We start from the raw sequence: 113,246 nt of genomic DNA, 5'->3' as shown, positions 1-113,246 counted from the left end.
GTCACCTCGGTCCGCGCCGGCGACCAGATCGAACTGATGTTGCTGGACGAGGAGACCGGATGACGCAAGACCCGGGTGCGGCGAGCGCCGGCTCCGGTACGCCGGGAGCCGGCGGGCTGACGCACGTCGACGAGACCGGGGCCGCGCGGATGGTCGACGTCTCGGCGAAGGAGACCGGCGCCCGCCGAGCTGTTGCCAGCGGCAAGGTTCTGGTGTCCGCCGAGGTGGTCGCGGCGCTGCGCGGCGACGGCGTGCCGAAGGGCGACGCGCTGGGGGTCGCGCGGATCGCCGGGATCATGGGCGCGAAGCGGACGCCCGACCTGGTCCCGCTGTGCCATCCGATCGCGATCACCGGCGCGAAGGTCGACCTGGAGGTCGCCGACGACGCCGTGCTGATCCAGGCCCAGGTGAAGACCACCGACCGGACCGGCGTCGAGATGGAGGCGTTGACCGCGGTCGCCGTCGCAGGGCTGGCCGTCATCGACATGGTGAAGGCGCTGGACCCGGCCGCGGTGCTGACCGACGTGCGGGTCGAGCTGAAAGAGGGCGGCAAGACCGGGCACTGGGAGCGGCCGTGAGGGCTCTCGTCGTCAGCGTCTCCAACCGAGCAGCCGCTGGGATCTACACCGACACCACGGGCCCCTTGATCGCGTCGCGCTTGGCCGAGTGGGGCTTCGACGTGGCAGGACCGGAGGTCGTGCCTGACGGTGCACCCGTCGGCGATGCGCTCCGTGCCGCGGTCGAGGCGTCGTACGACGTCGTGCTCACAACTGGCGGCACCGGCATCTCCCCGACCGACGAGACACCCGAGCAGACAGCGGCCGTGCTGACGAAGGTCGTGCCCGGGATCGCTGAAGCCATCCGCGCGTATGGCGTCGCCAACGGCATACCCACGGCTGTACTGTCCCGCGGGCTCGCCGGTATCGCCGGGCATACGGTCATCGTCAACCTGCCTGGTTCGCGGGGCGGAGTGAAGGACGGTCTTGCCGTGCTCGAGCCCCTGCTGCGCCATGCGGTCGAGCAGGTGCACGGCGGCGACCACGTGCGGACGGACCTCGACTGATGGCAGTCGTCCAATGGCCGGTCGAGCTGAAGCACGGCCAGGTCGGGTTGCGACCGCTGCGAGCCGGCGACGGCGCCGAGTGGGCCGCGGCACGCCAGCGGAACGTCAGCTGGCTGCGGCCGTGGGACGCGACCCAGCCGCCCGGTGCGGACGACGGCGCGCGCACGTTCCGCGCAATGGCACGCGACTGGAACCGGCAGGCGCGATACGGGCGGATGCTGCCGTTCGTCATCACGTACGGCGGTGCGGCCGGCGCCGGCGCGCGGGCGAAGTGGCCGCTGGTCGGACAGCTCACAGTGTCCGGGATCACCTACGGCTCGGCCCGCTGGGCGAACCTCGGCTACTGGGTCGACGAGCAGTACGCCGGTCGCGGCATCGTGCCGACCGCGGTCGCGATGGCCGCGGACCACTGCTGGTTCACCCTCGGCCTGCACAGGATCGAAGTCGCCATCCGCCCGGAGAACAAGGCAAGTCTGCGCGTCGTCGAGAAGCTCGGCTTCCGGTTCGAAGGCGAGCGACCGAGGTTCCTGCACATCGACGGCGACTGGCGCGACCACCGCATCTTCGCGCTCAACGTCGAAGAGGTCGGACCCGGTCTCGTAGCGCGACTGACCTGACTACCCTGCGTGCTATTCACATCAGTCACACGAGTCTTCTTGCGACACACCGTCTCACGTACCTCATCTGGCCCCCGCCGCGCCTTAGCGTCGTCGCATGGGGACGACAGGGCTGATCTATGTGGCGATCGTCGCCGCGTGGGCCGCCTACCTCGTCCCGATGTGGCTGAAGCGGGGCGACGAAGCGCGGCGCCGCCCGGTGGTGCCGTCGTCCGCCGAAGCGCGCGTCCTGTCGCGTGACCCGTCGCGGCTGCGGTACGTCGTACGCCCGGCCGGTCCGGCCGCCACCGACGACCCGTCGCCACCCAAGCGGTACGTTCCCAACCGAGCCCGCCGGGTGGCCGCCATGCGCCGCCGGCGGGTGCTGTCGATCCTGACCCTTTCACTGCTGTCCGTCGTGGCGCTCGCCGGTCTCGCGATGCTGCCGTGGTGGTCGGTGGCGATCCCCGGCGCGCTGATCGCCGGTTTCGTCGTCCTCACCCGCGTGCAGCTGCGGCGACAGGCCCGCGCCCGCGCGGAGGTCGCCGCGGAACGGCGCGCCCGCGCCCAGGCACGCCACGACCGCGGCCCCGCCGGCAAGCCCGCGCCGACACCCGACGAGGAGATGACCATCGAGGTCAAGCTCCCCGCCGAGCCCGCTCCGGAGCCCGAGGTGAAGCAGCCGTCGGAGGGCCTCTGGGACCCGGTGCCGGTCACGCTGCCGACGTACGTGCTGAAGGAGAAGGCCCCCGACCGCACCGTCCGGACGATCTCGCTGACCGACGACGAGGTGTTCTCCAGCGCCCGTACGACGGACCCCGCCGAGAAGGCCGCGATCGCCGAAACCGTCGCCCCCAAGCCCGACGAACTGCCCGAGGTGAAGCGCGCGGTCGGCGACTGATATCCGGTTTTAGTCTGCGGGCCTCTACGTGTTAGAGTTTCGCGGTCGCCAGGGAAACCCGGTGACCAGCTCGGGGCTGTGGCGCAGTTGGTAGCGCGCTTCGTTCGCAACGAAGAGGCCAGGGGTTCGAATCCCCTCAGCTCCACGAAGACGATAGGCGAGGTGTGTCGCGCAATTCTTGCGCTGACCGCCTCGCCTTCGCCGTTTTGTGCGGCTGCGCTGCGCTTGCCGCCGGCGGGGGCTCCGCCACCCGCACCCCCTGCGCCTTCGCTTCGCTCGGCTCCCGGGCCGGGTTGGGCGGGTCGGCGCGGGTCCTGGGTTGGGTCGGGCGGTTGGCGCGGGTGCTGGGTTGGGTTGGGCGGTCGGCTCTGAGCCTGGGGCGGGGTTGGGCAGTCGCCTTGCGCCCTGAAGGTTGGGCAGTGAGCTCGCCCCCGAGTTGGGTTGGGTTGGGTTGGGCGGTCGGCCCTGAGCCTGGGCCGGGATTGGGCAGTCGCCTTGCGCCCTGAACGGTGGGCGTCAGCTCGCTCCGGGGTGGGTTGGGCGGCTCGCCCGTGGGGTGGTTGGGTGGTCGGTTCCGGTCTTCGGGTGGGTTGGGCGTTTGCCTTGCGCCCAGAAGGTTGGGGCGGTCAACTCGCCCGTGGCGGTTGGGCGGCTCGCCCTGGCGGGTTGGGTGGTCGGCTCCGGTCTTGGGTGGGGTGCGCGGTTGGCTTGGGTCTGGGTGGGGGCGGAGGGGTGGGGCGTGTGTGGTTGACAGCGGGTGGTGTTCGGGTGCTTGCTGGTGGAGGGGGCGGGGATGACGGAGATCAGGTCGCTGGTGCGTGCCGACGCCGATGAGGTGGATGCGGTGCGCCGGATCTACCTGGACAGCTTCCCGGAGCGGCAGCGGGAGCGGTTCGACGACCTGATCGGGGCGATCCGGGCCGGCGATGTCGACGGGTGGGTGCAGGTCGACGGTGAGACGCCGGTCGGCATGGCGATCGCGCTGCGGTTCGCGTCGGTGGACTGGTACTTCCTGGAGTACTTCGCCGTCGACGGCTCCGTCCGCGGGAAGGGCTACGGCACCGCACTCCTGGCGAGTCTGGTCGAGCAGGCCGGAGTCCGGCGGATGATCTTCGAGGTCGAGGATCCCAACGACACAACCGATCCCGACGAGATGGCGATCCGCCGGCGCCGGATCGTGTTCTACCAACGGCTCGGCGCCCGGCTGATCGACGGCGTGGACTACGTCGTACCGGACGTCACCGGGACAGGGACCGAGCCACTGCGGCTGATGTGGTTCGACGCCGACGGGCAGAACCTCGACCGGGCAACGCTCGAGACGCTCGTCCGCGCGCTGTACGTCGAGGGCTACGGCCTGCCTCCCAGCCACACGCTCCTCGCCGCTGCTGTGAAGAGTCTTGAGTGAGGGGGATCGGTCATGCATCTGCCGGAGATCCTGTCGTTGATCGCCGTGCTGGTAGCCGTCGGCTCCGCGGCGATCGCCTACCAGATCGGACGCCGCAGCCTGCGCATCACGACGTACCGCAGTGCCACCGACCTGGTGCTCGAGGTCGACCGGGTGTTCATCGAACATCCGGAGCTGCGGCCGTACTTCTACGACAGCGAGGTCTGCGCGCCCGGTCATCAGCACTACAACCAGGTCATGGCCGTGGCGGAGCTCGAGCTCGACGTTCTCGAATGCATCTGGGACGCCCGCGACTCCTACAGCGACGACGATTACAAGTCGTGGGCGGAGTACATCAAGGGAGTCTTCGAGACCAGCCCGGCCGTCTCACGTCTGTACGCGGACAACGAGGACTGGTATCCCACGTTGGACAAGCTGTTCACGGGCGAACCGGCGTCAACACCCTGGTACCGGCACTGGACTACCCGCGTCCGTCAAACCACCAGCCCCGGATGACCTGCTCAGCTGAGGGATGCCGTGGCGGTGCGGAGGTCTTCCAGGGCGGTCAGGACGTGGGGGGCCAGGTCGGTGTTGGCGTTGGATGGGGCGGTCCAGGTGGTGTAGCCGCGTTTGAAGGCCAGGACGCCTAGCTCGGCGGCCAGGTGGGCTAGGGGGTCCGGTACGCCGCGGGCGAGGAGGGCCTCGGTCATTGCGTTGGCCAGGCCGACGCTCTTCAGGGTGTCGCGTTCCTGGAGTTCGGTGCTGGCGGCGATGGCGGCTTTCAGGCGGGGGGCTAGTTCGCGGTTCATCGGGCCCATGGCGTTCGACGCGCGTTCCAGGCCGGCGGCTACTGCCTCGAGTGGCGTGGCGGTCTCCGGGGCTTCGGTGATGCCCTCGACGAGGAGGCGGCACAAGGTCTCCTGGCCTGCGACCAGGAGCTCTCGCTTGTCGGGGAAGTGGCGGAAGAAGGTGCTCTTGGTGACGCCGGCACGTTCGGCGATCTGGGCGACCGTCGTCGCGTCGTAGCCCTGGTCGGCGAACAGGTCCACCGCGGCCAGGACCAGTCGGTCGCGCGCGCCGGGTTCCCATCGAGCCATGCGGCCATTCTAGGTGATGGGACCTTTGTCCCATCGAGTGCTACGGTGATGAGACAAAGGTCCCATCACTTTCGAGGAGTACCCATGCAGGTCTTCGTCACCGGCGGCACCGGGCTGATCGGCTCGGCCGTCGTCCGCGAGTTGCTCGACAACGGTCACATCGTCCTCGGTCTCGCGCGGTCCGACGCGTCCGAAACCGCGCTCCGGGCTGCCGGCGCGGAAACGGTCCGTGGCGGACTCGCGGATCTGGATGTCCTGCGGGCCGGTGCCTCCAAGTCCGACGGCGTGATTCATCTTGCCTTTAGCAACGACTTCGGCAGCCCGGAAGCACTCGCGGCGGGCATCGCCGAGGAGAGTGCCGCGCTCGCGGCCATGGGGGAGGAGCTGGTGGGCAGCGATCGTCCGCTCGTGACCGTGTCGGGTACGCCGTGGATTCCGGGCCGCGCTTCGACCGAGGCTGATCCGCTGCCGACCGAAGGGCCGGTCGGCGGCCGGGGCCGCTCCGTCATGGCGGCCCTCGCGCTGGCCGAGCGTGGTGTGCGAAGCGCCGCCGTACGCATGCCGCGCACTGTCCACAACCAGGGTGACGGCGGGTTTGCCGGCTTGCTGACGCAGATCGCGCGACAGACCGGTGTCTCCGGATATCCCGGTGACGGCACGCAGCGCTGGCCAGCCGTCCATGCGCTCGACGCCGCCGTGCTCTTCCGGCTGGTGCTCGAGAATGCGCCGGCCGGGACCGCATGGCAGGCGGTCGACGACGAGGGCGACGCCGTACGCGACATCGCAACCGTCATCGGTCGCCGGCTGGGTCTCCCGGTCCAGCCGGTTCCCGAGGAGACGTTCGGCCCGCTCGGCCCGATCTTCGCCGCCGACCAGCCGGCGTCCAGCGCTCACACCCGGCAGGCGCTCGACTGGCAGCCTCGGCACCCGAGCCTGCTGAAGGACCTGGAGAACATCCAGCCGGGATAGGAAACGCGGAAGCTAATCTTGACTCATTCCAGAAAACGCGGAAGACTGCGGGACGTGCCGACAGTGGATGAGCTCCAGGGGCTGTTGCGCGGAGCGTCGTTGCGTGTGACCCGGCCGCGGCTGGCTGTGCTGGCCGCGGTGTACGGGCATCCGCATGCGGACACCGACTCGATTATCGGTGCCGTGCGCAACGAACTGCCCCAGGCGTCGCACCAGGCGGTGTACGACTCGCTGCACACGTTGACGGCGGCGGGACTGGTGCGGCGGATCCAGCCGTTGGGGTCGGTGGCGCGGTACGAGTCGCGGGTGGGTGACAACCATCACCACGCCGTCTGCCGGTCGTGCGGCGCCATCGCCGATGTCGATTGTGCGGTCGGGCACGCGCCCTGCCTGACCGCGTCGGACGACCACGGGTTCGTCATCGACGAGGCCGAGGTCATCTATTGGGGCCTGTGCGCGGACTGCGCACGACGTACCTGACTTCCTTTGAAAACGTCCAGTCCTGGAAGGAATCCGATGTCCGAGAACCATGAGCCCCTGCCCGGCGAGGCCTCCGCGGAGAGCCGCGGCGCCGAGACCGGCGGCTGCCCGGTGAACCACGGTCAGGGCGTGCACCCGACCAGCGGGAACGCCAACCGCGGATGGTGGCCGAACCAGCTGAACCTCAAGATCCTGGCGAAGAACCAGCCGGTGTCGAACCCGCTCGGCGGGGAGTTCGACTACGCCGCGGAGTTCGCCGCCCTGGACCTGGCCGCGGTGAAGGCGGACATCGCCGAGGTGCTGACCACGTCGCAGGACTGGTGGCCGGCCGACTTCGGGAACTACGGCCCGCTGATGATCCGGATGGCCTGGCACAGCGCCGGCACGTACCGGATCCACGACGGCCGCGGCGGCGCCGGCGCCGGTCAGCAGCGGTTCGCGCCGCTGAACAGCTGGCCGGACAACGGCAACCTGGACAAGGCCCGCCGGCTGCTGTGGCCGGTCAAGAAGAAGTACGGCCAGAAGATTTCCTGGGCCGACCTGATGATCCTCACCGGCAACGTCGCGCTGGAGACGATGGGCTTCAAGACCTTCGGGTTCGCCGGCGGCCGCGAGGACGTCTGGGAGCCGGAGACCGACGTGTACTGGGGCCCGGAGACCAGCTGGCTCGCCGACGAGCGGTACTCCGGCGACCGCGACCTCGAGCGTCCGCTCGGCGCGGTCCAGATGGGGCTCATCTACGTGAACCCCGAAGGCCCGAACGGCAACCCGGACCCGATCGCGGCGGCCCGCGACATCCGCGAGACCTTCGGCCGGATGGCGATGAACGACGAGGAGACCGTCGCGCTGATCGCCGGCGGCCACACCTTCGGCAAGACCCACGGCGCCGGCCCGGCCGAGAACGTCGGAGCCGAGCCGGAGGGCGCGCCGATCGAGGCGCAGGGCCTGGGCTGGAAGAGCACGTACAACAGCGGCAAGGGCAAGGACTCGATCACCAGCGGCCTCGAGGTCACCTGGACCACGAAGCCGACCCAGTGGTCGAACGACTTCTTCGAGATCCTGTTCGGCCACGAGTGGGAGCTCAGCAAGAGCCCGGCCGGCGCGAACCAGTGGGTCGCCAAGAACGCCGAGGCGATCATCCCGGACGCGTACGACGGCCCGAAGAAGCTGCCGACGATGCTGACCACCGACTTGTCGCTGCGGTTCGACCCGATCTACGAGCCGATCTCGCGGCGGTTCAAGGACAACCCCGACGAGTTCGCCGACGCGTTCGCGCGGGCCTGGTTCAAGCTGACCCACCGCGACATGGGCCCGGTCGTGCGGTACCTCGGCGCCGAGGTCCCGAGCGAGGTGCTGATCTGGCAGGACCCGCTCCCGGCCGTCGACCACGAGCTGATCACCGACGCCGACGTGACCGCGCTGAAGGCCGCGATCGCGGCATCCGGCCTGTCGGTGTCGCAGCTGGTCTCGACCGCGTGGGCGTCCGCGTCGACGTTCCGCGGCAGTGACAAGCGCGGCGGCGCCAACGGTGCGCGGATCCGCCTGCAGCCGCAGAGCGGGTGGGAGGTCAACAACCCCGACCAGCTCGCGCAGGTGCTGCGGACGCTCGAGGGCATCCAGCAGTCGTTCGCGAAGCCGGTCTCGCTCGCGGACGTGATCGTCCTCGCCGGCGGGGTCGGCGTGGAGATCGCCGCGAAGAACGCCGGGTACGACGTCGTCGTGCCGTTCACGCCCGGCCGGGTGGACGCCTTGGCGGAGCAGACGGACGTGGACTCGTTCGCCGCGCTCGAGCCGGTCGCGGACGGGTTCCGCAACTACTACGGCAAGGGCAACCGGCTGCCGGCCGAGTACCTGCTGCTCGACCGCGCGAACCTGCTCACCCTGAGCGCGCCGGAGCTGACCGTGCTGGTCGGCGGCCTGCGGGTCCTGGGCGCGAACTACGACGGCTCGAAGCACGGCGTCCTGACCGAGAACCCGGGCACGCTCACGAACGACTTCTTCGTGAACCTGCTCGACCTCGGCACCGAATGGCACGCCGCCGACGAGAGCCAGGAGACGTTCGAGGCCACCGTCGACGGCTCGGTCAAGTGGACCGGCACCCGCGCCGACCTGGTCTTCGGCTCGAACTCCGAACTCCGCGCCGTCGCCGAGGTCTACGCCGGCGACGACGCCAAGGAGAAGTTCGCCAACGACTTCGTCGCCGCCTGGCACAAGGTCATGGAACTCGACCGCTTCGACCTGCACCGCTGATCACACCGAACAGGCTCCCCCGCACCGGGGGAGCCTGTTCGCGTGTTCAGCGGGTGTGGCCCTGCTTGGCTTCCTTGCCGCGGATGACGGCGGCGAGGGTCTTGTCGTCGACGCCTGCGTCCTTCAGTTGCTGATAGTTCTCGTGCGGGCTGCCGGGCGGCGCCTGAAAGCCGGATCCGGTGAACTTGGCAACCAGCCCCGCGGCCTCACGGGGGTCCCGCGCGTCACCCAGCCGGGCCCGGGTCTCTTCTTCGCTGATTTCGTCGGCCATTCAGCACTCCTCGGATATTCACAGCGTGTTGACCCGAGATCTTTCCGCAGGACGGGTTCAGGTCAGTTGCCGCAGGTACGCGGCGGGGCTGACGGCTGCTCCGAGCCGCCGCCGGGGTCCACGAGGACCGGTCGGAGATCGGTGACCCGAAGGGGGATCGAGCGGCTGAAGTCGAGGGGGATGTCGCCTTGCATGCCGCCGCCGGTCCAGTGGACGGTCCAGTACGCCGTGGCTGTGATGTTGTAGGTGCCGGACTTCTCGCAGCGGGAGGACTTGGCGTACTTGTAGCCGCAGGTCGGTGATGGCGGCATGTCTTTCAGGGACTTGCCGGTTGCCATCTCCCGGGTGAACGGGGTGCCGGCGCCTTTGCAGGTCACGGTCTTGCCGGCAGCCATAGACCATTCGATCCGGTCGACGGTGCCGGTCGCGGTGATGGAAACGCCGCCGAGCGCGGCAGTCTTGGTCTGCGGCCCGGTCGTCGTCGGCCCGGGATCCGTGACCCACATCCAGATCGGCACATTCACGATGCCGACATGATTCGCACTCTGCACATACGGCGAGACACCCAACTGCGGCGCCACGAAGCCCATCGTCTCCACCACCTGCCGAGCCGCGACGCGCGGATCAATCGTCCGCGTCTCACCTGGCGGCCGGTTCACAGACTCAGGCACGACCTGGATGACCGGCCACCCGTCGTCGACTGCAAGAATCAACCAGCATTCGTAGAACTTTGTACCCGGCGGATAATCGCTGACCTTGCTCGGGGAGACCAAAGACTGGGGCCCGGTGAGCGGATGCAGATAGCACCCTGATGCTGCGTCGAAGAAACCGCCAGCGTCCAGGCACGGCACAACCTGCCCTTCCCAGACGCAAGCAGACTCACCGGTCTTCTTGGCTCCGGGGGTCGTCTTGACGGAGGTGGTCGGCGGATGGCCGTCATCGCCCACTGAGTAGACGCATTGTCCAGCGCTCCAGCCGACGACGCAGCCGGGTGAGCCGGGTGTCGGGTCAGCGAACGCAACGGATGATCCGATGACGGACAGGATCGCGACGACGCCGAGGAGTTTGCGTATCAGCATGTCGCAGGCTTCCTGCTCTGCGCGAAGTCAGCCTTCCACGTGCCTTGGACGTGGCGCATGCGCATCTCGTCAACGGTTTGGTTCGGTGTTCCGGGAAGTCTGACACTTTTGCCTTTGGAGTCCACCGCGCCGGCCTTGGAGGAGTCGACGCACGCGCTGAGGATCAGGTTGTCGATCTGACCACTGGCATTCGGTTTGCCGATGCTCAGCGGTTTGATCCACATGACCTGCAGGCTTCCGACGGAATGCCATTTGTACCCTCGGAACCTCTCTGCCTCGACGAGTTCGGCCTTCAGCATCACGCCGCTCGCGTACCTACTCAGTGCTGTCACGTTGCGGCCGCCGCTCCTGTACATCGCGTCCGTCGCGGCCACGAAACCTCGGTACGCGACCGAAGCTGCGGCCACGGCTGCTTCCTCAGGGGTGTCGCTGGGAGTCGGGGAAGGAGTGGGAGACGAGGTGGGGGATGAGGTAGGCGACGGCGGGGCAGTGTTCGGTTGGCCGGCTTCTGGAGAGCCTTGGCAGGCGGTCAGCGCCAGGAGGGCGCTGAGCGCTGCGGCGGTGGGTCCGAGGGCCGGATGGCGGGGCATGAAGGCTCCGTTCTGGATGCTGGTGGTGTAAGCGTCGCATACGGAGGGTGTTCGCCGGGCCGGATATCCACAGAGCTGCAGGTTCCTGCAAGCAGCGTCGGCGGCGACCGTCGTTGCGGGTTACCAGTTGGTGAAGGAGCCGTCGGGGCGGTGGAGGGTGGGGAGGGGGTGGGGTGGGGTGGAGTGGGCTCTGGCCAGGTCTCGGTCGAGGTCGATGCCTAGGCCGGGGGTGGTGGAGGGGAGGACTCGGCCGGGGGTGATGGTGGGGCGGTGGGTGAAGAAGCGGGACAGGGCGGGGTCGGGGTCTGATTGGTGTTCTTGGATGGCGGTTGTGGGGGTGGTGAGGTTGAGGTGCAGGGACGATGCCGCGGTGACGGGGCCCAGGGGGTTGTGGGTGGCTAGTTTGATGTGGTGGGTTTCGCAGACGGCGGCGATCTTGCGGGCCTCGGTCAGGCCGGCGGCGATGGCGATGTCGACGCGGGCGTAGTCGATCAGCTCGTTCTCGATCAGGGGTGCGAACTCCCACTTGGAGGCGAACTGTTCGCCGGCCGCCAGTGGTACGCCGGTCCTCGCGCGCAGCATCCGGTACGAGTCGGGGTGCTCGGCGCGTAACGCGTCCTCGACGAAGTACGGACGGGCGGATTCGATCTCGCGGCACAGCGTGACCGCCTCGGGCGGGTCGAGCCGGGTGTGGACGTCGAGGATCAGTTCCACGGAGTCGCCGACGACCTCGCGGACCTCGTGGAAGAGTGCGATGCCCTCCCGCAACGTCCGGCGTTCGTCGAGGACGTCGCCGTCGTGCGGTACCGAGAATCGTAGGTGGGTCCAACCGTCGGCCACCAGCGTCCGGCACCGGTCGAGGAAGCGCGGCCGGTCCGCCATCCCGTCGCCCAGGTGGACGTAGCACGGCACGTAGTCGCGCACCTGCCCGCCGAGCAGCTCGTGCACGGGCACGCCGTACGCCTTGCCGCGGATGTCCCACAGTGCGACGTCGATGGCCGCGATCGCGGACGCGATCACCCGGTCGGCGGGGTAGAACCCGGACCGGAACATCAGCTGCCACAGGTGCTCGGTCCGCAGCGGGTCCTCGCCCAGGATCAGTGCACCCAGGTGGTCGAGCGCGCCGGCCACGGCCAGTTGCCGGGAGCGGAGGCCGACCTCGCCGATGCCGTGGATGCCCTCGTCGGTGTCGACCACGACGAGCATCATCGCGTCGTCCCGGTCGGGGAGCGTGAGTACTTCCCAGCCCGTGATCTTCATCTGCCCTCATGATCTGTTTCAGGAACGTTGTCATCAGAAGTTAGCTGGTCAAACAGGTGCTGTCGAGATCCGGCTGAAACGAACTGTTGACACGTTCGGGATCGATTGCAAACATGTTTCAACGCTGAGCCCCGAAACGCCTCGGCCGAGAGCAAGGAGATCCGCAGATGGCCGCCACGGTCAGGGAAGTCGCGCAACTGGCGGGTGTGTCCCCGTCGACGGTGTCCCGGGTCTTCACCGCGCCGGACCAGGTGCAGGAGGCGACCCGGCAGCGGGTCACCGACGCCGCGCGGCAGCTCGGCTACCGGCCCGATCCCGCGGCCCGGACGCTGCGCAGCGGCCGCACCGAGTCGCTCGGTCTGGTCGTCCCGGACATCGCGAACCCGTTCTTCCCGCCGATCGTGAAGGCGATGCAGGCCAGGGCCCGCAATCACGGCTACACGCTGCTGGTCGCCGACTGCGACGAGCGCGAGGCGGACGAACTCGAGACCATCGACGCGATCGTGAAGAAGGTCGACGGACTGGTGCTCTGGGCATCGACCTTGTCCGACGGCCGGCTGCAGGAGCTGGCGAAGGAGATCCCGCTCGTCCTGGTGAACCGCCAGGTCAAGGGCATCCCGGAGCTGCACATCTCGCTGACGCCCGGGATCAGTCAGGCCGCCGAGCACCTGCGCGCGCTCGGTCACACCAGCTGCGTCTTCGTGAACTGCTCGCGCCCGGAGCACCTGCGGGGCAAGTCGATAAGAGAAACCTTCGACGCCCAGGGGCTGTCGGTCGTCGAGCTCGGGCCGTACGAGCCGCGCTTCGAGACCGGTCTGCACGCCGCGACCCTGGCCGTCGCGAACGGCGCCACCGCGATCCTCGCGCACAACGACCTGGTCGCGATCGGCATCCTGCACCAGCTCGCCCACTCCGGGGTGGACGTGCCCGGTCAGGTCAGCGTGATCGGTATCGACGACACGCTGCTGGCCGCGATGTCGATCCCGGCCCTCACCACCATCCGGATCTCGCCGCAGACCGTGGCCACCCACGCCACCGACCTGATCGTCGAGACCATCAACGGCGCGGAGCCGCAGTCCGTCGAGGTCGGCTCGCGGCTGATTCCCCGCGCCTCCACAGGTCCCGCGCCACACCGCGCCTGACCCGAGCAGGTCCCACCACAGTACGGCGCGCCGCCCCGCCGTACCGATCCCTCCTGGAGACATTCAATGGCTACACCCATGCGTGTTCGTGCTGCCCTGGTGGCGGCCGCGACCGGGCTGGCACTGACCGGCTGCGCGGGACTTACGCCCGCGAAGGACGACACCAAGAGCAGCGACGTCGTACTGCGGGTCCAGGGCATGCCGGCACCGACAGACAGCGCCGCGCTCGCCCAGTTCAACCGGCTGGTGCAGGACTTCCAAGCGAAGAACCCCGGCATCACGATCGAAGGCAGCGAGAACCGCTGGGATCCGCTGACGTTCTCGGCGAAGCTGGCCGGTAAGACGATCGAAGACGTCATCCAGGTTCCACTGACCGAGCCGCAGGGCCTGATCGCCCGCAAGCACGTCCAGCCGATCACGGACCAGTTGAAGCAGTGGGCCCACCATCAGGAGTTCAACCCGCAGGTCCTGCAGCCGCTGAGTGACGGGGCCAAGCAGGTGTACGGCATCCCGCAGGCGCCGTTCGCTCAGGGCCTGGTCTACAACCGGAAGCTGTTCACGCAGGCCGGTCTGGACCCGGACAAGCCGCCGGCGACCTGGGACGAGGTTCGTGCGGCCGCGAAGCAGATCAGTGCGAAGACAGGCAAGGCGGGCTTCGTTCACGAGTCCAAGGGCAACACCGGCGGCTGGCAGCTGACCATGCTGACCTACACCCACGGCGGCTCGATGGAAACCGAGCAGGACGGCAAGGTGGTTGCTGCGGTCAACGACCCGGCGACGAAGCAGTCGCTCGAGCTGCTCAAGGCGATGCGCTGGACCGACAACTCGATGGGCCAGAACCAGCTGATGGACCAGGACGACGTGGTCAAGCAGTTCGCGGCCGGTCAGGTCGGCATGTTCATGGGGACGCCGGGCACCTACAAGCTGGCCAAGACCAAGTTCGGCATGAGGAACACCACCGACTACGGCGTCACGTCGCTGCCGCAGGCCGGTGGCAACGCGACGCTCGGTGGCGCGGAGGTCTTCATGGTCCCGGCGTCGGTGCCGAAGGAGAAGGTCGACGCGGCCGTGAAGTGGCTGCTGTTCGCCCAGGCCGAGGCGCAGTACGAGCCGGCGGTCGCGGCCGAGCGCGCGAAGGAGCTGGCCAAGGACCCGAAGGCCGCGGTCGGCGTGCCGACGCTGCCGATGTTCAGCACCGCGCAGCAGCAGAAGATCGACGCGGCGATCAAGCCGTACGTGAACGTGGAGCTGGAGCACTTCCAGCCCTGGCTGGACGGTACGCCGAAGCTCACGCTGAAGCCCGAGCCGCCGGTCGCGGCGCAGAAGCTCTACACGATCCTCGACACCGTGGTGCAGTCCGTGCTCACCAAGAAGGACGCGAACGTGGACGCACTGCTGACCAAGGCACAGGCGGACGCGGACAAGATGCTCGCCGCGGAGCAGAAGTGACAACACTGCTGGAGCGTCCGGAGGCCGCCACCGAAGCCAAGCCGGTGGTGGCGTCCTCCCGGCGCCGGGCAGGTCTGCGACGGGAGCTCCTCGGCCTGCTCTTCCTGGCGCCCGCCCTGCTGGTCTTCGGACTGTTCTCCTGGTGGCCGATCGTGCGCGGTCTGCTGATCTCGTTCCAGGACACCAATCTCGTCGACCCGGCGGTGTGGGTCGGCCTGCAGAACTTCCAAGCCGTGCTGACCGACCCGCTGGTCGGCAAGGCGATGACGAACACCCTGCTCTTCGTCGGCCTCGGCCTGGTGATCGGCTTCCCGGCACCGATCGTGCTGGCCGCGGTGATGTCGACGGTACGGCGGTTCGCCGGCGTGTACCGCGTCGTCGTCTACCTGCCCGTCGTCGTACCGCCGGTGGTCGCGATCCTGCTCTGGAAGTGGTTCTACGACCCGGGCAGCGGCCTGTTCAACCAGCTGCTCGGCCTGATCGGGCTCGGCCCGTACCCGTGGCTGCAGTCGCCGCACACCGCGATGCTGAGCCTGGTGCTCGAGGCGACCTGGGCCGGGATGGGCGGGGCCGCTCTCATCTACCTGGCCGCGATGACCGGCGTCCCCGCGGAGCTGTACGAGGCGGCCGAGAGCGACGGCGCCGGGATCTGGCGGCGGATCTGGCACGTGCTGCTGCCGCAGCTGCGGCCGGTGATCGGGTTGCTGCTGCTGTTGCAGCTGATCGGCACGATCCAGGTCTTCACCGAGCCGTACATCTTCACGCAGGGCGGTCCGGACGACGCCACGCTGACCGTCCTGCTGCTGATCTTCCGGTACGCGTTCCAGGACGGCCGCTACGGGCAGGCCGCCGCGTTGTCCGTCCTGCTCGCGCTCGTTCTCGCTGTGCTGTCCGCGGTCTACCTCCGCCTGACCAGAAGCTGGAGCACCAAGTGAGCGAACCGATGACGACGTTCACGTCGAGCAACGACCTGCGCCGGCCGGGGACGGCGTTCGCGGTCCGGGCGGTCCAGGTGCTGACCCTGCTGGTCCTGGTGGCCATCGGGATCGGCCCGCTGTACTGGACCGTCAAAGGTGCGGTGTCGTCGCCGACCGAGATGGTCACGAACCCGCTCCGGCTGTGGCCGGCCGAGGCCGAGCTGGGCAACTTCGCCCGCGCCTTCACCGAGCTCCACGTCGGGCGCTACCTGGCCAACACCGTGACGGTGGTGATCGGTTCCTGGGCCGTGCAGCTACTGGTGGCGATGACCGCCGGGTTCGCGTTCGCGGTGATCCGCCCGCGGATCGGCCGGTACGTGTACGGCGCGATCCTCGCGACCATGTTCGTGCCGTACACCGTCTCGCTGGTCAGCCTGTTCCTGACGGTGCTGGACGTGAACCTGCTCGACACCTACTGGGCGATCTGGCTGCCTGCCGGGGCGAACGCGTTCAACGTGCTGCTGGCGACCAGGTTCTTCGAGGCGCTGCCGCAGGAGCTGTACGACGCCGCGAAGGTCGACGGCGCGAGCACCTGGCAGCTGCTCACCCGGATTGTGCTGCCGATGAGCCGGCCGGTGATCGCGGTGATCAGCCTGCTCGCGATCATGCACTCCTGGAAGGAGTTCATCTGGCCGCTGGTGGTGATCTCCGACCCGCGCCTGCAGCCGATCAGTGTCGCGCTGGCGAACCTGGTGGACTCGGCGCCGCTCGACGAGCTGATCGCGGCGATGGCGATGGCGCTCGCGCCGCCGGTGCTCGTCTTCCTCGTCCTGCAGCGCTATGTGGTCGCCGGGCTCGGCTTCACCGGGGTGAAGGGATGATCAGCCGGCGAGTCGTCCTCGGCGGCGCCGTGGCCGCGGCAGCGGCCGGGAGTGCGACCAGTCCTGCGTACGCGGCCGACGTGCAGATCACGGACACCGGAAACACGATCACGCTCGTCGCGGCCCCTGCCACTGGTGAGGTCAGGGTGCTCGACGGCGGCGGAGTCCAGCGTCTTGCGCTGACGACGTTCGAGTACGCGCACGGGTCGGGCGAGGCGAAAGTCACCCGGCGGACGACAGGGATCATGTCGGTCGAGTCGCTCACACCTCAACAGTTCAAGATCACCTACACCGCGCCGGTCGGCCAGGTCGTCGGAGTCTTCACCGTCGGCCTGCGGAAAGCGAGGATCCGCTGGGACGTGACCGGCGTGACGGACCTGCGGACCGACAGTTTCCGCGTCGCACGGATCGTGACCGGTACCGCGACCGAGCACTTCGACCCGGTCGTGCTGTGGAACCGGGACCGTGATCCGGACACCGGCGCGCTCCGCGGCGGTGTGCCGTACGAGACGACCAACGGTGTCTGCTACTCCTACACCTGGGCCGACAACCGTGCCGTCATCCGGTTTCCGCAGAGCACGGTTGCCTTTAGCAACAACGGCTACCTGCACGCGATCGGCGACGACAGCGGTTTCCTGGAGAGCACGGTCGTGCTCGGCCCGATCCGGCCGCACTCGGCCGGCGTGATCGCGCGCGACGGCGACCTCGGCATCGACCTGTGGACCACCCAGCCGTTCGGCCTCTGGAACACCGGCGGCGCCAGAACCGTGAACTTCGAGGTGGTGAACGCGGCGCTGAGCACCCGGACGGTGCGCGTCGACTGGGTCGCGCGGGACTGGAACGGCGGCTCGGCGAGCGGTACGGCGAGCGGCTCGATCGGGCCGCGCGCGGTCTGGAACGCGAACTTCTCCGTCACCCTCGGCGCCCGCGACATCCGCTTCGTCGAGGCGGTCGTGTACGAGGGCTCGACCGAGGCCGCGTTCGCCCGAACAACGCTTTCCGTGCTGTCCGCCTACACCTACGGCGACACCGAGCAGAGCATGTTCGGGATGGGAAACTTCGCGTACCTGCAGGAACCGTCGGGCGCCGACGTCCTCGGGCTGATGAAGCTCCTCGGCATGCAGTGGATCCGGACGGCGTATCGCCAGTACAACACGCTGCCGGCCTCGCCGGGCCCGACCATGGACGCGCTCGACCAGGCCGGTTTCCTGCACAACATGCAGCTCGCCGGCACGCTCCCGTGGGGCGTGGACGGCGCGGCCTGGGCCGACGACATGGTCGGCCGGGCGACGTATTCCGGCGCCCGGTACTACGAATGCGCGAACGAGCTGAACCTCACCGCGTCCGACAAGACACCGGCCCAGTACGTGAACGACGTCCTCGAACCGTTGCGAACGGCAATGACCGCCAAGGGCGCGACGTTCCAGGTGATGACCTGCGGCCTGGCCGGATACCCCGAGCAGTGGGTGCAGGACTTCGGCGCCGCGGGCGGCTGGGACCACGTCGACGTCCTGGCCTACCACCCGGGCCGCGGAAACTACACCGCCGACTACGAACCCGCCGAACCGTGGACGAACGAGACCCGCTGGAACTTCCTCGGCACCCTGAAGAAGGCAACCACGGCGAAGGGCACCAAAGAGCTCTGGCTGACGGAGGCGTACGCCGGAACGCAGCCGAACCGCTGGTGGACCGACACCTACCGGAACGCCCCGGAAAACGTTCTGCTCCAGCTCGCGCTGGCCAAGGCGTACGGCGTCCGCTGCGTGACCTGGTACACGCTGAACGACTCGATCCAGCAGCAGCCGATGGAAGCCGACCCGGACAGCGTCGAGTACCACCACGGCCTGCTGCACCGCGACCTCGGCGCGAAACCCTCGCTGCTGGCCTTCGCGACCGCCGCCCGCTGGCTGGATCGGTCCACGTTCGCCGGCTGGGCCGAGCTGGGTGACCCCGAGCTGCTCGGGCTCGTCTTCACCACCCCGACGGGCAAGGTCAACCTGCTCTGGTCCCGCAAGGACGGCTACATCCTCAACAACGACACGGGCCGGCGCCTGTCCGCCAGCCCTGCCTACTACCGCAGTCCCGAACCCTGGGAAGACCTGTGGCCGACCAAGACGAACGTCACCGTCCCGACGCCGGCCGCGACCACGTCCGTCCGTGAGCTGAACTGCCTCGGCATGGACGTCGCCACCCACCAGGCGAGCAACGCGCAGGTGACCGTCACCCTCGACGGCGCACCGCGCATCTTCATCGGTCTCGCCCTGCCGCTCAAGACCACCGGAGGAACGCCATGAAACCCACCAGGCGGACATTCGTCGCCGGATCGCTCGCCGCCGCCGGTGTGGCCGGCGGGCTGCTCCCGGCCGGCGTCGCCCGCGCCGCGACGGCGTACACGATCACCGCGGACGGCATCACCGTGTCGGCCGAGACCGACGGCACCATCGTCGTCGGCGACGGCACCGAGCGGATCCGGATCGCGCACTTCCAGGTCAAGGACACCGTGCTCGGCGGGCAGCGCACGTTCGGCGGCAAGCCGTCGCTGGTCACGCTCCCGGACGGCCGCCAGGCGATCCGCGTCGACTACGTGCTGGGCGCCGCCGCGAAGACGATCACGGTCACCGGCACCTTCGACGTCACTGCCCGGCGGCTGCACATGCGCTGGGACGCGACCAGCTCCAACCAGATGTACCTGAACTCGCAGTTCACCCGCACCGTCGTCAGTCCGGCCGCCGTGGAGTACTCGACCGCGGTCACCCGCTGGAACCGTGACGCCGGCGGCGGCGTGCCGTACGAGACCAACGACGGCATCCTCTACACCGAGACCTGGGCGGACACGAAGGCGTACTTCCGGCTGCAGTCGAGCCGCCCCGACTGGACGACCGCCTCCTGGATGCACATCGTCGGCACGTACGACGGGCTCGGCGTCCTGCGGCACGAGGCCGATCTGGTGTTCGGCAACCTCCGCGAGGTCTCCGCCAACGCGGCCGCCGTCGGGCGTCCGGTCGGCCTCGACCTGTGGACCGACCAGCCGTTCAACCTCTGGTACGAGACCGGACACGCGATGCCGGTCAACGTCCAGGTCGTGGCCGGCGGCACAGTCACCGCACCGGTGACGCTGAGCTGGTTCGCCCGTGACTTCGACGGCACGACGCTGACCAGCGGATCGACCGTGCTCACGCTGGCGCCCGGTCAGAGTGCCGACCACAGGATCGTCGTACCGGCGCTGGAGCAGCAGGGCGTCGCCTTCCTGGAGGTGCAGGCGGGCGAGGCGTTCGCGCGGACGACGCTCGCGGTGCTGCCGTCGTACGCGTACCAGGGCGGCGGCATGTTCGGCATCGCGAACTACCCCTGGCTGCTCAAGCCCAGCAAGGCGGATGTCGCCACGCTGCTGCAGAAGATCGGCGTCGCGTCGGTCCGGATCGCCTACAACGGTGCGCCCGGCATCCCGCCGGCCGAGCTCGAGGCGCTCGGGATCACGCCGAACATCCAGCACGGCGACGTGGTGTTCGACGCGACCCCGGAGCAGGCGAAGACGTGGGCGGCCGAACTGGTCGACGTGGTCGTGGACGCCCGCGCCCGGTACTTCGAGGTCGACAACGAGCGTAACCAGCCGTGGATGTCCGGCCTGTACGCCGACAAGTACATCCGTGACGGCCTGCGTCCCGTGGTCGAGCGGCTCGCCGAGGTCGGGTCCGACGTGAAGGTGATGAACAACGGTCTCGGCGGCATGGACGTCAACTGGGTCGACAGCTTCCACGCGCACGGCGGCTGGGACCTGATCGACGCGTTCGCCTTCCACCCGGGCCGCGGCAACTTCACGCCGGACTACGCGCCGACGCCGGACGAGTGGGTCACCGGGTCCAACGGCAGCTACTGGAACTTCCTCGGCGGCGTCCGCGAGGCCAAGCGGCGGATCCGCGAGTACGGCGGCGACAAGGAACTGTGGCTGACCGAGGCGTACGCGTGCACCCGGCCCAACCAGTGGTGGAACGACACGATGCGCCAGGCGGCCGAGAACGTGCTGCTCACGATGGCGCTGGCGAAGGCCGAGGGTGTCGACGGCGTGAACTGGTACCAGCTGTACGACAGCACGATCCACCATCCGCAGGAGGCCGATCCGGCGAACCCGGAGTACCACTTCGGGCTGATGAACCGGGACCTGTCGGCGAAGCCGTCGCTGCTGGCGTTCGCGACCGGGACCAGGGTGCTCGAGGAAGCGGAGTTCGTGCGCTGGCTGGGCCTCTCGAAGATCGAGCGGCACCTGCAGGGGCTGCTGTTCACGACGCCCGACGGGCCGCTGACGATGCTGTGGAGCCGCAAGGACGGCTACCTGCTGAACGCCGATCACACCGAAGGACAGGCGTACTACCCGCACCCGGAGGTGTGGCAGGACGACTGGCCGACGAAGACCCACGTCACCGTCCTCGGCGGCGAGCTGGTCGAGATCGACTGCATCGGCCGCCGCCGGACGCTCACCGGATCCCGGATCAAGCTCACCCTCGATGGTGCGCCGAGGCTGTACCGCGGGCTGTCGGCGCGACCCGAACAGCAGCTCCGGCTCGGGTGAGCGTGAGCGTGAGCCCGAACCCGAGCCCGAACCGGGTTCTCGTCACCGGAGCCGCCGGCCGGATCGGGCGGGCCGTGGTTGACGCCCTGCACGCACGCCGTGTCGCGGTCACCGCCCTCGTCCTCCCGGGGACGCCGTGCCCGGCGGATCGGGTGGTCGAGGGGTCCGTGTGCGACGCGGCCACGGTGCGGGCCGCGCTGGCGGAGGTGGACGGTGTCGTCCACCTCGCCGCGCGGCCGGCGCCGCACCGCGGGACGCCGTACGAGGTGTTCGGGGAGAACACGCTCGGCACCTTCACGGTGCTGGAGGAGGCCGGGCGCGCCGGGGTGCGGAACGCCGTGGTCGCGAGCAGCCTGGCCGCGAACGGGCTGCCGTTCGCGGCCGAGCCGCTCAGCCCGGCGTACGTCCCGCTCGACGCGTCGGTGCCGAGCCGGGCCGAGGACCCGTACGCGTTGTCGAAGCTCGCCGACGAGCAGACCGCCGCGATGATGTCGCGGCGGCACGGCATGACCGTGGTCGCGCTGCGGTACCCGTTCGTCGGCGGGTTCGCCGAACGGCTCGACGAGCACGCCCGCAAGGTCGCCGCCGACCCGGCACTCGGCGCCGCCGACCTGTGGTCGTACCTGGAGACCAGGGACGCCGCCCGGGCCGCGGTACTGGCCCTGCGGGTCGAGGGCGGCTCGCACGTCTTCCACGTCGCGGCCCCGCACACGCTCGCGCCGTACCCGACCCTGGACCTGCTTCGCCGGTTCCACCCCACCACCGAGATCCGGGCGGACCTGCCCGGTCGCACCACCCCGCTCGACCTCGGCCCGGCACGGAAGCTGCTCGGGTTCACCGCCGAACACGTGGTGTGACAGCGCTAGGCTGGTCCCGTTCGGACACGGGCGGAAGGGGTCTGACATGCGGTTTCACCATGATCGGGAGCCGGCGGGAGACCTCACTTTCAGTGACGTGTTCCTGGTGCCCAATCGGTCCGGCGTGGCCTCGCGGCTGGATGTCGATCTGTCCACCAGCGACGGGACCGGAGCGTCGATTCCGGTGGTCGCGGCGAACATGACCGCGGTGTCGGGGCGGCGGATGGCCGAGACGATCGCGCGCTGCGGCGGCCTGGCGGTCATCCCGCAGGACATCCCGGTGGACGTGGTGTCCGAGGTCGTGTCCTGGATCAAGCAGCGGGACCCGGTCCACGACACCGCGCTGACGCTGCCGCCGACCGGCACCGTCGGCGAGGCGCTGAACCTGCTGCCCAAGCGCAACCACGGCGCGGTCATCGTGGTGGACCGGGGCCGCCCGGTCGGCGTCGTGACCGAGGCCGACTGCTCCGGGGCCGACCGGTTCACGCAGCTCGACGCGGTCATGTCGCGCGAGCTGCTCACGGTGCCCCAGGGGATCGATCCCGAGGCCGCGTTCGAGCTGCTGCACGACGGCCGCCACCGGCTCGCGCCCGTGGTCGACGCCGACAACCGGATCGTCGGGATCCTCACCCGGCAGCGCGCGCTCCGCGCCACCCTGTACGACCCGGCGCTCGACGGCAACGGCAAGCTCCGGGTGGCCGCCGCGATCGGGATCAACGGCGACGCGGAGCAGAAGGCGAAGGCGCTGCTCGAGGTCGGCATCGACGTACTGGTCGTCGACACCGCGCACGGTCACCAGGAGCGGATGCTCGAGGTGGTCGAACGGGTCCGCGCCCTCGGCCCGACGGTGCCGATCGTGGCCGGCAACGTCGTCACGGCGGAAGGTGTCACCGACCTGGTGAACGCCGGGGCGGACATCGTGAAGGTCGGCGTCGGCCCCGGTGCGATGTGCACGACGCGGATGCAGACCGCGGTCGGGCGTCCGCAGTTCTCAGCGGTACTGGAATGTGCGACCCGCGCGCGGGAGCTCGGCAAGCACGTCTGGGCGGACGGCGGCGTACGGCATCCGCGCGACGTCGCCCTGGCGCTGGCCGCGGGCGCGTCGAGCGTGATGATCGGGTCCTGGTTCGCCGGGACGTACGAGTCGCCCGGCGACCCGCACCGCGACAGCCAGGGCCGGATCTACAAGGAGAGCTTCGGGATGGCGTCCGCCCGCGCCGTCCGGTCCCGGACCGCCGAGGACTCCGCGTTCCAGCGGGCCCGCAAGGCCATCTTCGAGGAGGGCATCTCGACCGCCCGGATGTACCTGGACCCGGAGCACCCGAGCGTCGAGGACCTGCTGGACTCGATCGTGTCCGGCATTCGCAGCTCGTGCACCTACGTCGGCGCCGCCACCCTGCCCGAGTTCCACGAACGCGCGGTGGTCGGCCTGCAGACGGCCGCCGGGTACGCCGAGGGCAAGCCGCTCGACACCAGCTGGCTGTAATCGTAGACAACGCTCTCATTCCCAGGATGAGAACGCGGGTCCGCCAGGTTCATGCCGCGGGCGATGGTCACGGTCGGCGATCGGTGGCACCTTGTAGTCAACAGGGGGAGGAAGGGCACCGGACCATCCGTCGGGGGGTCGGGGATCTCGCTGGGGGCAGCGGGTCCGATCGACGCGGGGGCTCACACAGTTACCGGTGTCCTGCTCGTGGTCGCGGGTGGTGGTACAGGGTTCGACCGAGGCTTGGGAGGGCGACTCGGGGATCCGCATCCACCGCCCGCGACTGCTGTCCGCGTGGAACGGCCCTTGATCACCTGCGGGCAACGGCGCATAGTCGAGTGATCGATACCGCACTGGGTGTGGGGAGCCGTCGTCGTGGAGGGAGAAAAGGCCGTCCCGCTGCGGGTTGACGCGGAAACGGCGATCATCCTGCGCGAGGCGTATCACAAGATCGAGGCGCTGTTCAGATCCGACCACTACGGTCTGTACGACTACGTCCGGGTGGTGGCCGGGAAGGTCGCGCATGTCGACGCGTTCTTCGTCGGCTTCCTGCAGGGCAGCAACCGGGTGCGGTACCCGTACGGGTACGACGAGCGCGACTACGTCACCCCGGACACCCACATCTTCGGGCCGGACGGGCAGACGGCTTGGCTGCTCAAGCACCGGCACACGTACCGCTTCGCCTACGACGACGGTGCCGTGCTGCACGCCGGCATCCCGGTCGGCGACCCGGTCCGGCGGTCCCGGGACGCGGTCACGGTGCCGATCTTCCGGCCGTCGAAGGACGGGCCCGACCAGTTGTTCGGGCTGCTGTCGATGCAGAGCTACGCCCCGAAGTCGTACGACGACAACGCGGTCCGGGCGTTCGAGTGGTTGTGTGAGGTGGTGGAGCGGGTGCTGACCCGGGAGGGCGAGGACCGCGATGCCCTGCGCCGCCTGCCGGCCGGCGACGTCGGCCCGAACCTGCTGACGTCCGACCACGTGATGGAGTACCTGACGCACCGGGTCGCGTCGATCCGGGAGATCGCGACCGAGGCACTGGACGAGCCCGACGTGGGGACCGGGGTCCGCACCCATCTGGAGCGGATCGTCGACACCGCCGAGCACATCCAGTCCGAGCTGATCGAGATGCTGATGGAGACCGACGAGGCGCCGGAACGCCGGTTCACCAGCCTCACGAAGGCCCAGCAGGGGGTCGCGCTGCTGCTGGCCGACGGGCTCGACAACGACCAGCTGGCCGCCGAGCTCGGTGTCAGTCTCAACACCGTCAAGACCCACCTCAGCGCGATCCTCCGCAAGTACGGCTTCCGCAGCCGGTCCCAGGTGGCCGACGACGTCCGCAAGTACCTCGCCCGCTAGTACGAGCGGGCCACGTACGCGACCAGGCCCGGCTCGTCGTCCCGCAACGGCAGTGCACCGTCGGCGCGCTGCAGGCAACGGACCGTGATCCCGGACTCGGCCAGGCGGTCCTCGCCCGCCTCGCCGACCGCGTCGTACGGCAGGGTCGCCCAGCCGGACGCGGCCGCCTCGATCGCCTCGTCCACGGTCGACACGGCCGTGATGCGGGCAGACTGCCGAGCCGTGGCCTCGGCCAGCAGGTGCGTCTGATCCGCGTCGAGCGCCGATACGACCGTCGCGGTGAGGCCGGACAGCTCGACCGCGGTCTTGGCCGAGTCGCGCAGCCGCCGTACGACGGTCGCGGTGCCCGCGGCGAGGTCGCGCGGGCCGACCTCGATCCGGATCGGGACGCCTTTCAGCTCCCAGTTCACCGCGCGCCGCCCGAACGGCTGGTCGGTGCGATCGTCCACGCCGACCCGCAGTCCGGCCGCGGTCAGCTCGTCGCCGATCTGCCGGGCGGCGGCGATCGACTCGTCCTTCACCGCGAGCACGACGACCTGCACCGCAGCGACCGCGGGCGGGACCCGCAGCCCCGCGTCGTCGCCGTGCACCATGATCAGTCCGCCGACCATGCGCGTCGTACTGCCCCACGAGGTCGTCCAGGCGAGCTCGCGCTGCCCCTCGCTCGACAGGTAGCCGATGTCGAAGGCGCGCGCGAAGTTCTGCCCGAGCTCGTGCGAGGTCGCCATCTGCAGCGCCTTGCCGTCGCCGGTCATCGCCTCGAGCGTCATCGTGTTGATCGCGCCGGCGAACCGTTCCCGCCGGGTCTTCCGGCCGGGGAGCACCGGGATCGCCAGGATGTTGACCATGACGTCGCGATAGACGTCGAACAGGATCCTGGTCGCGAAGGCGCGCGCGTCCTCGGCGGAGACGTGGGCGGTGTGGCCTTCCTGCCAGAGGAACTCCGTCGTCCGCAGGAACAGTCGCGGGCGTAGCTCCCAGCGGACCGCGTTGGCCCATTGGTTCAGGAGCAGCGGGAGGTCGCGGTAGCTCTGCACCCACTTCGCCATGTATTCGCCGATGACGGTTTCCGACGTCGGGCGGACGACCGCGGGCTCCTCGAGCTGCTTGCCGCCGGCATGCGTGACGACCGCGAGCTCCGGGCTGAATCCCTCGACGTGCTCGGCTTCGCGTTGGAGGTAGCTCTCCGGGATCAGCAGCGGGAAGTAGGCGTTCTGGGCGCCGGTCGCCTTGATCCGCCGGTTCATTGCCTCCTGCAACAGTTCCCAGATCCCGTACCCGTACGGTCGCACGACCATGGTCCCCCGGACCGGCCCGTTGTCGGCGAGCTCGGCCTTGGCGATCACGTCCTGGAACCATCTGGGGTAGTCCGTGGCCTGCGAGGCAAGCACGGAACGGGTCGCTGTCATGCTTCGCGAGTGTAGGAGGGAAAGAGGAGTGCGGCGACGCATTTCTCCACCGAAAGAACAGCTCCCGGCGCCCTAGCGGGCGCCGGGAGCTGGATGGAGAGGAGCCGGCGCGAGGCCGGTGCTTGCGACCTGCTCGACCGAGCCGAGCCGAGCCGAGCCGATCGAGCCGGGCCGAGCCGATCGAGCCGGGCCGAGCCGATCGAGCCGGGCCGAGCCGAGCCGATCGAGCCGGGCCGAGCCGAGCCGGGCCGGGCCGAGCCGGGCAGGCCGGGGTGTGGTTACAGGGAGGCCAGGGCGTCGTTCCAGGTTTTGGAGGGGCGCATGATGGTGGCCGCCTTTGCCGGGTCGGGCTGGTAGTAGCCGCCGAGGTCGGCGGGGGTGCCCTGGACGGCGAGGAGTTCGTCGACGATCGTCTGCTCGTTCGCGGCGAGTGTCTCGGCGAGCGGGGCGAACGCCTTGGCCAGGTCGGCGTCCTCGGTCTGCGCGGCCAGCTCCTGCGCCCAGTACAGCGACAGGTAGAAGTGGCTGCCGCGGTTGTCGATCCCGCCGACGCGACGGGTCGGGGACTTGTCCTCGTTCAGGAACGTGGCGGTCGCCCGGTCGAGCGTGTCGGCCAGGATCTGCGCCCGCGCGTTGCCGGTCGCCTGCGCCAGGTGCTCGAAGCTCGCGGCCAGCGCGAAGAACTCGCCCAGGCTGTCCCAGCGCAGGTAGTTCTCCTTGACCAGCTGCTGCACGTGCTTCGGCGCCGAGCCGCCCGCGCCGGTCTCGAACAGGCCGCCGCCGGCCATCAGCGGCACGATCGACAGCATCTTCGCGCTGGTGCCGAGCTCGAGGATCGGGAACAGGTCGGTGAGGTAGTCACGCAGCACGTTGCCGGTCACCGAGATGGTGTTCTCGCCGCGCCGGATCCGCTCCAGCGAGAACGTGATCGCGTCCACCGGCGCCAGGATCCGGATGTCCAGACCCTCGGTGTCGTGGTCGAACAGGTACTTCTGCACCTTGGTGATCAGGTTGGCGTCGTGCGCGCGGGTCTCGTCCAGCCAGAACACGGCCGGGTCGCCGGTCGCCCGGGCCCGGTTGACGGCCAGCTTGACCCAGTCCTGGATCGGGGCGTCCTTGGTCTGGCAGGCGCGGAAGATGTCGCCCGCGGAGACGGCCTGCTCGAGGACGACGGTGCCCGCGGTGTCGACCAGCCGGACGGTCCCGGTGGTCTGGACCTCGAAGGTCTTGTCGTGCGAGCCGTACTCCTCGGCCTTCTGCGCCATCAGGCCGACGTTCGGCACCGAGCCCATGGTGGCCGGGTCGAACGCGCCGTTCGCGCGGCAGTCGTCGAGGACGGCCTGGTAGATGCCCGAGTAGCTGTGGTCCGGCAGGACGGCGAGCGTGTCGTGCTCCGCGCCGTCCGGGCCCCACATATGGCCCGAGGTCCGGATCATCGCCGGCATCGACGCGTCCACGATCACGTCCGACGGGACGTGCAGGTTGGTGATGCCCTTGTCGGAGTCGACCATCGCCAGCGCCGGTCCGGCGGCCAGCTCCGCGTCGAAGGAGGCCTTGATCTCGGCGCCTTCCGGCAGCGCGGCGATGCCGTTCAGGATGCCGCCGAGCCCGTCGTTCGGGGTCAGGCCGGCCTTGGCCAGTACGTCGCCGTACCGGGCGAAGGTCTCCGGGAAGAACGCCCGGACGACGTGACCGAAGACGATCGGGTCGGACACCTTCATCATCGTGGCCTTGAGGTGGATCGAGAACAGCACGTCCTCGGCCTTCGCCCGGGCGACCTGCGCGGTCAGGAACTCGCGCAGCGCGGCGACATGCATGACGGAGGCGTCGACGACCTCACCGGCCAGCACCGGGACCGACTCGCGCAGCACCGTGGTGGTGCCGTCGTCGCCGACCAGCTCGATCCGCAGCGAGCCGTCGGACTCGATCACCGCGGACTTCTCGGTGGCGCGGAAGTCGTCGGTGTCCATCGTCGCGACGTTGGTCTTCGACTCGGCGGTCCACGCGCCCATCCGGTGCGGGTGGGTCTTGGCGTAGTTCTTCACCGAGGCGGGCGCGCGGCGGTCGGAGTTGCCCTCGCGCAGCACCGGGTTCACCGCGGAGCCCTTGACCTTGTCGTAGCGGGCCTGGATCTCCCGCTCCTCGTCGGTCTTCGGCTCGTCCGGGTACTCCGGCAGCGCGTAGCCCTGGGACTGCAGCTCGGCGATCGCGGCCTTCAGCTGCGGGATCGAGGCCGAGACGTTCGGCAGCTTGATGATGTTCGCGGCGGGCGTCTTGGCCAGCTCACCGAGCTCGCTCAGCGCGTCCGCGATCCGCTGGTCCTCCTGGAGGTACTCCGGGAAGAGCGCCAGGATCCGGCCGGCCAGTGAGATGTCCCGGGTCTCCACGCCGACACCGGCCTGGCCGGCGTACGCCTGGACGACAGGGAGGAACGAGTACGTGGCGAGCGCCGGAGCCTCGTCGGTGTGGGTGTAGATGATCGTCGAGTCAGTCACGGGCCCACCTTATCCGGCGCAGGTCGGACTCCTACGTGGGCCGGATCACGCTCAGGAGAGGTCGTCCGGGTGCGCCAGCGTGATCCCGGTGGCGACGGTGACGGCGCTGGTGAACGCGAGCGTGTCGATGGGGGAGGACGCCGCCACGGTCGCCCCGGCCAGCGAGGCGAGGCCCTTGGCGCCGTCCCAGGTGCAGTCGACGAACACCGCCTTGGCCGCCTTGACCTGGGAGAACTCCACGCCGGACAGGTCGCAGCGGCGGAACACGGCACCGGTCAGGTCGGCGGAGACGAAGTCTGCGGACTGCAGCCGGCAGTCGGTGAGCTCGACCTTGGCGAGCTTCGCGAACCGGAACGACGCGAAGTCGAGCACGGTGTCGCGGATCGTCACGTGCTGCAGCACCGCGCCGGGACCGGCGAACCCGATCATCCGGGCGCCGGCGATCGCGACCCGGGTCAGCGCCGCGTCGGACCAGCGGGAGTTCGCCAGGTCGCACTGGGCGAGCTCGGTGTCGACCAGGATCAGCTTCTCCAGCTCGGACCCGGCCAGCTTGCTCCGGGTGAGGCGGCAGCCGCTGATCTCGACGTGCTCGGCCTCCAGGTCACTCAGATCCACATCCTCCAGCTCCAGATCCAGCAACCGCTCCTCGTCCTCGATGCTCTCGGGCAGGGCGGACTCGAGCTGGGCCCGGAGGCGGGGCGCGGCGATCTTCACGCCACCGACCGTAGCCGGGGTCACCGACAGGTTCTGAGGTAGTGGGCGGCGGCGCCGATCAGGGCGGAGTGTTCGGTGTCCTTCGTCGCGGAGGCGGGGAAGTCGAGGGCCGATGCCACCAGGTCGAAGGCGCCCGAGATCGAGCCGCCCAGGACTGTGTGCGTGACCCCGAAACGCTCCAGCCAGGGCCGCAGCGCGTCCGCGAGGTCGGTGAAGCAGGCGGTCAGCACCTGCTGGGCCGCGGTGTCGCCGGCGCGGGCCCGGTCGGCGATCTCCTTCACGCCGGGGGCCTCGGCGCCGGTCGTCCCGGCGTAGCGGCGCAGGATCGCGCGGGCGGAGATCGAGTCCTCCAGCGGCTTCCCGGCGTACGACGTCTTGTACAGCTCGCCGCCCGGCGGGACCGTGTCGCCCTCGCGGACCACCTGGCCGTCGGCGAGGAACGCCGTACCGATGCCGGTGCCGATCGTGACACCGACGCAGCGCGCGGCGCCGCGGACCTCGCCCGCGGTCCACTCGCCGACCGCGAACGCCTCGGCGTCGTTCATGAACAGCAGCCGGTCGATCCCGAGCTCCTCGCCCAGCGCGGCACCGAGGTTGAACCCGTACAGCTGGTCGAACTTGCCCTGCCCGCGGTACCACGCGACCCCGGTGACGAAGTCGAACGGACCGGGCAGCGCGATCGCCAGACCGTTTGCCAGCGGCAACTTCCGGGCGGTGTCGGCGAGCTGCCCGACCACCACCTCGGCGGCGGCCTGGGACTCCAGGTCCGCGCGGTCGACCTCGGTGACGTCCCACGTTCCGGGCGCCACCACGGCCGCCGTGACGTGGCTTCCCCCGATCTCCAGCACAGCTACGTCCATCCGCACATCATCGCAGCAGGTCAGTACCGGTCCCGGAACACCTGCTTCCCGGCGCCGTCGTACATGCTGATGTAGATCGGGTCGGTGTTGCCGTTCCTGATGTCGGCGGTGTACACCCGGTGCGCCCAGTACCCGTCCTTCACCGCGGCGTCCGCGCGCTGGCCGAGGCCGGTGAACGCGATCCGGGTGACTCCCTCCGGCACCCGGCCCGCGTAGCTGTAGACGACGCCCATGCAGCCGGCGAAATCGCTCCGGTCCACCTTCGAGTCACCGCACGCCATGCTCCAGTACCGCTGGATCTGGTAGGCGCGGGTGATGATCCCGGTGTTGAGCAGCGTCGCCCCGAAGCCGCCCAACTGCTGTCCGTGGATCGGTACGCCGGCCACGCAGTACGCGTACTGCGTGCCGTCCGGCGACCGGCGGACCGTCATGTTCCCGTCGGCATCGCTCACCTGCACGACCTTGTCGGTCCACGTCGCGGCGACCTGCCGGCGCCAGGTGTCGTCGTTCGCGGTCCGGAAGAAGTCGTCGGACTTCGCGCACAGATCGGTGACGGCGGCCGGAGCCTCAGGGGGAGTGGTCACCGGGTGCGGCTCCGGGCCGATCCGGCCGATCACCAGCGCGGCGACCACCGCGGTCGCCGCGGTCACGGCGGTGGCCGCGGTCATCGTCGCCCGGCGGATCCGGGTCCGGTGCCGGCCGGCGGCGACCAGTGCGGTGACGTCCGGCGTGAACGACGTACCGCGGTCGGTGGCCTGGTCCAGCAGGGTCTTCAGGTCGTTCGTCATCTCGTCCCCACCAGATCGGAGAGCTCGGCCAGGGACGGGTGGGCGCGCAGCTTGTCCAGTGCGCGCAGCGTCTGGCTCTTCACGGTTCCCGGGCGGCAGTCCAGCGCGATCGCGGTCTCCTCGACGGACAGCTCGTCGAAGTACCGCAGGACGACGCACGCGCGCTGGCGGGGCGGCAGCTCGGCGAGGGCCTTGGTGATCACCAGCCGGTTCTCGACGACGCCGAGCGCGTCGGCGTCGGCCTCGTTGGCGAAGTACTCGTCGCCGCCCACGACCTCCTGGCTGGACTTGCGGCGGAGCCCGTCGAGCGTCGTCGAGACGACCACCTTCCGCGCGTACGCACCGATCGCTCCCTTGCGCTGGATCCGGCCCCAGACCCGGTAGAGCCGGATCAGTGCCTCCTGGGTCGCGTCCTCGGCCCGGCGCCAGTCCCCGCACAGAAGGTAAGCAGTCCGGCACAGAGAGTTCGCATGATGGGTCACGAACTCGACGTAGTCCTGCTCCGTCTCCGGTCTCACCCGCGACCCTCCCCAGTCATGCCGGGTCAAACGTGGCGGCGTGCACGTTTGGTTGCACGACTACGGCACACTTTTTGCCGTGCCTGAATTCATGGTCGACGGCGTCCGGGTCACCTATCACGTGAACGGCAGCGGGCCGGTCTGTATCGCGCATCCCGGCGGTCCCGGCGTGCACTGGCCGTACCTGCGGATGCCGGAGCTCGAGCAACGCCTGACGATGGTGTACCTCGAACCGGTCGGCACCGGGAACTCGGACCTGCTCGCGGACGGCGACTACTCGATGGAGAGGTACGCGTCCTTCGTCGACGAGCTCGCCCGGCACCTGGGTGACGAGCCGGTCTTCCTGCTCGGGCACTCGCACGGCGGCTTCGTCGCGCTGCAGACCGCGCTCGACCACCCGGAGCGGTTGCGCGGCGCGATCATCTACGACTCGATGGCCTTCAACGGTCCCGAGCTCGGGGCGCAGGCCTTCAAGAACCTCGAGGCGTACGTCGCCGCGCGGCCGGCCGGCGACCCGCTCGCGGCGCAGGTGCTCGCGGCGTGGCAGGAGCAGCCGGTCGGGCGTGAGGCCGAGGTCGACGCGCTCCGCCGCCTGCTGCCGGTGTACTTCAAGGACTTCGAGGCGATCGACCCGCGGATCGGTGAGTGGAAGCAGACCGTCGACCTGACCGTCGACCCGAACCGGCAGGACACGCTCTGGGACATCCGCGGCCGGCTCGGCGAGATCGCCGTGCCGACGCTGGTGATCGTCGGGACCGCGGACTTCATCTGTCCGGAGAACTCGGCCCGCGAACTCGCCGACGGGATCCCCGGCGCCGAGCTCGTGGTGCTGGGCGAGAGCGGCCACTTCGGCCACGTCGAGGAGCCGGAGGCGTTCCGCGATGCCGTCCTGCGGTTCACAGCGCAGCACTGAGGGAACCCCCGCGCGTTCCTGACCGTACAGTGACTGGAGCGAGGGGATGAGATGCCGACCGAGAGCAGGACGACGTCCGTGGTCGCGGCGCTGAGCGTCGTGGTGGCGGTGGTCGGTCATGCCCTCGTCGGGGGCGGAGGGGTGCCGCTGGGTGTCGTACCTCCGCTGGCCGCGCTCGCAGGTGTCTGCTGGCTGCTGGGTGAGTATCTGGCAGGGGAGCGGTTGCTGACCGGCCTCGTACTCGCCGGGGTGCAGCTGTTCGTGCACGTCACGCTGGACTCGGTGACCATGCATCACGCCATGTCGATTCAGAGCAGTCTGATGATGACAGCGACCCACCTGGGCGCGCTGCTGGCCGGGGTTCTCGCGCTCGGCCGGGCGCATCGCTGGGTCCATCGCGTACGGCGGGTGTTTGCGCGCCTCCTTCCAGAGCTGCCGGTGCCGCGGGCGGTGCTGGTCGTCCGCGCGGTGCCTGGCTTCTTCGCGTCGTGGACCCCGACCGGCTCCCGGCTCGGCACGAGCGTCTCCGGGCGAGGGCCTCCCGGCGTACGAGTGATCGCAGCTGTCTGAACCGGCCGTCAGCGCCGGACTACTCGTATGCCTTGAAAGGTTCTCTCATGCCCAGGAGATTCGTCCTGCGCGCCGGCGCGATCGCCGCGGCGTCCGCGCTGGTCGTGATCGGCGCCGCGAGCTCGGCGTCGGCCCATGTCACGGTGTCGTCGCCGGACGCCAAGCCCGGCGGATACGCCAAGCTCGTGTTCCGCGTCCCGACCGAGTCCGACGACACCAGCACCACGAAACTGGTTGTCTCGTTGCCCGCCGACCATCCGTTCGCGCACGTCGGTGCGCAGGTGAAGGACGGGTGGAAGGTGGAGAAGAAGGAGACGAAGCTGCCGGCCGCGGTGAAGGTCGGGGACGTCACGCTGACCAAGGCGATCACCACGGTCACCTGGACCGCGACCGCGGGCGGCATCCCGCCGAACGACTTCGACGAGTTCGCGTTGTCGGTCGGCAAGCTGCCCGAAGGGGTGGATTCGTTGAGCTTCCCGACCGAGCAGACCTACAGCGACGGCGAGGTGGCGAAGTGGGCCGACGTCGCGAAGGACGGCGCCGACGAGCCCGAGCACCCGGCGCCGGCGTTGAAGCTGGCCGCGGCGGTCACGCCGGTCGCGGCGACGACGGCCACCGACTCCTCCGACACCGTCGCGCGCTGGCTCGGTGGTGGTGGGCTGCTGGTCGGGCTGCTGGGTCTCGCCTTCGGGTTGTGGTCGCGCCGGCCGGCGGCGGTCGCAGGGGAGAAGCAGTAGCCGTGCGCCGTTTGATCGCAGTCCTGCTCGCGTCGCTGGTCACGCTGGTGGTCTCCACCGGCGTGGCGGCGGCGCACGCCAAGCTCGAGTCGATGACGCCGGTCGACGGATCCTCGATGGCCGCACCGCCGACGAAGGTGGTGCTGACCTTCAGCGAGCCGGTCGGCGCCACCGGGACGCAGGTCCAGGTGAAGTCACCGGGCGGGACGAACGTCGCGAACGGCGACGTCCAGGTGGTCGACAACACGGTCACGCAGCCGGTGGGCGCGATGATCGAGGCCGGCAAGTACACGGTCGAGGCGCGGGTCGTCTCGGCCGACGGCCACCCGATCACGGTGTCCGGATCGTTCACCGTCACGCACGCCGGTCACCCCGCGACCCAGCCGGCCGACGCGCCGGCGCAGCCCGAGGGGAATTCCAGCACCGTCACCATCGTCGCCATGTGCCTGGTGATGCTCGTCGTCGTGGCGCTGGCCGTCGTCATCGTCCGCCGCCGCCCGGCCGCCTGATGACCGTTTCCCGTCCGGCCGCGCGTCCCCGGCTGCTCGTGCTGGCGATGGTTGCTGCAGGCATCGGTGTGCTGCTGGTCGCCCTGCTCGCCGCCGGCGGTGCCCCGAAGAAGCCGGCGGACGGTCTGCTCGGCGCCCCGCTCGGTGTCTCCTGGGCGGTCCCGGTCCTGCGGCTGCTCGCCGATGCGGCCGCGGTCGCGACCGGCGGAGCCGTGGTGGCGGCCGTCCTGTTCCTGCCGGTGAAGGACGGAAAGCTCGGCGCCAAAGCGATCCGCGCCTGTCAGGACGCCGCGCTGGCCGCCGGGATCTGGGCGGTCGCGAGTATCGGCGGCCTGGTCGCGACCGCGACGGTGATCCTCGGCATCCCGCTGTCCCACCTCGCCGAGCACGCCGAACCGGCCGGCCAGTTGAGCCAGGTCCGCGCGCTCGCCGTCGCCGTCGTGCTCACCGCCGTACTCGCCGTCGTCCTCAGCGGCACCAGGACGATTCGCACCGCCCGGCTGGCCGCCGTACTCACGATCGCCGCTCTCACAGGGCCGTTGCTCACCGGCCATGGCGCGCTCGACCGCACCGACCTGTGGTCGGTCCTCGCGACGACTTCGCTCGTCGTCCACGTCGTCGCCGCGACCGCGTGGATCGGCGGTCTGCTGGCGGTCCTGCGCTACACCCGCTCCCGCGAAGCCGTCGAGATCTTCAGCACGCTCGCCCTCGGGTGCGCGGTGACGATCGGCGTCACCGGCCTCCTCACCGCCGAGATCCACCTCGACGGCCGGCAGGGCGGCTGGGGCCTGGTCACGCAGTGGGTGACGACCGGGTACGGCGCCCTGGTGTTCGCGAAGGCCGTCGCGTTCGCGCTTCTCGTGACCCTCGGCTGGTGGCACCGCCGGACGACGCTGCCCGAGCTCGCCACCGGCAACCCGGCGGCGTTCCGCCGGCTGGCCGCGGTCGAACTCGTCGTCATGGCGGCCACCGTCGGCCTGGCCGTTGCCCTCGCGCGCACTCCCTAGGCCGGACCTGCACGCGGGTCGGTGACATGTCAACGATTGTCCGTACAATGGGCAGATGGTGGAACCGCGGTGGCTCGGCGAGCAGGAAGCCGCACTCTGGCAGGCGTACCGCGCGACGCATCGCGAACTGATGCGGGCGCTCGAGGCGCGGATGATCACGAACTCGGGCCTGTCCGGCGCCGACTACGCGCTGCTGCATCCGCTGTCCGAGGCCGAGGGCGGCGTCCTGCGCACTCGCGACCTCGGCCGGTCCGTCGGCTGGGAACGCAGCCGCCTGTCGCACCAGGTCAGCCGGATGGAGAAGCGCGGCCTGGTCTGCCGCGAGGAGTGCACGTCCGACGCCCGCGGGTCGATGGTCCGCCTCACCCCACTCGGCCGCACGGCGATCGATTCCGCCGCGCCTGACCACGTCGCCGCCGTCCGCACGTACTTCTTCGACCACCTCACCACCGAGGAACAGACCCAGCTCGCTGCCCTCCTGGACCGCGTCGCCGCCGGCATCCCGATGACCTGCGTGCCCTCCGACTGCGAGGAATAACCCGGTCCGCCGACCGTCCGCCCGGTGACACGCCGTTACGGCGGGCGGGTTCCGGCATGCCCCCGAAAGAATGATCGCGTCGGGTTCGGATGCGCGCTGGATTTGACAATCGTTTTCACTAAGGTGAGGATGTGGCGCGTGTCCGAGGCTTTGGGTAGGCGTGGGTTCCTGGGGATGGCCGGGGCTGCCGGGGTGGCGGCGATCACCGGTTGCGGTGCGGGCGGTGGGCCGGCCGGAGGTGTGGCCGCGCAGCCCAGGCAGGGCGGGCGGCTACGGGCCGTGTACGCCGGCGGCGGGGCGAAGGAGGTGCTCGACCCGCACGTGCAGAGCCTGTTCGTGGACATCGCGCGGCACAAGGCGATCTACGAGAAGCTCGTCGAGCTGGGGCCCGATCTGCGGCCGGTGGCCCGGCTGGCGTCGAAGTGGGAGCACGACGCGACCGCGACCACCTGGCGGTTCACGCTGCGGGACGCGACGTTCCACGACGGCGCGAAGCTGGTCGCGGACGACGTGCTGTTCAGCCTGAGCCGGATCGTCGATCCCGCCGTACCGGAGCGGGTCGCGCAGTCCTCGCTGGCGACGCTGGATCTCAAGCGCAGCAGGGCGATCGGCCCCGCGACGGTCGAGCTGGTGCTCACCCGGCCGAACGCCGAGTTCCCCGCGCTGCTCGCCGGGATCGGCACGCAGATCGTGCGGGACGGGTTCAAGGATCCGGCCAAGCCCGTCGGCACCGGCGCCTTCCGATACGTGTCCTTCGAGGCCGGGCGCTCGATGGTCGCCTCGCGGTACGACGAGTACTGGGACGAGCCCGCGCGGATCGAGGAGCTGCACATCCTGTCCGCGGACTCCGAGGCGCGCGCGAACGCCGTCCAGGGCGGCCAGGCGGAGTACGCGAACGACATGACCGCGACGTTCGCGCGCACCGCCGAGGCCGGGAAGACGGTGCGCGTCGTGGCGGCGAAGGCCAGCACGATGCAGGCGTTCGTGATGAAGGTCGACCGGCCGCCGTTCGACAACCCCGACGTCCGGCTGGCGTTCAAGCTGGTGGCGGACCGGCAACGGCTGGTGGACGTGGTGCTCGCCGGGCGCGGCGAGGTAGGCAACGACCTGTTCGGCAAGGGATACCAGTACTACCCCGCCGACCTGCCACAGCTCGGGCGGGACGTCGACCGGGCGAAGTCGCTGCTCGCCAAGGCCGGGCTGGCGGGCAAGGAGATCGAGATCTTCACCGCGGACGCGTCGGCCGGGTTCGTCGAGGCCGCGACGCTGTTCGCCGAGCAGGTCGCGGAGGCCGGGGTGCGGCTCAAGGTGACGACCGGGAGTCCGCAGACCTACGCCAAGGACCTGCTCACCAAGGGTGCCATCGGCAACCATCGGTCCGGCGCGATGCCGATCCCGCAGTACGTCACCGACCGGCTGCTGTCGCACTCGCCGTTCAACGTGACGCACTGGCGACGGCCCGCGTTCGACGCGGCGTTCGCGGCGGCGCGGGCGGTGACATCGGAGGACGAGCGGTCGGCGAAGTACGGCGTCCTGCAGAAGACGGTGCGGGCCGAGGGCGGGATCCTCGCCTGGGGACTGCCGGACTACCTGATCGCGGTGTCGGCCAAGGTCCAGGGGGTGCAGGCGGTGCCGCCGAACACGCTGGACCAGGGCCGGTTCGACAAGGTGTGGCTGACCTGAATGCGGTCCTACGCCGTCCAGCGGGCGGGGCTCGCGGTCGTGCAGTTGGCCGTACTGTCCGTGCTGGTCTTCGTGCTGACCTCGTTGTTGCCGGGCGACGCGGCGGAGATGCGGTTCACCGAGACGCTGACGCCGGCGCAGGTCGCGGCGCTCCGGGCCGAGCTCGGTCTCGACCAGCCGCCGGTCGAGCGGTTCGTGCACTGGCTGGGGAACGTGATCACCGGTGACCTCGGGACGTCACTGATCAGCGGGGGACCGGTGGCCGGCATCGTGCGGGACTCGATCGGCGCGACGCTCGTGCTGACGCTGACCACGCTCGCGGTCGTCGTACCGCTGGCCGTTGCCCTGGGCATCGTGATGGGCACGCGCGAGAACGGGCGCGTCGACCGGGCGATCACGTCGGTCACGCTGGCGTTGTCGGCGATCCCGGACTTCGTGATCGCGGTGGTCCTGGTCGCGGTGTTCGCGCTGAAGCTCGGCTGGTTGCCTGCGACCTGGGTCGGCGGCGATCTCCTTGGTGCGCCGGCTTTGCTGATCCTGCCGGTCGGGGTGCTACTCGGGCGGACGGTCTGCCTGTTGTCGCGTCAGGTCCGGGCGGGGACAGTTGCCGCGCTCAACGCGGACTATGTGACTCAGGCTCGGCGGTTGGGTGTGCCGCGGCGTCAGCTGCTGCTTCGTCATGTGCTGCCCAACGCGGCGGTCCCCGGCGTACAGGAGCTGGCCCGCACCGGGGACACGCTGCTCGGCGGAGTGCTGGTGGTGGAGGCGATCTTCGCCATTCCCGGCTTCGCGACGGCGCTCGTGGATGGCGTGGAGACGCGGGACGTACCGACGGTGCAGGGTCTCACGCTGGTGCTGGCTGTCGCCGCGTTGCTGATCAACCTCGGTGCGGACCTCGTCTGCAACCGCCTCGTTCCCCGAACCGAGGCGCTCCGATGAGCACCCGCGAAGGCGCTGTGTTGCGCGGGGCCGGCGCCTGGGCGGCGGCTGCATTGTGTGCCGTGCCGTTGGCCGTAGCTGTGGTGGGACCGTTCCTGCCGTACGACGCTCGCGCCGGCCTGCCTTATTCATCCGAAGGGCTGCTGGGGACCGACGGTTTGGGGCGCGATGTGCTGGGGCTGTTGCTGGTCGGTGGGCGGACGGCGTTGGGGATGGTGTTCGGGGCCGTGGTGCTGGCGTACCTCGTGGGCGGGCTGGTCGGCCTGACGGCGGCGTCGACGCGGCACCGCTGGCTGGACGAGGGGATGATGCGGCCCCTCGACGTCCTGCTGCCGCTTCCGTCGTTGCTGGTGATCAGCGTGGTCGCCGTCGGCTGGCAGGCGTCCGCGCCGGCGATCACGGTGGCCGTTGCCATGGTCAACGTGCCGACGGTCGCGCGCCTCGTCCGCGCTGCCGCCCTGGACGCGGCCAGTGGACCTGTGGTCGAGGCGCTCCGGATGCAGCGGGAGTCGTGGGTCACGATCCAGCTCGGGTACGTCGGACGCTCGGTGCTCGGGCCGGTCGCGGCGGATCTCGGCACGCGGATCACGCTGGCCGTGTTTCTCGTTGCCTCGGTCAACTTCCTCGGCCTCGGTCTGAGCCCGACCGCCCCCGACTGGGCGGTCAGCGTGTCCCGCAACCGCGAGGGACTGCTCCTCCAGCCCTGGTCCGTGCTCGCCCCCGCCCTCCTCCTCGTCTCCTTCACCCTCGGCTTCAACCTCCTCGCCGACCGCCTCGTCCACCACACCCGCCGCCTGGCCGGGAGCACCGTATGAGCCGCGAGCCGGTCGCGCGCGTTGTCGGGTTGTCGGCGACCACCGGGGCCGCGCTGCTTGTGGACGGGGTTTCGTTCGAGGTTGTCGCGGGGGAAGTGACGGCGCTGGTCGGGGCGTCCGGGTCGGGGAAGACGACCTCGGCGTTGGCGTTGCTGGGGGAACACGGGGACGGCGTGCGGCTGGCGGGGCGGGTCGTGGTCGGTGGTGAGGTGGTTGTTAATGGCAACGGAGTGACCACGGCTGCGGCGAGGGTGCGGGGGCGGATGGTTGCCTATATGCCGCAGCATCCGGGGAGTGCCCTCAACCCGGCGCGGAGGATCGGTACGACGTTGCGCGAGCTGGCGAAGCTGCACGGCGGCGATCCCGAGGAGGCCGTCCGGGCGGCACAGCTGCCGGGCGACCGCGCGATCCTCAAACGTTTTCCGCACCAGTTCTCCGGCGGTCAGCGGCAACGCGTGGCGCTCGCGCAGACGCTCACCTGCCGCCCCGAGGTGCTCGTGCTCGACGAACCGAGCACCGGCCTCGACTCGGTCACCCGGCTGCAGCTCGTCCACGAGCTGAGCGAGCTCGCGGCCACCGGCCTCGGCATCCTGCTGCTCAGTCACGATCTCGACCTGGTCCGGGCGCTCGCCAGCCGCGTCGTCGTCCTCGACGCCGGCCAGGTGATCGCCACCGGCGCCACCGACGTACTCCCGTCCGCGCCGGACCTGGACACCCCGGGAACCTCGACGGCCGGCAAACCGTTGCTAACGGCAATGAACCTGCAAGCCTCGCTGCGTCCGCGCGGCCGTGACGTCGTCCTGCACGAGGCCGGCCTGTCCGTCCGCGCCGGCGCCTGTCTCGGCATCGTCGGGCGCTCCGGCAGCGGCAAGACCACCCTGGCCCGCTGCCTGGCCGGCCTGCACGAGCGCTACACCGGCAGCATCCTGCTCGATGACGAGCCGCTCCCGGTGCTGCGCAAGCGCACCCGAGACCAGCACCGCCGGGTCCAGTACGTCTGGCAGGAAGTCCGCGGCTCCTTCGACGAACGCCGTCCCGTCGACCAGCAGGTCGCCCGTACGGCGCAACGCCTGCGCGGACTCGCGCCCGACCGGGCCCACGCCGAAGCCGTGGCCACGCTCGCCCGGCTCGGCGTCGCCGCGATCACCGCCGCCCGCCCGCCGAGTCGGCTGTCAGGCGGCGAGCTGCAACGGGCTGCCCTCGCGCGAGCAGTGCTGGCGCACCCCGATGTCCTGATCTGCGACGAGATCACCACCGCGCTCGACGACCACGGTACGGCGCTCGTGCTCGACCTCCTGGCCGAGCTCAAGGAGCGCGGCACGGCGCTGATCTGGATCGGCCACGACCTGCGCCTGGTCGCGGCCGTCGCCGACCGGGTCCTGGTCCTCGACGCCGGACGTGTGGTCGAGCAGGGCCCACCCGAGACCGTCACCACCGCACCGCAGCACGCCCTGACCCGCCAACTGGTCACGGCCGCCCGGATCGGTGCCCCCCACTCTCCGCCCGTGCCAACCAACGACACAAGGAGCGAACCGCGCCGATGACGCGACTGCACGACCACCTGGCGGAGGCCATCAAGGATCCCGACCCGATCCGGGTCAGCTCCGGAGCCGGCGACGACCTGATCTGCCTGCGGTTCGAGACCATGAAGGTGTACTCCGCGCTCGGCGCCGTCCGCCATCTGCTGGAGACCGGGCAGGTCCGGCCCGGTGACACGCTGATCGACAGCTCGAGCGGGATCTACGCGCACGCGCTCGCGCTGGCCTGTCACCGGTACGGGATGAGGTGCCACATCGTCGGCTCGACCACGGTCGACCGGACGCTGAGGATCCAGCTGGAGATCCTCGGCGCCACCGTCGAGCAGGTGCCGTCGTCCAACAACCTGCAACTCGACCAGAACCTGCGCGTCCGGCGGATCGGCGAGATCCTCCGCGACAACCCGACGTACCACTGGATGCGGCAGTACCACGACGACATCCACTATCTCGGCTACGGCGCGGTCGCGGACCTCGTGGCCCGGCTGGTGCCGGCCGGGCCGCTGTGCCTGGTCGGCGGCGTCGGGACGGGCGCCTCGACCGGCGCGATCGCCGCGTATCTGCGGGAGCGCGGCCGGGACGTGAACCTGGTCGGCGTCCAGCCGTTCGGGAGCATCACGTTCGGGGCCGGGCACACCCAGGACCCGGAGATGATCATCGCGGGGATCGGCAGCTCGATCGAGTTCCGGAACGTGCGGCACGAGCTGTACGACCGGTTGCACTGGGTTTCCTTCGACTACGCGATGTCGGCCGCGGTGGATCTGCTCCGCACGTCCGGCGTTTTCGCGGGGCTGTCGGCCGGGGCGGCGTACCTGTCGGCGTTGTGGGAGCACCAGTGCGATCGCGGGCGGAAACACGTTTTCCTGGCCGCGGACACCGGGACCCGGTACGTCGAGTCCGCCTTCGCCCGGCACGCCGAGGCGCGGCCGATGGCGTCGATGCGGCCGCGCGAGATCGACTCGCTGGACGAGCTCGCGGTGCCGTGGTCGGCGATGTCCTGGGACCGCCGGGAGGCCGCACAAGCCCGGCGTGAGGAGTTTCCATCTGCGACCCCGTCGCATTAATGTGGTCCTGTGAGTGGGTATGTGCTGCTGCCGGAACGGTTCACTGCGCCCGAGGTGGACCGGCTGCGGGACGTGGTCGAGCGGGTGCACGCGGACGTCGTGTCCGCGGCCGAGGCCGGCGAGACGACCGTGAACATCTGGCCGGACGGGCACCGGCTGGAAACGGTGCGCGGGACAACCATCCATTGGGAGCCGGACGCCACCGGGAAGGCGGTGCGCAGTCTCTCGCCGGTGGCGCATCTGCATCCGGCGCTGGAGGCGTTGTGGTCGGAGCCGCGGTTGACCGGACCGATGGGGTCGTTGATCGGGGCAACGGCAGGGCGGTTCGTCGCGAAGCTGAACTTCAAACGGGCCGGGGTCGGGTCCGGGTTCGGGTGGCACCAGGACTTCCCGTACTGGTACGGCTGCTGCGGCGACGCGGCGTACGACATCGCGACCGCGATCGTGATGCTCGACGACAACACCGCCGCGAACGGCGCGATGACGCTGATCCCGGACAGTCCGTCGGAAGGTCCGGTACGCCGTGACCCGCTGGACCCGACCGGCCTGCTGACCGATCCGACGGCCGTCGACGCGACCCGCGCCGTGACGGTCGAAGCCCCGGCCGGCTCGGTCCTGATGTTTCCCGGCCTCATGGTCCACCGCTCCGCGCCGAACGACACCGCCGCCGACCGCCGCTCGCTCCTGTACTGCTTCCAGCCCGCCGGTCGTCCCGAGTTGTCCGCCCTGCACTACAACCCCGAAAGGCTGGCCGATCTCCCATGACCGCTCACGTGGCTGATCTCATCGCTTCCGTTCTCGCCGGCTCGCGTGGTCCTTCGCCCGCGGAGTTCGGCATCACCAGTGCGTTCTGGCTGCACCACACGACCCGGCTGCCGGGCGCCGACGTGACCTACCGGAACTACTACGTGCTGCTCCGGGTCGGCGAGGTGTTCGGCGCCTGCTCCTTCGAGGCCGGTGAGCTCGACCCGGCCTACTGCGCCGACACGTCCGGCCGCACCCTGGCCGACGTGCTGACGAGTGACGACCCGCTCCCCGTCCGCATCGCCGCGCTGGACGCGTACCTGGCCGCGGTCGAGCCGCACCACACGGCGCCGTACGCCGAAGAGGTCGTGCTGCCCGCCGGTACGCCGGACGTCCGCGCCCGCGCCCGCGACGCCGCCGTCGCCGGGCTGCTCGACGTTGCTGAAGGCACCAAAGTCGCGCTGATCGGCGTCGTGAACCCGCTCGTCGACGCGATCACCGCGCGCGGCGGGACATGTCTCCCGTGCGACTTCAACCTCCGCGAGACCGCCTCCGGCCTGGCCGTGTCCCGGGACATGACCGAGGTGATCGATGCCGCCGACGCGGTCGTCGCCACCGGCATGACGCTGTCCAACGACAGCTTCGACCTCCTTCTTACTCGTTGCCGTGAGCAATCGAAGCCGCTCGCGGTCTACGCTCAGACCGGCAGTGCCGTGGCCCGCGCGTTCCTCGGTGCGGGCGTCACCGCGCTGTCGGCCGAACCTTTCCCCTTCTCCCAGTTCAGCTCCCGCCCGAGCAGCCTCTATCGCTACAGGACGGACACATGACACAGACCCAGCCGGTCACCACCGAGGTGCCGGGCGATCTCCGGATGGCCAAGCGCCTGTGGCCGTTCCTGCTGGCCTCGACGGTGAGCCTGATCCCGTTCACGGTGTTCGGCATGTACCTGGTGCCGATCGCGGACACCGCCGGCGGCAGCGTGGCGGAGATCGGCGGGTTACGCGGCCTCGGTGGGCTGGCGGCGCTAGCAGTGGGGGTTCTGCTGGCGCCGCTGATGGATCGGGCGCCGCGGGAGCTGGTCGCCGCCGGCGGGCTGGCACTGCTAGGAGTCTCCGCGGCGTTAGGGGCGGTGGGCAACGTCTTCGCGCTGGCCGCCTTCTGTCTGCTGATCGGCGCCTCGACCTCGATCCTCGCGCCGTCGATCGGAGCGGCCGCCGCCGACCGGTTCAGGTCGCCGGCCGCGGCCGGTCGTGCGGCGACGCTGGTGTCCGCGACGACGTCCGCGATGGCGATGCTGGCGGCGCCGGTGCTGGCCGGGCCGGGGCTGGTCTGGGGCTGGCGGGGCAACCTGCTCGCGGCGTCGGCGATCTCGCTCGTCCTGTCGGCGGCCTTCTTCTGGCGCGGGCGCGGCCGGAAGGCGCCGTCCACCAGCAAGGAACGGGTCAGCTACCTGGCGACGTACCGCGAGCTCGCCCGGATTCCCGGTGCGTTGCCGCTGCTGGCCGTGGCGATGCTCAGGACGGCGGCCTTCATGGGCTACCTCGCGTATCTGGCCGCCTTCTACGACGAGAAGTTCGACCTCGCGCCCGGCTGGTTCGCGCTGGTGTGGTCGCTGAGCGGCGCGTCGTTCTTCCTCGGCAACCTGTTCGCCGGCCGGTACCTCGCCACCGCCCGCCCGTGGATCGCGCCGGAGCGACTGCTGGTCGTCGGGATCAGCGTGGCCCTGGTCGCGGTGTCCGCGTTCTACTTCTCACCGACGCTCCCGCTCACGTTGCTGCTGACCGCGGTGATGGGCGCCAGTCACGCGACGGTGGCGGCCTGCGTCACGACCTTGCTGGTTCACCGCAGCGGTGACCTGCGCGGCTCCGCGCTCAGCGTCAACGCGGCCGGGATGAGTCTCGGCACGTTCGCCGGTGCCGCGGTCGGCGGTCTCGGTCTCGGCCTCGGCGGCTACCCCGGTACGGCGATCACGTTCGCCGCGATCACGCTCGTCGCGGTGGTGTGTGCGGTTCGCGTCCAAGGCCGGAAGATCGCCGGGTAAGGGCTGGTTCCGGGATCAATCGGGGTCCTCACCGAGCCCGTGACGATATATCGTTCCGTCTTATGGAGAACCTGCCCGACCGCCCGCACCCGCACGCGCATCTGCGGGCGTCCGACACCGATCGTGACCAGGTCGTCGACGTACTGCGGGAGGCCCTGATGTCGGGCCGGCTGACGCAGGACGAGCACGCCGAGCGCCTCGAGCAGACCCTGGGGGCGAAGACCCTCGGGGAGCTCGAGCCGATCACCCGCGACCTCGTCGTCCCCGGTCAGCCGATGCCCGTGGCGTCGCCGGCCGCGGCCGCGTCGACCAGCCTGGTGCCGATCGAGGAGCCGGCCGACCCGAGCCAGAGCTTCGACACCATGGTCGCGATCTTCGGCGGCGGCGAGCGGAAGGGCCGCTGGCGGGTGAAGCGCCGGACGAACGCGTTCGCGGTGTTCGGCGGGCACGACCTGGACATGACGAACGCGGTCTTCGAGGGCCGCGAGGTGACGATCTACGCGTTCGCGGTGTTCGGCGGCATCGACATCACCGTCCCCGAGGGTGTGACGGTGCGCAACGAGGGCGTCGGCATCTTCGGCGGCTTCGGCGCCCGCGGCAGCGACGACCCGGACCCGAACGCCCCCGTCGTGGTCGTCAAGGGCCTGGCCCTGTTCGGCGGCGTCGGCGGCCAGTCCTCCGTCAAGCGCCACGGCAAGAAACACAAGGGCAAGGGCCACCACGAGCTTCACTGACCGCGCCGCGCCGAAGCAATTCGGGTGCGGGGCGGCGCTCCCGCCTCCTACCCTTCCGGCATGGCCGACCAGTCCTTCGTCCCTGCTGACTTCGACGTCCCGACCGAGCTGATCACGCCGCGGTTCCGGCTGGAGCCGCTCGGTCCCGAACACAACGCCTCCGACCACGCCGCGTGGACCGGCAGCATCGATCACGTGCGGGCGACGCCGGGCTTCCAGGGCAGCAGCTGGCCGCCGGCCGACGGGATGTCACTCGAGCGGAACCTCGCCGATCTGCAACGGCACGCCGACGATTTCGCCGGGCGCCGCGGTTTCACCTTCACGGTGCTCGAGCCCGGGACCGGCGAAGTGATCGGCTGTGTGTACATCTATCCGGCCCGCAGCGACGTGAGCGTCACCGACGTCCGCTCCTGGGTTCGCGGCGACCGGGCCGAGCTGGACAAACCCCTGTACGCGGCCGTGCTGTCCTGGCTGACCGAAGACTGGCCGTTCGAAACCCTCGACTACGCGCCCAGGGGCTAGATCCAGGACTTGAACCACATGCGGTTGAGCCAGTCGGGGTGGGGGAGGACCTTGTCGGTGAGGATCGGCCAGATGTAGGCGAAGTTGAGGACGACCAGGACGACGAAGGCGCCGACGACCGCGCTGCCGATCAGGCGGCGGGGGGTGGCGGTGCTCATCGCGGCGCGGGCCGGGCCGAGGACCTTGCCGAGGACCAGGGCCAGGGCCATCACCGTGAACGGGATCATCGTGACGGCGTAGAAGAAGAAGATCGGTCTGTCGTCGAACGCGAACCACGGCACCCAGCACGTCACGAACCCGACGATGGGTACGCCGAACCGCCAGTCGCGCGCGCCGATCCACAGCACGAGCGCGGCGATCAACGCCAGCGCCCCACCCCACCACAGCAGCGGCGTCCCGAGGGCAGAGATCACCTGCAGGCAGTTGGTGCCGGCGGGCGCGTCACACCCCGGCGTACCGGGCTTGATGTCGTTGACCGCGTCGAAGCCGATCGGGCGGGCGATGATCGGCCAGCCGGCCGGGTTCGACGCGTACGGGTGGGTGGCGTGCTTGATGTAGTCGCCGGTGTGGAAGGCGAGCACTTCCTTGTGGTAGTAGGCCAGCGACCGGAAGTCGTCCGGCACGATCTTCATCACGCCGTGCGCCGGGTTCGTGGCCGCCCAGTTGTGGTCGTACGCGTTGTCGTGCAGCAGCCAGCCGGTCCAGGTGGCGACGTAGGTGACACCGGCGACCAGCACCAGGCTGACGAACGCCGGGATGCCGTCGACCAGCGCCGACTTCACGAACGCGAACCGGACCCCGAGCGCGCGACGGGCGCCGAAGTCCCAGGCGAACACCATCACGCCGAACGCGGCGAGCACCCAGACCGCCGACCACTTGGTGCCGAGCGCGAGGCCGAAGCAGATACCGGCGGCGATCCGCCACGGCCGGATCAGCAGCCAGCGGCCGACGCCCCGGCGGGCGCCGTCCGGGACCGGCTTGTCGAGGGTCTCGGCGTGCCGGCGGCGGGTCCAGTCCCGGTCGGCGACCAGGCAGGAGACCGCGGCGACCAGCCAGAACGCGAGGAAGATGTCGAGCAGCGCGACCCGGGACATCACGAAATGCAGGCCGTCGACCGCGAGCAGCAGACCGGCGATACAGCCGATCAGGGTCGACCGGGTCATCCGGCGGACCGTCCGGATCAGCAGCAGCACGGTCAGCGTGCCGAACAGCGCCGGCATGAACCGCCAGCCGAACGGGGTCATCCCGAACAGTTGCTCACCGGCCGCGATCATCCACTTGCCGACCTCGGGGTGCACGGTCAGGCTCGGGGTGTCCTTGAAGACGTCCAGGTTGCCGGCCAGGATCGCCTTGTCGGCGGCGCCCTCGGGCTGGTCGATGAACTGCCGTGCGTAACCGAACTTGAGCAGGCTGTACGCGTCCTTGGCGTAGTACGTCTCGTCGAAGACGAACTTCACCGGGTTGCTGAGGTGCCAGAACCGCAGCACGCCGGCCAGCAGCGTGATCGCCAGCGTGGCGATCCAGCCGCCGTCGAAGTCCCGCGGCATCGCCGGGTACAACCGCTCCTTGAGCGGCGGCAGCCGTCGTCCGAGCACGTCCCGGCCGAGCGTCTCGCGCTCCGCGCCGGCGTCACTCCGCCGAACCGTTCCGTCCTCGATCACAGCAGCCACGCCCGCCATCGTACGGACGGCGCGGTCACACCGCCTCCCCAGATCCCCGCACGGGGCTGGGATGATGGGCCGATGAGCGGGCGACTGGTGCTGGCGGGGACCCCTATCGGGGATGTCGGGGACGCGTCGGCGCGGTTGGGGCGGGTGCTGGCGGAGGCGGACGTGGTGGCTGCGGAGGATACGCGCCGGCTGAAGCGGCTGACGTCCGAGCTGGGCATCCAGGTCGCCGGCCGGGTGCTCAGTTACTTCGAGGGGAACGAGCGCGAGCGGACCCCGGAGCTGCTGGCGGCGCTGCAGCAGGGGCAGACGGTCGTCGTGGTGACGGACGCGGGCATGCCGAGCGTGTCGGACCCGGGGTACCGGCTGGTGGCGGCCGCGATCGAGGCCGACCTCGAGGTGACCGCCGTGCCAGGGCCGTCGGCGGTGCTGACGGCGCTCGCGCTCAGCGGGCTGCCGGTCGACCGGTTCACGTTCGAGGGGTTCCTGCCGCGCAAGCCGGGGGAGCGCGGCCGGCGGCTCGGCGAGCTGAAGGACGAGCCGCGGACGATGGTGTTCTTCGAGGCGCCGCACCGGCTGAAGCAGTCGTTGGAGGCGATGGCCGAGGCCTTCGGCGGCGACCGGCGTACGGCGGTGTGCCGTGAGCTCACCAAGACGTACGAAGAGGTCAAGCGCGGGCCTCTGGACGACCTGGTCACGTGGTCGAAGGACGGGGTGCGCGGCGAGATCACGGTCGTGGTGGCCGGGGCGGATCCGCACCGGACCATGACACCGGCGCAGCTCGCGGAGGAGGTCGCCAAGGACGAGGAGGCCGGGACGCCGCGCAAACAGGCGATCGGCGACGTCGCGAAACGCTTCAACGTCCCGAAACGGACCGTGTACGACGCCGTACTCGCTGCGCGGGACCCTGGTAAATAGCACTGGCACGCGCCACTACCCTTGTTGACATGTCCGAGAAGGCCTATTACGTCACCACCCCGATCTACTACGTCACGGCCGCGCCGCACATCGGCAGCGCCTACACGACGGTGGCCGGGGACGTCCTGACCCGCTGGCACGCCCAGCGCGGCGAGCGCAAGTGGTACCTGACGGGTACCGACGAGCACGGCGAAAAGGTGATGCGCAGCGCGCAGGCCCAGGGCATGACCCCGAAGGAGTGGACCGACAAGCTCGTCGAGGAGGCCTGGAAGCCGGCCTGGGTGGACGTCGACATCGCCTACGACGACTTCATCCGGACCACCGAGCAGCGGCACACCGAGCGGGTCCGTGAGTTCTGGCAGACGCTCTACGACAAGGGCGACGTCTACAAGGGCGAGTACGAGGGTCTGTACTGCGTGGGCTGCGAGGAGTTCAAGCTGCCCGCGGACATCCGGACCGACGAGGACGGCACCCAGCGGTGCATGATCCACGGCACCGAGCTGGAGACGGTCTCGGAGACGAACTACTTCTTCCGGCTCTCGGCCTACGCCGACAAGCTGCTTGAGCTGTACGAGTCGCAGCCGGACTTCGTCGCGCCGTCGAGCGCGCGCAACGAGGTGATCGCGTTCGTCAAGCAGGGGCTGCAGGACCTGTCGATCACCCGCTCGACGTTCGACTGGGGGATCCCGGTACCGTGGGACGAGGACCATGTCCTCTACGTGTGGATCGACGCGCTGCTCAACTACGTGACGGCCGCGGGCTACGGCACCGACCCGGAGCGGTTCGAGGAGCTCTGGCCGGTGGACGTGCACCTGGTCGGCAAGGACATCCTCCGGTTCCACGCGGTGATCTGGCCGGCCATGCTGATGGCCGCCGGGGTCGCCGTCCCGAGGCAGGTGTTCGCGCACGGCTGGCTGCTGGTCGGCGGCGAGAAGATGAGCAAGTCGAAGCTGACCGCGATCGCGCCGCACGAGATCACCGACCACTTCGGCTCGGACGCCTTCCGGTACTACTTCCTGCGCACGATCCAGTTCGGGTCGGACGGCTCGTTCTCCTGGGAGCACCTGAGCGCGGTCTACACCTCCGAGCTCGCCAACGGCCTGGGGAACCTGGCCAGCCGGATCGCGGCCATGGTCGGCAAGTACTTCGACGGCGTGCTGCCGGAGCCGACCGATCACGGACCGGCCGAGCAGGCGCTCGCGGACAAGCTCGCGCAGACCGTGGCCACCGCGGACAAGGCGCTGGACACGCTCGCGTTCCAGGACGCGCTGGCGGCGATCAACGAGCTGGTCGGCGCCGTGAACGGCTATGTCACCGAGCAGGAGCCGTGGAAGGTCGCGAAGGACGAGTCGCAGCGGGCCCGGCTGGCGACGATCCTCTACAGCGCCGCCGAGGTCCTGCGCGCGGTCGCCGTCCTGCACAACCCGACGATGCCGAAGACCTCCGCGAAGCTGTGGACGCTGCTCGGCGCGGAGGAGAAGCTCGGCGCGCTGAAGGACCAGCGCGTCCAGGACGCCGGCACCTGGGGCCAGCTCCCGGCCGGCGCCACCCTGATCAAGGGCGAGCCGCTCTTCCCCCGCCTCGAGGAAAGCTAGACCGCGAGGTAGAGCGCGGCGGCCTGGGTTCGCGTGGTCACGTCCAGTTTGGTGAGGATGTTGGCCACGTGGAACTTCACCGTCGACTCGCTGATGTGCAGGTCGTCGGCGATCGAGCGGTTGCGGTGCCCCTGGGCCAGCCGCTCGAGTACCTCCAGCTCGCGGGCGCCGAGCGCGGCCAGTGGGTCGGACGTGACGGTGAGCGGCGCCGGTGACGTGCGGAGGGTGACCCGGGCCGTCAGCCCCCAGCCGGGGACGGCGTCCAGGTCCAGGTCGCCCTCGTGCAGGCGGAGCCGCTCGGCCAGTTGCCCGAGATCCAGGACGTCCGCGAGCAGGCCGGGACCGTCGTCGCGGACCGTGGCCAGCAATTCCTTCCCGTCCCAGCGCCAGGCCACGCGGATCCGCCGTACGTCGTCCTGGGTCAGCATCGCCAGGACGACCGACCGGACCGCGACCCGCGCGGCGTGCGCGACGCCCGCCGGCATCAGCTGATCGTTGCCCGGAGCATCCAGCTCGAGATCGACCGGGCCGTGCCGGAGCAGCGCGCGCAGCGAGTCCGCGAGCCGGCCGAAGGCGCGACCGGCCGGCTCCTCGCCGCTGCAGACCCGGTCTCGCTGGGTGTCGTTGCGTAGCTCACTCAGCCCGTTCAGCGCCAGCTCGACCGCCATCGTGCGCGCGGCGGCGTCGTCGATCCGCGTGTTCCGCAGTACGCCGAGGAGCGTGGCGAGCGTGGCCGCGTGCGCCTCACCCAGCTCGGCCGCGAGATCGTTGCGGGCCTCGGCCACGGCACGGTTCTGGGCCAACGCACCCGGCTCGCGCTCGAGGGTCAGCCGGTACATGTGCGCGGTGACGACGTCCCACAACGCCTGCAACGCGTCGGCGGCGAGCGGTACGTCGTCAGCACGGAGGAAGACGACGACCGAGCCGCGCGGAGCACGATCGCTGGCGATGGCGAGGACCGGGTGCGTCGACCCCGCAATGCTCACGACACCCTGCCACGGGTGCCCCGCGGTGACCGTCCCCAGCAGCGCGGCCAGATCGGCACCGGTGATGGCTGATGCCAGCTCGGGCTCGCCGTGGGCCGTGACCGGCGTGGACGCGCATTGGGAGGCGAGCTGGGCGACCGCGCGGTGCGGAACCAGGTCGGCGGTGGCGGCCGAGAGTCGCAGCAGCAGCTCGTCGGGTGGTCCGTCGACGATCTGTGCCGCCGACGCCAGCAGTTCGGCGTCCGTTCGCACCCGCACCTCCTGCATGGCTTCGAGCCTACGCCGGGGCTCCGCGGTGCCCGGCCGGTCTTTCGGACGGTGGACAACTGGCCGATCGGCCAGTCGGGAATACCGCGCCGACCGGCAGCATTTGATTGTAGCAACAACCAATCATGGAGGCGGGACGAATGCAGGCAGTGGTCTTCGAGGAGTTCGGCGGTCCGGAGGTACTGAAGGTCCAGGAGGTGCCGGAGCCGCAGGCGGGTCCGGGGCAGGTGCGGATCAAGGTCCGCGCGGCCGGCGTGAACCCGATCGACTTCAAGGTGCGACGCGGCTGGACGAAGGGCTTCATCGACCCGGTGCTCCCGGCCGTGCCGGGGCTCGAGGTGGCCGGCGTGGTCGACCAGGCCGGTGCCGGCGCGGACTTCGCGGTCGGTGACGAGGTCGTCGGCTGGTCCGACGGTGGTGCGTACGCCGAGTACGCGATCGCCGGGAACGTGGCGCGCAAGCCCGCCGGCGTGAGCTGGGAGCAGGCCGTCGGCGTCCCCGTGGCGGGCGAGACCGCGCAGCGCGTGCTCGACCTGCTCGGCGTGAAGTCCGGCGAGACGATCCTGATCCACGGCGGCGCGGGTGCGGTCGGCTCTGTCGCCGTACAGCTCGCCAAGGCCGCCGGGCTGACGGTCATCGGTACGGCGTCCCCCGCGAACCACGATTACCTGCGGTCGCTCGGCGCGGTACCGGTCGAGTACGGCGAAGGTCTGCTCGAGCGGGTGCGCGCGGTGGCCCCGGACGGTGTGGACGCGGTGTTCGACACCGCCGGCCAGGGTGGTCTGCAGGAGTCGATCGAGCTGCGCGGCGGCACCGAGCAGATCGTCACGATCGCCGACTTCGGGGCGACTGAGCTCGGCATCGAGGCCTCCGCGGCCGGCACCGCGACGCCGGCCGAGGTCCGCGCCGCCCTCGGCGCCCAGCTGCAGGCGGTCGCGGACGGCACGCTGACGATCCGGATCGCGGAGACGTTCGACCTCGCGGACGCGGCCAAGGCTCAGGAGCTGAGCGAGTCCGGCCACGCCCGCGGCAAGATCGTCGTCGTCCCTCAGGCGTAGGCGAAGCGGGACGGCGGTGTCGGTACGTCGTCCACGCGCGGATCCCAGCGGTCCACGAACCGCACCCCGGCCGGGACCTCGACGCAGTCCGTCGAGGTCCAGCCGCGGGTGAGGGTCGGGAAGTCCGGCACGTCCGGGTGGTAATGCGGCTTCCCGGTGCCGAGCAGGTCGACAGCCATCGGCGCGCTCACGGCCTGGTACCGGAAGTCGGCCGACAGCCGCAGCCGCTTCGTCCGGTTCGGCATCGCGCCGTGCACGGTCAGGCTGCCGAACAGCAGCACGTCACCGGGCTGGTACGACGTCGTCCGCCACTCCGGATGGTTCTCGTCGGCCTCGGCCCGCATCATCCCCGGCCCGTCGGACGCCTTCACCGGCAGCACACCGAGCCGCGGCGACCCGGCCAGCACCCGCAACCCGCCGATCTCCGGCGGCGCCGCACTCAACGGCAACCAGGTGGTGAGCGTGTCCACGCTGCCCTGGATGAACCGGTAGTCCTGATGGATCGGCGTCGGGTTCGCACCGGGCGACGGCGGCGCGATCCGGCAGATGTGCGCCGGATGCGCGAACGTCTCCTCACCCAGCAGCAGGCTCGTCAGCGACAGCAACTCCGGCCGCACGGCGAGCCGGTGGAACGCCTCGGTGCTCTGGATCGCGGTGTAGGCCCCGAAGAACCCCGCCGACCCTTCCTCGACGGCCCGCCCCGACCCGACCAGCTCCCGCGGATCAGCATCCCGGTCCAGCCAGTCACTGTCGTACAGGATCCGCGCGAGCTGCCCGTGCACATCACCCACCACGTCGGCCGGCAACAACCCCCGGAAGAACAGGTATCCGTCGGCCGCCAGCCGGCCCCGCAATACTCGGGCGTCCCGCACGTCGTCGTACGAGTCGGTCAGTTCCTTCATTTGTCGTTTCCGATCTTGTCCATGGTGGCGGCGATGTCGGGGACGCCGACCTTGTTCAGGTACAGGTCGTTGACGGTCTTGTTGATCTCGGGGGACTTGGCGGTCCAGCCTTCGGCGATCGGGAGGTTGACGGTGCTCCCGGCGGCCGACTCGAGGAACGGCCGGACGTCGATGTTCTTCTTCTTCCAGAACGCCTCGTAGCCGGCGCCGGCGTCGTTGAGGGCCGGGATGATGTAGCCGGCGTCGCCCATCAGCCGCTGCGCCTTCTCGGAGCCGAGGAAGGCGACCAGCTTGCCGGCCTCGTCGGGGTGCTTCGTCTTCGCGAACATCGCCTCGGCGAGCCCGTTGATCACCACGGTCCGCCCGGCCGGGCCGGCCGGCATCGCCGCGACCCCGATCGGGAACTTCACCTCGGGCAGTGCGAACGGCAGCAGCGCGTTGTTCGCCGGGAACATCGCGACCTCGCCGCGGTAGAACATCTCGGTCGCCTGCCCGGTCGGCGGATTGGTGCGGGTGCCGTCCGGCGACACCTTCCACTTGAACACCAGGTCACGCGCGAACTGCAGGCCCTCGACCGATTTCTGGCCGGCGAAGTCGAAGCTGCCGTACGGCTTGTCCATCGCGTGGCCGCCGTTCGACGCGATCCAGTTCAGCCACTGGGTCTGGCTGTGGTTCCAGGAGCAGAAGCCCCACTGCTTGCCGACGGTCAGCTTGCGGGCGACCTCGAGGAAGCTGCCGGAGCCGTCCGGCGCCCAGGTCAGCTCGGCCGGCATCGTGACGCCGGCCTTGGCGAACAGGTCCTTGTTGTAGAGCAGCCCGACGATGCCCATGTCCTTCGGCATCCCCAGCTGCTTGTCCTCGAACTTGTACGACTGCACGACGTTCGGGTGGTACGAGTCGAGCTTCAGCCCGGCCTTCGAGATCAGGTCGTCGAGCGGCGCCAGGACGCCCTTGCTCGCGAAGTCCGGGAAGTAGTCGACGGTCAGCCAGAACACGTCCGGCGCCTTGCCGCTGGCCAGCTCGGTGGTCAGCTTGGTCCAGTACTGGTCCCACGGCAGCACCTCCATCCGGACCGTGATGTCCGGGTTCTCCTTGGTGAACTCCGCGAAGACGGTCTTGTAGCCGACCTCCTGCTGCTCGTCCCAGAGCCGGTAGACGAGCTCGACCTTGCCGCCGCCGGCGGCCTTGTCGTCGGACGAGCCGCAGCCGGCGAGCGCGAGCACACTGCCGGCGCCGATCAGAAATGTCCTCCTGGACAACGACATGAGAGTCTCCGACCTACTTGAGCCCGGTAACGGCGACCGAGCGGACGATGAAGCGCTGGAAGACGACGAACAGGACCAGCAGCGGCGCCAGCGCGATCAGGCTGCCGGCCATCACGGCGTTGTAGTCGACGCCGATCTCCCCCTTGAACAAGGCGATCCCGACCGACAGCAGCCGCTTGTCCTCGCTGCTGGTGACGATCAGCGGCCACAGGAAGCTGTTCCAGTTCGCCACCACGGCGAGCGTGGTGACCGTGACCAGGATCGGTTTCGACAACGGCAGCACGATCGACACCAGCGTCCGGACCCGCCCGGCGCCGTCGATCCGGGCCGCGTCCTCGAGATCCGCGGGGATACCGCGGAAGAACTGCCGGAGCAGGAAGATCGCGTACGGCGTGCCGAGCATCGTCGGCAGCATCAGACCGGCCCAGGTGTCGACCAGGCCGAGTTTCTGCATCATCAGGTACAGCGGGATCATCGTGACCACCGGCGGCACCATCAGTGTCGACAAATACACCCAGAACAGGGCGTCCCGGCCCGGGAACGTCAGCCGCGCGAACGCGTACGCCGCCAGGATCGCGAACACCACCTGGCCGAGCGTGATGCCGGCCGTGACGAGCGCGGTGTTGACCAGGTAGCCGCCGAAACCGGAGCCGAACAGCCGGTCGAACGCCGCCGTACTCGGCGGCAGCCCGGGCTCCCAGGGCATCGTCTCGGACAGTTGCCCCGGGCCCTTGAACGCGGTGAGCACGGTCAGGAAGTACGGGAAGATCGAGAACACGCACCCGATCACCAGCACGGTGTAGGTGACGACGCGCAGTTTCATCCGGACACCTCATAGGTCGTACGGCGTTCGAAGTACGCGAACTGGCTGATCGTCGCGACCAGCACCACCGCGAACAGCAGCACCGAGATCGTCGACGCGTAGCCGAAGTCGAACTTGCGGAACGCCTCGTCGTAGATCAGGTACGTCGCGACCTCGGTGCTGTCGCCGGGGCCGCCCTCGGTCATCACGAAGACCGTGTCGAAGGCCTGGAACGAGCCGATCACGTTGGTGATCAGCACGAACAGCATCGTCGGCCGCAGCAGTGGGAGCGTGATCGTGAAGAAGTGCGCGACCGGCGACGCGCCGTCCAGGGCCGAGGCTTCGCGCAACGACGCCGGGATGTTCTGCAGGCCGGCCAAGAAGAACAGCATGTTGTAGCCGGCGAACTGCCAGATGTGCACCGCGGCGATGCTCGGCATGGCGAGCACCGGCGACGACAGCCACGCCGGTCCGTCGATGCCGAACAGTCCGAGGAACTGGTTCACGGCGCCGCGGCCGGGGTCGAAGATCCAGCTCCAGACCAGGCCGAGGGCGACCGGCGTGGCCATCCACGGGATGACCAGGAGCGCGCGGAAGTACTTCATCCCGCGCAGCTTGCGGTCGACCAGCAGCGCCAGCAGCAGCGACAGGATCGTCGTACCGGGCACGCAGATCACAACGTAGTACAAGGTGACCAGCAGCGAGTGCCAGACGTCGGAGTCGGCGAACAGCTTCTGGTAGTTCGCGAAGCCGACGAACTCCGGTGTCGACAGCAACTTCCAGTCGAACAGGCTGACCACCAGCACGATCACCACCGGCGCCAGCAGGAAGCCGAGCACACCGACCAGGCTCGGCGCCAGCAGCGCGTACGCCACGGCGGTCTGCCGGGCCCGGCCGATCCGGCGGGTCCGCCGGGGCGCGCGCCTAAGCATCGGGATCCTTCAGCGGATGCGGCCGCGGCGAGCTCGGGACGAGCAGTTCGCGGGTGCGGTCGATACCCCACCGGTCGAGCGCGCCGATCGGGTCGCTGGACATCCGTAGCCCGGGGCCCTGCGCGATGTGGCTCGCCCAGAGCTCGCGCTCCTGGACGTCGGGCCGCACGATCAGGCAGTCGGAGTCGTTCGCCCACCACCGGCCGTGCAGGAACTCGCGCGCCACCGAGGTGGACCGGGCGCCGCGCTGGCCGGGCTGGCTGATGTCGCCGGACGGTGGCTCGACCAACGGATCGGTGTCGGGCGAGATCCGCATGCAGTCGACGAGTCCGAGGCTCGGCAGGATCGGGGCGCCGCAGCCGTGCAGGATCCGGTTCGACCCGACCGCCTGGCGCAGCAGCCGCAGTCCGAGCCGGTACGCCGCGATGCCGTCGAGCGGCTCGTGCCGCGGCCCGTCGATCGCACCGGCGTACAGGAAGTCGAGCTTGAAGTGGTCGTACCCCTGGCGGCACAGCTCGGTGAACACGTCCTGGATGTGCCGCATGGCCCCGGGGTGGGTCACGTCGAGGACCAGTTGCTCCTGGCCCCAGTTCGTGCCGGCGGAAATGCCCGGAACCAGCCATTCCGGGTGTTTCCGGGCCGTCTCGCTGCCGCTCGCGACCAGGAACGGCGCGACCCAGATGCCTGCCCGGCGACCGCTCGAACGGATGTCGGCGGCGAGCGTCACGGTCGAACCGAAGTCGTCGCGCGGTGTCAGCCAGTCGCCGATCGCGGCCTGGTAGCCCTCGTCGAGGAGCACCAGGTCGACGCTCAGGTCGTGCTGGTCGAACTGGCGGACGTCGGTCATCACGTCCCGCTCGGTGACCTTGCCCCAGTACGCGTACCAACTGCACCACGACGGCCCGAACACGCGCACCGGCGGCGCCCCGGCCGCGAACGCGTCGGCCCAGTCGGCGAGCGCCTGGTTCGGGTTGACCTGTGTGCTGGTCCTGATGTCGACCTCGCCGTCGGCCTCGATCACCAGCTTGTCGCCGCGCACCTCGGCGCGGATCGAGGGGACCGTGTCGGGTGTGGTCGCGGCGACGGTGGTGACCTCGCCGGCGGTCGCGACGGCCAGCAGGCCCTCGCCCTGGAAGCGGCCGGCGTCGACGCCCGGGCGGTACGCCATCACGTGGTGATTCGGCGCGGTCGGACGGGGCGGGCGGGCGTCCAGCCGGTACCAGCCGCTCGGGCTCCACGACTGCCACCCGTGCTCGAAGACCAGCGTGCCGGTGTCGTGGTCGAGCTCGGCGACGGGGCGGAAGGGCACGAGGATCCTCGATTCGGTCGGGGTGCAGGATCTTGCTGTGGTTCCGCTAATCTTGGAGCGCCGACGAGGAGATCCACCATGACGGAGCCTGCTGACTTCGAGCACGATCTTGCTACCCAGGTGCTCATCGAGCTGTACAGCGAGATCCCGCCGCCGAGCAAGCTGGTCACCGGCCACTTCCACAGCGGCGGCGACTACCGGGTCGTGCGGCCCGACGGAGTGGGGAGTTGGTACCTGCTCTACACCGCGTCCGGAACGGGCCGGTACCTGATCGGGCAGAACAAGCTGATGCTGCGCCACGGCGACGTCGTCCTGGTCAGCCCCGGCACCCCGCACGACTACGGCACGGTCGGGACGTACTGGGAGTCCTGGTGGGCGCATTTCCAGCCGCGCCGCGAGTGGCACTCCTGGTTGTCGTTGCCCCAGGCAATGCCGGGACTGTCGTACGTGCGGCTGACCAGGTCGTCGGAGACCGATCGCGTGGTGTCGGCGTTCGACCGCCTGCACCGCGACGCGCAGCGCGCCGGGCTGTCCCCGACCGGCGACAGCGAGCTGCATCTGCTGGAGAAGAGCGTCGCGACCGAGCTGACGATGAACGGCATCGAGGAGGTGCTGCTGACCGCCGTCGCCAGCCTGCGCCGCGAGACGCAGCACCTGGACGCTCGGGTGCATCTGGTGCTTGAGGCAATCACCGCCGACCCGGCCCGCCCGCACACGCTGACCTCACTGGCCGGGCTGGCGCAGGTGTCCGTCTCCCGGCTCGCGCACCTGTTCAAGGAGCAGGTCGGCGACTCGATCATGAACGTCGTCCTCGCGCTCCGGCTGCAGCGCGCGTCCGAGTTGCTCGGCGCCACCGACATGTCGGTGGCGCAGATCGCGGCCGCGGTCGGGTTCGACTCGCCGCACTACCTCAGCCGGCAGTTCGGCCGCCGGTACGGGATGTCCCCGACGGCCCACCGCAACGCGGTCAGGAAGCCGGAGCTAGAGCTATATTGAGCTCGGTCGCCGCCGCGTAGTCGGCGCCGCCGGCCAGCCCGACGAGCCGCACGTAGCGGGCCGTCGTACCCGCCGGGAAGCGGGCGATCTTCGCGTCGACCGTGCCGTCCCAGGATCCCTTCGCCGCCGAGGTGAACGTGACGCCGTCGGTGCTCGTCTGGACGTCGTACGACGAGATGCGGCCGTTCGGGACGTCGGCGTCCTGGCGCGGCGTGTAGACCAGCGCCTCGATCGCCCGCGGCGTCTTCAGATCGAGAGTGATGTACTGCGGCAGCGGCGCGTGCGGGCTCCAGTTCGAGTGCCACATGGTCGTGCAGCTGCCGTCGATCGCGGCCGACGCGCTGTACGCGGCCGAGCCCTGGCTGGTCGCGGTGGCGGTCATCTCGCTCTGCGGCAGCAGCGCCAGCGGACCGAACGGGCCGTCGGCCGGTGGCGGCGTACCCGGGATCGCGGCGACCCGGCCGAGACTGGGTGCCTTGAGCAACGGGTGCGTGCGCAGGTAGGTGAGGAAGACCTCCTGGCCCATCCGCGGCGCCCGGGTGAGATCCGTGTACTGCTGGAAGCCCGGGTAGCCGTACTGCGTGCCGTGCAACGGCATCGCGGCGCTGGTCGTCACGCGGTAGGTCTTGTCGGGCTGCAGCGGCTTGCCGTCGATCAGGACGCGGGCCGGATCGACCCGGTCGCCGACCGGCCGGCCGAGATCGTAGGTGTAGCGGAAGTTCGCGGACGTCGCGAGCGAGGACAGCCGGCTGCAGCCGTACGCCGGTGGGATCCACTGCTGCTCCAGGACGGCCTCGACCGTGGAGCCCTTCATCGACAACGTGGTGATCGGCGAGATCCCGGCGACCGGCCACGCCTCGCCGTACGTCACGGTCCCGGCGCTCAGCCCGGCGGCGATCACGTCGACGCCCAGATCGGCCGGTACCAGGGCGAAGTCGCCGTCGGCTTCCGACTTGTAGAGGTCCGCGACCAGGTTGCCCGTGCGGCTCTCCGCGGTCCTCGCGAAGTCGAGGTCGCGGTCGAGCTTCGTGAGCGGCTCCTGCTGACGGGCGGCCCACTTGTCCGTCCAGTACTTCACGATCTTCTGGACACCGGGATCGGGCGTGACGTCCTTGGTGACCGCGTGGTTGGTGGCGGTGGTCGACTCCCGGATCACCTCACCGGTGGCCGGGTCGAGCGACAGGTTCACCTCGCCCAGCACCCGGCCGTGGTTGCTCGCCTCCAGGACCGGACGCGGTACGCCGTCCGGGTCCGGGATCATGCACTTGAACGCGGTGTGCCAGTGGCCGCCGAGGATCACGTCGATGTCCGGGGACATCGTGCGCGCGGCGTCGAAGATCGGGCCGGTCGGGTTCTTGCACTCGTCGTACAGACCGCCCTGCTGCCCGCCCTCGTGCATGCTGACGACGATCGCGTTCACACCCTGGGCCTTGAGCTCGGCCGCGGCCCGGTTCGCGGCCTCGACGACGCCCTGGAACTCGAAGCCGGATCCTTCGATCGACAGCGTCTCGGTCGGCGTGCCCGGGAACCCGAGCCCGATGAACCCGATCCGCTGCGATCCCGCGCGGGCGATCCAGTACGGCGGGAGCACCGGCCGCTTGGTCCGCGGGTCGACGATGTTCGCCGCGTGGTACGCGTAGTCGGTGCCGTGGAAGTTGCGGCCGGTGGAGTCCTTGAAGCAACTGTCGAAGCCGGGCTTGCCGTAACAGGCCCCGGTGGTCATCCGGCGCAGGAACGGGAACTCGCGGTCGAACTCGTGGTTGCCGGCCGCGTCGAAGTCCATCCCGAGCGCGTTCAGCACCTCGATGGTCGGCTCGTTCGCGAACGCCTGCGTGTAATCCGGCCAGCCGCTGAACTGGTCACCCGACCCGATCAGGAAGCTGTTCGGCGTCCGGAGCCGGTCCAGGTGCGCCTTGAGATACCCGGCGCCGCCGACCTGCTGGGTGCCCGACGGACCGGCGATCGTCAGGTTCTCGGTCTCGGACAGGTACCCGTGCAAGTCGGTCAGGCTGAAGATCTGCACCGGTATCGGCGCGGGTGTCTCGGCCGGCAGCGCGGTGGATCCCACCACCAGGCCGAGAAGGGCGAGAACTGAGCTGATCCGGGACATCGGCTGCTCCTGTCGGTCGGGCGAAACCTCGCTGCAAGCTACTGTCCGCCGCCCACCCGGCGACATGGCCCCGAATGCTGACTTCCTGCACGATCCGGCTGTCGCTTTTCTCCAAGCGCATGCGGGCGGGGAACCGTACGGTCAGGGGGAGAGAGGAGTTCACGATGACTGGGTATGTGGCCGTGGCCGAGATCGACATCGACGCGCCGGCGGCGCGGGTGTGGGACGTGCTGACGAGTGCCGACCAGCTGAAGAAGCTGTGGTTCGGCGCCGAGGTGGAGACGGACTGGAAGGTGGGCAGCCCGATCACCTGGACCGGCGACTGGGAGGGCAAGCCCTACCAGGACAAGGGCGAGATCCTCGAGGTCGAGCCCGGGCGCCTGCTGAAACTCACCCACTTCAGCCCACTCACCGGCCAGGCCGACAGACCGGAGAACTACCACACCCTCACCTACACCCTGACCGGCGACACCCACCTGAAACTCGAGCAGGACAACAACGCGAGCGAGGACGAGGCCAAGCACTCCCAAGAGATGTGGGAGATGCTGGTAGCCAAGGTCAAGCAGGCAGCGGAAGCGTAGGCAGCGCTCAAATGGCTGGTTGTTTCACTGCTGGCGGTCTACAACCCGCCAGCAGTGAAACAGCCCGTCAGTGGGCCAGAGCGAGCGATCGCTCTGCGGAGCCGGGTGAGGAGTGCTGCGGGGGTTGAGAGATCGGTTCGGGTGACGCGGACGACCTGGTAGCCGAGGTCGCGGAGGCGGTCCTCGCGGACCTTTTCGGCGATCAACGCCTTGGTGTTCCGGTCGCCGTACTTGACCGCTCCGTCGAACTCGACGATCACGCCGTACTGCGTGAACAGGAAGTCGACCCGGGCCACGAACGCTCCGTCACCGTCGCGGATCTCCGCCTGCGGCAGGGGTGCCGGCAGGCCTAGTTCTGCGAGAAGTACGCGGAGGTGCGACTCGCCGACCGACTCGGCCCGTTCGTCGCCGAATCGGACCGCCCAGATGGCCGTACGGATACCGCGGCGCCTGGCGAACGGCGCGAGGGCGTCCAGCAACTGCTGCGGCGTCGCGATCCGCAACCGAAGCGCCTGGTCCACGACCGAAACCGCCACCGCGCGACCGGTTGCACGAATTGTCTCGACGACGGCTCGCGCCGGAAGGACCGTTCTCACGCCGTCCAGCTCGCACACCGAATCCACCGGCGGGCGGGCCGCATGCTGGCACACCGAAGCGCCGGACCGGCCGGCACCGAGCATCCGGGTCACGTGCACACGGCGCAGGTCCAGCTCAGAGACCCGTACGCCGTGCAGGAGCAACGCTGACTGATGGCTCACCACACCCCGCCCGCCCAGACGCTCGTACACCGCTCGCGCAGTACACACATGAAGCCAAGCCGCCTGCTCCCAGGGTGGCATCGCCTCGACGACGGCGTCCCGCTCCGCATACGCACCGCGGGTGATGTGCATCAGGCGGCCGGACGCGACGTACCTGCGCAGATCGGCATCGGAGTACCCGGCAACAATCGCGTCTCGCCGGGCAAACCACCCACCGCGCTCGGCAGCCACCCTTCTCAGCTCTGTATTCACGTCCCAGAAGATGCCGCGTCCGGGCCGCCGATCCGCCGGCGATTTCCCGCCTGTGGACAGCTGACCGGTAGCAGCTTGTTTCACCGCTGGCGTGCTGCAACCCGCCAGTGGTGAAAGACGGGGGTAGGAGACTCAGTAATCTGGCTCGCATGGGTGACGGTGTGCAGAGGCCTACTCGGGAACGGGCTGCGGTGGGGGAGGACGGGCGGTCCCGGGACCGGAGCCGGCCGGCGGTGCCGGATCCGTTGCCGATGAGCGTGGTCGACGCGCACTGCCATCTCGACATCGCCGACGGCGAGGACGGGGACTGGCTGAGCCCGGCGGAGGCGATCCGGCTGGCGTCGTCGGTCGGCGTCACCCGGATCGTCCAGGTGGGGTGCGACCTGCCGGGCGCGGCGTGGGCGGTCGAGGCCGCCGCGCAGTACCCGAACCTGATCGCCGGCGTCGCCCTGCACCCGAACGAGGCCCCGAAGCTGAAGGCGGCCGGCGAGCTGGACAGCGCGCTGGCCGAGATCGAGCGGCTCGCGTCGAGCTCGGACAAGGTCCGGGTGATCGGCGAGACCGGGCTGGACTACTTCCGCACCGGGGAGGACGGGCAGGCCGCGCAGCACGAGTCGTTCGCCGCGCACATCGAGCTGGCGAAGCGGCTGGACAAGACGCTGATGATCCACGACCGGGACGCGCACGACGACATCCTGCGCATCCTGGACCGCGAAGGCGTGCCGGACCGGCTGGTGATGCACTGCTTCTCCGGCGACACCGAGTTCGCCCGCGAGTGCGTGAACCGCGGCGCGTACCTGAGCTTCGCCGGCGTCGTCACGTTCAAGAACGCCCAGTCCCTGCGCGACGCCCTGGCCGTCACCCCTCTCGACCGCATCCTCGTCGAGACCGACGCCCCGTACCTGACCCCGTCGCCGTACCGCGGCAAGCCGAACGCGTCGTACCTGATCCCGCACACGGTCCGCAAGATGGCCGACGTCCTCAACATCTCCGTCCCCGAACTCTGCGCAGCCCTCAACGACAACGCGAACCGCGCCTTCGGAGGGCATTGGTAATGGTCGACTACGACGACGTGGATGCAGAGGTGCTCGCTCTTGCCGACTCACTGCAAGGGGCCGACGAAGCCACCGTGGCCGCCGAGGTCGACCGCTTGAAGGCGTTGGCGGAACAGATCACCGACGACCGGTCCCGCGAGCTGGCGGTGATCAGAGCGGGGAAGCTGCCCGAGTTGATCAGCGGCCCGCAGCCGGGCACCAGCCCGCAGTACTGGCGTGCCTCCACGCTGTTGGCGCAGGTGCTCAGTGACCACGGCTCGGCCGCGGACCAGATCGCCCACGCCGAACGCGTGAAGGCCGAGATCGGTGAACTTGCCCGGCAGGCGCCCCGGCGCGAGTCCATGACGATCCTGCGGATGAACTCGACCTTGATGCGGCTGATCGAGCGTCGGCGGCGCGAGAGCCAGGACGCGGGCTCGTGACCGGCGAAGCCGAGGTCCCGCCGGATTCCTGGGAGTACCGGCTGGTGGCCGCGGTGGTCTACGCGGTCGAGCAGCGGGTCGGCGGTGCCGCTCGAACGCGCTGGAACGGGCGGGTGGCCGCGGAGGAGGATCCGGACTTCGTCGGCTTGGCCGAGGAGGACGGCAGCCTCTCGCTCTCGATCGCCAACGTTCTGGAGCCTCTGCGCAGGGCTCGCGACCTCGATCGGCCGTTGACCGACGACGAGGCGTTCGACCTTCGTGAGGCGATGGCGACGCTGACTCACGAGGCCGCACACCTGGTCGCCGGGTACGGCGACGAGGAGGCGCCGGATGCCTATCCGTACGACGCCGCGGCCGAGGCGTTCAACGAGGGCCGCACCGAGCACTGGACCCATCGCAACCTCGACAACATCGTCCGCGACGTCTTCTCCGACGCGGGGCTGGAGAAGGCCGAGGTGGCGGTACTGTCCCAGCCGAACGACGATGCATACGCCGCGTACACCCCGGCCGCCCGGTATCTGGACCAGGCCCTCGCGAGCCGCGGCGGGTTGACCAGTGCCGAGGTCACCCAGAGGCTGATGTGCGCCGACGACCTCCAACGGTGGAACGTCGCGGTCGACCTGGTGATCGACGAGCGCCTCGTGAAGACCGGGCTGATGCCCGAAGCGCATCGCGCCGAGGTGCGGAAGGAGCTGGTCGCTCCGTTACGTGACTCGCTCACCGATCTGGTCGCCGTCGAGGCTGACGAGTCGTTGGGAGACGCGCAGAAGTCTGCCGAATCCCTGAAAGCAGCCCAGAACGCGGTCGCCGAACTGGACCACGAGCTCAATCGCATCGAACGCAAGTATCGCGTCGAGAACGCGCAACGTGCGCAGCAGCAAGCGAACCGACCGGCGTCGCGGCGCACTCAGGCTGTTCGCCAGGCCCAGCAGCACCTGCCGCCGGACCTCAGACGCCTACGGGCCGCGACAGCTGGTCAGGCTCCGGCGGCCGGCGCGACCAGCCGATCGGCAGGCGTCACCGACCCTGCGCAATCGGCACCCTCCGACGGCTCCCGCGGGCAACAGCCCCAGCGACGGCCGTCCGGTCCGCGCACGCCGGGGATCGGCTGAGGGGCCTGATAGACAGGGCTCATGGAGTTCAGTGAGGTTGTGCGGCGGCGGCGGATGGTGCGGAACTATGACGCGGAGCGGCCGGTTTCCGCCGAGGTGCGGGAGCGGATCCTGGAGAACGGGTTGCGGGCGCCGTCGGGTGGGTTCAGTCAGGGGTGGGCGTTCCTCACGCTGGAGGGGGAGGACCGCGAGCGGTACTGGGGGATCGCGGCCGAGGATCCGGACGAGAAGTATGTGGAATGGATCACACGGCTGCGCCGCGCGCCGCTGCTGATCCTGGCCTTCGCGCACAAGGACGCGTACCTCGATCGGTACACCGAACCGGACAAGGGCTGGACCGACCGCGACGAGGGTCGCTGGACCGCGCCGTACTGGTACGTCGACACCGGGATGGCGGTGCTGCTGATGTTGCAGACGGTCGTCGACGAAGGCCTGGGAGCCTGCTTTTTCGGGCCTCCCGCGGACAAGGCGGGCCGGTTGCTCAAGGAGTTCGGGGTCCCGGACGGGTTCGATCTGGTCGGGGTGCTGTCGGTCGGTCACCGGGCCCCGGACAAGCGCTCGCCGTCACTGAAACGGGGGCGCCGGACGACCGCCGAAGTGGTCCATCGGGGGCAGTGGGGCCATCACGCGGTGTAAGGGCCCCGTTACACCTTTTTACGACTCGCCGACCAGGGGATTGGCACTTCCGCATCTTCTTCGTTATGGTCCCGTGATGTTGGCCGGGATCGGGGAAGATTCCGGACGGCACAACCCCTCGGCGGGATCAGGGGCTCCGGGCAGCCAGTCCGGCGTTCGTGATCGGCCTGTGCTGTCCCACCCCGTGCCCGGGTAGCCCTACCTGGGAGCGTTAGTGCGTAAGTCCATCATCGTGGCCGTCGGTGCGACGGCCGCGTTTGCTGTCGCGGGTGGCTCCGCGGCGTATGCCGCGAAGAGCAAGACCGTCAGCCTCTCCGTCGACGGCCAGGTGCGGAAGGTGCACACCTTCGGCTCCACCGTGGCAGACGCCCTGAAGGCCGAGAAGGTTCAGATCGGTGAGCACGACCTCGTCGCGCCCGGTGTGGACTCCAAGCTGAAGGACGGCCAGGAGATCGCCGTGCAGTACGGGCGGCAGCTGACCGTGAACGCCGACGGCGCCAAGAAGGCCTACTGGACCACGGCCGACAGCGTCAACGAGGCGCTCGCCGACCTGGGTCTGCGGTACGACGGGGCCCAGCTGTCCACCAGCCGGAGCGCGCCACTGGGCCGCCAGGGGCTGGAGCTGACCGTCACCACGCCGAAGACCGTGCAGATCGTGCACCTGGGCAAGACCGTGACGATCAAGTCGCTGGCCGGCACCGTCGGTCAGGCCCTGACCGAGGCGAAGCTCCGCTGGGACGCCGACGACCGGATCACCCCGGCCGCCGCGACCCCGCTGAAGGCCGGCGTCAACAAGGTCGGTTTCGTGCAGGTCCTGCAGAAGACCGTCACCAAGACCGAGGCGGTCGCGCACGGCACCGACGAGACCAAGTCGGCGACGCTCGAGGTCGGCACCAAGAAGACCACCGTCAAGGGCGCCAACGGCTCCAAGGCCGTGACGTACCTGTACACCTACCTGGACGGCAAGCTGTCGACCACGAAGGTCGTGGGGTCGAAGCTGGTGACCAAGGCGGTCGACGAGCAGATCCTGGTCGGCACCAAGCCGAAGCCGGAGGAGCCCACGGTCACCACCGAGACGGACACGCCGTCGACCGGTGACACGAGCGCCTGGGACCGGATCGCCGAGTGCGAGTCCGGCGGCAACTGGTCGATCGACAGCGGCAACGGGTACTACGGCGGTCTGCAGTTCGACCACGGCACCTGGGCGGCCTACGGCGGTACGGCGTACGCCAACAACGCCAACGGTGCGTCGAAGGCGCAGCAGATCGCGATCGCGGAGAAGGTCAAGGCCGACCGCGGCGGCTACGGCGCGTGGCCGGTGTGTGGCAAGCGCGCGTAGTGAAAGACTGACGGGGTGACCTCGTCGGATTCATCCACCTCAGCCGGACCGAGACTGCTCGGTCCGGCTGATGTGCGTTCACTGGCCGCCTCGCTCGGGGTCCGCCCGACGAAGCAGCGCGGCCAGAACTTCGTCATCGACCCGAACACGGTCCGCCGGATCGTCCGGGCCGCGGAGCTGTCCGCCGGCGAGACCGTGCTGGAGATCGGGCCGGGGCTCGGGTCGCTGACGCTGGCGCTGCTCGCGGACGGTCACCGGGTCACCGCGGTCGAGATCGACCCGCTGCTCGCGCGGGCGCTGCCGTCGACCGTCGCGTCGTACGCGCCGCAGCAGGCCGATCGCCTGAGCGTGGTCGAGGCGGACGCGATGGATGTCGGCCCGGCCGAGATCGGTGCGCCGACCGCCTGCGTGGCGAACCTGCCGTACAACGTCGCCGTCCCGGTGCTGCTGCATCTGCTCGAGGTCTCGGACTCGCTGCGGCACGGTCTGGTGATGGTGCAGTCCGAGGTCGCGGACCGGCTGGCCGCCGGGCCGGGCTCGCGGACGTACGGCGTCCCGTCGGCGAAGGCCGCCTGGTACGCCGACGTGCGGCGCGCCGGGCCGATCGGGCGGAACGTGTTCTGGCCGGCACCGAATGTGGACTCCGGGCTGGTCGCGTTCGAGCGCCGGGACCCGCCGGTGACGGCGGCGAGCCGCGAGGAGGTGTTCGCGGTGATCGAGGCCGCGTTCTCGCAGCGGCGCAAGACGATCCGGTCCGCGCTGGCCCGCTGGATGCCGGACCGCGAACGCCTCGACGAGGCGCTCGCCGCCGCCGGGATCGACCCGCGGGTGCGCGGCGAGATGCTGGGGATCACAGAGTTCGCGACCCTCGCCGGTGCGGCACGGACTGGGTGAGGCACTAGCCTGTCCGACGTGCCACCTTCTGCTGAGGTCACGGTGCGGGCGCCGGCCAAGATCAATCTGGGTCTGTCGGTCGGTCCGCCGCGACCGGACGGGTTCCACCCGGTCGCCACGGTGTACCAGGCCGTTGCCCTCTACGACGACGTGACCGCGGTCGTGCGCGACGACGACGGCGGGATCTCGGTCGAGATCGCCGGGGACTTCGCGGACGACGTACCGACCGACGAGACGAACCTGGCGGTCCGGGCGGCACAGTTGCTGCAGGCGGAGTACGACGTCGACGAGGGTGTCGACCTGACGATCCGCAAGACGATCCCGGTGGCCGGCGGGATGGCCGGCGGATCGACCGACGCCGCGGCGACGCTGGTGGCGTGCAACCGGCTGTGGGGCCTGCAGCTGACCCAGACCGAGCTGCAGCACCACGCCGCCGAGCTCGGCAGCGACGTTCCGTTCTGCCTGGTCGGCCACACGGCGCTCGGCCAGGGGCGCGGCGAGCAGGTCACCGAGGTGATGTCCCGCGGGACGTTCCACTGGGTGTTCGCGATCGCCGACGGCGGGCTGTCCACACCGGAGGTGTACCGCGAGCTGGACCGGATGCGCCCGTTGCGGCGCGTCGAGGCGCCGCAGGTCCGACCGGAGCTGATGTCGGCGCTGCTGTCCGGTCAGCCCGGCGCACTCGCCGTTGCGCTCAGCAACGACCTTCAGGCGGCCGCGCTGTCGCTGCGGCCGGAGCTGGGCGACACGCTCCAGTTCGGCCTCGACCAGGGCGCGCTGGCCGCTCAGGTCTCGGGCTCCGGCCCGACCTGCCTCTTCCTCGCCGCCGACAGCCGCAGCGCCGTCGACCTGGCCGTCGAACTCGCCGAGTCCGGCCGCTGCCGCATGGTCCGCCAGGCCGAGGGCCCGGTGCCGGGCGCCCGGATCCTGCCGGCCATCATCAGCCGCTAGAAATTCGCTCGTCCCCGGGCCCGGACGGTGTTACCGTCCGGGAGTCCTCATCGACAGACAGGAGACCGGGATGCGCCGCGGATCGATCCACCCCATGGGTACTGATCGCTTCGACGCATTCGCGAGGACTCTTGAACTCTCTGACGATGGGTATTGTGGCGCATGTCGACGCCGGTAAGACCAGCCTGACCGAGCGGCTGCTGTACGCCGCCGGCGTGATCGACCGGGTCGGTCGGGTCGACGACGGGAACACGCAGACCGACTCGATGGATCTCGAGCGGAAACGGGGTATCACGATCCGCTCGGCGGTGGTGTCGTTCGCGCTCGGCGACCTGCCGGTGAACCTGATCGACACGCCCGGACACTCGGATTTCATCGCCGAGGTCGAGCGCGCCCTGTCCGTCCTGGACGGCGCGGTGCTGGTGCTGTCCGCGGTCGAGGGCGTCCAGCCGCAGACGCGGCTGCTGATGCGCACGCTGCTCCGGCTGCGGATCCCGACGCTGCTGTTCGTGAACAAGATCGACCGGGTCGGCGCGCGGTACGACGAGTTGCTCGCCGACATCCGGCGGCTGCTGACCCCGTCCGCCGTACCGATGGCGACCGTCACCGACCTGGGGACCCGCACGGCCTCCGTGGAACTGCTGACGGTGCAGCGCCCGGAGCTCGCCGAGATTCTTGCCGAGCGCAACGACTCGTTCCTGGAGTCGTATCTCGAGGACGCCGCGGTGGACCAGGCGGCCGAGCTGCGCCGGCAGGTCGGGGCCGCGCAGGTGCACCCGGTGTACTTCGGGTCGGCGATGACCGGCACCGGCGTACCGGAGCTGATCGAGGGGATCCGCACATGGTTGCCGCGCGCAACTGGATCGCCGGGCGACGAGCTGCGGGCACGGGTGTTCAAGGTCGAGCGCGGCGCGGCGGGCCAGAAGGTCGCGTCGGCGCGGGTGGTCAGCGGGACGCTGGCCGCGCGGACGCCGGTCGCGGTGCACCCCGTGGACGGCCCGGAGTACCAGGTGCGGCCGAGCGTGGTCGAGGTGTTCGCGAACGGCGCGCGTCGGTCCGTCGAGCGGGTCGAGGCCGGGCAGATCGTCGCGCTGCGGGGGCTGAAGAGCATCCGGATCGGCGACCAGCTCGGGGTCCGGACGGCGCAGGTCGGGCGGCTGTTCGCGCCGCCGACGCTGGAGACCGTGGTGAGCGCGCGGGACCGGGTGAAGCTGTTCCAGGCGCTGACGCAGCTCGCCGAGCAGGACCCGCTGATCCGGGTCCGGAAGGCCGACGAGCTGACCGTGAGCCTGTACGGCGAGGTGCAGAAGGAGGTGATCGCGTCGCTGCTGGAGTCGGAGTACGGCGTCCAGGTCAGCTTCAGCGAGACGACGCCGATCCACGTCGAGCGGCTGATCGGCGTCGGCGCGGCGACCCGCGAGATCACCGAGGGGCCGTGGCTGGCCGGTGTCGGCTTCCGGGTCTCACCGGGCGGCAACGGGCTCGAGTACACCCTGGAGGTGGAGCTCGGCGGGCTGCCGCGGGCGTTCCACACCGCGATCGAGGAGACGGTCCGGCAGACGCTTCACCAGGGGCTGTTCGGGTGGGAGATCCCGGACATCCGGGTCGCGCTGACGCATACGGCGTACGACAGCGCGGGTACGGCGGCGGCCGATTTCCGCAGGCTGGTGCCGGTCATCCTGATGCAAGCGATCGCCGAGGCCGGTACGACGGTCCTCGAGCCGGTGAACCACTTCGAGCTCGACGTCCCGCCGGACACCGTCTCGCGCGTCCTGGCCCACGTCGCCGAGCATCGCGGCGTCCTCAGCCAGGCGACCGACTCCCACCTGGAAGGCACGATTCCGGCGGCGACCACGCACGCCTTCGAGTCCCAGATCCCCACCCTCACCCACGGCGAAGGCCTCCTCACCACGTCCTTCCACACCTACACCCCGGTCTCCGGCCCCGCCCCGATCCGCAGGCGCACGGACGGCAACCCCCTCAACGAGAAGCAGTACGTCCTGCACCTCAACCAGTCGTGAGCTGGGGTCAGGCGTACTGCTTGAGGATCGCCGAGATCTCGGTGACGGTTTCGGCCCGGTCGGGCCAGTGGGCTGTGATGCAGAGGAGCTCCCGGAGGTGCAGGAGGAGAAGGCGGGTGCGCCAGCCGGGAGCGAGGGGATGGACTTCCTCGTAGGCGTCGAAGAACGTCTCGGACAGCTGGCCGTAGATGAGGAGCGTGGCGATGTCCGCCTCGGGCCAGCCGTAGTGGACGGCCGGGTCGATCATCCCGGGGCCGCCGTCGCCCGCGGGCAGCAGGTTGCCGTGCCACAGGTCGCCGTGGAGCAGGGACGGGGGCTGGGCGGGCACGAGGTCGACCAGGTTGCCGGCGATGCGCTCGAGGCGGCGGCGATCGTCGGCGGGGAGCTGGTTGTGGCAGTTCGGCTCCTCCAGGTAGCGCAGGAGCCGGTGCTCGGCGAAGAACGCGTGCCCGTCGCTCGTCCACGGGTTCCGCTGGGGCAGCGTGCCCAGGTAGTTGTCCTGGTGGTACCCGAACTTGTCCGCGGTCTGCTGGTGCTGCACCGCCAGCGCCCGCCCGGCGTCCTCCCAGTACGTCGGCGACGGTTCCGCCGTACCGAGGTCGGACAGGACGATGTACGAGGGCGTCACGCGGAGCACCTCGGGGACGGCGAACCCGCCGGGTGCCCGGAGCGCGTCGAGGCCGTCGGCTTCCAGCGCGTACAGGTCCTCGGGCAGGTTGTCCTGGGTCTTCACGACCACCGATTCGCCCCGCGACGTCCGCACCCGGAACGTCCTGCTGGCGTACCCGCCTTCGAGCGGATCGGCGGCGATCGGGTCGCCGAGGGACAGGCCGTCGAGCCAGGCGGAGGTCAGCACCTGGACGATCCTGGCACGGGTTCCGCGGTCAGCTACCCTTGGGCGCGTTATGGCGGCACCTAACTTGGTCAATCTGGAAGCTGTTTCGAAGGGCTTCGGGACCCGCACACTGCTCGACTCGGTCAGTCTCGGCGTAGGCCGTGGTGAGCGGATCGGCGTGGTCGGGCGCAACGGCGACGGCAAGTCGACGCTCCTGCAGGTCCTCGCCCGGCGTGCGGAGCCCGATGGCGGCCGGATCACCCACAACCGCGACCTCAGGCTCGGATATCTCGGGCAGAGCGACGACCTCGACCCGGACCAGACCGTGCTGCACGCGGTCCTCGGCGACGTCGAGACCTACACCTGGGCGGCCGATCCGCGGGCACGCTCGGTGATGGAGCATCTGCTCGGTGAGGTCGACCACCAGGCACGCGTCGGCAGCCTGAGTGGTGGTGAGCGCCGGCGGGCGTCGCTCGCCAGGCTGCTGCTGACCGAGGTCGATCTGCTGATCCTCGACGAGCCGACCAACCACCTCGACATCGAGGCGGTCAGCTGGCTCGCCGAGCACGTCGTGGACCGGGCGGGCGCGCTGATCGTGGTCACCCACGACCGCTGGTTCCTGGACGCGGTCTGCACCGACACCTGGGAGGTGCAGGGCGGCCGCGTCACGTCGTACGACGGCGGGTACGCGGCGTACGTGCTCGCCAAGGCCGAGCGGGCCCGGACCGCGCAGGTCACCGAGACCAAGCGGCAGAATCTCCTGCAGAAGGAGCTCGCCTGGCTGCGCCGGGGCGCGCCGGCTCGGACCAGCAAGCCCAAGTTCCGGATCGAGGCCGCGAACGCGCTGATCGCCGACGTGCCGCCGCCGCGGGACAAGCTCGCGCTGTCGCAGCTGGCGACCGCGCGGCTCGGCAAGGACGTCTTCGACGTCGAGGACGTGAGCCTCAGCTTCGGGGCGCGGACGATGCTCGACCACGTCACGTTCCGGCTCGGCCCGGCCGACCGGATCGGGCTGCTCGGGCCGAACGGCGCCGGCAAGACCACGTTCCTCAAGGTCCTCACCGGGCAGCTCGCGCCGGACCGCGGCCGGGTGAAGCAGGGCAAGACGGTCCGGATCGCGAACCTGTCGCAGACCCTCGACGAGGTCGACGGCACGGTCACCGTCCTCGACCACATCACCGCGATCCGCCGGACGGCGGCGCTGGCCGGGCGGGGCGGTGAGCTGACGTCGTCGCAGCTGCTCGAGCGGTTCGGGTTCACCGGTGACAAGCTGACGACCCGGATCTCGGACCTGTCCGGCGGTGAGCGGCGCCGGCTGCAACTGCTGCGGATCCTGCTCGACGAACCGAACGTGCTGATCCTGGACGAGCCGACCAACGACCTGGACGTCGAGACGCTGACCGTGCTGGAGGATTTCCTCGACAGCTGGCCGGGCGTCGTCGTCACCGTCACCCACGACCGGTACTTCCTGGAGCGGGTCAGCGACATGGTTTACGCGATCATGGGCGACGGCCGGGTCCGGCATCTGCCGCGCGGTGTCGAGCAGTATCTCCAGGAACTCGCCGCCGGAATTCCGCGGCGGGCGGCGTCAAATGCGTTGACACCGGCCGGCGGGATGTCCAGCAATTCGGCGGCCGCGGAAAATGGTCAAGTGATTGAAAGTCCGATCGCTGACGCGGCAGCGGCCCGGGCGGCGAAGAAGGAGCTGAACCGGATCGAGCGGCAGCTCAGCAAGCTCACCGAGGCCGAGGCGAAGCTGCACGACCAGCTGGCCGCGAGTGCGAGTGACTACGAGCGGCTCGCCGAACTGGACGCCGAGCTGCGTAAGCTCGCCGACGAGCGCGGCGAACTGGAAACCGCCTGGTTCGAAGCGGCGGAGCGCGCCGAGTAGCTGAGCCCCGGAACCCGCCGAGGAGCAGGGTTTCCGCGTGCAACAGCAGGGCATGCGAGCCGCGGCGCCCCCTCCGATCCCCTGTGATTCGGAGGGGTGCGCCGAGCTCCTGGGTGAGCGGGCCCCGTGCCGGCCGGCGTTGTTCGGGCCCCGAGCCCCGGACACCGCGCGGCCACTTTCGGCGGACCACCTCTTGCCGCCGAAGTCACCGTGTTCTGACATTTTGTAGTCGATCAGCCACCGACGGTGACGACCCTAGTAGTGGGCCCAGCCAGTGTCGATAGTCGACGGCTACAGCAATCTCTCGATCTCGTTGCAACTAGCAACGATCGGGGCGGGGTGGAAGTGACGGGTCGTCTTTTCGGATAATTCCGGCGTTATTTCGGCCGGGCTTTGTCCATACGAACGCGCCGCTTTCCGGGTGGTTACCGACCGGTTGTTTTCAGTGCTTTTCGAGGTCGAACGGGCGGACCAGTTCCCGCAGTGCGCGGGCGATCTTCTGCTGGTCGCGGTCGCTGAGGCCGCCGAGCAGCGTGCGCTCGTGGGCGAGCAGGTCGGCCATCGCGGCGTCGACCTTGTCGCGGCCGGCGGGGGTCAGTTGTACGAGCACGCCGCGGCGGTCGTTCGGGTCCGGGAGGCGCTCGACCAGGCCGCGGGCTGCCAGCCGGTCCACCCGGTTCGTCATCGTGCCGGACGTGACCAGGGTTTCCTTGAGCAGCCGGCCGGGAGACAGTTGGTACGGCGTACCCGCCCGGCGGAGTGCTGTGAGGACGTCGAACTCCCACGACTCCAGGCCGTGGCTGCCGAACGCCTGGCTGCGGGCCCGGTCGAGGTGCCGCGCCAGCCGGCTGACCCGGGACAGCACCTGCATCGGCGCCACGTCGAGGTCGGGGCGCTCGCGCCGCCAGGCCTCGATCAGCCGATCGACCTCGTCCTCCATGGGTCGAGAGTACTCATCAAGACTCTTGACATCAAGACAAGTGCCGAGGTTAGAGTATCTCGACATCAAGATAAATTGCAGCAGAGAGGTGCATCCCATGCGCACGTCACCGGTGTGGAGTCCCGAGCAGTACGGCACGTACGCCGACGAGCGCGCCCGGCCGTTCCGGGACCTGGTCGAGCGGGTCCGGGCGACCGGCGTACGGTCCGTGGTCGACCTCGGGTGCGGGCCCGGCGCGTTGACCGCGACGCTGCGTCAGGTCTGGCCGGAGGCCCGGATCCGCGGCGTCGACAGCTCCCCGCAGATGCTCGAGGCCGCCGCGCAGTACGCCGACGATCAGCTGAGCTTCGAGCTCGGCGACGTCCGCGAGTGGAGCGGGGCGGACATCGACGTGATCGTCACCAACGCGACGCTGCAATGGGTGCCCGAGCAGCTCGACCTGCTGCCCGGGTTCGTCCGGGCGCTGCGCCCCGGCGGATGGCTGGCGATCCAGATCCCGGGTAACGGTGACGCGCCGTCGCACGCGATCCTGCGCGAGTTGGCCGGCACACCGCCGTACGCCGAGTACGCGAAGGACGCGTCGCTGCGGCCCGACGTCCCCGGTCCGGCGGAGTACGTCGACGCGCTCAGCGCCGAAGGCTGCGTGGTGGACGCGTGGGAGACGACGTACTTCCACCTGCTGTCCGGCGACAACGCCGTGCTGGAGTGGGTGAAGGGGACCGGTGCTCGGCCGGTGCTGCAGTCGCTGCCGGACGATGTGCGGGTGCGGTTCGAGGCGGAGTACGGCGCGCGGCTGGCGGAGGCGTATCCGCAGAAGGACTACGGGACGCTGCTGCCGTTCCGCCGGATCTTCGCGGTCGCGCAGAAGAAGGGCTGACGATGCGACTCGATCATGTGCAGGTCTCGTGCCCGCCGGGCGGCGAAGACGTGGCGCGAGCGTTCTACCGCGACGCGCTCGGGATGACCGAGGTGGAGAAGCCGGAGCTGCTCAAGCCGCGCGGCGGGTGCTGGTTCCGGGCCGGCGCGGCGGAGATCCACATCGGCGTGGAGGAGGGGTTCACGCCGGCGAAGAAGGCGCATCCGGCTCTGGCCGTCGACGACCTGGACGCGCTGGCCACGAGGCTGACTGACCTGGGCTATCCCGTGACCTGGGACAACGAGACGATCCCGGGCCGCCGGCGCTTCCACACCAAGGACGGCCACGGGAACCGGGTCGAGATCGTCTGACGAGGACCGCTCGACAGGAGGTGTCCCGGTGTGCGCGGCGCATTCACGCTCACGTGAGCGCCCGGCGCCGGCCGATCGGGCGACACCTCCTGTCCTCCTGCACCCCTAGCGGCTCGCCCGGCCCCCTCAAGCCGGGCGAGCCGCCGGCTTATTCGGTCGCCAGTGCGCCGGCCGGGGCGACCTTGGCCGCGCGGCGGGCGGGCAGCACCGAGGCGAGCAGGCCCGCGACCGCGGCCACCGCGGCGATCGCGATCAGCAGCGTCCCGGGGACGGCGTACTCCACGCCGCCGTCGACCGTCTGGCCGCCCATCAGCGCGCTCGTCCCGGACCAGCCGTAGATCAGGCCGAGCACGATCCCGAGACCGGCCGCGACCAGCGCCATCAGCAACGACTCGACCGCGAGCATTCGGCGCAGCTGGCGGCGGGACAGCCCCATCGCCCGCAGCAGCGCGTTCTCCCTGGTCCGCTCCAGCACCGACAGGCTCAGGGTGTTGCCGACGCCGACGAGCGCGATCAGCACCGAGACTCCGAGCAGACCGACCCCGACGATCAGCAGCACGTCGAAGATCTTCGTGTAGCTGGTCCGCTCCGCCAGCCCGCCGTCGACCGACAGCTCCTTGACGGTCGGGATCGACTGCTGCACGGCGTCGATCACGTCCGAGCCGTCCGCCTTCGGGTCCGAGGCCAGCCAGAACCCGGTCACCGGCGCGCTCGGCGCCAGCTTCGCGAGATCCGTCGAGGCGACCGTGATCGGGTCGAGTCCGTTGGCCCGCTGGACCGTGACGGTCAGCTTGTGCTGCCCCGACACGATCGTCAGGGGACTCCCGTCCTCGACGTTCAGCATCGCCATCGTCGGGCGGTCGAGCAACGCCGTGCCCGGCTTGAGCTGGGACGCCAGCGCCGGGTTGTGGATCACCGAGCCGGCCGCGGCCGCGTCGATGCCGGTGACCTCGACCTCCTGGCCGCCGGACTTGACCAGCAGCTTGCTGACCGGGACGACCTGGGTGATGCCCTTGATGTCGCGGAGCTGCTGCTCGGCGCTGGCCGGCATCTTCTCCTGGTACGTCGTGACCATCAGATCGACCGGGTACTGCCCGTCCATCGACACGTCGAACGTCTTGCGGACCGAGGCGATCCCGACACAGGTCAGGCTGATCAGTGTCACGCCGATGAGCAGGGCCGACGTCGTGGCCGCCGTGCGCTTCGGGTTGCGGATGGCGTTCGCGACCGCGAGCCGGGCGGGTACGCCGCCGCCGCGGGCGGGGAGCGCACCGATCAGGCGGATCAGCGCCGGCACCAGCAGCGAGCCGATCGCGAGCACACCCAGGAACGAGAGTGCGCCGCCGGCGACCCCGATCAGGACGTCCTGCAGTACAGCGCCGCCCGCCAGCAGCGCACCGCCGCCGGCCAGGAGCAGGAAGCCCAGGATCAACCGCAGCAGACCGGCCTTGCTCGCGGCCGCCGGGGCGACCTCGGGCCGGAGCGCGGCCAAGGGCGCCACCTTGGTAGCGCGGCGGGCCGGTACGACGGCTGCCAGCAGTGTGACGGCGATGCCCAGGAGCAGCGGCAGGAACACCGACAACAGGTCGAGATGCAGCGGGAGCGGCGGGATCCCCCAGTCGAACTCGCGGGACAGCGCCAGACCCAGCGCGGACAGCGCGACGCCGAACACGACACCGATCGCGGACGCGACCGCACCGACCACGGCGGCCTCGGCGAGCACCGACGTGAACACCTGCCGCCGGGACGCGCCGACGCAGCGCAGCAGCGCCATCTCGCGGGTGCGCTGGGCGATCACGATCGTGAACGTGTTGCCGATCACCAGGCAGGCGACGAACAGCGCGATCACCGCGAACATGCCGAACACGCCGCCGAGGACGTCGATCCCGTTCGTCCAGCTCTTCACCTCGTGGTCGATGAACGCCTCACCGGTGAACGTCTGCACGCCCTTCGACACCGCGGCCCGGGTGGCGTCGGCGAGCTGTTGCTGGGTGACGCCGGGCTTCGCGGCGAGCGCGATCGCGCGGGTGTACGCGCCCGGGTCGAAGATCTTGACCGCGGCCGGGGTCGCGACCGCGGAGGCGGTGCCGACGTACTTCGAGTCGTCCAGCAGCCCGACGACGGTGACGGTCCAGGACTTGCCGTCGTACGAGCTGATCCGCAGCGTCTGGCCGACGGTGACCTTGTGCTTGGTGGCGGTCCTGGCCGGCAACGCGATCTCGTTCGTTGCGGCTGGCAACCGTCCCGCGGAGGTGCCGGGCCCGGCGATCCTGGAGCTGTCGTACAGCGCGTCGATCGGGACCGTGGTCGGGCGGACCAGGTCGGCGAACGCGACCTCCATGTAGGCGGTGGTCAGCGTGACGACCGACGCGGCCTGCGAGACCTTCTGCGCCTTCGCGATGTCGTCGGGGGAGATGGTCGACGAGTCCGGGGCGACGACCGCGTCGACACCCTTGTACTGCGCGCCGATCGTCGCGTCGACGCCGTGCGACGCCGACGAGTGCACGATCATCGCCAGGGAGCCGAAACCGACCCCGAGCACGATCGCCAGGCAGGCGGCGATCAGGCGGCCCAGGTGGGCGCGCAGGGAGGAGAGGAGCGAGCGTCGCACGTCAGGCCCCCAGCTGGCGCAGTGCGTCGAGAACGCTCTCCGGGGTCGGCTGCCGCAGCTCGCCGGCCAGCTTGCCGTCGGCAAGCATCACGACGCGGTCGGCGTACGACGCGGCGAGCGGGTCGTGCGTCACCATCACCACGGTCTGGCCGAACTCGCGGACCGAGCGCCGCAGGAAGCCGAGCACCTCGGCGCCCGACCGGGAGTCCAGGTTGCCGGTCGGCTCGTCGGCGAACACGACCTCCGGCCGGCCGACCAGGGCCCGGGCCACCGCGACCCGCTGCTGCTGGCCGCCGGACAGCTCGGACGGGCGGTGCGTGAGCCGGTCCTGGAGGCCGAGGACGTCGATCAGCGTGGTCAGCCACTGCTGGTCTGGCTTGCGGTTGCCGAGCTCGAGCGGGAGCAGGATGTTGTCGTTCGCGGACAGCATCGGCAGCAGGTTGAAGGACTGGAACACGAACCCGACGCGGTCGCGGCGGATCTTGGTCAGCTCGGCGTCCGGCAACTGGGTCAGCTCGGTCTCACCGAGCAGGACCTGACCGCTGGTCGGGGTGTCGAGCCCCGCCAGGCAGTGCATCAGCGTCGACTTGCCGGAGCCCGACGGCCCCATGATCGCGGTGAACCGGCCGACCCCGAAGTCGACCGAGACCCCGTCGAGCGCGGCGACCGCGGTGTCGCCCTGTCCGTACACCTTGCGCAACTCGTGCGCTCGGATCGCGGTCCGCGGCTCCCCGTCCTGCGGCAGCCGCCCCGCCGCAAGCTCCCCGGTCTGCAAGCTCATGTCACTCCTTGGTTTCGATGGTGACCAAGAAGTTAGTGAGCGCGGCGCCGGATCTCGTCGGACTCCGGACGGGACTCCGCGTACTACCTGGGTATTACTTGGTGGGTTTCACAAGGCCCGTCTCGTACCCCAGGACGACGAGGGCGACCCGGTCACGGAGGCCGGTCTTGGCCAGGATGCGGCCGATGTGCGTCTTGACCGTTGCCTCGGACAACGTGAACAGCCTGGCGATCTCGGTGTTCGACAGGCCGCGGGCGACCTCCACCAGGACCTCGCGCTCGCGGGCCGTCAGGTCGGCCAGGTCCGGGCGCTCGACCTCCTCGTCGGGCAGGGCGCCGGCGAAGTGCTCCAGCAGGCGTTTCGTCGTACTGGGGGAGACGACGGCGTCGCCGGAGTACACCTGGCGGATCGCGTTCAGCAGGTCGGCCGGCGGGGTGTTCTTCAGCAGGAACCCTGCGGCGCCGGCCTTGATCGCGGCGAACGCGTACTCGTCCAGGTCGAAGGTGGTGAGCACGATGACTTTAGGTGCGTCTGGCAACGACTGCAGCCGGCGGGTGGCCTCGACACCGTCCAGCCGCGGCATCCGGACGTCCATCAGCACGACGTCGGACGCGGTCACCTGGATCTTCTCGATCGCCTCGCCGCCGTCACCGGCCTGCCCGACCACCCGCATGTCGGGCTGGGAGTCGACCAGCATCGTGAATCCCGCTCTGACCAGCTCCTGGTCGTCCACCAGGAACACGCGGATCCCGTCGTCCATCACTCTCCAGTCGGCAGGTTGTACGGCAGCCGGGCGATCACCTCGTAGCCGCCGCCCGCCTTCGGTCCGGCGCTCACCGTACCGCCCGAGACCGAGGCGCGTTGCCGCATCCCGACCAGGCCGTGACCCGGGTCCGCGCTCGGCGCGACGCCGGCGCCGCGACCGTCGTCGGTGACCACCACGGTCAGCATCTCGCGCCCGAAGTCCAGTGTGACGGAGGTCCGCGCTCCCGGCCCGGCGTGTTTCAGCGTGTTGGTCAGCCCTTCCTGCACGATCCGGTACGCCGTGAGGCCCAGCAGCGCCGGGAGGTCGCGCGGCGCGCCGGTGACGTCGTACGTGACGTTGAGGCCGGCCTCGCGGACGTTGTCGATCAGCTCCGGGAGACTGGAGACGCCGGGCTGCGGGCGAGGCTGGTTCGGGTCGAGGTCGCGCTCGTCCTGTTTGAGCAGACCGAGCATCTTGCGCATCTCGGTGAGGCTCGCGCGGCCGGTGTCGCCGATCGTGGCGAGCGCTTTCTTCGCCGCCTCCGGGGACTGGTCGGCGGCGTACAGCCCGCCGTCGGCCTGGACGATCATGATCGACAGCCCGTGCGCGACCACGTCGTGGATCTCGCGGGCGATCCGGGTCCGTTCGTTGCTGACGGCCAGCTTCGCCTCACGGTCGCGGTCCCGCTCGAGCTGGGCGGCCCGGTCCTCGAGCTGGGCGACGTACAGCCCGCGGGTCCGGCGGCGCTCGCCGAACGCCCAGACGCCGAAGACGAGCGCGCCGAGCGCGACCATCATCGTGACCTGCTGCTTCCAGTCCGAGTTCGCCCAGTACCGCGAGGTCGCCATCAGGACGCCGAGGCCCCCGATACCGAGCGCGATCCGGCTCAGGCGCACGTCGCCGTACACGGAGATCGCGTACAGGGCGACCAGCAGGCCGACGTTGCCCGGCATCAGCTCGAAGCCGCCGAGCCACTGCAGCACCGCGACCGAGCAGACGCCGAAGAAGACCAGCTCCGGGTGGGTTCGGCGCCAGATCAGCGGGGCCAGCATGCCGAACGCAAGGATGCCGCTCAGGTGCGCCTGGGCCAGCGACAGGAAGCCGAAGATCATGCACAGGCTGCCCGCCAGCAGCAGGTCGAACGCCCTGCTCCGGGCAGGCACCGGCCGCGCGGTCAGGATCCCCGTCATGCTGGCCAGGGTACGGGGGTGCCGTCCGGCGCGGGTCATTCTCCGGTCGGATCTCGCCGTACGACCGGGGTCGGCGGACCTGAGACACTCATCAACCGGCCGCCGGCCGGAACGGCCACGCTCAGGGCCGGCTGTTCAGGGGCCGCGGGCGGTGGTTGGTGAGTGACGGCGGTCCGCTACTTGTGCGGCCGGGTGGAGAGCGTGGGCTTGGCCTCGAGGCCGGACAGGCCGTTCCAGGCGAGGTTGACCAGGTGTGCGGCGACGTCCGGCTTCTTCGGCTTGCGCGCGTCCAGCCACCACTGGCCGGTGAGCGCGACCATGCCGACCAGCATCTGGGCGTACATCGGGGCGTTCTTCGGGTCCAGGCCGCGGCGCTTGAAGTTCTCCGCCAGGATGTGCTCGACCCGGGTCGCGACGTCGCTCAGGATCGAGATGAACGACCCCGTCGACGACCCGACCGGCGAGTCGCGGACCAGGATCCGGAAGCCGTCGGAGTTGTTCTCGATGTAGTCGAGCAGCGCCAGCGCGGCCTGCTCGACCAGTTCGTGCGCGCGGCCGGCCGTCAGGGACTGCGTGACACCGTCGAGCAGTGCGCGGACCTCGCGGTCCACGACGACGGCGTACAGGCCTTCCTTGCCACCGAAGTGTTCGTACACGACCGGCTTGGAGACCTCGGCCCGGGCCGCGATCTCCTCCACCGACGTGGCCTCGTACCCCTTCTGGGCGAACAGGCCGCGGGCGATGGTGATGAGTTGCTCGCGACGTTCGGCACTGGTCATCCGGATCCGGCCGGACCGCCGCGGTTTGGGTTCCGTCACGTCGTGATCACGTCAGCATCATGCCGTACTTCGGGTGTTGCTCGGGGAGGTTTAACGGTCAGGCCGCTTTGAGAGTGCGCTGCGAGTTGTCGGTGCGGCGCGCTTCCAGCCGCTCCTTGACCGGCCAGCGGACGTCGGAGACCCAGCCGCGCTTCTCGAAGAACCAGATGCAGCGGGCGGACGTGTCGATCTGGCCCTTGAGGACGCCGTGCCGCGCGCAGGTCGGGTCGGAGTGGTGCAGGTTGTGCCACGACTCGCCCTGGCTCAGGATCGCCAGCCACCACACGTTGCCGGACTTGTCCCGGCTCTTGAACGGCCGGTCGCCGATCGTGTGACAGATCGAGTTGATCGACCAGGTCACGTGGTGCAGCAGCGCGATCCGGACCAGGCTGGCCCAGAAGAACGCGGTCAGCGCACCGGTCCACGACCACGACCAGAGGCCGCCGATGACGGCCGGCGCCAGCAGGCTCACGGCGACCAGCAGCGGGAACATCCGGGACACCTTGACGACGTCCTTGTCCTTCAGCAGGTCGGGCGCGTACTGCCGCTGCGGGGTCTGCTCGGTGTCGAACAGCCAGCCGACGTGCGCGTGGAAGAAGCCCTTGGTGAGGGCGCCCAGCGTGTTCCCGTACTTCCACGGGCTGTGCGGGTCGCCGTCGCGGTCGGAGAACTTGTGGTGCTTGCGGTGGTCGGCCACCCAGCGGATCACCGGGCCCTCGATCGCCAGCGAACCGGCGATCGCGAGCGCGTACTTCAGCGGGCGGTTCGGCTTGAACGACTTGTGCGTGAACAGCCGGTGGAAGCCGATCGAGATCCCGTGGCCGGCGATCGTGTAGAAGACCACCGCGAGCACGACGTCCCGCCAGCCGAGGAACCCGCCCCACGCGAGCGGCACCGCCGCCAGCACCGCCAGGAACGGGATCCCGATGAACAGCGCCAGCGCGACCTGCTCCCAGAGCTTCTTCTGCTCACCACCGAGCGTCCCGGTGTGCACCTCCTCGTCGACCGGCACGGTACGGGTGGGCGCGTCCGGAGTGGCTACGGCGGGTGGAGTCATCGCTGTCATCCCTCGAGTCGGGGGGTCCTTACCTACGCCACCGTAACCTACGGAACCGTAGGTAAGGAACCCCTGAGCGTGTCATCCACCCCACTCATGGCAAACTGTCCCGGCAACCACGATCCCCCGTGGGGTAATCGGCAGCCCGCGAGACTTTGAATCTCGAAGACCTGGATCGAAACCAGGCGGGGGAGCTAGTACCTGCTGTTGTACCTGTGCGTGACGGCCGGATATCTCCCACGCGGTGTTACGCACGGCTCCCGCGTCGCCAGGCTGCCGCCCGCGGATGAGCGCTAGCTTGTGCGGATGGAGATTCAGGTTGTGGAGGGGCGGTTCGTCGAGGCGCCGGCGGTGGGTGCGAGTGGGATGGAGCGGCGGGCGTTCGGGGAGTTTGTCGGGCCGCAGGGGGAGTTGGCGTCGTACGCGCTGGGCTGGACGACCGGGCAGGAGCAGCACATCGGCCGGATCTCGGTCGGTATCGGGGCGGGGAATCCGGGCGGCGGGACGTTCCATGCGGTGGTGTTCGACCAAGAGAACGCGTACGCGTTCAGCCTGGTCGACGAGCCGTTCGAGGACGTGTCCGAGGGTGGACCGGACCTCACGGCCGAGCAAGCCCGGGCGCACGGGGATCTTCCGTTCGTGTGGTGGGTGGCCGATCAGGTGTTCGCCCGGGATCGCCGCGCGCAGTGGATGCGCCACTGGCTGCTGGGCACCCGGTGTATCCAGACCGCCCAGGTCTTCGAGCTGAGCGAGCCCGTACTGCTGGTCGGCCACGACGCCGACGACGGACTCTGGCAACTCATCGGCACCACAGACGCAGCAGCCGACGGCAAGCTCGGCCACCTGAGCCACGCGATCGACGAAGACCAGACGCTCCTCGACGTACTCGACATGAACCCCGGCGAATCCGCCTCCCGCCAGCACCCAGGCGGCCCCTGGACACGACACACCGGCTACCCAACCGACGCGTCCTGAAATCGCGCCCGCCGCAGCGCTCCGAAACTGGCTGCGCCGCCGGTCGTCAACGCTCGCCGGAGGACTGGTGTCGGGCGAGCATGACGGTGATCAGGAGGTACGGGACCGTTCTCACAGGCTCAGTGTGCCTTGGGTGGATAGATTGTCGGCGTGCATCGGTTGCGGTGGGGGCTGGTTGTGTTGCTGGCGTTGGCCGGGTGTGGGGTGGGCTCGGTGGAGCAGGGTGGGGACGTTGATGTGAGCAGGGCGCCTGAGCGGTTCAGGATCGTGCCGGACGACTATCACGTGCCGTACGCGGGGACTGCTGCGGACGGGCGGAAGTTCTTTCTCAGTGATGAGCTGTTCGGTCCGGGGCGGCGTACGTCGGGTTGTTCTTGTGGAAAGCCGACGGGACGTTCGACGAGGTGAAGGTTGATGAGGTTCCGCGGGCGCATGGGGTTCCGCCGGGGCAGGCGGCTTCGGCGGGGGCCGATGGGCTCGTCGCGGCGCGGCTGGGTGAGCTCGGGAAGTATGTGCTCGAGCCGATCGACGTCGCGCCGTTCTCGGTGGAGAGGAACGGTGTGACCTTCGGGTGGGTGGGTGACGAGTTCGAAGGGATGTACTCGATCCACATCGAGCCCGGCGACTTCATCGCGTACTACGCGCCGTGGGACGGCCTCGGGTACGACACTTGACGGATGGATTCGCCTGAGCACGAGGACGAGCTGGCCGATCATTGGTGGTGGCGACCGGGGTGGAAGGTCGGTACGCGGTTCTACGCGTGGCACATCAACCTGTTCGAGGACCCGCTCCGTGGGCTCGCCGCGGAGCATCAACGTGAGCTCTCGACGGTTCCCGGGCTCGACCTGATCCCGCTGCGGTGGTTGCACCTGACGATGCAGGGCGTCGGGTTCCGCGAGGACGTGCCGGACGCGCGAGTGGACGCATTGCTCGCCGCGGCGCGGGTGCGGCTGGCGGAGCTCGAGCCGGCCAAGGTCCGGTTCCACCGCCCGGTCGTACGTCGTGAGGCGGTCCTCCTCCCGGCGGATCCAGCTGAACCGCTGCGGACGATCCGGTACGCCGTACGCGCCGCGATCGCCGACGTGTGCGGCGGCGTACCCGAGAACGCGGACGGCTACCGCCCGCACATCAGCCTCGCGTACGCCAACACCGCGCAGCCCGCCGCGCCCATCATCGCGGCCCTCGACCGCGTCAACCCGACGCCCGCCGACCTCATCCTCAGCACGGTCTCCCTCATCGAGATGCACCGCGACAACCGCATGTACCAGTGGCGCACGGTTGAAGCCGTCCCTTTGGGCCTGAACGTCCGCTAACGTTCGGCGCAGCCGAGGCGGAGGGGATGAGGGTGGGGTTTTTCGGGAGTTACGTGTACGCCGACCGCGCGTGGAGCGAGATCGATCCGGACGCGGAGGTCGCCGAGCCGGCGGAGCCGTACCTGCTGGTGATGATTCATGACAGCGACCTCGCGATGATCCGCTACGCGCCGGCGGGTGCGGGGACCGGGGAGGCGTTTCTCGGACACACACCGCGGGCGTATTTCGGGGACCCGTCCGCGCCGGGCGCGGGTGATCCGGGCCTCGAGGCGGCCGGGCTGGCCGCGTGGGCGGAGTTACTCGGAGCTTCTCCTACCCCGGCCGAGGTCGAGCGCTTCCTGGCGAGCGACGACGCACCAGACGACGAGCAGGACGACGTACCTGACGAGGACGTCTTCGTGGAACTGAAAACGGCCAGATTCCTGCAAACGTTGGGCCTTCCGAAACTTCCTCAGTAGCTGTTCAGAGCTCGTCGTTGAGGTGGAGTGGGGACGTGCGGAAGTCGGCCTTGCGGGCCTTCTCGGACAGGAGGCGTATGAGGACTGCTTGGGATGTGGGGGTTCCGTCGGCGAGGATGCGGGCTTCGGGGACGGCGGGCCAGCCGGAGGTTCTGGTGTAGAAGGGCTGGTTGTGGGGTTCGCAGCAGATCAGGCCGAGGTCGGCGGTGCTGGACTCGATGCGGCGGCAGGCGGTGGTGACCAGGCGGCCGGCCCAGCCTTCGCCGTGGAAGGACGGGAAGGTCAGGACGCTGGTGGGGGCGGCGACCGCGTACGTCGTGCCTTCGTGCTGCACGTCCAGGTGGACGATCTCCAGGTGGCTGACGACGAGATCGCCGGCGACGTACAGCAGGTGGTGCGGTTCGTACGCCGGGTTGGTGATCCAGTCCCGATACCTGAGCGCGCCGGTGAACCCCTCGGGCCAGACGATCCGCAGGAACGACAACACCTGAGCCTTCAACAGCGGAGGCAGCGTCCCCGGCCCGTACTCGACGTACCGCACTTCCTCAGTTCCCATCATTCACCTGACGACGGAGGAGGTCGCCGAGCTCGGGCGGGTAGATGGTTTCGGTGGTCGTGTGGAGGTCCTAGGCGGTCCACCAGGCGAAGCCGAGGGTCGTGGTCGTTTCATAGTCGCTCAGCTGGGCCGGCGCGGGGGTGAAGTGGGAGACGCGATGCAGGAGCCATTCTTCGTGGACGTCCATGGTCCGGCCGTTGAACTCGTACGTGTGGTCGCGCGTCCACACGTGCATGCCGGGTGGTAGGTCGCGCAGGCCGGTTTCCTCGTAGGCCTCGCGGGCTGCGGCGGCTTGGAGGGTCTCGTCGGGGTCGACGCCGCCGCCGACCGCGTACCAGCATTCGGCGTGGGTCTTCGCGTCCCGAGCATGGATCAGGAGCACGCGGTCGTCGTCGTCCAGCAGCAGGAGCTTCACCGCGAGCCTCGTCATCAGAGGCCGACCCAGCGCCGGTACTTGTCCTGGTCCACGTTGCTGCCGCACACGATCGTGACCACCTGCCGGCCGGCGAAGCGGTCGCGGTTCTCGAGGATCGCGGCGATGCCCAGCGCGGCGGACGGTTCGACGACGAGGCCGGCGTGGTCGAGGAGCAGGCGCAGGCCGGTGACGATCGAGGATTCCTGGACGAGTACGGCGTCGTCGGCGACGACGAGGAGGTCGTCGAGGACCTCCGGGATCGGGATGCGCCCGGCGACGCCGTCCGCGATCGTGTCGATCGAGTCGGTCGTGACGACGCGGCGCTCGTGCCAGGAGCGCGTCAACGCCGGGGCGCCGAGCGGTTGGACGCAGATCACTTCGGTGTGCGGCGCGACCGTCTTCAGCACGTACCCGACACCGGTCGCCAGGGCGCCGCCGCCGAGCGCGATCAGTACGGCGGGGTCGGGCCCGTGGAGCGCGTCGACGAGCTCGAGGCCGATGGTCGCGGCGCCCTCGCACGTCTCGAGATCCAGGCTGTCCTCGAGCAGCCGGATCCCGTCGGACTGCGCGATCTCGGCGGCTCGTACGCGGGCGAGTTCGTGGTCGCCGTCGACGAGTTCGAGCTTGGCGCCCAGCGCGCGGATGCGGTCGAGCTTCGCCGCGGTCGCGAACCGGGAGGCGACCACCGTGACGTCGAGGCCGCGGTCGCGCGCGGACCAGGCGAGGGCCTGACCCAGATTGCCCGCGCTCGCACAGACCACGGCGCGCGAACCGCCGGCCGCGAGCTGACTGGCGACGACCTCGGTACCGCGGCCTTTGAAGCTGCGCACCGGGTTCGCCGTCTCGAGCTTGATGTCGACCGCACACCCGAGCTCAAGTGCTTCACAGCGATACAACGGACTGTCCAGGAACACCGGGTCGATGACCCGCCGAGCCGCGCGAATCCGCTCCATGTCCAGCCGCGTCCCCTGCACGAGACCGCAGCCTACGGGAGACTCGGGGGATGTCAGAGGGAGCGGACGTCTCGTGGCGCGGACCCATACCTGCTGCCGCTCTTCCAAGCTCCGCCTCCCTAACTGTCCAGGAACTCGTGGATGTGGTGGGACCAGGTTTCGGGTTGTTCGAAGTGGCACATGTGGGCGGTGTCGGGGATGACGGTCAGTTGGCTGGGGACGGCTTGGTGGAGGCGGTGGGCCAGTTGGACGGGGAAACCCATGTCTTTCTCGCCGTGCAGGATCAGGACAGGTTTGGCGAACGTGCGGAGGATCTGCTCGGGGTCGCCGGTGAACCACGGGTGCATGAGGCCCTGGATCGCGCGTTCCTCGGACCAGTCGCCGAGGTCGGTGCCGAGGGATTCGAGCAACCGCAGGTACGCCGGTGCGCGGTCCAGGTCCCACACGAAGACCGTGGAGTTGCGCAGGGCGCCGTCCGCCTCGTCCTCGATCCGTTGACGGCGCTGGTACTCGTCCCAGCCGGCCAGGTGGACAGCCGCGTCCGCGGACGAGTACGCCGAGGTCGACGCGAGCACCAAGCGCCGGACCTGCTCCGGATGCTTGTCGACGAACTGGATTGCCGCGCGCCCGCCGGTCGAGAACCCGACCAGGTCGACCACGCCGAGCCCGAGCCGGTCGATCAACCGGTGCGTGTCCTCGATGACGAACTCCGGCTGGAGCTCGTCGTCAGGTAACCCGCGGCTGCTCCGCCCGCACCCGCGGAAGTCGAACAGCACCACATGATGGTCGCGGGCCAGCGGCTCGAAGCCGGGCACCAGGTACCCATGCCCGACGTCAGGCCCGCCGTGCATCACGACCACCGAAGGCCCCTCGCCCCGCCGCCCCAGCTCCCGCACGAACAGCGTGACGCCACCGACGTCGACCAGCGAATCACCCATGCACGCAAGGGTTTCAGGCCCCACCGACAAAATCGGACGACAGCACCCCGGCCCGCCGCTAAGGTCTTTCGGCATGCCGCTGTCCGACGCCTTCCTGCAGGAACAGCTCCACCTGCTGGGGTTCCGGGATCCTGACCAGCTCGCGATCGGGATGCAAGGCGCGGTCTACCGGCTCGGCGACGAGAAGGTCGCGAAGATCTGGTTCCACGCGGGCGAGACCGAGCTCCGCACGCTGGCGGAGCTGTACGCCGAGCTCAAAGGCCTGCCGTACCGCACACCCAAGATCCTGAGCCTGCATCGACCCGGCCCGTACTGGGTGACGGTCGAGGAGGAGCTGCCGGGTGTCCCGCTGTACGAGGTCGCGCCGGAGTTCGGTGCACCAGGGTGGGCACGCGTGCGGGACTGCGTCGTCGAGGTGGTCGAGGCGCTGGCGCAGGTCGAGGCGCCGGACGTGCTTCGCCGTACGTCGGTCCTGGACGAGACCGACCCGTTCCGCCCGGGAGGGGTGTCGTGGCGCGAGGCGCTGACCGGTCTCGTCCGGCGCCGGGCGGCTCGCTTCGACGCGCGGCTGGTCGACGACTTCGACGCCAAACTCGAGGCGCTGCTGCGCCTGCTGGCCGAGCTGAAGGAGCCCGAGCCCCGGCTCGTCCACGGCGACGTCACCGCCGGCAACATCCTCGTCGACGACGACCTGCGCCCGGTGACGCTGCTCGATTTCGGGCTGCTGACGATGGCCGGCGACCCGGTGTTCGAGGCCGCGGCCACCGCGAGCGTCATGGACCTCTGGTCGCCCCGGGTCCGCGAGATCGAGGCCGCGTACGACGCGGCGTTCGCCGCCGGCCTCGGCTACGACGCCGATCAGCTCCTGCTCTACCGCTGCGCCTACTCGCTGATCATCGCCAACGCCCACGACGACGACCCGTACGACCGCGACAGTCACGCGCCCCTGACGGCGAAGTTGTTCAACAGCCCGCAGGTCGCCGCACTGCTCAGTCGATGACGCAGAAGACCGTACCGTCGGGGGCTTTGAGGACGGTGAAGTCGGCGTCGGGCGGATAGCTCCAGTCCTCGACTCGCTCGGCGCCGAGGCCGATCAGCCGCTCCACTTCCGCTTCCGGTGTCGAGGAGCCGTCCACCCACAGGTCGAAGTGGGTGCGGTCGGTGCTGTCGAGATGGACCCTGGTCGGCGGTGTGCCCGGTGGCGGGACGAGGAAGTCCGGGTTGTCGTCGGGCGTGAGGCCGAGTGCCTCGCGCCAGAAGTCCGCGGAGGGGCCGGTCGACGGTACGTTCAGGACGATTGCTCCGAGTCTGAGCGCCATGCCGTCCAGGGTTGCAGAAAACCGCGTGTAACGCAGCGGAGGAGTTGCAGCGTCGAGAGGGGTGTACGAGACGCAGACTCGGAGGGGATTCGTTGTGAGAAAAGCAAGCATCCTGGTCGCACTGACCGCCGCCGTGCTGACCGCAGCACCCGCCGCCGCTCAGCCGGCACCGGACGGATCGTTGCGCTGGACAACGACCGCGACGGATCGGCAGCCGGCCACGTTCAACGACGTGGCCACCGGCGCCGGCGGCACCTGGGCGGTCGGTGGTGACCAGAAGCAGGACTTCCGGGACCAGCGTCCGCTGGCGATGCGTTGGGACGGCAAGACCTGGAAGGCGACCGCGCAACCGGTCACGACCAACGCGACCCTGGAGAGCGTCGCGGTCGGTACGGCGAAGAACGTCTGGGCGGTGGGCGAGGATCGCGCCAACCCTGACAAGCCGAAACCACTGGCCCTGCACTGGAACGGCACCAAGTGGCAGGTCGTCAAGCCTCCCGCCGTACCCACAGGGTCGTTCGACGACGTGGTGATCGCGCCGGACGCGTCGGCCTGGGTCACCGGCTGGGCGAACGTCGCTGGCAAGGAGCGCGCCGTCGTCTACCGCTACGCCGCCGGAAAGTGGCAAGCACTCAACGCCGGTCTGGAAGTTTCCGTCAACGGCAACGTGCTGACCGTCCTGTCCGCGAAGAACGCCTGGCTGGGCCTCAACGCCGGCCTCGCGCACTTCGACGGAAAACGCTGGACGCTGGTCAAGGATCTACCCACCGACGGCTCCCGCATCCCGACCGGTATGGCCGCCGCCGGCCCGAAGAACATCTGGCTCGTCGGCGTCCAGTACACCTCCGGCATCGCTCCGCTCGCCATGCACTACAACGGCACCAAGTGGACCGAGGTCGCCGTCCCGGCCGGTATGGCCCAGCTGTACGACGTTGCCCTGCGCAACAACCGCCCGGTCGTCGTCGGCGAGCGGTTCGCGGACAACCAGACTGCGACGCCGTACGTCCTGCAGCTGAGCGGGTCGAAGCTCGTCGCCGCCCCCGCGCCGAAGGCCGCGACCGGCACGCTCACCGGCGTCGCGGTCGCGAAGGACCGGGTCTGGACGGTCGGGATGTCCGCCGCCTCGGCGCAGGACCCGTTCGCCGCGCTGGCCGCGTTCAGCCGCTGATCTGCCCCGGCGTCCGGCCGAAGGTACGACGGAAGGCCGCGATATACGCCGACGCCCCGCAACCGCAGGCTCGTCCGCTGTTAAGTAAGGCTGCCCTAATTTCGATGGGGGTACTGGAAACGCGGTGAAGCCGACCATGAGGAGCACTGAGAGTCACCGGACGGTCTACGCGCGGTGCCGGGGAGGGTGAGATCGATCTCGCCGTCCCCGTGCGAGGGGCCGTCCGGAGAGCAAGTAGGCTTGCGCGGGCGCTGTTTCGGGTGCCCGTGCTGATACTTGTTGAAAGAACTCGCAGGGAACTCGAGGAGAAGACCGCGTGACTTCCCATCGCCCCACGGCGGTCGTGATCATGGCCGCCGGGCTCGGAACCCGGATGAAATCGGCGACCCCGAAGGTGTTGCACGAGATCGGCGGGCGCAGTCTCGTCGGGCACGCCGTGCACACCGCCCGGGCGCTCAGCCCCGAACACCTCGTGGTCGTGGTCGGCAACGGCCGCGAACTGGTCGAGGAGCACCTGAAGGCCGTCGACCCCGAGGCCCGGACGGCCGTCCAGGAGCAGCAGCTGGGCACCGGCGACGCGGTCCGCGCCGGTCTGACCGCCGTACCGGCCGACTTCGACGGGTCGGTGGTCGTCACGTCCGGTGACGTCCCGCTGCTCGAGGCGGAGACGCTGCTCGACCTGATCGCCGACCACGACAAGCAAGGCAACGCGGTCACCGTCCTGACCGCGCGGGTCCCCGACCCGACCGGCTACGGCCGGATCGTGCCGGGGCCGGACGGCACCGTCGCGGCCATCGTCGAGCACAAGGACGCCACCGCGGAGCAGCGCGCGATCGACGAGATCAACGCCGGCATCTACGTCTTCGACGCGGCCACCCTGCGGGACGGCCTGAGCCGGCTGACCACCGACAACGCCCAGGGCGAGCTCTACCTGACCGACGTGATCGGCATCGCCCGCACCGACGGCAAGCGGGTCGGCTCGCACGTCACCGGCGACGCGATGCAGACCGAGGGCGTCAACGACCGCGTCCAGCTCGCCACGCTCCGCGCCGAGCTGAACCGCCGGACGCTCACCCGCCTGATGCGCGAGGGCGTCACGATCGTCGACCCGAACACCACCTGGGTCGACCAGACCGTCCAGGTCGCCCGTGACGTCACCCTGCTGCCGAACACGCAGCTGCACGGCGCGACCACGGTCGGCAGCGGCACGACGATCGGCCCGGACACCACCCTGACGGACCTGGAGATCGGCGCGAACGCGACGATCATCCGGACCCACGGGTCGAGCGCGGTGATCGGCGACGGCGCCAGCGTCGGCCCGTTCGCGTACCTGCGCCCGGGCACGAAGCTCGGCGTGAAGGGCAAGATCGGCACGTTCGTGGAGACCAAGAACTCCACCATCGGCGACGGCGCCAAGGTCCCGCACCTGACGTACGCCGGCGACGCGACCATCGGCGAGGGCGCCAACATCGGCGCCGGCACGATCTTCGCGAACTACGACGGTGTCGCGAAGCACCCGACGCACGTCGGCAAGCACTCGTTCATCGGCAGCAACTCGGTGCTGGTGGCGCCGCGGACGATCGCCGACGGCGCCTACCTGGCGGCCGGCACGGCGCTCACCGAGGACGTCGGCCCGGGCGAGATCGCGGTCGCCCGCGGCCGGCAGCGCAACATCAAGGGCTGGGTCGCGCGGAAGCGGGCCGGCACCAAGACCGCCGCGGCGGCCGAGGCGGCGCTCGCCGAGCAGCCGGCGGACCAGCCGGACCAGCAGGCCTGAGGACGAGGACAACGGGAGGCGCGGGCGAGATGAGCGGGATGAAACGAACCACCGAGAAGAACCTGATGGTTTTCTCCGGCCGGGCGCATCCCGGTCTCGCCGAGGAGGTGGCCGAGGAGCTCGGGTCCGGTCTGGTCCCGACCCAGGCGTACGACTTCGCCAACGGCGAGATCTACGTCCGGTTCGAGGAGTCGGTCCGGGGCAGCGACGCCTTCGTGATCCAGAGCCACACCTCGCCGATCAACGAGTGGATCATGGAGCAGCTGATCATGGTCGACGCGCTGAAGCGGGCGTCGGCCAAGCGGATCACCGTGGTGCTCCCGTTCTACGGCTACGCGCGGCAGGACAAGAAGCACCGCGGCCGGGAGCCGATCTCGGCCCGGCTGATGGCCGACCTGTTCAAGACCGCGGGCGCGAACCGGCTGATCTGCGTGGACCTGCACACCTCGCAGATCCAGGGCTTCTTCGACGGCCCGGTGGACCACCTGATGGCGCTGCCGATCCTGAGCTCGTACGTCGCGGAGAAGTACGGCGACCAGCAGCTGGCCGTGGTGTCGCCGGACGCCGGCCGGATCAAGGTGGCCGAGCAGTGGTCGGCGCGGCTGAACAACGCGCCGCTGGCCTTCATCCACAAGACCCGCGACATCGACCGCCCGAACGAGACGGTCGCGAACCGGGTCGTCGGTGAGGTCAAGGGCCGGGTCTGCATCCTGGTCGACGACATGATCGACACCGCCGGCACCATCACCAAGGCCGCCGACGCGCTGTACGCCGAGGGTGCCGCCGGGGTGGTGATCGCGGCCACGCACGCGATCCTGTCCGGCCCGGCGGTCGACCGGCTGAAGAACTGCCAGGCCAGCGAGGTGATCGTCACGAACACGCTGCCGATCGCCGAGGAGCGCCGCTTCGACAAGCTCACCGAGCTGTCGATCGCGCCGCTGATCAGCCGGGCCATCCGCGAGGTCTTCGAGGACGGCTCGGTCACCAGCCTCTTCGACGGCCGGGCCTGACCCGCCGTTCACAGGCGGGGACAACCCCGCCTGTTGGGGGTTCTCCGCTCGCACACCAGCGAAGAACCCCCAGCTCGAGCGGATATCCGCTCGAAGGTCGGCGCGGCGTCAGGCGTCGATACGGCGGCCGGTCAGCTTTCCGGTGCCGGTCTCTATGACCTGGGTCGTGCTCCCCGGCGCGAACACCGTGAACCGGTAGGCCGCCGTGAGCTTGCCGTGCGACAGCGAGCCCCACAGCCGCACCCGCGCCGTCGGCCCGACCGACTCCGGCCCCTGTTCACCCGGGAACCCGGTCCAGAACGTCGCCCGGAACGACTTCCCGTGCCGTGCCCAGGTCCCGGTGAACGGCGGCCCGGCCGGACTGATGTCGTGCGTCACGATGACGCCGCCCGCCGCGAAGCTCACCACCACCCGGATCTTGTCCGGCGACCCGTCGTCCTGCCGGACGCACATCCAGCTCCCGAGCAACCCGTTGTCACTGTCGGCCAGCGCCGGCGTAGCGGCCCCCAGTCCGACGATCGCGACACCACCGGCCGCCATCCCCGCACCCCTGAGCGCCTGCCTGCGCCCCATTGCATTCTCACTCATCGGAGTCCCTCCCCAGAGACGGTTGTCTTTCCACGCTGCACCCGGCCTCCAGGCGTGGCAATGGTTCGCCTCAGGTGTGCACGGCTTCGGACGTACGGCGCCACGCGTAGTAAGCGATCGCGATCGCGCCGGCCGCCATCGGCACCTGGACGACCAGCCCGACCCATCCGTTGCCGGGGACCACGAAGCTGATCACGATGAACAGCACCAGCGCGGACACCCACCACGGCACGGTGTGCGACCGCCACAGCCCGACCACCTGGACGACCGTGCCGAGCGCGGCCAGCAGCGCACCGGCCAGCATCAGCCCGAACAGGTGCAGCAGGTCGTCGTTCGCGCTGTCGATCACTGCCGTACCGGCGGCCGCGTCGACGCCGGTCGCGAAGTAGTACGCCGTCGCGAGCCCGGCCACACCGACCGCCTGGCAGGCGATCCCGATCCACATCATCAGACCGCCGACCGTCGCCCAGGCGGCGCCGCGGGCGCGGACCAGGTAGGCGGTGAGGAACGCCTGCGCAGGGACTCCGAGCAGCCCGCCGATGCTGAGTACGACGAGTAGGCCCCACCAGCGGTCCCGCAGCGGCTGGATGTCGGCGTACGTGTAGGTCTCGCCGCCTCCGGACGGGTCCGGCCAGAGCACTCCGCCAGGCGTGGCGACGAGGTTGCTGACGGTGAGTACGACGCCGATCGCGCCGATGCGGCGGCGGGTGACCCGGTCGGCGGCCGGTACGACGTCCGGCCGGACGGTTTCGGTGGACATGGAAGCCTCCCCTGGAGAAATCGGACAGCTCCAGCGAACGTCCCGGGGGTGCGGTGACACATCGGAGCGGGCACCCAGATCCGTCTCCGTGCTGGCCCGGAGCCATTCCGGGCGGTCCGGACTTAACCTGACGGCATGCGGTGGCCGCGGTGGGTCGCGCTCGGGACCTTCCTGCTCGTTCTGACGATCGTGGCGGGGAGCTCCTGGCTGCTGGTCGCCTACCGCACCGGCCCGCACACGCTGCGGAACTTCGCCGGACTGGCCGCGCTCGGCCTCGCGATCGCGGCCCTCGGTCTGGCCGTCGCCCGGCGTGAACCGGCGAACCCGGTCGGCCCGATCCTGGGCTGGATCGGTGCGATCGTGACATTCCTGGCCGGCCGGGACGTGTACTACAACGCCGCGGTCCACGACCGGTTGCCGCTGGACACCAAGGTCGTGGCCTGGCTGAGCGAGAGCGGCTGGTGGCTGCTGGTTGGGGTCGCGTTCCTGCTGCTCTACTTCCCGACCGGGAGGCTGGTCGGCCCGCAGTGGTGGCCGATGCCGGTCGCGCTGGTCGTCCTGGGTATCGCCCAGCAGGTGTTCGGAGCCTTCGCCGCCGAGCCTTTCCTGCCACCGCTGGAGGATTGGCCGCGCCCGTACGCCGCCCTGACCGGAGCACTCCGGGTCACGAGCGACGTCGTGTTCTTCGGATTCCTCCTGCTGTGCCTCGCGGCCCTTGTGCCGTTGGCGATCCGGTTCCGTCGCTCGACAGGTCAGGTCCGGGCCCAGGTGAAGTGGCTGGGGCTCGCGGGCCTGGCCGCCGTGCTCTATCCGTTGGTCTGCCTGGCCGAGATCGTCGTCACCGGCTCGAGCGGCATCGTCGCGACCGTCTTCGGCGTCGTCGCGCTCGTCTCGCTGCCGGCCGCCGTGGCACTGGCGATGCTCCGCCACGATCTGTACGACGTCGACCGTGTGCTCGCCGACACGGTCAGCTACGGCATCGTGATGGTCGTCCTGCTCGGCACGTACGTCGTCGCGGCCGTTTCGCTCGGCCTCGTCCTGGGGCGCGACTCCGCGATCGTCGCCGCCGCGGCCACGGCGATCTGCGCCGCGCTCCTCGCACCGCTGCGCGTCCGGCTGCAGCGGATCATCGACCGGCGGCTCTACCCGCCGCGACGTGCTGCGCTGCAGGCGATCGAGGACCTGCAGCGGCGGATCCACGGCGAGCAGGCGCAGCCGGAGGAGCTCGAGTCGGCGCTGCGCACAGCTCTGCGCGATCCGGGCTTGAAGGTCGGACTGCTCATCCCGGGTACGTCAGGGTTCGTCGACGCGACCGGCAGGCCGGTTGGCGGCGCACAGCTGGTTCCAGTGATGCTGGGCGGCACGCAGATCGGCGTACTGGCGTCCGAGTCGAGCAGTCCCGCCGTACTGAAGGCTGTAGCCGCCGGGGCTGCCAGTCTGGTCGAGGTGACGCGACTGCGCGCCGAGCTCAGCAGTGCGCTGCGAGAGGTCGAGGCGAGCCGGGCCCGGCTGGTGCAGGCGGGTGATGCCGAGCGGCGGCGGCTGGAGCGCGACCTGCACGACGGTGCACAGCAGCGGCTCGTCTCGCTGGGCATGGCGATGCGCCTGGCTCAGCGGCACCTCGGGGACGGGACCGTGGACGTCGACGGGCTGCTCGACCAAGGGGTCGCGGAGCTCGGTACGGCGGTCGCCGAGCTGCGGCAGATCGCGCACGGGCTCCGTCCGACGAGCCTCGACGACGGGCTCGGAGCGGCGCTGTCCGCGATCACGCAGTCACTGCCGATCCCGGTGCACCTGCACGTCCCGGCGGATCTGCCCGACGAGCTCGCCACGACGGCGTACTTCGTCGCGGCCGAGGCGGTGACGAACGCGGCCAAGTACGCGAACGCGACGTCGATCGCGGTCCGGGTGGCCCGCTCGACGGGCGAGGTACGGGTCCGGATCGAGGACGACGGCTGCGGGGGAGCGGCGCCGCGGCCGGGATCGGGGCTGAGCGGCCTGCTGGACCGGGTCGCGGCGGTCGGCGGTTCGTTGGAGCTGCGCAGCCCGGCCGGCCGCGGTACGACGGTCGAGGCGGTGCTGCCGTGCGGATCGTGATCGGTGAGGACTCCGCGCTGTTCCGGGAAGGACTGGCGCGGCTGCTGGCCGATGCCGGGCACGAGATCGCCGGTCTCGCCGCGGACGCGCCGAGCCTGATGACCGTGGTCGCGGAGACGTCGCCGGAGCTGGCCGTCATCGACATCAGGATGCCGCCGGACCACACCGACGACGGCGCCCGGGCCGCGCGCCGGCTGCGGGTGCTGAACCCGGAGCTCGGGATCGTCCTGCTGTCCCAGCACGTCGAGACGCGGCACTCGGTCGACCTGGTGGCGACCGGCCGCTTCGGCTACCTGCTCAAGGACCGGGTGCTCGCGGTCGACGAGTTCCTCGACGCGCTGGACCGGGTGGCCGCCGGCGGGTCCGCGCTCGACCCCGAGGTCGTCGGCCGCCTGATCGGCCGGCGCCGTACGGACGACCGCCTCGCGCCGCTCACGCCGCGGGAGCGTGACGTCCTCGCCCTGATGGCCGAAGGCCTGACCAACCTCGGGATCGGGCGCCGGCTGTTCCTCACCGACCGGACGGTCGAGACGCACGTCGGCAGCATCCTGGCGAAACTCGGCCTGCTCACCAACGACGAACAGCACCGCCGCGTGCTCGCCGTCCTCGCCTATCTCGGCGGGCACTAGATTGAGCCCATGCGAATCGCGGTCTTCCACCCCGGCGCCATGGGTTCCCAGCTCGCGGCACAGTTGGTCGCCGCGGGGCACGAGGTGCATTGGGTCCCGGACGGGCGGAGCGCGGCGTCGAAGGCGCGGGCCGACGCGGCGGGGCTGATCGGTACGCCGTTCGCCGACGCGGTCGGTGCCGCCGAGGCGATCCTGTGCTCCTGCGCGCCGCAGGGCGCCGTCGACATCGCCCGGCAGGTCGGCGGCGCGGGCTTCCGCGGTGTGTACGTCGAGGCGAACCCGCTGTCCCCGGCGTCGCTGGAGGCGGCGCGATCCGCCGTACCGGACGCGACGTTCGTCGACGCGGGCGTGGTCGGCCCGCCGCCGACCGGTGGTCCGAGTCCGACGCACCTGATGCTGTCGGGCGCTGCAGCCGAGACCGCCGCCGGGCTGTGGGCCGGTACGGCGGTGACACCGATGGTGGTCGGCTCCGAACCGGGCGCGGCGAGCGCGGCCAAGTCGTCGTACGCCCTCTACAACAAGGGCAAGGCGGCGCTGGCGGTGCTGGCGTTCCAGCTGGCCGAGAAGCACGGGGTCACCGAGGCGCTGATCGCGCAGCAGACCCGGGCGGACGCAGGCTCCCTGAAGGACCCCGGCCTGCCCGAGCAGCTCCGCGGCGTCGCATGGCGCTGGGGCCCCGAGTTCGACGAACTCGCCGAGACCCTCGACGCCGCCGGCCTCGAAGGCGACGCGGCCCGCGCCCTCCGACAGGTCTGGACCAGACTCAGCTGACCCTCGGCGGTGAAAAGGGGTCACCGGAAGGCTCGTCGGACCGGGAGCAAAGTGCCTCTGCTCGACGGATTTCCCGTCTGGGCAGGCTCGTGGGTAGACTGTTTTGGTTGCCTCGGCGAGGGACGCCCCCCGGAACTGTTGGGCGCGGCTCCGTGATCGACGCGGTGGTTCGTTGCCTGACGCCTTCTCGGGGTCAGCAGGCGCCCGCTGAGGCCGCAGCCGAGTTCTATCCAGACAACAGATCACCGCAACGCTTTTGAGGAGTGTCATCTCGTGGCCGAGGTCAAGATCCAAGCCGAAGCGCGCACTGAGTTCGGCAAGGGTGCTGCCCGCCGAATCCGCCGGGACAACAAGGTTCCCGCTGTCCTGTACGGCCACGGCAGTGACCCGGTGCACATCACGCTGCCCGGTCACGACACCATGCTGGCCCTGAAGACCGCCAACGCCCTGCTGCTGATCGAGGTCGAGGGCGGCGAGTCCCAGCTCGCGCTGCCGAAGCAGGTCCAGCGCGACCCGCTGAAGGGCTTCATCGAGCACGTCGACCTGGTCATCGTCAAGCGTGGCGAGAAGGTCCAGGTCGAGGTCGCCGTGCACCTGGAGGGCGAGGCCGTCTCCGACGCGCTGGTCGTCACCGAGCACGCGACGGTCCTGGTCGAGGCCGAGGCGACCCACATCCCGGAGAGCATCGTCGTCTCCATCGAGGGCCTGGAGATCGGCGCCCAGATCCACGCGTCCGACCTGACCCTGCCGTCCGGTTCCACGCTGGCGATCGAGCCCGACACCCTGATCGTCAACGTCACCGCGCAGCCGACCGCCGAGCAGGTCGAGGGCGAGCTGGCCGAGGCCGAGGCCGAGGCGGGGATCGAGCGCGACGAGCCGACGGCGGCCGAGGAGCCGGTGGCCGCGGCGGCCGAGTAGTCTCTGCCGCAGCACCAGACATCTTCGGGAGGGCCGGGATCCGTGGCGGACGACGTGTGGTTGGTCGTCGGACTGGGGAATCCCGGCCCTTCGTATGCCCGCACCCGGCACAACATCGGGCACCTGGTCGCCGACGAGCTGGCCGCCCGGTCCGGGGCGAAGTGGAAGCAGAGCAAGCAGGTCAAGGCCGAGGTGATCGAGACCCGGATCAGCGGCCTGCGGGCGGTGCTGGCCAAGCCCCGCTCGTACATGAACGAGTCCGGCGGCCCGGTGTCCGGGCTGCTGAAGTTCTTCAAGCTGGACCCGGCCAACCTGCTCGTCGTGCACGACGAGCTGGACATCGACTTCGGGGTCCTGCGCTGCAAGTTCGGCGGCGGCGACAACGGCCACAACGGGCTGAAATCGCTGCGCAAATCACTTGGCACCGGTGAGTACTATCGAGTTCGGTTCGGTGTGGGTCGTCCGCCGGGCCGGCAGGCGCCCGCCGACTTCGTCCTGAACGAGTTCTCCGCGGCCGAACGCAAGGATCTCCCGTTCGCCGTCGACCGGACCGCGGACGCGGTCGAGTCCCTGCTCACCGACGGCCTCGAGTCCACCCAAGGGAAGTACAACTCGTGAAGCTCAGCGGTCTGGTCGACACCCTGATCACCGATCCGGTGGTGGCCGAGGCCGTCCGTGACGCCCGCAACGACGGGGTCACGACACTCGACCTGAGCGCGCCGACGCCGGTGCGCCCGGTCCTGCTGGCCGCGCTGGCCGCCGCGCAGAACGGCGCCGGCCGCCCGGTGCTGGCCGTCACGGCCACCTTCCGCGAGGCCGAGGAGCTCACCGAGGCCCTGCAGTGCCTCGTCGAGGAGCCCGGCACCGTCGCGTACTACCCGGCCTGGGAGACCCTCCCGCACGAGCGGCTCAGCCCGCGGTCCGACACCGTCGGCCGGCGGCTCGCCGTCCTGCGCAGGCTCGTCCACCCGGACCCGTCCGACGAGACGACCGGCCCGATCAAGATCCTGGTCGCGCCGGTGCGGTCCGTCCTGCAGCCGCAGGTGGCCGGCCTCGCGGACCTGAAGCCGGTCCAGTTGCACGTCGGCGACACGGTCGAGCTCGAGGACGTCGTCGAGCGGCTCGCCGGGGCGGCGTACCACCGGGTCGACCTGGTCGAGCGGCGCGGCGAGTTCGCGGTCCGCGGCGGCATCATCGACGTCTTCCCGCCGACCGAGGAGCACCCGCTGCGGGTCGACTTCTTCGGCGACGACGTCGAGGAGATCCGGTACTTCGCGGTCGCCGACCAGCGCTCGCTCGAGATCGCCGAGCACGGCCTGTGGGCGCCGCCGTGCCGCGAGCTGCTGCTCACCGACGAGGTCCGCTCCCGGGCCGCCGTCCTGGCCAAGGAACACCCCGAGCTGGCCGAGCTGTTCGAGAAGCTCGCCGAGGGGCACGCGGTCGAGGGCATGGAGTCGCTGGCTCCGGTGCTCGTCGACCACATGGAGCTGCTCGTCGACCTGATGCCGGCCGGCACGCACGTGGTCGTCAGCGACCCCGAGCGGGTCCGGGCCCGGGCACACGACCTGGTCGCGACCAGCCAGGAGTTCCTGGAGGCGTCGTGGGCCGCGGCCGCCGGTGGCGGTGAGGCCCCGATCGACCTGGGCGCGGCGGCGTACATGTCGCTCGGCGACGTCCGGTCGCAGGCGCTCGGCCGGGGCCTGGCCTGGTGGAGCCTGTCGCCGTTCGCGGCCGCGCCGACCGACGAGCCCGAGCTGCGGGACTCGATGGGCGAGCGGGTCGCGTTCGACATCGACACCGAGGCCGGTGCGGTCACCAGCAGGATCCTGGCCGTTCACGAGGTCGACCCGTACCGCGGCGAGACGGCGGCGGCGACCGAGGACATCCGCGGCTGGCTGCGGGACGGCTGGCGGGTCGTCTGCGTCACCGAGGGCCACGGTCCCGCGCAGCGCCTGGCCGAGGTGTTCTCCGAGGCCGAGCTGCCGGCGCGTGCGGTCGAGGGCATCGAGGAGATTCCCGAGCCCGGTGTCGTGCTGATCTCACAGGGCCAGCTCGACCACGGGTTCATTGCCGACGGCATCAAGTTCGCCGTGCTCACCGAGAACGACCTGGCCGGCCAGCGCTCGGCGGCCGAACGCCGTTCCCAGCAACGGATGCCGTCGCGCCGCAAGAAGACGATCGACCCGCTGGAGCTGCAGCCCGGCGACCACGTCGTCCACGAGCAGCACGGCGTCGGCCGGTACGTCGAGATGATGCAGCGCACCGTCGGCACCGGGTCCCAGAAGGCCACCCGCGAGTACGTCGTGATCGAGTTCGCGCCGAGCAAGCGCGGCCAGCCCGGCGATCGGCTGTACGTGCCGACCGACCAGCTCGACCAGGTCACCCGGTACGTCGGCGGCGAGCAGCCGACCCTGGACAAGATGGGCGGCGGTGACTGGGCCAAGCGCAAGGGCCGCGCCCGCAAGGCGGTCCGGCAGATCGCCGGCGAGCTGATCAAGCTGTACGCCGCGCGCCAGGCCACCAAGGGCCACGCGTTCGCCAAGGACACCCCGTGGCAGCGCGAGTTGGAGGACGCGTTCCCGTTCGTGGAGACGCCCGACCAGCTGTCCACCATCGACGACGTGAAGCACGACATGGAACGCGTCATGCCGATGGACCGGATCGTCTGCGGTGACGTCGGGTACGGCAAGACCGAGATCGCGGTCCGGGCGGCCTTCAAGGCGGTGCAGGACGGCAAGCAGGTCGCCGTCCTGGTGCCGACGACGCTGCTCGTGCAGCAGCACTACGCGACCTTCGCCGAGCGGTACGCCGCGTTCCCGGTGAACGTGGCGCCGCTGTCGCGGTTCCAGACCGACAAGGAGGCCAAGGCCACCGTCGACGGTCTCGCCGACGGGTCGATCGACGTGGTGATCGGCACGCACCGGCTGTTCAGCGGCGAGGTCGCGTTCAAGGACCTCGGCCTGGTCATCGTCGACGAGGAGCAGCGGTTCGGCGTCGAGCACAAGGAGCAGCTGAAGCGGCTGCGGACCGCGGTCGACGTGCTGACGATGTCCGCGACGCCGATCCCGCGGACGCTGGAGATGTCGATCACCGGGATCCGCGAGATGTCCACGATCGCCACTCCGCCGGAGGAGCGGCACCCGGTGCTGACCTTCGTCGGCGCGTACGACGAGCACCAGGTGACCGCGGCGATCCGGCGTGAACTCCTCCGCGAGGGCCAGGTCTTCGTGGTCCACAACCGGGTGAACACGATCGAGAAGGCCGCCGCCCGGATCCGCCAGCTCGTCCCCGAGGCCCGGGTCAGCGTGGCGCACGGCCAGATGAACGAGCACACCCTCGAGCAGGTCATCCAGGACTTCTGGGAGAAGCGCTCGGACGTGATCGTGTGCACGACCATCGTCGAGTCCGGGATCGACATCTCGAACGCGAACACGATGATCGTCGAGCGGTCCGACCTGCTCGGCCTGTCCCAGCTGCACCAGCTCCGCGGCCGGGTCGGCCGCGGCCGCGAGCGGGCGTACGCGTACTTCTTCTACCCGCCGGAGAAGCCGCTCACCGAGACGGCCCACGACCGGCTGGCCACGATCGCGCAGCACGCCGACCTCGGCGGCGGTATGGCGGTCGCGATGAAGGACCTGGAGATCCGCGGCGCCGGCAACCTGCTCGGCGGCGAGCAGTCCGGGCACATCGCGGACGTCGGCTTCGACCTGTACGTCCGGCTGGTCGGCGAGGCGGTCGCGGAGTACCGCGGCGACACCCAGGCCGAGGAGCCCGAGGTCAAGATCGAGCTGCCGATCGACGCGCACCTGCCGCACGACTACATCCCGTCGCAGCGGCTGCGGCTGGAGATGTACCAACGGCTGGCCGCGGTCCGCGACGACGAGGGCATCGCCGAGCTGGTCGAGGAGCTGCACGACCGCTACGGCGACATCCCGCAGGCCGTGCTGAACCTGATCGAGGTGGCGAAGTTCCGCAACCACGCCCGCCGGGCGGGGCTGCACGACGTCACCCTGCAGGGAAACATGATCCGGTTCGGGCCGGTCGAGCTGCCCGACTCCAAGGTGCTGCGGCTGAACAGGCTGTACCCGAAGAGTCTGGTGAAGCCGCAACTGCATACCATTCTGGTGCCGAGACCTGCGACCAGGCAGATCGGCGGGCAGCCGCTCCGCGACCAGGAGCTGCTGCAATGGTGCACCCGGTTGATCGACGACGTGATCGCCGAACCTATCGTGGTGCCCGCGTGAAACAGACAAACACTGGCGAGGAGATTCGGTGAGCACACGGCTTCGGGCTCTCGGTGCGGTGGCGGCGATCGTGCTGCTGACCGGCGGTTGTGCGGCGGGCACTCACCCGGGCGCGGCCGCGGTGGTCGGCGGGACGGAGATCAGCACCGGCCATGTCGACGACACCGCCCGCGCGTTCTCGGCGGCGGTCGGCGAGAGCGTGCCGGTTCCGGCGATCGTCAACCAGATGGTCAACGACGAGCTGACCGAGCAGGTCCGCCGGCAGAAGTCGATCTCGGTCAGCGACGCCGAGGTCGCGGCGGCGATCCCGCTGATGTTCAACGACCAGGTGACCAAGAAGCTCCAGGCCGACCCGCTGAGCAGCGCCTTCCTGAAGGAGATCGCCGCCGGCGCCGTCACCTCGGCGAAGCTGGCCGGCGGCAACGGCCGGCTGGACACCGCGGACGCGCAGCAGCAGCTGCAGGCGGGCGCGGAAGCGGTCAAGGAGGCGTCGAAGGACATCAAGGTCAGGGTCTCGCCGCGCTACGGCCAGTGGACCAACGGCCGCCTCGACACCACGATCTCCGGGTCGCTGTCGCAGGAGTCCGACCAGACCGCCGCCAAGCGCAAGGCCGCCGAGGCCGCTCAGCAGGGCCAGGGCTGACGAGTCCGTATGCCTGACGAGTCCGCGGGCGGGATCAAGGTCGTCCTCACGAGTCCTCGTGTCGCCCCCGGGCTGCTGACCCGCGCCACCTGGCAGGCCCTCGAGACCGCCGACGAGATCGGCGCGGCCGGCGGGCCCGATCGCCCCGACGTCCAGGCGGTGATCGGTTCCGGTCTCGTCGTCACCCAGGTCGAGGCGGGTGTCGCCGCGGCGTGGGCGTGGTTGTCGTCAGCCGCCGCCGACGGTCGTCAGGTCGTGTGGCTGACCGGCGACGACGGAGAGCCCGGCCTGCTGCGCGTCGTGTCCGACGAGCTGGTCCGCGAGCCGTCGTACGCGGTGGAGATCCTGCACGGCTCGTACGACGTGCCGGGCTCGCGGCTGATCGACCTGGTCCGGGTGATGGACCGGCTGCGGCGGAACTGCCCGTGGGACCAGGAGCAGACCCACGAGAGCCTCGCGAAGTACCTGCTCGAGGAGACGTACGAGACGCTCGAGGCGATCGACACCGGCGACCTCTCGCATCTGCAGGAGGAGCTGGGCGATCTGCTGCTGCAGGTCGCGTTCCACTCCCGGATCGCGGAGGACTCCGCCGACGAGGGGTTCTCGATCGACGACGTCGCCGGCGGGATCGTCGAGAAGCTGATCCGCCGCCACCCGCACGTCTTCGGCACGGTCGACGCCGCCGACGCCGCCGCGGTCGAAGCCAACTGGGAGACCATCAAGGCCGCCGAGAAGCAGCGCTCCTCGGTCCTCGAAGGCATCCCGCTCGCCCTCCCCGCCCTGGCCCTGGCCGACAAGGTCCTCGGCCGCGCCGCGAAGGTCCTCCCGACCGAGCCCGACCGCCCCGAGCCCGCCGACGACACCGAACGCATCGGCAACCAGCTCCTGGACCTGGTCCGCGACGCCCGAGCCACCGGCATCGACGCCGAACAGGCCCTCCGCACCGCCGTACAGACCCTGACCTCCACCATTCGCGCCACCGAGAACGGCGACTGATCACCTTCGCGGGTCTAACGGCCCGGAAATCGGATGCACGGCGTCACCCCCGGCTGGCAGGGTTGCGTGGGTGGATGCGGGTGAGGTGCTGCGGGAGCGGTGGGATCTGAAGCCTGCGCGGCTGCAGGTCCTGACGGGCGGGATGAACTCGGCGGCCTGGCTGGCTGTGGGTGCGGCGTGGTGGGTGGTGTTGAAGGCTGTCCCGGCGGACGACTCGGCGTTCGAGCCAGGGTTGGAGTTGGCGGCGCGGCTCGATGACGCCGGGATCCGGACCGGGCGTCCGCGGCGCAGCAAGCACGGCCGGTATGTCGAGCACGTCGACGGGCGGCAGGTCGCCGTACTGGAGTTCATCGACGGCGTGGAGTTGACCGCGGCGGATCACGCGGCGATCGGTGACCTGCTCGGGCGTGTGCATGCGGCCGCTGCCGTCGATCGCGGTGACACCGCGGAATGGCTGCGGTTGCTGCTGCCGTTCGAGGAGTGTCTGGACCTCGAGCCCTGGATCCGTCCGGCGGTGGAGGGGGCGATCGCCGACGCCGTTGCGCTCGGCCCGCTGTCCTGGTCCTGGCTGCACGGCGACCCGGCGGCCGAGGCGTTCGTGCGGCAGCCGGACGGGCAGGTCGCGCTGATCGACTGGGGGAGCGCGATGCGGGGCCCGATCCTGTACGACGTCGCGTCGGCCCGCATGTACAACGATGAGCCCGTCGTACCGGCGTACCTCCGCCGGCGCCCTGACCTGACCGACGAGGTCGAGCGTGGCCTCAACACCTTCCTGCGCGTCCGCTACGCGGTCCAGGCCGGCTACTTCGCGTGGCGCATCACCAACAACCTCCTGACCGGTATCTCCGGCCCCGAAGACAACCACAAGGGCCTGGCCGACGCCCGCCGCTCCTTCGGCCACTAGTACTTTCCTGACATGAGCCGCGACAGCAGAGCGATCTCCCGGCTGCTGCGCCATACGGCGGGTGAGAACGGCCTCACGATGAGTGCGGACGGCTGGGCGGCGATCACCGACGTCCTGCGGGTTCTCGGGCTGTCGCGCGAACGGCTGGACGTCGCGGTGCGGGAGAACGACAAGCAGCGGTTGCAGGTCGACGGGGAGCGGATCCGGGCGTGTCAGGGGCATTCGCTCGCCGGGATGCCGGTGACACGTGAAGCGTTGGAGAACAGTTGGGAACGGGTTCACCCGACGGATCTGCTGTGGCACGGCACGAATCGGGCGGCTCTGGACGCGATCCGCAGCGAAGGATTGCACGCCGGGCGGCGTACGCACGTCCATCTCGCGCCCTCGAAGGACAGTCCTGTCGGGCGGCGGACGCGCGTGGAAGTCTTGCTGGGCGTGGATTGCGGGAATCTCACGGTCTATCAGGCCCCCAACGGAGTGTTACTGACGCGCGAGGTACCTCCTGATGCGATTGTTAGGGTCGACGCGGTCCACTGAGCCTGCTGGTCTGGGGACTAGGCTCAGCAGCGATTCGTCATCGAGAACTTGGGAGTCAATGTGGCCACCATCGAGGCCGTCGGCGCGCGCGAGATCCTCGACTCGCGCGGCAACCCCACTGTCGAGGTCGAGGTTCTGCTCGACGACGACACCATCGCCCGCGCGGCCGTCCCGTCGGGCGCGTCCACCGGCCAGTTCGAGGCTGTCGAGCTGCGCGACGGCGACAAGGACCGCTACGGCGGCAAGGGCGTGCAGAAGGCCGTCACCGCGATCCTCGAGGACATCGACAAGGAGATCGTCGGGTACGACGTCCACGAGCAGCGCCTGATCGACCACGCGCTCCTCGACCTGGACGGCACCCCGAACAAGGCCAAGCTGGGCGCGAACGCCATCCTCGGCGTCAGCCTGGCGGTCGCGAAGGCGGCGGCGGACAGCTCCGGCCTGCCGCTGTTCCGCTACGTCGGCGGCCCGAACGCGCACGTCCTGCCGGTGCCGATGATGAACATCCTCAACGGCGGCGCGCACGCGGACAGCAACGTCGACGTGCAGGAGTTCATGATCGCCCCGATCGGCGCCGCGACGTACGGCGAGGCGCTGATGCAGGGCGCGAGCGTCTACCACGCGCTGAAGGCGGTGCTGAAGGATCGCGGCCTGTCCACGGGCCTCGGCGACGAGGGCGGTTTCGCCCCGAGCCTGGACAGCAACCGGGCCGCGCTGGACCTGATCGCGGTCGCGGTCGAGAAGACCGGCCTGCAGCTCGGCAAGGACATCGCGCTGGCGATGGACGTGGCCGCGAGCGAGTTCTTCACCGACGGCGTGTACGCGTTCGAGGGCGGCAAGAAGTCCGCCGACGAGATGATCGCCTACTACGCCGACCTGGTCGCGTCGTACCCGATCGTCTCGATCGAGGACCCGCTGAACGAGGAGGACTGGGACGGCTGGAAGGCCATCACCGGTGAGCTCGGCAGCAAGATCCAGCTGGTCGGCGACGACCTGTTCGTCACCAACGTCGAGCGCCTGCAGCGCGGCATCACCGAGAAGTCCGCGAACAGCCTGCTGGTCAAGGTGAACCAGATCGGCTCGCTGACCGAGACCCTGGATGCCGTCGACCTGGCCCACCGCAACGGCTTCACCTGCATGATGAGCCACCGCTCCGGCGAGACCGAGGACACCACGATCGCCGACCTCGCGGTCGCCACCAACTGCGGCCAGATCAAGTCCGGCGCGCCGGCCCGGTCCGACCGCACCGCCAAGTACAACCAGCTGCTCCGGATCGAGGAGGAGCTCGACGACGCGGCGACGTACGCCGGTCGCTCGGCCTTCCCGCGCTTCCAGGGCTGATTTCGGGGGAATCGGAGGAACACGTATGCCGTCCCGTCGGGATTCCGGTGCACGACCCGGCTCGCGTCCGTCGAGCCGGACCCAGTCGCGCCCACCGGCCCGGCGGGGCGACCAGCCCAAACGCCGTACGGCGGGGACCGCGGCGGAGCCCGCCCGGACCCGCGGGTCGCGCAACCTGACCGGGCGCGCGGCCGTCGTCCTGTTGGTGCTGGGGGCGTTGATCGTGTCCTACGCGCAGAGCCTGCGGGTCTGGTTCGACCAGCACCAGCAGGTCACCGCGCTGCAGCAGGAGATCCGGGACCGGGAGAAGCGGGTCGCCGAGCTGAACGACGAGATCGCGCGCTGGGGCGACGACGCGTATGTGAAGGCACAGGCACGGCAACGGCTCGGCTGGGTTATGCCCGGCGAGGTCGGGTACCGAGTCATCGGCGCGGACGGTAAGCCGGTCGGTGCCCCACCGGAGCCGTCCGCGCCCTCGGACGGTACGACGGACGCGCAGAAGCCGACCTGGTACACGAAGCTGTGGGGGAGTGTCGAGGGCGCGGGCACACCGCCGGCGCCGGCCACGCCGACCCCCGCCACGCCGAAGCCGTCGACGATTCTCACCCCGTCGCCCGAGGTGACCAGGTGACCGTCAGCCCCGGTGACGAGGAAGCGGTCAGCAAGCAGCTCGGCAGGACGGCACGCGGGATCCGGTCGATCGCGCACCGCTGCACCTGCGGTCTCCCCGACGTGGTCGAGACCGAGCCGCGACTGCCGGACGGTACGCCGTTCCCCACGACGTACTACGTGACCTGCCCGCGGCTCGCGTCCGCGATCGGCACGCTCGAGTCGTCCGGCATGATGAAGGAGATGACCGACCGGCTCGCCGAGGACGAGGACCTGGCGGCGCGCTACCGGGCGGCGCACGAGTCGTACCTCGCGCACCGCGAGTCGATCGAGCACGTCGAGGAGATCGCCGGCATCACCGCCGGCGGCATGCCGAACCGGGTCAAGTGCCTGCACGTCCTGGTCGGCCACTCACTCGCGGCAGGCCCCGGCGTCAACCCCCTGGGCGACGAGGCCCTCGCCGCTCTCGAAGACTGGGGCCGCCGAGGTCCGTGTGTCTGACAACAGCGGGGTGCGGGTTGCCGCGGTGGATTGTGGGACCAACTCGATCCGGCTGCTGATCGGCGACCTGGTCGACGGGCGGCTCGTCGAGCTCGACCGGCGGATGACGATCGTCCGGCTCGGGCAGGGGGTCGACGCGACCGGCGCGTTCGCCCCGGAAGCCCTGGAGCGGGTCTTCGCGGCCACCGAGGACTTCGCGGCGGTCATCCGGTCCGCGGCCGTTGCCAGAGTCCGTTTCGTGGCCACCTCCGCCGCCCGGGACGTCAGCAACCGCGACGCCTTCCTCACCGGTATCGAGGAGCGCCTCGGCGTACGGCCGGATATCATCTCGGGGAAGGAAGAAGCCGAGCTGAGCTTCCGCGGCGCCACCACGTCCCTCGACCTGCCCGCGCCGTACCTGGTGGCCGACATCGGCGGCGGCTCGACCGAGCTCGTCCTCGGCGACGCCACCGGCGTGATCGCCGCCGAATCCCTCGACATCGGCTCCGTCCGCCTCACCGAGCGCCATGTCAGCACCGACCCGACGTCCGCGGCCGAGCTCGCCGCGATCACCGCCGACGTCGACGCCCTGCTGGACACCGCCAAGGTCCCGCTCGCCGACGCCCGCTCCCTGATCGCGGTCGCAGGTACGGCGACCACCGTCGCGGCCGTCGCCCTGAACCTGCCGGAGTACGACCGCGACGCCGTCCACCACGCCCGCCTCACCGCGGCCCGGCTCCGTGACACGACGACCTGGCTGACCACCTCGACGCGAGCGGCCCGCGCGGCCGTGCACTCCATCCATCCGGGCAGGGTCGACGTCATCGGAGCCGGCGCGCTCATCCTCCAGCGCCTCGTCGACCGTCTCCCCGTCGACAGTCTCACCGTGTCCGAGCACGACATCCTCGACGGCGTCGCCCTCTCGCTCGGTTAACGCGCGCGGACGCCGTCCAGGGCGATGGTCAGGACGCGGTCGCGCTGGGCCTGGTCGACGAAGCCGGCGGCGGTCAGGCCGCTGACCATCCGGAGCAGGTCGTCGAACGACACGTCCTTGCGGGCCTCACCGGCCTCCTGGGCGCGCTCGAACAGCGGCGCGCCGGCGGCGTACATCGCCTCACGGGCGGCCTTGAAGCTGTCGGCCTCCCGGTTCAGCGACTCCCAGATCGCGCGCTTGGTCGCGGCGTACCCGACGAAGCGGTGCAGCCAGGTGGTGAGCGCCTCCCACGGCGGAAGGTCCGCCGCGTCCTCCGCCGCGATGCACAGCTCCTCGATCTCGCCGAAGTACACCGCGTTCAGCAGGTCCTGACGGGCCGGGAAGTTCCGGTAGAGGGTGCCGATGCCGACGCCGGCCTGCCGGGCGATGTCCTCCAGCGACGCGCCGACGCCCTTGCTCGCGAACGCGTCCCGGGCAGCGGCCAGCAGGGCGTCGAAGTTCCGCCGGGCGTCCGCCCGCTGCGGCCGCCGGACGTCGACCTGCAACACCGGCCTGTTCTGCTCGCTCGCCATTCGATCACCTTAGCCAGTTGATAGCGGAGGCAACCCTCCGCTATAGTGGAGGCATACCTCGACTTTACCAGGCCGGGGAACTCTGCGCCCCGTCGTGGCGCGATCTCATCCCTTTCGAAGGACTTCTGCATGCCTGTCATCAGGTCTGGAAACCCCCGCGTGACCCTGGCGGTGCTCGCCACGGTCGTCGCCTCGTTCTCGATGTTGCAGTCGCTGGTGAGCCCGGCGCTGCCCGTCATCCAGCACGACCTGCACACCACCCCCGGCACGGTCACCTGGGTGTTCACCGCGCTCCTGCTCTCGGTCTCGGTGGCGACCCCGCTGCTCGGCCGGATCGGTGACATGGTCGGCAAGGAGCGCACTTTGTTCGTGGCACTGATCGCGCTCGCGATCGGCTGCCTGATCGCCGCGCTCGCGCCGAACATCGGCGTCCTGATCGCCGCCCGGATCTTCCAGGGCGTCGGCGGCGCCGTGTTCCCACTGTCGTTCGGGATCATCCGGGACGAGTTCCCGGCCGAGCGGGTGCCGTCCGTGGTCGGCGTGGTGTCGGCGATCATCGCGGCCGGCGGCGGCCTCGGCATCGTGCTGGCCGGCCCGATCGTGGAGGCGCTCGGCTGGCGCTGGCTGTTCTGGATCCCGATGGCGGTCGTCGCGGTCTCGACACTGACGGTCCGGCGCTACGTCCCGGAGTCGCCGAACCGTGTCCCCGGCCGGATCGACTGGCTGGCCGCGGCGTTCCTGTCCGGCTGGCTGATCGCGCTGCTGCTCCCGTTGAGCACCGGCCGGTCGTGGGGCTGGGCTTCGTTGCGTACGACGGGGCTCTTCGGGCTGGCCGTCGTACTGTTCGCCGGCTGGATCGTGGTCGAGCTGCGCTCCCGGAACCCGCTGATCGACATGCGGATGATGCGCCGCCCGGCGGTCTGGACGACGAACCTGGTGGCGCTGCTGTTCGGGGCGGCGATGTTCGCGGTGTACGCGTTCGTGCCGCAGTTCCTGCAGATCCCCAAGGCGGCCGGGTTCGGCTTCGGCGCGAGCGTGACGAAGGCCGGGCTGCTGATGCTGCCGATGCTGGTCACGATGGCGATCACCGGATCGTTGAGCGGCCCGCTGGCGGCGCGGTTCAGTGCCAAGGCGCAGGTCGTTTCCGGGTCGGCGTTGAGCCTGGTCGCGGCGCTGATGTTCGCCGAGTTCCACCACGCGCAGTGGCAGGTGGCGGTCTCGACCGCGCTGTTCGGGGTCGGGCTCGGCCTCGCCTACGCGGCGATGACCAGCCTGATCGTGCAGAACGTGCCCCGCGAGCAGACCGGCGCGGCCACCGGCATGAACGCCAACATCCGCACCATCGGCGGCTCCATCGGCACGGCCCTGGCCAGCTCCATCATCACCGGCCACCTCCAGCCGTCCGGCCTCCCCGCCGAATCCGGCTTCACCAACACCTTCCTCCTCCTGTCCGCCTTCGCAGCCGCAGCCGTCGTACTGGCCTTGGCCATCCCGAGCCACCGCCGCACCCAGGCGACCCCCGAACCCGAAGTCCTCCAGGAAGCCGCGGCCTGATCCGTCAGCCGCAGCCGCAGGAGGTTCGGGGATGGAGGACCGGTTCGGGTGGGGTGATGGCGCCGTCGGTAGGTGTGCCGATCTCGGTGAGGAGGATGCGGGCGCAGACGCGGCCGATCTCACTGGGCTGGACGGCGATGCTGCTCACCGACGGCGTCCACAGCTGGGACTGGAGGAGGTCGTCGATGCCGACCACCGCGCAGTCCTTCGGCGTGTAACCCTTGTTCTGCAGGGCTTTCAGCAACCCGTACGCCACCTGGTCGCTGTGGCACAGGATCCCGCGCGGCGGCGGTCCCTGCTCCAGCAACACGGACGCGCGCTGGTACGCGTCGACCATCCCGGCGTCGAACGGCTCCGACCACACCTCGTCGCACGTCGCCCCGGCCCCGGTGGCGGCCTCACGGAAGGCCTGCTCCCGGGCGACCCGGGGTGTGGCGAGGAGGTTGCCGCCGAAGTACGCGAGCTCCCGGCAGCCGTGGGTACCGGTCAGATGCTCGGCCCCCATCCCGCCGATGACCGCGTCGTCGGTGCCGACGAACGGTACGCCGAAGTCCGGGAACGCCCGCGTCAGCACGACGAGCGGCACCTGGCTGCGCGACATCTCCGCGACCTCGTCGGCCCCGGTCCGCAGCGCCGGGATGATGATCACCCCGGCGACCCGCTGCTGGACCAGCGTGCGGAACAGCCGCTGCTGCGTCTCGACGTTCTCGGACGTGTTCACGATCGCGGCGAAGTACCCGAGCTCGGTGAGCACCTCCTGCGCGCCGAGCGAGACCTCGGCGACCAGCGGGTTCACGATGTCCGGCATCACCAGCCCGACCACGTCGTTGCGCTGCGTCCGCAGGCTGGCCGCGGCCTGGTTGTAGACGTACCCGAGCCGATCGGCCTCGGCGAGCACCGACTCCCGCGTGGTCGCCGAGACCAGCGGGCTGCCGCGCATCACCAGCGAGACCGTGGCGCGTGAGACGCCGAGCGAGTTCGCCACGTCGAGCATCCGTACGCGGCGTCGCGTCTCGTTCGCCATCCGGCTCGCTCCCGTCCTCGGTCGTCAGTCCCACTGAACGACGATTGTCGCAGCGTCCGCATCCCGGTCGAGCGCCAGTAACCCGGCACCGCCGCCCTCGCCCGGCG

The 113,246-nt window shown here is 70.0% G+C and carries 112 protein-coding genes and 1 tRNA gene (2 of these 113 cut by a window edge); 75 read left to right on the top strand and 38 right to left on the bottom strand.

All coding sequences use genetic code 11. From position 1 onward, the window contains the following. The 8 genes from glp to ABZW60_RS15900 all read left to right on the top strand — a co-directional run. Positions 1-63, top strand: the 3' end of a protein-coding gene (gene glp, locus ABZW60_RS15935) for a gephyrin-like molybdotransferase Glp (protein ID WP_355477338.1). It extends 1,164 nt beyond the left edge of the window; 63 of the gene's 1,227 nt are visible here — the last part of the coding sequence; the start codon falls outside the window, past its left edge; the stop codon is at positions 61-63. Beyond that, a complete protein-coding gene (moaC, locus tag ABZW60_RS15930; RefSeq protein ID WP_355477336.1) occupies positions 60-578 on the top strand; it encodes a cyclic pyranopterin monophosphate synthase MoaC in 519 nt (172 codons plus the stop codon). The genes glp and moaC overlap by 4 nt, the downstream gene beginning before the upstream one ends. After that, positions 575-1,063, top strand: coding sequence for a MogA/MoaB family molybdenum cofactor biosynthesis protein (locus tag ABZW60_RS15925; protein WP_355477334.1), 489 nt, complete (start codon positions 575-577; stop codon positions 1,061-1,063). The genes moaC and ABZW60_RS15925 overlap by 4 nt, the downstream gene beginning before the upstream one ends. Next, positions 1,063-1,680: a GNAT family protein gene (locus ABZW60_RS15920; protein WP_355477332.1), complete on the top strand. Its 618-nt coding sequence runs from the start codon at positions 1,063-1,065 to the stop codon at positions 1,678-1,680. Before ABZW60_RS15925 ends, ABZW60_RS15920 begins: the two co-directional genes overlap by 1 nt. Before the next feature lie 97 nt (positions 1,681-1,777). Then, positions 1,778-2,560, top strand: a complete 783-nt coding sequence (locus ABZW60_RS15915; protein ID WP_355477331.1) for a hypothetical protein — start codon at positions 1,778-1,780, stop codon at positions 2,558-2,560. A 72-nt stretch (positions 2,561-2,632) separates the two neighbouring features. Next, positions 2,633-2,705, top strand: a tRNA-Ala gene (locus ABZW60_RS15910). Positions 2,706-3,353: 648 nt separating this feature from the next. Continuing rightward, complete coding sequence (locus tag ABZW60_RS15905; protein ID WP_355477329.1) at positions 3,354-3,965, top strand: GNAT family N-acetyltransferase; 612 nt, start codon at positions 3,354-3,356, stop codon at positions 3,963-3,965. A gap of 12 nt (positions 3,966-3,977) precedes the next feature. After that, a complete protein-coding gene (locus tag ABZW60_RS15900) occupies positions 3,978-4,460 on the top strand; it encodes a hypothetical protein (protein WP_355477327.1) in 483 nt (160 codons plus the stop codon). A 5-nt stretch (positions 4,461-4,465) separates the two neighbouring features. Here ABZW60_RS15900 and ABZW60_RS15895 read toward each other — a convergent pair whose 3' ends face one another. Then, complete coding sequence (locus tag ABZW60_RS15895; RefSeq protein WP_355477325.1) at positions 4,466-5,041, bottom strand: helix-turn-helix domain-containing protein; 576 nt, start codon at positions 5,039-5,041, stop codon at positions 4,466-4,468. An 84-nt stretch (positions 5,042-5,125) separates the two neighbouring features. Here ABZW60_RS15895 and ABZW60_RS15890 point away from each other — a divergent pair, with 84 nt between their 5' ends. The 3 genes from ABZW60_RS15890 to katG are packed head-to-tail and all read left to right on the top strand — an operon-like array spanning position 5,126 to position 8,740. Next, entirely contained in the window at positions 5,126-6,010 is an 885-nt protein-coding gene (locus ABZW60_RS15890) for an SDR family oxidoreductase (RefSeq protein ID WP_355477323.1), read from the top strand. Between the two features lie 54 nt (positions 6,011-6,064). Further along, positions 6,065-6,490, top strand: coding sequence for a Fur family transcriptional regulator (locus ABZW60_RS15885; RefSeq protein ID WP_355477321.1), 426 nt, complete (start codon positions 6,065-6,067; stop codon positions 6,488-6,490). Between the two features lie 36 nt (positions 6,491-6,526). Beyond that, on the top strand, positions 6,527-8,740 hold the full coding sequence (gene katG, locus ABZW60_RS15880; RefSeq protein ID WP_355477319.1) for a catalase/peroxidase HPI: 2,214 nt from the start codon (positions 6,527-6,529) through the stop codon (positions 8,738-8,740). A gap of 46 nt (positions 8,741-8,786) precedes the next feature. On the opposite strand, the gene ABZW60_RS15875 is transcribed toward katG, so the two are convergent. The 4 genes from ABZW60_RS15875 to ABZW60_RS15860 form a co-directional block, all read right to left on the bottom strand. Then, positions 8,787-9,011: a hypothetical protein gene (locus tag ABZW60_RS15875; protein WP_355477317.1), complete on the bottom strand. Its 225-nt coding sequence runs from the start codon at positions 9,009-9,011 to the stop codon at positions 8,787-8,789. 62 nt (positions 9,012-9,073) lie between these two features. Continuing rightward, positions 9,074-10,090, bottom strand: a complete 1,017-nt coding sequence (locus tag ABZW60_RS15870; protein ID WP_355477316.1) for a hypothetical protein — start codon at positions 10,088-10,090, stop codon at positions 9,074-9,076. Further along, positions 10,084-10,497, bottom strand: a complete 414-nt coding sequence (locus ABZW60_RS15865; protein WP_355477314.1) for a hypothetical protein — start codon at positions 10,495-10,497, stop codon at positions 10,084-10,086. Before ABZW60_RS15865 ends, ABZW60_RS15870 begins: the two co-directional genes overlap by 7 nt. A 303-nt stretch (positions 10,498-10,800) precedes the next feature. After that, a complete protein-coding gene (locus ABZW60_RS15860; RefSeq protein ID WP_355477312.1) occupies positions 10,801-11,940 on the bottom strand; it encodes a mandelate racemase/muconate lactonizing enzyme family protein in 1,140 nt (379 codons plus the stop codon). 167 nt (positions 11,941-12,107) lie between these two features. On the opposite strand from ABZW60_RS15860, the gene ABZW60_RS15855 reads away from it, so the two are divergent. The 9 genes from ABZW60_RS15855 to ABZW60_RS15815 all read left to right on the top strand — a co-directional run bounded on the left by ABZW60_RS15855 (position 12,108) and on the right by ABZW60_RS15815 (position 24,598). Continuing rightward, positions 12,108-13,082: a LacI family DNA-binding transcriptional regulator gene (locus ABZW60_RS15855; RefSeq protein WP_355477310.1), complete on the top strand. Its 975-nt coding sequence runs from the start codon at positions 12,108-12,110 to the stop codon at positions 13,080-13,082. A gap of 78 nt (positions 13,083-13,160) precedes the next feature. Next, positions 13,161-14,531 carry an extracellular solute-binding protein gene (locus tag ABZW60_RS15850; RefSeq protein ID WP_355477309.1) on the top strand — a complete coding sequence of 457 codons (1,371 nt, stop codon included), beginning with the start codon at positions 13,161-13,163 and terminating at the stop codon, positions 14,529-14,531. After that, on the top strand, positions 14,528-15,466 hold the full coding sequence (locus tag ABZW60_RS15845; RefSeq protein WP_355477307.1) for a sugar ABC transporter permease: 939 nt from the start codon (positions 14,528-14,530) through the stop codon (positions 15,464-15,466). The genes ABZW60_RS15850 and ABZW60_RS15845 overlap by 4 nt, the downstream gene beginning before the upstream one ends. Further along, a complete protein-coding gene (locus ABZW60_RS15840) occupies positions 15,463-16,329 on the top strand; it encodes a carbohydrate ABC transporter permease (RefSeq protein WP_355477305.1) in 867 nt (288 codons plus the stop codon). Before ABZW60_RS15845 ends, ABZW60_RS15840 begins: the two co-directional genes overlap by 4 nt. After that, positions 16,326-18,623, top strand: a complete 2,298-nt coding sequence (locus ABZW60_RS15835) for a hypothetical protein (protein ID WP_355477304.1) — start codon at positions 16,326-16,328, stop codon at positions 18,621-18,623. Before ABZW60_RS15840 ends, ABZW60_RS15835 begins: the two co-directional genes overlap by 4 nt. Continuing rightward, the gene (locus tag ABZW60_RS15830) at positions 18,620-20,896 is read left to right on the top strand and encodes a hypothetical protein (RefSeq protein ID WP_355477302.1); all 2,277 of its coding nucleotides are present in this window, start codon (positions 18,620-18,622) and stop codon (positions 20,894-20,896) included. Before ABZW60_RS15835 ends, ABZW60_RS15830 begins: the two co-directional genes overlap by 4 nt. Before the next feature lie 8 nt (positions 20,897-20,904). Continuing rightward, positions 20,905-21,753 carry an NAD(P)-dependent oxidoreductase gene (locus ABZW60_RS15825; protein ID WP_355477300.1) on the top strand — a complete coding sequence of 283 codons (849 nt, stop codon included), beginning with the start codon at positions 20,905-20,907 and terminating at the stop codon, positions 21,751-21,753. Between the two features lie 46 nt (positions 21,754-21,799). Beyond that, on the top strand, positions 21,800-23,239 hold the full coding sequence (locus tag ABZW60_RS15820) for a GuaB1 family IMP dehydrogenase-related protein (RefSeq protein WP_355477298.1): 1,440 nt from the start codon (positions 21,800-21,802) through the stop codon (positions 23,237-23,239). A gap of 375 nt (positions 23,240-23,614) precedes the next feature. Continuing rightward, the gene (locus tag ABZW60_RS15815) at positions 23,615-24,598 is read left to right on the top strand and encodes a LuxR C-terminal-related transcriptional regulator (protein ID WP_355477296.1); all 984 of its coding nucleotides are present in this window, start codon (positions 23,615-23,617) and stop codon (positions 24,596-24,598) included. On the opposite strand, the gene proS is transcribed toward ABZW60_RS15815, so the two are convergent. The 6 genes from proS to ABZW60_RS15785 all read right to left on the bottom strand — a co-directional run bounded on the left by proS (position 24,595) and on the right by ABZW60_RS15785 (position 31,382). Further along, positions 24,595-26,007 (bottom strand): proline--tRNA ligase, encoded by a 1,413-nt coding sequence (gene proS, locus ABZW60_RS15810; protein ID WP_355477294.1) that lies wholly within the window; start codon positions 26,005-26,007, stop codon positions 24,595-24,597. The two genes, ABZW60_RS15815 and proS, sit on opposite strands and share 4 nt — an antisense overlap. Positions 26,008-26,285: 278 nt before the next feature. Continuing rightward, positions 26,286-28,502 (bottom strand): NADP-dependent isocitrate dehydrogenase, encoded by a 2,217-nt coding sequence (locus tag ABZW60_RS15805; RefSeq protein WP_355477290.1) that lies wholly within the window; start codon positions 28,500-28,502, stop codon positions 26,286-26,288. A 51-nt stretch (positions 28,503-28,553) separates the two neighbouring features. Continuing rightward, positions 28,554-29,216 carry a pentapeptide repeat-containing protein gene (locus ABZW60_RS15800; protein ID WP_355477288.1) on the bottom strand — a complete coding sequence of 221 codons (663 nt, stop codon included), beginning with the start codon at positions 29,214-29,216 and terminating at the stop codon, positions 28,554-28,556. A gap of 20 nt (positions 29,217-29,236) precedes the next feature. Beyond that, a complete protein-coding gene (locus ABZW60_RS15795) occupies positions 29,237-30,076 on the bottom strand; it encodes an ROK family protein (RefSeq protein WP_355477286.1) in 840 nt (279 codons plus the stop codon). Between the two features lie 20 nt (positions 30,077-30,096). Beyond that, on the bottom strand, positions 30,097-30,864 hold the full coding sequence (locus ABZW60_RS15790; protein WP_355477284.1) for a hypothetical protein: 768 nt from the start codon (positions 30,862-30,864) through the stop codon (positions 30,097-30,099). After that, positions 30,861-31,382, bottom strand: a complete 522-nt coding sequence (locus ABZW60_RS15785) for a SigE family RNA polymerase sigma factor (protein WP_355477282.1) — start codon at positions 31,380-31,382, stop codon at positions 30,861-30,863. Before ABZW60_RS15785 ends, ABZW60_RS15790 begins: the two co-directional genes overlap by 4 nt. A 79-nt stretch (positions 31,383-31,461) precedes the next feature. Here ABZW60_RS15785 and ABZW60_RS15780 point away from each other — a divergent pair, with 79 nt between their 5' ends. The 16 genes from ABZW60_RS15780 to ABZW60_RS15705 all read left to right on the top strand — a co-directional run bounded on the left by ABZW60_RS15780 (position 31,462) and on the right by ABZW60_RS15705 (position 45,733). Further along, positions 31,462-32,295 carry an alpha/beta hydrolase gene (locus ABZW60_RS15780; protein WP_355477280.1) on the top strand — a complete coding sequence of 278 codons (834 nt, stop codon included), beginning with the start codon at positions 31,462-31,464 and terminating at the stop codon, positions 32,293-32,295. A 51-nt stretch (positions 32,296-32,346) separates the two neighbouring features. Then, a complete protein-coding gene (locus tag ABZW60_RS15775) occupies positions 32,347-32,865 on the top strand; it encodes a hypothetical protein (protein WP_355477278.1) in 519 nt (172 codons plus the stop codon). Positions 32,866-32,912: 47 nt separating this feature from the next. Further along, positions 32,913-33,602, top strand: a complete 690-nt coding sequence (locus ABZW60_RS15770) for a YcnI family protein (protein ID WP_355477276.1) — start codon at positions 32,913-32,915, stop codon at positions 33,600-33,602. A 2-nt stretch (positions 33,603-33,604) separates the two neighbouring features. After that, a complete protein-coding gene (locus tag ABZW60_RS15765) occupies positions 33,605-34,111 on the top strand; it encodes a copper resistance CopC family protein (protein WP_355477274.1) in 507 nt (168 codons plus the stop codon). Beyond that, entirely contained in the window at positions 34,111-35,118 is a 1,008-nt protein-coding gene (locus ABZW60_RS15760; RefSeq protein ID WP_355477272.1) for a CopD family protein, read from the top strand. Before ABZW60_RS15765 ends, ABZW60_RS15760 begins: the two co-directional genes overlap by 1 nt. Positions 35,119-35,173: 55 nt before the next feature. Beyond that, positions 35,174-35,656, top strand: a complete 483-nt coding sequence (locus tag ABZW60_RS15755) for a MarR family winged helix-turn-helix transcriptional regulator (protein WP_355477270.1) — start codon at positions 35,174-35,176, stop codon at positions 35,654-35,656. 138 nt (positions 35,657-35,794) lie between these two features. After that, on the top strand, positions 35,795-37,339 hold the full coding sequence (locus ABZW60_RS15750) for an ABC transporter substrate-binding protein (RefSeq protein ID WP_355477268.1): 1,545 nt from the start codon (positions 35,795-35,797) through the stop codon (positions 37,337-37,339). Further along, positions 37,340-38,278: an ABC transporter permease gene (locus tag ABZW60_RS15745; protein ID WP_355477266.1), complete on the top strand. Its 939-nt coding sequence runs from the start codon at positions 37,340-37,342 to the stop codon at positions 38,276-38,278. It begins immediately after the preceding gene. Beyond that, a complete protein-coding gene (locus ABZW60_RS15740; RefSeq protein WP_355477264.1) occupies positions 38,275-39,093 on the top strand; it encodes an ABC transporter permease subunit in 819 nt (272 codons plus the stop codon). Before ABZW60_RS15745 ends, ABZW60_RS15740 begins: the two co-directional genes overlap by 4 nt. Then, a complete protein-coding gene (locus ABZW60_RS15735) occupies positions 39,090-40,637 on the top strand; it encodes an ATP-binding cassette domain-containing protein (protein ID WP_355477262.1) in 1,548 nt (515 codons plus the stop codon). The genes ABZW60_RS15740 and ABZW60_RS15735 overlap by 4 nt, the downstream gene beginning before the upstream one ends. Beyond that, entirely contained in the window at positions 40,634-41,692 is a 1,059-nt protein-coding gene (locus tag ABZW60_RS15730) for a pyridoxal-phosphate dependent enzyme (protein WP_355477260.1), read from the top strand. The genes ABZW60_RS15735 and ABZW60_RS15730 overlap by 4 nt, the downstream gene beginning before the upstream one ends. Before the next feature lie 9 nt (positions 41,693-41,701). Further along, entirely contained in the window at positions 41,702-42,457 is a 756-nt protein-coding gene (locus ABZW60_RS15725; protein ID WP_355477258.1) for a phytanoyl-CoA dioxygenase family protein, read from the top strand. A gap of 8 nt (positions 42,458-42,465) precedes the next feature. Further along, a complete protein-coding gene (locus ABZW60_RS15720) occupies positions 42,466-43,263 on the top strand; it encodes a DUF364 domain-containing protein (protein ID WP_355477256.1) in 798 nt (265 codons plus the stop codon). After that, the gene (locus tag ABZW60_RS15715) at positions 43,260-44,477 is read left to right on the top strand and encodes an MFS transporter (protein WP_355477255.1); all 1,218 of its coding nucleotides are present in this window, start codon (positions 43,260-43,262) and stop codon (positions 44,475-44,477) included. Before ABZW60_RS15720 ends, ABZW60_RS15715 begins: the two co-directional genes overlap by 4 nt. Before the next feature lie 62 nt (positions 44,478-44,539). Further along, positions 44,540-45,211, top strand: a complete 672-nt coding sequence (locus ABZW60_RS15710) for a DUF1707 domain-containing protein (RefSeq protein WP_355477254.1) — start codon at positions 44,540-44,542, stop codon at positions 45,209-45,211. A gap of 60 nt (positions 45,212-45,271) precedes the next feature. Further along, positions 45,272-45,733, top strand: coding sequence for a hypothetical protein (locus ABZW60_RS15705; protein WP_355477252.1), 462 nt, complete (start codon positions 45,272-45,274; stop codon positions 45,731-45,733). On the opposite strand, the gene ABZW60_RS15700 is transcribed toward ABZW60_RS15705, so the two are convergent. Further along, positions 45,730-47,412, bottom strand: a complete 1,683-nt coding sequence (locus ABZW60_RS15700) for a phospholipid carrier-dependent glycosyltransferase (protein ID WP_355477250.1) — start codon at positions 47,410-47,412, stop codon at positions 45,730-45,732. The two genes, ABZW60_RS15705 and ABZW60_RS15700, sit on opposite strands and share 4 nt — an antisense overlap. A 63-nt stretch (positions 47,413-47,475) precedes the next feature. On the opposite strand from ABZW60_RS15700, the gene rsmI reads away from it, so the two are divergent. Both rsmI and metG read left to right on the top strand, forming a co-directional pair. Continuing rightward, the gene (gene rsmI / locus ABZW60_RS15695) at positions 47,476-48,318 is read left to right on the top strand and encodes a 16S rRNA (cytidine(1402)-2'-O)-methyltransferase (protein ID WP_355477249.1); all 843 of its coding nucleotides are present in this window, start codon (positions 47,476-47,478) and stop codon (positions 48,316-48,318) included. 29 nt (positions 48,319-48,347) lie between these two features. Beyond that, positions 48,348-49,913, top strand: coding sequence for a methionine--tRNA ligase (gene metG, locus ABZW60_RS15690; RefSeq protein WP_355477247.1), 1,566 nt, complete (start codon positions 48,348-48,350; stop codon positions 49,911-49,913). Here metG and ABZW60_RS15685 read toward each other — a convergent pair. Then, entirely contained in the window at positions 49,910-51,166 is a 1,257-nt protein-coding gene (locus tag ABZW60_RS15685) for a LuxR C-terminal-related transcriptional regulator (RefSeq protein ID WP_355477245.1), read from the bottom strand. The genes metG and ABZW60_RS15685 overlap by 4 nt on opposite strands. A gap of 140 nt (positions 51,167-51,306) precedes the next feature. Here ABZW60_RS15685 and ABZW60_RS15680 point away from each other — a divergent pair, with 140 nt between their 5' ends. Next, positions 51,307-52,224 carry an NADP-dependent oxidoreductase gene (locus tag ABZW60_RS15680; protein WP_355477243.1) on the top strand — a complete coding sequence of 306 codons (918 nt, stop codon included), beginning with the start codon at positions 51,307-51,309 and terminating at the stop codon, positions 52,222-52,224. On the opposite strand, the gene ABZW60_RS15675 is transcribed toward ABZW60_RS15680, so the two are convergent. Genes ABZW60_RS15675 through ABZW60_RS15655 form a run of 5 tightly spaced genes read right to left on the bottom strand, consistent with a single transcriptional unit; the run spans position 52,215 to position 57,434 of the window. Continuing rightward, on the bottom strand, positions 52,215-53,126 hold the full coding sequence (locus tag ABZW60_RS15675) for a phytanoyl-CoA dioxygenase family protein (protein WP_355477241.1): 912 nt from the start codon (positions 53,124-53,126) through the stop codon (positions 52,215-52,217). The genes ABZW60_RS15680 and ABZW60_RS15675 overlap by 10 nt on opposite strands. Then, positions 53,123-54,391 (bottom strand): sugar ABC transporter substrate-binding protein, encoded by a 1,269-nt coding sequence (locus tag ABZW60_RS15670; RefSeq protein ID WP_355477239.1) that lies wholly within the window; start codon positions 54,389-54,391, stop codon positions 53,123-53,125. Before ABZW60_RS15670 ends, ABZW60_RS15675 begins: the two co-directional genes overlap by 4 nt. A gap of 13 nt (positions 54,392-54,404) precedes the next feature. Then, positions 54,405-55,214: a carbohydrate ABC transporter permease gene (locus tag ABZW60_RS15665; RefSeq protein WP_355477238.1), complete on the bottom strand. Its 810-nt coding sequence runs from the start codon at positions 55,212-55,214 to the stop codon at positions 54,405-54,407. Continuing rightward, entirely contained in the window at positions 55,211-56,125 is a 915-nt protein-coding gene (locus tag ABZW60_RS15660) for a sugar ABC transporter permease (RefSeq protein WP_355477236.1), read from the bottom strand. Before ABZW60_RS15660 ends, ABZW60_RS15665 begins: the two co-directional genes overlap by 4 nt. Beyond that, a complete protein-coding gene (locus ABZW60_RS15655) occupies positions 56,118-57,434 on the bottom strand; it encodes a glycoside hydrolase family 36 protein (RefSeq protein WP_355477235.1) in 1,317 nt (438 codons plus the stop codon). The genes ABZW60_RS15660 and ABZW60_RS15655 overlap by 8 nt, the downstream gene beginning before the upstream one ends. 78 nt (positions 57,435-57,512) lie before the next feature. Between ABZW60_RS15655 and ABZW60_RS15650 the strand changes: the two genes are divergently transcribed. Then, the gene (locus tag ABZW60_RS15650) at positions 57,513-58,430 is read left to right on the top strand and encodes a helix-turn-helix domain-containing protein (RefSeq protein WP_355477233.1); all 918 of its coding nucleotides are present in this window, start codon (positions 57,513-57,515) and stop codon (positions 58,428-58,430) included. Here the strand turns inward: ABZW60_RS15650 and ABZW60_RS15645 are convergent. After that, positions 58,402-60,540 (bottom strand): discoidin domain-containing protein, encoded by a 2,139-nt coding sequence (locus ABZW60_RS15645; RefSeq protein ID WP_355477232.1) that lies wholly within the window; start codon positions 60,538-60,540, stop codon positions 58,402-58,404. The genes ABZW60_RS15650 and ABZW60_RS15645 overlap by 29 nt on opposite strands. Positions 60,541-60,704: 164 nt before the next feature. Between ABZW60_RS15645 and ABZW60_RS15640 the strand changes: the two genes are divergently transcribed. Then, complete coding sequence (locus ABZW60_RS15640; RefSeq protein WP_355477230.1) at positions 60,705-61,121, top strand: SRPBCC family protein; 417 nt, start codon at positions 60,705-60,707, stop codon at positions 61,119-61,121. Between the two features lie 38 nt (positions 61,122-61,159). Here ABZW60_RS15640 and ABZW60_RS15635 read toward each other — a convergent pair whose 3' ends face one another. Continuing rightward, the gene (locus tag ABZW60_RS15635) at positions 61,160-62,131 is read right to left on the bottom strand and encodes a type IV toxin-antitoxin system AbiEi family antitoxin domain-containing protein (RefSeq protein ID WP_355477228.1); all 972 of its coding nucleotides are present in this window, start codon (positions 62,129-62,131) and stop codon (positions 61,160-61,162) included. 149 nt (positions 62,132-62,280) lie between these two features. Here ABZW60_RS15635 and ABZW60_RS15630 point away from each other — a divergent pair, with 149 nt between their 5' ends. The 8 genes from ABZW60_RS15630 (at position 62,281) to ABZW60_RS15595 (ending at position 70,561) form a co-directional block, all read left to right on the top strand. Continuing rightward, positions 62,281-63,186 (top strand): TatD family hydrolase, encoded by a 906-nt coding sequence (locus ABZW60_RS15630; RefSeq protein WP_355477227.1) that lies wholly within the window; start codon positions 62,281-62,283, stop codon positions 63,184-63,186. Beyond that, positions 63,186-63,608, top strand: coding sequence for a hypothetical protein (locus ABZW60_RS15625; protein WP_355477225.1), 423 nt, complete (start codon positions 63,186-63,188; stop codon positions 63,606-63,608). The genes ABZW60_RS15630 and ABZW60_RS15625 overlap by 1 nt, the downstream gene beginning before the upstream one ends. Beyond that, positions 63,605-64,720, top strand: a complete 1,116-nt coding sequence (locus tag ABZW60_RS15620) for a hypothetical protein (protein ID WP_355477223.1) — start codon at positions 63,605-63,607, stop codon at positions 64,718-64,720. The genes ABZW60_RS15625 and ABZW60_RS15620 overlap by 4 nt, the downstream gene beginning before the upstream one ends. 21 nt (positions 64,721-64,741) lie before the next feature. Continuing rightward, positions 64,742-65,356: a nitroreductase family protein gene (locus tag ABZW60_RS15615; RefSeq protein ID WP_355477221.1), complete on the top strand. Its 615-nt coding sequence runs from the start codon at positions 64,742-64,744 to the stop codon at positions 65,354-65,356. A 214-nt stretch (positions 65,357-65,570) separates the two neighbouring features. Then, entirely contained in the window at positions 65,571-66,695 is a 1,125-nt protein-coding gene (locus tag ABZW60_RS15610) for a transglycosylase family protein (protein ID WP_355477219.1), read from the top strand. A 72-nt stretch (positions 66,696-66,767) separates the two neighbouring features. After that, positions 66,768-67,589: a 16S rRNA (adenine(1518)-N(6)/adenine(1519)-N(6))-dimethyltransferase RsmA gene (rsmA, locus tag ABZW60_RS15605; RefSeq protein ID WP_355477217.1), complete on the top strand. Its 822-nt coding sequence runs from the start codon at positions 66,768-66,770 to the stop codon at positions 67,587-67,589. Positions 67,590-67,607: 18 nt separating this feature from the next. After that, positions 67,608-68,540 carry a 4-(cytidine 5'-diphospho)-2-C-methyl-D-erythritol kinase gene (locus ABZW60_RS15600; RefSeq protein WP_355477216.1) on the top strand — a complete coding sequence of 311 codons (933 nt, stop codon included), beginning with the start codon at positions 67,608-67,610 and terminating at the stop codon, positions 68,538-68,540. Between the two features lie 146 nt (positions 68,541-68,686). Next, positions 68,687-70,561: a translation factor GTPase family protein gene (locus ABZW60_RS15595; RefSeq protein ID WP_355477214.1), complete on the top strand. Its 1,875-nt coding sequence runs from the start codon at positions 68,687-68,689 to the stop codon at positions 70,559-70,561. Between the two features lie 7 nt (positions 70,562-70,568). On the opposite strand, the gene ABZW60_RS15590 is transcribed toward ABZW60_RS15595, so the two are convergent. Beyond that, a complete protein-coding gene (locus ABZW60_RS15590) occupies positions 70,569-71,417 on the bottom strand; it encodes a fructosamine kinase family protein (protein WP_355477212.1) in 849 nt (282 codons plus the stop codon). Positions 71,418-71,466: 49 nt separating this feature from the next. On the opposite strand from ABZW60_RS15590, the gene ABZW60_RS15585 reads away from it, so the two are divergent. Further along, positions 71,467-73,287 carry an ABC-F family ATP-binding cassette domain-containing protein gene (locus ABZW60_RS15585; RefSeq protein ID WP_355477210.1) on the top strand — a complete coding sequence of 607 codons (1,821 nt, stop codon included), beginning with the start codon at positions 71,467-71,469 and terminating at the stop codon, positions 73,285-73,287. A 442-nt stretch (positions 73,288-73,729) separates the two neighbouring features. Here the strand turns inward: ABZW60_RS15585 and ABZW60_RS15580 are convergent, their stop codons facing one another. Then, positions 73,730-74,227 carry a MarR family transcriptional regulator gene (locus tag ABZW60_RS15580; protein ID WP_355477208.1) on the bottom strand — a complete coding sequence of 166 codons (498 nt, stop codon included), beginning with the start codon at positions 74,225-74,227 and terminating at the stop codon, positions 73,730-73,732. A 97-nt stretch (positions 74,228-74,324) separates the two neighbouring features. Between ABZW60_RS15580 and ABZW60_RS15575 the strand changes: the two genes are divergently transcribed. Together ABZW60_RS15575 and ABZW60_RS15570 are read left to right on the top strand one after the other, a co-directional pair. Beyond that, positions 74,325-75,104, top strand: coding sequence for a methyltransferase domain-containing protein (locus tag ABZW60_RS15575; RefSeq protein ID WP_355477206.1), 780 nt, complete (start codon positions 74,325-74,327; stop codon positions 75,102-75,104). Between the two features lie 2 nt (positions 75,105-75,106). Beyond that, the gene (locus tag ABZW60_RS15570; RefSeq protein WP_355477204.1) at positions 75,107-75,454 is read left to right on the top strand and encodes a VOC family protein; all 348 of its coding nucleotides are present in this window, start codon (positions 75,107-75,109) and stop codon (positions 75,452-75,454) included. Positions 75,455-75,602: 148 nt separating this feature from the next. On the opposite strand, the gene ABZW60_RS15565 is transcribed toward ABZW60_RS15570, so the two are convergent. The 6 genes from ABZW60_RS15565 to ABZW60_RS15540 all read right to left on the bottom strand — a co-directional run bounded on the left by ABZW60_RS15565 (position 75,603) and on the right by ABZW60_RS15540 (position 82,656). After that, on the bottom strand, positions 75,603-78,065 hold the full coding sequence (locus tag ABZW60_RS15565; protein ID WP_355477202.1) for an ABC transporter permease: 2,463 nt from the start codon (positions 78,063-78,065) through the stop codon (positions 75,603-75,605). A 1-nt stretch (position 78,066) separates the two neighbouring features. Next, positions 78,067-78,846 (bottom strand): ABC transporter ATP-binding protein, encoded by a 780-nt coding sequence (locus ABZW60_RS15560; RefSeq protein ID WP_355477201.1) that lies wholly within the window; start codon positions 78,844-78,846, stop codon positions 78,067-78,069. 94 nt (positions 78,847-78,940) lie between these two features. Continuing rightward, a complete protein-coding gene (locus ABZW60_RS15555; RefSeq protein ID WP_355477199.1) occupies positions 78,941-79,606 on the bottom strand; it encodes a response regulator transcription factor in 666 nt (221 codons plus the stop codon). Continuing rightward, positions 79,606-80,781: a histidine kinase gene (locus ABZW60_RS15550; protein ID WP_355477197.1), complete on the bottom strand. Its 1,176-nt coding sequence runs from the start codon at positions 80,779-80,781 to the stop codon at positions 79,606-79,608. The genes ABZW60_RS15555 and ABZW60_RS15550 overlap by 1 nt, the downstream gene beginning before the upstream one ends. Before the next feature lie 176 nt (positions 80,782-80,957). Further along, positions 80,958-81,599 (bottom strand): TetR/AcrR family transcriptional regulator, encoded by a 642-nt coding sequence (locus ABZW60_RS15545; RefSeq protein WP_355477195.1) that lies wholly within the window; start codon positions 81,597-81,599, stop codon positions 80,958-80,960. 58 nt (positions 81,600-81,657) lie between these two features. Then, positions 81,658-82,656, bottom strand: a complete 999-nt coding sequence (locus ABZW60_RS15540; protein ID WP_355477194.1) for an acyl-CoA desaturase — start codon at positions 82,654-82,656, stop codon at positions 81,658-81,660. 306 nt (positions 82,657-82,962) lie between these two features. Here ABZW60_RS15540 and ABZW60_RS15535 point away from each other — a divergent pair, with 306 nt between their 5' ends. The 4 genes from ABZW60_RS15535 to ABZW60_RS15520 all read left to right on the top strand — a co-directional run bounded on the left by ABZW60_RS15535 (position 82,963) and on the right by ABZW60_RS15520 (position 85,402). Beyond that, entirely contained in the window at positions 82,963-83,631 is a 669-nt protein-coding gene (locus ABZW60_RS15535) for a hypothetical protein (protein WP_355477192.1), read from the top strand. A gap of 404 nt (positions 83,632-84,035) precedes the next feature. Continuing rightward, the gene (locus ABZW60_RS15530; protein ID WP_355477190.1) at positions 84,036-84,305 is read left to right on the top strand and encodes a hypothetical protein; all 270 of its coding nucleotides are present in this window, start codon (positions 84,036-84,038) and stop codon (positions 84,303-84,305) included. A gap of 3 nt (positions 84,306-84,308) precedes the next feature. Further along, positions 84,309-84,944, top strand: coding sequence for a 2'-5' RNA ligase family protein (locus ABZW60_RS15525; protein ID WP_355477189.1), 636 nt, complete (start codon positions 84,309-84,311; stop codon positions 84,942-84,944). 26 nt (positions 84,945-84,970) lie between these two features. Further along, complete coding sequence (locus ABZW60_RS15520) at positions 84,971-85,402, top strand: hypothetical protein (protein ID WP_355477187.1); 432 nt, start codon at positions 84,971-84,973, stop codon at positions 85,400-85,402. Positions 85,403-85,406: 4 nt separating this feature from the next. Here ABZW60_RS15520 and ABZW60_RS15515 read toward each other — a convergent pair whose 3' ends face one another. The 4 genes from ABZW60_RS15515 to ABZW60_RS15500 form a co-directional block, all read right to left on the bottom strand. Continuing rightward, positions 85,407-85,958, bottom strand: a complete 552-nt coding sequence (locus ABZW60_RS15515; protein ID WP_355477185.1) for a GNAT family N-acetyltransferase — start codon at positions 85,956-85,958, stop codon at positions 85,407-85,409. A 70-nt stretch (positions 85,959-86,028) separates the two neighbouring features. Further along, positions 86,029-86,388 carry an NUDIX domain-containing protein gene (locus ABZW60_RS15510; protein WP_355477183.1) on the bottom strand — a complete coding sequence of 120 codons (360 nt, stop codon included), beginning with the start codon at positions 86,386-86,388 and terminating at the stop codon, positions 86,029-86,031. Then, complete coding sequence (locus tag ABZW60_RS15505; RefSeq protein ID WP_355477181.1) at positions 86,388-87,347, bottom strand: pyridoxal-phosphate dependent enzyme; 960 nt, start codon at positions 87,345-87,347, stop codon at positions 86,388-86,390. Before ABZW60_RS15505 ends, ABZW60_RS15510 begins: the two co-directional genes overlap by 1 nt. 98 nt (positions 87,348-87,445) lie before the next feature. Beyond that, positions 87,446-88,264, bottom strand: coding sequence for an alpha/beta hydrolase (locus ABZW60_RS15500; protein ID WP_355477180.1), 819 nt, complete (start codon positions 88,262-88,264; stop codon positions 87,446-87,448). A 73-nt stretch (positions 88,265-88,337) separates the two neighbouring features. Here ABZW60_RS15500 and ABZW60_RS15495 point away from each other — a divergent pair, with 73 nt between their 5' ends. Further along, the gene (locus ABZW60_RS15495) at positions 88,338-89,264 is read left to right on the top strand and encodes a phosphotransferase (RefSeq protein ID WP_355477178.1); all 927 of its coding nucleotides are present in this window, start codon (positions 88,338-88,340) and stop codon (positions 89,262-89,264) included. On the opposite strand, the gene ABZW60_RS15490 is transcribed toward ABZW60_RS15495, so the two are convergent. Further along, positions 89,254-89,583, bottom strand: a complete 330-nt coding sequence (locus ABZW60_RS15490; RefSeq protein WP_355477176.1) for a VOC family protein — start codon at positions 89,581-89,583, stop codon at positions 89,254-89,256. The two genes, ABZW60_RS15495 and ABZW60_RS15490, sit on opposite strands and share 11 nt — an antisense overlap. A gap of 94 nt (positions 89,584-89,677) precedes the next feature. Between ABZW60_RS15490 and ABZW60_RS15485 the strand changes: the two genes are divergently transcribed. The 3 genes from ABZW60_RS15485 to ABZW60_RS15475 all read left to right on the top strand — a co-directional run bounded on the left by ABZW60_RS15485 (position 89,678) and on the right by ABZW60_RS15475 (position 93,538). Continuing rightward, complete coding sequence (locus ABZW60_RS15485) at positions 89,678-90,751, top strand: hypothetical protein (protein ID WP_355477175.1); 1,074 nt, start codon at positions 89,678-89,680, stop codon at positions 90,749-90,751. A 316-nt stretch (positions 90,752-91,067) separates the two neighbouring features. After that, positions 91,068-92,528 (top strand): bifunctional UDP-N-acetylglucosamine diphosphorylase/glucosamine-1-phosphate N-acetyltransferase GlmU, encoded by a 1,461-nt coding sequence (gene glmU, locus ABZW60_RS15480; protein WP_355477173.1) that lies wholly within the window; start codon positions 91,068-91,070, stop codon positions 92,526-92,528. Between the two features lie 29 nt (positions 92,529-92,557). Then, positions 92,558-93,538 carry a ribose-phosphate diphosphokinase gene (locus ABZW60_RS15475; RefSeq protein WP_355477171.1) on the top strand — a complete coding sequence of 327 codons (981 nt, stop codon included), beginning with the start codon at positions 92,558-92,560 and terminating at the stop codon, positions 93,536-93,538. Positions 93,539-93,646: 108 nt separating this feature from the next. On the opposite strand, the gene ABZW60_RS15470 is transcribed toward ABZW60_RS15475, so the two are convergent. Together ABZW60_RS15470 and ABZW60_RS15465 are read right to left on the bottom strand one after the other, a co-directional pair. Beyond that, on the bottom strand, positions 93,647-94,126 hold the full coding sequence (locus ABZW60_RS15470) for a hypothetical protein (protein ID WP_355477169.1): 480 nt from the start codon (positions 94,124-94,126) through the stop codon (positions 93,647-93,649). A gap of 70 nt (positions 94,127-94,196) precedes the next feature. Next, complete coding sequence (locus ABZW60_RS15465) at positions 94,197-94,886, bottom strand: hypothetical protein (protein WP_355477167.1); 690 nt, start codon at positions 94,884-94,886, stop codon at positions 94,197-94,199. 135 nt (positions 94,887-95,021) lie between these two features. Here ABZW60_RS15465 and ABZW60_RS15460 point away from each other — a divergent pair, with 135 nt between their 5' ends. From ABZW60_RS15460 to ABZW60_RS15395, 14 genes are all read left to right on the top strand, one after another. Beyond that, positions 95,022-96,983 (top strand): histidine kinase, encoded by a 1,962-nt coding sequence (locus ABZW60_RS15460; protein WP_355477166.1) that lies wholly within the window; start codon positions 95,022-95,024, stop codon positions 96,981-96,983. Then, entirely contained in the window at positions 96,971-97,612 is a 642-nt protein-coding gene (locus ABZW60_RS15455) for a response regulator transcription factor (RefSeq protein WP_355477164.1), read from the top strand. Before ABZW60_RS15460 ends, ABZW60_RS15455 begins: the two co-directional genes overlap by 13 nt. A gap of 9 nt (positions 97,613-97,621) precedes the next feature. Beyond that, positions 97,622-98,383 carry a DUF1932 domain-containing protein gene (locus ABZW60_RS15450; RefSeq protein ID WP_355477162.1) on the top strand — a complete coding sequence of 254 codons (762 nt, stop codon included), beginning with the start codon at positions 97,622-97,624 and terminating at the stop codon, positions 98,381-98,383. 273 nt (positions 98,384-98,656) lie between these two features. Next, entirely contained in the window at positions 98,657-99,301 is a 645-nt protein-coding gene (locus ABZW60_RS15445) for a 50S ribosomal protein L25/general stress protein Ctc (RefSeq protein WP_355477160.1), read from the top strand. A 42-nt stretch (positions 99,302-99,343) separates the two neighbouring features. Then, positions 99,344-99,919 carry an aminoacyl-tRNA hydrolase gene (gene pth / locus ABZW60_RS15440; protein WP_355477158.1) on the top strand — a complete coding sequence of 192 codons (576 nt, stop codon included), beginning with the start codon at positions 99,344-99,346 and terminating at the stop codon, positions 99,917-99,919. After that, positions 99,916-103,545: a transcription-repair coupling factor gene (gene mfd, locus ABZW60_RS15435; protein ID WP_355477156.1), complete on the top strand. Its 3,630-nt coding sequence runs from the start codon at positions 99,916-99,918 to the stop codon at positions 103,543-103,545. Before pth ends, mfd begins: the two co-directional genes overlap by 4 nt. Positions 103,546-103,573: 28 nt before the next feature. Then, positions 103,574-104,188: a hypothetical protein gene (locus ABZW60_RS15430; RefSeq protein WP_355477154.1), complete on the top strand. Its 615-nt coding sequence runs from the start codon at positions 103,574-103,576 to the stop codon at positions 104,186-104,188. A gap of 9 nt (positions 104,189-104,197) precedes the next feature. Next, positions 104,198-105,184: a MazG family protein gene (locus tag ABZW60_RS15425; RefSeq protein WP_355477152.1), complete on the top strand. Its 987-nt coding sequence runs from the start codon at positions 104,198-104,200 to the stop codon at positions 105,182-105,184. 70 nt (positions 105,185-105,254) lie between these two features. After that, positions 105,255-106,088 carry a phosphotransferase gene (locus ABZW60_RS15420; RefSeq protein WP_355477151.1) on the top strand — a complete coding sequence of 278 codons (834 nt, stop codon included), beginning with the start codon at positions 105,255-105,257 and terminating at the stop codon, positions 106,086-106,088. A gap of 12 nt (positions 106,089-106,100) precedes the next feature. Further along, the gene (locus ABZW60_RS15415) at positions 106,101-106,625 is read left to right on the top strand and encodes an RNA 2'-phosphotransferase (RefSeq protein WP_355477149.1); all 525 of its coding nucleotides are present in this window, start codon (positions 106,101-106,103) and stop codon (positions 106,623-106,625) included. Positions 106,626-106,685: 60 nt separating this feature from the next. Beyond that, the gene (eno, locus tag ABZW60_RS15410; protein WP_355477147.1) at positions 106,686-107,966 is read left to right on the top strand and encodes a phosphopyruvate hydratase; all 1,281 of its coding nucleotides are present in this window, start codon (positions 106,686-106,688) and stop codon (positions 107,964-107,966) included. A gap of 25 nt (positions 107,967-107,991) precedes the next feature. Further along, the gene (locus ABZW60_RS15405; protein ID WP_355477145.1) at positions 107,992-108,597 is read left to right on the top strand and encodes a septum formation initiator family protein; all 606 of its coding nucleotides are present in this window, start codon (positions 107,992-107,994) and stop codon (positions 108,595-108,597) included. Next, on the top strand, positions 108,594-109,076 hold the full coding sequence (locus tag ABZW60_RS15400) for a DUF501 domain-containing protein (protein ID WP_355477144.1): 483 nt from the start codon (positions 108,594-108,596) through the stop codon (positions 109,074-109,076). Before ABZW60_RS15405 ends, ABZW60_RS15400 begins: the two co-directional genes overlap by 4 nt. Further along, entirely contained in the window at positions 109,069-109,989 is a 921-nt protein-coding gene (locus ABZW60_RS15395; protein WP_355477142.1) for a Ppx/GppA phosphatase family protein, read from the top strand. The genes ABZW60_RS15400 and ABZW60_RS15395 overlap by 8 nt, the downstream gene beginning before the upstream one ends. Here the strand turns inward: ABZW60_RS15395 and ABZW60_RS15390 are convergent. Beyond that, a complete protein-coding gene (locus ABZW60_RS15390; protein WP_355477140.1) occupies positions 109,986-110,561 on the bottom strand; it encodes a TetR/AcrR family transcriptional regulator in 576 nt (191 codons plus the stop codon). The genes ABZW60_RS15395 and ABZW60_RS15390 overlap by 4 nt on opposite strands. 129 nt (positions 110,562-110,690) lie before the next feature. Here ABZW60_RS15390 and ABZW60_RS15385 point away from each other — a divergent pair, with 129 nt between their 5' ends. Next, a complete protein-coding gene (locus ABZW60_RS15385; protein ID WP_355477138.1) occupies positions 110,691-112,115 on the top strand; it encodes an MFS transporter in 1,425 nt (474 codons plus the stop codon). A 4-nt stretch (positions 112,116-112,119) separates the two neighbouring features. On the opposite strand, the gene ABZW60_RS15380 is transcribed toward ABZW60_RS15385, so the two are convergent. Then, positions 112,120-113,139 carry a LacI family DNA-binding transcriptional regulator gene (locus ABZW60_RS15380; RefSeq protein WP_355477136.1) on the bottom strand — a complete coding sequence of 340 codons (1,020 nt, stop codon included), beginning with the start codon at positions 113,137-113,139 and terminating at the stop codon, positions 112,120-112,122. Positions 113,140-113,163: 24 nt separating this feature from the next. Beyond that, positions 113,164-113,246, bottom strand: partial view of a sulfatase-like hydrolase/transferase gene (locus tag ABZW60_RS15375; RefSeq protein ID WP_355477134.1) — the 3' portion only. It continues 1,354 nt past the right edge of the window; 83 of the gene's 1,437 nt are visible here — the last part of the coding sequence; its start codon lies beyond the right edge, outside the window — the gene reads right to left on this strand; the stop codon is at positions 113,164-113,166.

It is taken from the genome of Kribbella sp. NPDC003557 (assembly GCF_040610805.1).
Taxonomy (GTDB): Bacteria; Actinomycetota; Actinomycetes; order Propionibacteriales; family Kribbellaceae; genus Kribbella.
Note: the sequence above shows the minus strand (reverse complement) of the source record. Positions and strands in the feature narration are given on the sequence as shown.

Coding starts and splice junctions, on each gene's coding strand:
- moaC (WP_355477336.1), top strand. CDS start 60: ATGACGCAAGACCCGGGTGCGGCGAGCGCCGGCTCCGGTACGCCGGGA.
- ABZW60_RS15920 (WP_355477332.1), top strand. CDS start 1,063: ATGGCAGTCGTCCAATGGCCGGTCGAGCTGAAGCACGGCCAGGTCGGG.
- ABZW60_RS15915 (WP_355477331.1), top strand. CDS start 1,778: ATGGGGACGACAGGGCTGATCTATGTGGCGATCGTCGCCGCGTGGGCC.
- ABZW60_RS15905 (WP_355477329.1), top strand. CDS start 3,354: ATGACGGAGATCAGGTCGCTGGTGCGTGCCGACGCCGATGAGGTGGAT.
- ABZW60_RS15900 (WP_355477327.1), top strand. CDS start 3,978: ATGCATCTGCCGGAGATCCTGTCGTTGATCGCCGTGCTGGTAGCCGTC.
- ABZW60_RS15895 (WP_355477325.1), bottom strand. CDS start 5,041: ATGGCTCGATGGGAACCCGGCGCGCGCGACCGACTGGTCCTGGCCGCG.
- ABZW60_RS15890 (WP_355477323.1), top strand. CDS start 5,126: ATGCAGGTCTTCGTCACCGGCGGCACCGGGCTGATCGGCTCGGCCGTC.
- katG (WP_355477319.1), top strand. CDS start 6,527: ATGTCCGAGAACCATGAGCCCCTGCCCGGCGAGGCCTCCGCGGAGAGC.
- ABZW60_RS15875 (WP_355477317.1), bottom strand. CDS start 9,011: ATGGCCGACGAAATCAGCGAAGAAGAGACCCGGGCCCGGCTGGGTGAC.
- ABZW60_RS15870 (WP_355477316.1), bottom strand. CDS start 10,090: ATGCTGATACGCAAACTCCTCGGCGTCGTCGCGATCCTGTCCGTCATC.
- ABZW60_RS15860 (WP_355477312.1), bottom strand. CDS start 11,940: ATGAAGATCACGGGCTGGGAAGTACTCACGCTCCCCGACCGGGACGAC.
- ABZW60_RS15855 (WP_355477310.1), top strand. CDS start 12,108: ATGGCCGCCACGGTCAGGGAAGTCGCGCAACTGGCGGGTGTGTCCCCG.
- ABZW60_RS15850 (WP_355477309.1), top strand. CDS start 13,161: ATGCGTGTTCGTGCTGCCCTGGTGGCGGCCGCGACCGGGCTGGCACTG.
- ABZW60_RS15835 (WP_355477304.1), top strand. CDS start 16,326: ATGATCAGCCGGCGAGTCGTCCTCGGCGGCGCCGTGGCCGCGGCAGCG.
- ABZW60_RS15830 (WP_355477302.1), top strand. CDS start 18,620: ATGAAACCCACCAGGCGGACATTCGTCGCCGGATCGCTCGCCGCCGCC.
- ABZW60_RS15820 (WP_355477298.1), top strand. CDS start 21,800: ATGCGGTTTCACCATGATCGGGAGCCGGCGGGAGACCTCACTTTCAGT.
- proS (WP_355477294.1), bottom strand. CDS start 26,007: ATGACAGCGACCCGTTCCGTGCTTGCCTCGCAGGCCACGGACTACCCC.
- ABZW60_RS15795 (WP_355477286.1), bottom strand. CDS start 30,076: ATGGACGTAGCTGTGCTGGAGATCGGGGGAAGCCACGTCACGGCGGCC.
- ABZW60_RS15790 (WP_355477284.1), bottom strand. CDS start 30,864: ATGACGAACGACCTGAAGACCCTGCTGGACCAGGCCACCGACCGCGGT.
- ABZW60_RS15775 (WP_355477278.1), top strand. CDS start 32,347: ATGCCGACCGAGAGCAGGACGACGTCCGTGGTCGCGGCGCTGAGCGTC.
- ABZW60_RS15770 (WP_355477276.1), top strand. CDS start 32,913: ATGCCCAGGAGATTCGTCCTGCGCGCCGGCGCGATCGCCGCGGCGTCC.
- ABZW60_RS15760 (WP_355477272.1), top strand. CDS start 34,111: ATGACCGTTTCCCGTCCGGCCGCGCGTCCCCGGCTGCTCGTGCTGGCG.
- ABZW60_RS15755 (WP_355477270.1), top strand. CDS start 35,174: ATGGTGGAACCGCGGTGGCTCGGCGAGCAGGAAGCCGCACTCTGGCAG.
- ABZW60_RS15745 (WP_355477266.1), top strand. CDS start 37,340: ATGCGGTCCTACGCCGTCCAGCGGGCGGGGCTCGCGGTCGTGCAGTTG.
- ABZW60_RS15740 (WP_355477264.1), top strand. CDS start 38,275: ATGAGCACCCGCGAAGGCGCTGTGTTGCGCGGGGCCGGCGCCTGGGCG.
- ABZW60_RS15735 (WP_355477262.1), top strand. CDS start 39,090: ATGAGCCGCGAGCCGGTCGCGCGCGTTGTCGGGTTGTCGGCGACCACC.
- ABZW60_RS15730 (WP_355477260.1), top strand. CDS start 40,634: ATGACGCGACTGCACGACCACCTGGCGGAGGCCATCAAGGATCCCGAC.
- ABZW60_RS15715 (WP_355477255.1), top strand. CDS start 43,260: ATGACACAGACCCAGCCGGTCACCACCGAGGTGCCGGGCGATCTCCGG.
- ABZW60_RS15710 (WP_355477254.1), top strand. CDS start 44,540: ATGGAGAACCTGCCCGACCGCCCGCACCCGCACGCGCATCTGCGGGCG.
- ABZW60_RS15705 (WP_355477252.1), top strand. CDS start 45,272: ATGGCCGACCAGTCCTTCGTCCCTGCTGACTTCGACGTCCCGACCGAG.
- ABZW60_RS15700 (WP_355477250.1), bottom strand. CDS start 47,412: ATGGCGGGCGTGGCTGCTGTGATCGAGGACGGAACGGTTCGGCGGAGT.
- rsmI (WP_355477249.1), top strand. CDS start 47,476: ATGAGCGGGCGACTGGTGCTGGCGGGGACCCCTATCGGGGATGTCGGG.
- metG (WP_355477247.1), top strand. CDS start 48,348: ATGTCCGAGAAGGCCTATTACGTCACCACCCCGATCTACTACGTCACG.
- ABZW60_RS15685 (WP_355477245.1), bottom strand. CDS start 51,166: ATGCAGGAGGTGCGGGTGCGAACGGACGCCGAACTGCTGGCGTCGGCG.
- ABZW60_RS15680 (WP_355477243.1), top strand. CDS start 51,307: ATGCAGGCAGTGGTCTTCGAGGAGTTCGGCGGTCCGGAGGTACTGAAG.
- ABZW60_RS15675 (WP_355477241.1), bottom strand. CDS start 53,126: ATGAAGGAACTGACCGACTCGTACGACGACGTGCGGGACGCCCGAGTA.
- ABZW60_RS15670 (WP_355477239.1), bottom strand. CDS start 54,391: ATGTCGTTGTCCAGGAGGACATTTCTGATCGGCGCCGGCAGTGTGCTC.
- ABZW60_RS15665 (WP_355477238.1), bottom strand. CDS start 55,214: ATGAAACTGCGCGTCGTCACCTACACCGTGCTGGTGATCGGGTGCGTG.
- ABZW60_RS15660 (WP_355477236.1), bottom strand. CDS start 56,125: ATGCTTAGGCGCGCGCCCCGGCGGACCCGCCGGATCGGCCGGGCCCGG.
- ABZW60_RS15650 (WP_355477233.1), top strand. CDS start 57,513: ATGACGGAGCCTGCTGACTTCGAGCACGATCTTGCTACCCAGGTGCTC.
- ABZW60_RS15645 (WP_355477232.1), bottom strand. CDS start 60,540: ATGTCCCGGATCAGCTCAGTTCTCGCCCTTCTCGGCCTGGTGGTGGGA.
- ABZW60_RS15640 (WP_355477230.1), top strand. CDS start 60,705: ATGACTGGGTATGTGGCCGTGGCCGAGATCGACATCGACGCGCCGGCG.
- ABZW60_RS15630 (WP_355477227.1), top strand. CDS start 62,281: ATGGGTGACGGTGTGCAGAGGCCTACTCGGGAACGGGCTGCGGTGGGG.
- ABZW60_RS15625 (WP_355477225.1), top strand. CDS start 63,186: ATGGTCGACTACGACGACGTGGATGCAGAGGTGCTCGCTCTTGCCGAC.
- ABZW60_RS15615 (WP_355477221.1), top strand. CDS start 64,742: ATGGAGTTCAGTGAGGTTGTGCGGCGGCGGCGGATGGTGCGGAACTAT.
- ABZW60_RS15595 (WP_355477214.1), top strand. CDS start 68,687: ATGGGTATTGTGGCGCATGTCGACGCCGGTAAGACCAGCCTGACCGAG.
- ABZW60_RS15585 (WP_355477210.1), top strand. CDS start 71,467: ATGGCGGCACCTAACTTGGTCAATCTGGAAGCTGTTTCGAAGGGCTTC.
- ABZW60_RS15580 (WP_355477208.1), bottom strand. CDS start 74,227: ATGGAGGACGAGGTCGATCGGCTGATCGAGGCCTGGCGGCGCGAGCGC.
- ABZW60_RS15575 (WP_355477206.1), top strand. CDS start 74,325: ATGCGCACGTCACCGGTGTGGAGTCCCGAGCAGTACGGCACGTACGCC.
- ABZW60_RS15570 (WP_355477204.1), top strand. CDS start 75,107: ATGCGACTCGATCATGTGCAGGTCTCGTGCCCGCCGGGCGGCGAAGAC.
- ABZW60_RS15560 (WP_355477201.1), bottom strand. CDS start 78,846: ATGAGCTTGCAGACCGGGGAGCTTGCGGCGGGGCGGCTGCCGCAGGAC.
- ABZW60_RS15555 (WP_355477199.1), bottom strand. CDS start 79,606: ATGGACGACGGGATCCGCGTGTTCCTGGTGGACGACCAGGAGCTGGTC.
- ABZW60_RS15550 (WP_355477197.1), bottom strand. CDS start 80,781: ATGACGGGGATCCTGACCGCGCGGCCGGTGCCTGCCCGGAGCAGGGCG.
- ABZW60_RS15540 (WP_355477194.1), bottom strand. CDS start 82,656: ATGACTCCACCCGCCGTAGCCACTCCGGACGCGCCCACCCGTACCGTG.
- ABZW60_RS15535 (WP_355477192.1), top strand. CDS start 82,963: ATGGAGATTCAGGTTGTGGAGGGGCGGTTCGTCGAGGCGCCGGCGGTG.
- ABZW60_RS15525 (WP_355477189.1), top strand. CDS start 84,309: ATGGATTCGCCTGAGCACGAGGACGAGCTGGCCGATCATTGGTGGTGG.
- ABZW60_RS15520 (WP_355477187.1), top strand. CDS start 84,971: ATGAGGGTGGGGTTTTTCGGGAGTTACGTGTACGCCGACCGCGCGTGG.
- ABZW60_RS15515 (WP_355477185.1), bottom strand. CDS start 85,958: ATGGGAACTGAGGAAGTGCGGTACGTCGAGTACGGGCCGGGGACGCTG.
- ABZW60_RS15510 (WP_355477183.1), bottom strand. CDS start 86,388: ATGACGAGGCTCGCGGTGAAGCTCCTGCTGCTGGACGACGACGACCGC.
- ABZW60_RS15500 (WP_355477180.1), bottom strand. CDS start 88,264: ATGGGTGATTCGCTGGTCGACGTCGGTGGCGTCACGCTGTTCGTGCGG.
- ABZW60_RS15495 (WP_355477178.1), top strand. CDS start 88,338: ATGCCGCTGTCCGACGCCTTCCTGCAGGAACAGCTCCACCTGCTGGGG.
- ABZW60_RS15490 (WP_355477176.1), bottom strand. CDS start 89,583: ATGGCGCTCAGACTCGGAGCAATCGTCCTGAACGTACCGTCGACCGGC.
- ABZW60_RS15475 (WP_355477171.1), top strand. CDS start 92,558: ATGAGCGGGATGAAACGAACCACCGAGAAGAACCTGATGGTTTTCTCC.
- ABZW60_RS15470 (WP_355477169.1), bottom strand. CDS start 94,126: ATGAGTGAGAATGCAATGGGGCGCAGGCAGGCGCTCAGGGGTGCGGGG.
- ABZW60_RS15465 (WP_355477167.1), bottom strand. CDS start 94,886: ATGTCCACCGAAACCGTCCGGCCGGACGTCGTACCGGCCGCCGACCGG.
- ABZW60_RS15460 (WP_355477166.1), top strand. CDS start 95,022: ATGCGGTGGCCGCGGTGGGTCGCGCTCGGGACCTTCCTGCTCGTTCTG.
- ABZW60_RS15450 (WP_355477162.1), top strand. CDS start 97,622: ATGCGAATCGCGGTCTTCCACCCCGGCGCCATGGGTTCCCAGCTCGCG.
- ABZW60_RS15425 (WP_355477152.1), top strand. CDS start 104,198: ATGCCTGACGAGTCCGCGGGCGGGATCAAGGTCGTCCTCACGAGTCCT.
- ABZW60_RS15415 (WP_355477149.1), top strand. CDS start 106,101: ATGAGCCGCGACAGCAGAGCGATCTCCCGGCTGCTGCGCCATACGGCG.
- ABZW60_RS15405 (WP_355477145.1), top strand. CDS start 107,992: ATGCCGTCCCGTCGGGATTCCGGTGCACGACCCGGCTCGCGTCCGTCG.
- ABZW60_RS15390 (WP_355477140.1), bottom strand. CDS start 110,561: ATGGCGAGCGAGCAGAACAGGCCGGTGTTGCAGGTCGACGTCCGGCGG.
- ABZW60_RS15385 (WP_355477138.1), top strand. CDS start 110,691: ATGCCTGTCATCAGGTCTGGAAACCCCCGCGTGACCCTGGCGGTGCTC.
- ABZW60_RS15380 (WP_355477136.1), bottom strand. CDS start 113,139: ATGGCGAACGAGACGCGACGCCGCGTACGGATGCTCGACGTGGCGAAC.